General features: G+C 71.3%; 92 protein-coding genes and 1 riboswitch (1 of these 93 cut by a window edge). Of the genes, 55 read left to right on the top strand and 37 right to left on the bottom strand.

The window, feature by feature from the left end; genetic code table 11:
- Nucleotides 1-118 precede the first annotated feature (118 nt).
- From OG199_RS15020 to OG199_RS15005, 4 genes are all read left to right on the top strand, one after another.
- Entirely contained in the window at nt 119-1,096 is a 978-nt protein-coding gene (locus OG199_RS15020; protein ID WP_356809385.1) for a tetratricopeptide repeat protein, read from the top strand.
- A gap of 622 nt (nt 1,097-1,718) precedes the next feature.
- On the top strand, nt 1,719-2,372 hold the full coding sequence (locus OG199_RS15015; RefSeq protein WP_266701433.1) for a DUF6230 family protein: 654 nt from the start codon (nt 1,719-1,721) through the stop codon (nt 2,370-2,372).
- 105 nt (nt 2,373-2,477) lie between these two features.
- Nucleotides 2,478-3,101 (top strand): DUF6114 domain-containing protein, encoded by a 624-nt coding sequence (locus tag OG199_RS15010; RefSeq protein ID WP_405829867.1) that lies wholly within the window; start codon nt 2,478-2,480, stop codon nt 3,099-3,101.
- Complete coding sequence (locus tag OG199_RS15005; protein ID WP_401799724.1) at nt 3,091-4,413, top strand: hypothetical protein; 1,323 nt, start codon at nt 3,091-3,093, stop codon at nt 4,411-4,413. The genes OG199_RS15010 and OG199_RS15005 overlap by 11 nt, the downstream gene beginning before the upstream one ends.
- Nucleotides 4,414-4,683: 270 nt before the next feature.
- Here OG199_RS15005 and pyk read toward each other — a convergent pair whose 3' ends face one another.
- The 3 genes from pyk to pta form a co-directional block, all read right to left on the bottom strand.
- A complete protein-coding gene (gene pyk / locus OG199_RS15000; RefSeq protein WP_266701436.1) occupies nt 4,684-6,117 on the bottom strand; it encodes a pyruvate kinase in 1,434 nt (477 codons plus the stop codon).
- A gap of 73 nt (nt 6,118-6,190) precedes the next feature.
- Nucleotides 6,191-7,408, bottom strand: a complete 1,218-nt coding sequence (locus OG199_RS14995; protein ID WP_401799727.1) for an acetate kinase — start codon at nt 7,406-7,408, stop codon at nt 6,191-6,193.
- A 101-nt stretch (nt 7,409-7,509) separates the two neighbouring features.
- Nucleotides 7,510-9,588: a phosphate acetyltransferase gene (pta, locus tag OG199_RS14990; RefSeq protein ID WP_356804177.1), complete on the bottom strand. Its 2,079-nt coding sequence runs from the start codon at nt 9,586-9,588 to the stop codon at nt 7,510-7,512.
- 365 nt (nt 9,589-9,953) lie between these two features.
- Here pta and OG199_RS14985 point away from each other — a divergent pair, with 365 nt between their 5' ends.
- Complete coding sequence (locus OG199_RS14985; RefSeq protein ID WP_168530304.1) at nt 9,954-10,979, top strand: ATP-dependent 6-phosphofructokinase; 1,026 nt, start codon at nt 9,954-9,956, stop codon at nt 10,977-10,979.
- A 525-nt stretch (nt 10,980-11,504) separates the two neighbouring features.
- On the opposite strand, the gene OG199_RS14980 is transcribed toward OG199_RS14985, so the two are convergent.
- The 6 genes from OG199_RS14980 to OG199_RS14955 form a co-directional block, all read right to left on the bottom strand.
- Entirely contained in the window at nt 11,505-12,134 is a 630-nt protein-coding gene (locus OG199_RS14980; RefSeq protein ID WP_356804193.1) for an XRE family transcriptional regulator, read from the bottom strand.
- Between the two features lie 210 nt (nt 12,135-12,344).
- Nucleotides 12,345-13,196, bottom strand: coding sequence for a carbohydrate ABC transporter permease (locus tag OG199_RS14975; RefSeq protein ID WP_153288532.1), 852 nt, complete (start codon nt 13,194-13,196; stop codon nt 12,345-12,347).
- Nucleotide 13,197: 1 nt separating this feature from the next.
- The gene (locus OG199_RS14970) at nt 13,198-14,076 is read right to left on the bottom strand and encodes a sugar ABC transporter permease (RefSeq protein WP_351722378.1); all 879 of its coding nucleotides are present in this window, start codon (nt 14,074-14,076) and stop codon (nt 13,198-13,200) included.
- 47 nt (nt 14,077-14,123) lie between these two features.
- Complete coding sequence (locus tag OG199_RS14965; RefSeq protein WP_401799733.1) at nt 14,124-15,494, bottom strand: extracellular solute-binding protein; 1,371 nt, start codon at nt 15,492-15,494, stop codon at nt 14,124-14,126.
- Between the two features lie 144 nt (nt 15,495-15,638).
- On the bottom strand, nt 15,639-16,322 hold the full coding sequence (locus OG199_RS14960) for a response regulator (protein WP_266701440.1): 684 nt from the start codon (nt 16,320-16,322) through the stop codon (nt 15,639-15,641).
- On the bottom strand, nt 16,319-18,010 hold the full coding sequence (locus OG199_RS14955) for a sensor histidine kinase (protein WP_356804181.1): 1,692 nt from the start codon (nt 18,008-18,010) through the stop codon (nt 16,319-16,321). The genes OG199_RS14960 and OG199_RS14955 overlap by 4 nt, the downstream gene beginning before the upstream one ends.
- A 157-nt stretch (nt 18,011-18,167) precedes the next feature.
- Here OG199_RS14955 and OG199_RS14950 point away from each other — a divergent pair, with 157 nt between their 5' ends.
- Nucleotides 18,168-19,583 carry a cation:dicarboxylate symporter family transporter gene (locus OG199_RS14950; protein WP_356804183.1) on the top strand — a complete coding sequence of 472 codons (1,416 nt, stop codon included), beginning with the start codon at nt 18,168-18,170 and terminating at the stop codon, nt 19,581-19,583.
- A 194-nt stretch (nt 19,584-19,777) separates the two neighbouring features.
- On the opposite strand, the gene OG199_RS14945 is transcribed toward OG199_RS14950, so the two are convergent.
- Nucleotides 19,778-20,401: a TetR/AcrR family transcriptional regulator gene (locus OG199_RS14945; RefSeq protein WP_405829862.1), complete on the bottom strand. Its 624-nt coding sequence runs from the start codon at nt 20,399-20,401 to the stop codon at nt 19,778-19,780.
- Between the two features lie 149 nt (nt 20,402-20,550).
- Between OG199_RS14945 and OG199_RS14940 the strand changes: the two genes are divergently transcribed.
- The 5 genes from OG199_RS14940 to OG199_RS14920 all read left to right on the top strand — a co-directional run bounded on the left by OG199_RS14940 (nt 20,551) and on the right by OG199_RS14920 (nt 26,489).
- Nucleotides 20,551-22,353, top strand: coding sequence for an MFS transporter (locus OG199_RS14940; protein WP_405834554.1), 1,803 nt, complete (start codon nt 20,551-20,553; stop codon nt 22,351-22,353).
- Between the two features lie 132 nt (nt 22,354-22,485).
- Nucleotides 22,486-23,256: a DUF2127 domain-containing protein gene (locus OG199_RS14935; protein ID WP_356804187.1), complete on the top strand. Its 771-nt coding sequence runs from the start codon at nt 22,486-22,488 to the stop codon at nt 23,254-23,256.
- A 58-nt stretch (nt 23,257-23,314) separates the two neighbouring features.
- Nucleotides 23,315-23,743, top strand: a complete 429-nt coding sequence (locus OG199_RS14930) for a MerR family transcriptional regulator (RefSeq protein ID WP_351722365.1) — start codon at nt 23,315-23,317, stop codon at nt 23,741-23,743.
- Complete coding sequence (locus tag OG199_RS14925) at nt 23,740-24,072, top strand: thioredoxin family protein (protein ID WP_323138413.1); 333 nt, start codon at nt 23,740-23,742, stop codon at nt 24,070-24,072. The genes OG199_RS14930 and OG199_RS14925 overlap by 4 nt, the downstream gene beginning before the upstream one ends.
- Nucleotides 24,073-24,266: 194 nt before the next feature.
- Nucleotides 24,267-26,489, top strand: coding sequence for a HelD family protein (locus OG199_RS14920; protein WP_405829860.1), 2,223 nt, complete (start codon nt 24,267-24,269; stop codon nt 26,487-26,489).
- Between the two features lie 174 nt (nt 26,490-26,663).
- Here the strand turns inward: OG199_RS14920 and glgB are convergent, their stop codons facing one another.
- The 5 genes from glgB to OG199_RS14895 all read right to left on the bottom strand — a co-directional run bounded on the left by glgB (nt 26,664) and on the right by OG199_RS14895 (nt 36,066).
- Nucleotides 26,664-29,219, bottom strand: coding sequence for a 1,4-alpha-glucan branching enzyme (glgB, locus tag OG199_RS14915; protein WP_405829858.1), 2,556 nt, complete (start codon nt 29,217-29,219; stop codon nt 26,664-26,666).
- A 35-nt stretch (nt 29,220-29,254) separates the two neighbouring features.
- Complete coding sequence (locus OG199_RS14910; RefSeq protein WP_405829857.1) at nt 29,255-30,703, bottom strand: maltokinase N-terminal cap-like domain-containing protein; 1,449 nt, start codon at nt 30,701-30,703, stop codon at nt 29,255-29,257.
- 131 nt (nt 30,704-30,834) lie between these two features.
- Nucleotides 30,835-32,553, bottom strand: coding sequence for a maltose alpha-D-glucosyltransferase (treS, locus tag OG199_RS14905; protein ID WP_401799746.1), 1,719 nt, complete (start codon nt 32,551-32,553; stop codon nt 30,835-30,837).
- Complete coding sequence (locus OG199_RS14900; protein ID WP_405829855.1) at nt 32,550-34,664, bottom strand: alpha-1,4-glucan--maltose-1-phosphate maltosyltransferase; 2,115 nt, start codon at nt 34,662-34,664, stop codon at nt 32,550-32,552. Before OG199_RS14900 ends, treS begins: the two co-directional genes overlap by 4 nt.
- Nucleotides 34,665-34,863: 199 nt before the next feature.
- Nucleotides 34,864-36,066 carry a S8 family peptidase gene (locus OG199_RS14895; RefSeq protein ID WP_405829853.1) on the bottom strand — a complete coding sequence of 401 codons (1,203 nt, stop codon included), beginning with the start codon at nt 36,064-36,066 and terminating at the stop codon, nt 34,864-34,866.
- 385 nt (nt 36,067-36,451) lie between these two features.
- On the opposite strand from OG199_RS14895, the gene OG199_RS14890 reads away from it, so the two are divergent.
- Nucleotides 36,452-39,070: a glycosyltransferase family 1 protein gene (locus OG199_RS14890; RefSeq protein WP_405829851.1), complete on the top strand. Its 2,619-nt coding sequence runs from the start codon at nt 36,452-36,454 to the stop codon at nt 39,068-39,070.
- Nucleotides 39,071-39,106: 36 nt separating this feature from the next.
- Here OG199_RS14890 and OG199_RS14885 read toward each other — a convergent pair whose 3' ends face one another.
- The 9 genes from OG199_RS14885 to OG199_RS14845 form a co-directional block, all read right to left on the bottom strand.
- The gene (locus OG199_RS14885) at nt 39,107-39,625 is read right to left on the bottom strand and encodes a DUF1990 family protein (protein WP_405829849.1); all 519 of its coding nucleotides are present in this window, start codon (nt 39,623-39,625) and stop codon (nt 39,107-39,109) included.
- A 69-nt stretch (nt 39,626-39,694) separates the two neighbouring features.
- Nucleotides 39,695-41,356, bottom strand: coding sequence for a M4 family metallopeptidase (locus tag OG199_RS14880; RefSeq protein ID WP_401799753.1), 1,662 nt, complete (start codon nt 41,354-41,356; stop codon nt 39,695-39,697).
- Nucleotides 41,357-41,654: 298 nt separating this feature from the next.
- A complete protein-coding gene (locus OG199_RS14875) occupies nt 41,655-43,688 on the bottom strand; it encodes a M4 family metallopeptidase (RefSeq protein WP_405834552.1) in 2,034 nt (677 codons plus the stop codon).
- Between the two features lie 499 nt (nt 43,689-44,187).
- Nucleotides 44,188-45,165 carry an NAD(P)-dependent alcohol dehydrogenase gene (locus OG199_RS14870; protein WP_405829847.1) on the bottom strand — a complete coding sequence of 326 codons (978 nt, stop codon included), beginning with the start codon at nt 45,163-45,165 and terminating at the stop codon, nt 44,188-44,190.
- Between the two features lie 139 nt (nt 45,166-45,304).
- Complete coding sequence (locus OG199_RS14865) at nt 45,305-46,576, bottom strand: hypothetical protein (protein ID WP_405829845.1); 1,272 nt, start codon at nt 46,574-46,576, stop codon at nt 45,305-45,307.
- A gap of 25 nt (nt 46,577-46,601) precedes the next feature.
- Nucleotides 46,602-48,458 carry an ABC transporter ATP-binding protein gene (locus tag OG199_RS14860; RefSeq protein WP_405829843.1) on the bottom strand — a complete coding sequence of 619 codons (1,857 nt, stop codon included), beginning with the start codon at nt 48,456-48,458 and terminating at the stop codon, nt 46,602-46,604.
- Entirely contained in the window at nt 48,455-50,224 is a 1,770-nt protein-coding gene (locus OG199_RS14855; protein ID WP_405829841.1) for an ABC transporter transmembrane domain-containing protein, read from the bottom strand. Before OG199_RS14855 ends, OG199_RS14860 begins: the two co-directional genes overlap by 4 nt.
- A 57-nt stretch (nt 50,225-50,281) precedes the next feature.
- Nucleotides 50,282-52,195 carry an ABC transporter ATP-binding protein gene (locus OG199_RS14850; protein ID WP_401799766.1) on the bottom strand — a complete coding sequence of 638 codons (1,914 nt, stop codon included), beginning with the start codon at nt 52,193-52,195 and terminating at the stop codon, nt 50,282-50,284.
- Nucleotides 52,192-54,072, bottom strand: coding sequence for an ABC transporter ATP-binding protein (locus tag OG199_RS14845; RefSeq protein WP_405829839.1), 1,881 nt, complete (start codon nt 54,070-54,072; stop codon nt 52,192-52,194). The genes OG199_RS14850 and OG199_RS14845 overlap by 4 nt, the downstream gene beginning before the upstream one ends.
- A gap of 168 nt (nt 54,073-54,240) precedes the next feature.
- Between OG199_RS14845 and OG199_RS14840 the strand changes: the two genes are divergently transcribed.
- Genes OG199_RS14840 through OG199_RS14825 form a run of 4 tightly spaced genes read left to right on the top strand, consistent with a single transcriptional unit; the run spans nt 54,241 to nt 57,857 of the window.
- Entirely contained in the window at nt 54,241-55,143 is a 903-nt protein-coding gene (locus tag OG199_RS14840) for an ABC transporter ATP-binding protein (protein ID WP_356808474.1), read from the top strand.
- Nucleotides 55,140-55,946 carry an ABC transporter permease gene (locus OG199_RS14835; protein WP_405829837.1) on the top strand — a complete coding sequence of 269 codons (807 nt, stop codon included), beginning with the start codon at nt 55,140-55,142 and terminating at the stop codon, nt 55,944-55,946. Before OG199_RS14840 ends, OG199_RS14835 begins: the two co-directional genes overlap by 4 nt.
- A 26-nt stretch (nt 55,947-55,972) precedes the next feature.
- Nucleotides 55,973-57,229, top strand: a complete 1,257-nt coding sequence (locus tag OG199_RS14830) for a sensor histidine kinase (RefSeq protein WP_356808478.1) — start codon at nt 55,973-55,975, stop codon at nt 57,227-57,229.
- A complete protein-coding gene (locus OG199_RS14825) occupies nt 57,219-57,857 on the top strand; it encodes a response regulator transcription factor (RefSeq protein WP_356808480.1) in 639 nt (212 codons plus the stop codon). The genes OG199_RS14830 and OG199_RS14825 overlap by 11 nt, the downstream gene beginning before the upstream one ends.
- 71 nt (nt 57,858-57,928) lie before the next feature.
- Here OG199_RS14825 and glgX read toward each other — a convergent pair whose 3' ends face one another.
- Complete coding sequence (gene glgX, locus OG199_RS14820) at nt 57,929-60,274, bottom strand: glycogen debranching protein GlgX (RefSeq protein WP_405829835.1); 2,346 nt, start codon at nt 60,272-60,274, stop codon at nt 57,929-57,931.
- Between the two features lie 208 nt (nt 60,275-60,482).
- On the opposite strand from glgX, the gene OG199_RS14815 reads away from it, so the two are divergent.
- The 6 genes from OG199_RS14815 to OG199_RS14790 all read left to right on the top strand — a co-directional run bounded on the left by OG199_RS14815 (nt 60,483) and on the right by OG199_RS14790 (nt 66,961).
- Nucleotides 60,483-61,700: an Ig-like domain-containing protein gene (locus OG199_RS14815; RefSeq protein ID WP_356808652.1), complete on the top strand. Its 1,218-nt coding sequence runs from the start codon at nt 60,483-60,485 to the stop codon at nt 61,698-61,700.
- Nucleotides 61,701-61,900: 200 nt separating this feature from the next.
- Nucleotides 61,901-63,151: an Ig-like domain-containing protein gene (locus OG199_RS14810; RefSeq protein WP_356808650.1), complete on the top strand. Its 1,251-nt coding sequence runs from the start codon at nt 61,901-61,903 to the stop codon at nt 63,149-63,151.
- Nucleotides 63,152-63,238: 87 nt separating this feature from the next.
- Nucleotides 63,239-64,006 carry an enoyl-CoA hydratase-related protein gene (locus OG199_RS14805; protein WP_356808648.1) on the top strand — a complete coding sequence of 256 codons (768 nt, stop codon included), beginning with the start codon at nt 63,239-63,241 and terminating at the stop codon, nt 64,004-64,006.
- A 310-nt stretch (nt 64,007-64,316) separates the two neighbouring features.
- A complete protein-coding gene (locus tag OG199_RS14800) occupies nt 64,317-64,820 on the top strand; it encodes an ATP-binding protein (protein ID WP_356808646.1) in 504 nt (167 codons plus the stop codon).
- Between the two features lie 96 nt (nt 64,821-64,916).
- Entirely contained in the window at nt 64,917-65,780 is an 864-nt protein-coding gene (locus OG199_RS14795; protein ID WP_405829832.1) for a polysaccharide deacetylase family protein, read from the top strand.
- Nucleotides 65,780-66,961 (top strand): YncE family protein, encoded by a 1,182-nt coding sequence (locus OG199_RS14790; RefSeq protein ID WP_405829830.1) that lies wholly within the window; start codon nt 65,780-65,782, stop codon nt 66,959-66,961. The genes OG199_RS14795 and OG199_RS14790 overlap by 1 nt, the downstream gene beginning before the upstream one ends.
- A gap of 98 nt (nt 66,962-67,059) precedes the next feature.
- Here OG199_RS14790 and OG199_RS14785 read toward each other — a convergent pair whose 3' ends face one another.
- Nucleotides 67,060-67,695: a GNAT family N-acetyltransferase gene (locus tag OG199_RS14785; RefSeq protein WP_405829828.1), complete on the bottom strand. Its 636-nt coding sequence runs from the start codon at nt 67,693-67,695 to the stop codon at nt 67,060-67,062.
- 58 nt (nt 67,696-67,753) lie between these two features.
- Here OG199_RS14785 and OG199_RS14780 point away from each other — a divergent pair, with 58 nt between their 5' ends.
- Together OG199_RS14780 and OG199_RS14775 are read left to right on the top strand one after the other, a co-directional pair.
- Nucleotides 67,754-68,668, top strand: a complete 915-nt coding sequence (locus OG199_RS14780; protein ID WP_405829826.1) for a MerR family transcriptional regulator — start codon at nt 67,754-67,756, stop codon at nt 68,666-68,668.
- A 48-nt stretch (nt 68,669-68,716) separates the two neighbouring features.
- Nucleotides 68,717-68,929 (top strand): EF-hand domain-containing protein, encoded by a 213-nt coding sequence (locus tag OG199_RS14775; RefSeq protein WP_148010556.1) that lies wholly within the window; start codon nt 68,717-68,719, stop codon nt 68,927-68,929.
- A 315-nt stretch (nt 68,930-69,244) separates the two neighbouring features.
- Here OG199_RS14775 and OG199_RS14770 read toward each other — a convergent pair whose 3' ends face one another.
- A complete protein-coding gene (locus OG199_RS14770) occupies nt 69,245-70,255 on the bottom strand; it encodes an AraC family transcriptional regulator (RefSeq protein WP_405829823.1) in 1,011 nt (336 codons plus the stop codon).
- Nucleotides 70,256-70,356: 101 nt separating this feature from the next.
- On the opposite strand from OG199_RS14770, the gene OG199_RS14765 reads away from it, so the two are divergent.
- Entirely contained in the window at nt 70,357-71,352 is a 996-nt protein-coding gene (locus OG199_RS14765) for a zinc-dependent alcohol dehydrogenase family protein (protein ID WP_405829821.1), read from the top strand.
- Between the two features lie 79 nt (nt 71,353-71,431).
- Nucleotides 71,432-72,181: an NADPH-dependent F420 reductase gene (locus OG199_RS14760; RefSeq protein WP_405834550.1), complete on the top strand. Its 750-nt coding sequence runs from the start codon at nt 71,432-71,434 to the stop codon at nt 72,179-72,181.
- A gap of 163 nt (nt 72,182-72,344) precedes the next feature.
- On the opposite strand, the gene OG199_RS14755 is transcribed toward OG199_RS14760, so the two are convergent.
- Nucleotides 72,345-72,899 carry a glycoside hydrolase family 25 protein gene (locus OG199_RS14755; protein WP_401799799.1) on the bottom strand — a complete coding sequence of 185 codons (555 nt, stop codon included), beginning with the start codon at nt 72,897-72,899 and terminating at the stop codon, nt 72,345-72,347.
- A 411-nt stretch (nt 72,900-73,310) separates the two neighbouring features.
- Here OG199_RS14755 and OG199_RS14750 point away from each other — a divergent pair, with 411 nt between their 5' ends.
- The 4 genes from OG199_RS14750 (at nt 73,311) to OG199_RS14735 (ending at nt 77,649) form a co-directional block, all read left to right on the top strand.
- On the top strand, nt 73,311-73,595 hold the full coding sequence (locus OG199_RS14750) for a hypothetical protein (protein ID WP_405829820.1): 285 nt from the start codon (nt 73,311-73,313) through the stop codon (nt 73,593-73,595).
- Between the two features lie 3 nt (nt 73,596-73,598).
- Complete coding sequence (locus tag OG199_RS14745; protein ID WP_405829818.1) at nt 73,599-74,783, top strand: MAB_1171c family putative transporter; 1,185 nt, start codon at nt 73,599-73,601, stop codon at nt 74,781-74,783.
- A 377-nt stretch (nt 74,784-75,160) separates the two neighbouring features.
- On the top strand, nt 75,161-76,555 hold the full coding sequence (locus OG199_RS14740; RefSeq protein WP_405829817.1) for an FAD-dependent oxidoreductase: 1,395 nt from the start codon (nt 75,161-75,163) through the stop codon (nt 76,553-76,555).
- 104 nt (nt 76,556-76,659) lie between these two features.
- Complete coding sequence (locus OG199_RS14735; RefSeq protein WP_356807920.1) at nt 76,660-77,649, top strand: polyprenyl synthetase family protein; 990 nt, start codon at nt 76,660-76,662, stop codon at nt 77,647-77,649.
- A gap of 291 nt (nt 77,650-77,940) precedes the next feature.
- On the opposite strand, the gene OG199_RS14730 is transcribed toward OG199_RS14735, so the two are convergent.
- The 4 genes from OG199_RS14730 to gcvT all read right to left on the bottom strand — a co-directional run bounded on the left by OG199_RS14730 (nt 77,941) and on the right by gcvT (nt 82,313).
- Complete coding sequence (locus tag OG199_RS14730; RefSeq protein WP_356807918.1) at nt 77,941-79,308, bottom strand: L-serine ammonia-lyase; 1,368 nt, start codon at nt 79,306-79,308, stop codon at nt 77,941-77,943.
- A 100-nt stretch (nt 79,309-79,408) separates the two neighbouring features.
- A complete protein-coding gene (glyA, locus tag OG199_RS14725) occupies nt 79,409-80,671 on the bottom strand; it encodes a serine hydroxymethyltransferase (RefSeq protein ID WP_401799818.1) in 1,263 nt (420 codons plus the stop codon).
- 11 nt (nt 80,672-80,682) lie between these two features.
- Nucleotides 80,683-81,060 (bottom strand): glycine cleavage system protein GcvH, encoded by a 378-nt coding sequence (gene gcvH, locus OG199_RS14720; protein WP_266701478.1) that lies wholly within the window; start codon nt 81,058-81,060, stop codon nt 80,683-80,685.
- 134 nt (nt 81,061-81,194) lie between these two features.
- Nucleotides 81,195-82,313: a glycine cleavage system aminomethyltransferase GcvT gene (gene gcvT / locus OG199_RS14715; protein ID WP_405829814.1), complete on the bottom strand. Its 1,119-nt coding sequence runs from the start codon at nt 82,311-82,313 to the stop codon at nt 81,195-81,197.
- 146 nt (nt 82,314-82,459) lie between these two features.
- Nucleotides 82,460-82,581: riboswitch (glycine riboswitch) on the bottom strand.
- A gap of 168 nt (nt 82,582-82,749) precedes the next feature.
- On the opposite strand from gcvT, the gene OG199_RS14710 reads away from it, so the two are divergent.
- From OG199_RS14710 to OG199_RS14665, 10 genes are all read left to right on the top strand, one after another.
- Nucleotides 82,750-83,424, top strand: coding sequence for an AAA family ATPase (locus OG199_RS14710; protein WP_356802953.1), 675 nt, complete (start codon nt 82,750-82,752; stop codon nt 83,422-83,424).
- Nucleotides 83,425-83,708: 284 nt separating this feature from the next.
- Nucleotides 83,709-84,491 (top strand): enhanced serine sensitivity protein SseB, encoded by a 783-nt coding sequence (locus OG199_RS14705; RefSeq protein WP_401799821.1) that lies wholly within the window; start codon nt 83,709-83,711, stop codon nt 84,489-84,491.
- 170 nt (nt 84,492-84,661) lie between these two features.
- Nucleotides 84,662-85,462: an enhanced serine sensitivity protein SseB C-terminal domain-containing protein gene (locus tag OG199_RS14700; RefSeq protein WP_356802922.1), complete on the top strand. Its 801-nt coding sequence runs from the start codon at nt 84,662-84,664 to the stop codon at nt 85,460-85,462.
- A gap of 345 nt (nt 85,463-85,807) precedes the next feature.
- Nucleotides 85,808-86,815 (top strand): ABC transporter permease, encoded by a 1,008-nt coding sequence (locus OG199_RS14695; RefSeq protein ID WP_356802924.1) that lies wholly within the window; start codon nt 85,808-85,810, stop codon nt 86,813-86,815.
- 69 nt (nt 86,816-86,884) lie between these two features.
- Complete coding sequence (locus OG199_RS14690) at nt 86,885-88,684, top strand: ABC transporter substrate-binding protein (protein WP_405829812.1); 1,800 nt, start codon at nt 86,885-86,887, stop codon at nt 88,682-88,684.
- A gap of 111 nt (nt 88,685-88,795) precedes the next feature.
- Nucleotides 88,796-89,794, top strand: coding sequence for an ABC transporter permease (locus OG199_RS14685; protein WP_075031574.1), 999 nt, complete (start codon nt 88,796-88,798; stop codon nt 89,792-89,794).
- Nucleotides 89,791-90,885, top strand: a complete 1,095-nt coding sequence (locus tag OG199_RS14680; protein ID WP_266701484.1) for an ABC transporter ATP-binding protein — start codon at nt 89,791-89,793, stop codon at nt 90,883-90,885. The genes OG199_RS14685 and OG199_RS14680 overlap by 4 nt, the downstream gene beginning before the upstream one ends.
- A 23-nt stretch (nt 90,886-90,908) precedes the next feature.
- Nucleotides 90,909-92,336 carry an ABC transporter ATP-binding protein gene (locus OG199_RS14675; protein ID WP_405829809.1) on the top strand — a complete coding sequence of 476 codons (1,428 nt, stop codon included), beginning with the start codon at nt 90,909-90,911 and terminating at the stop codon, nt 92,334-92,336.
- Nucleotides 92,337-92,600: 264 nt separating this feature from the next.
- Nucleotides 92,601-93,992, top strand: a complete 1,392-nt coding sequence (locus OG199_RS14670) for a M1 family metallopeptidase (RefSeq protein ID WP_356802931.1) — start codon at nt 92,601-92,603, stop codon at nt 93,990-93,992.
- A gap of 66 nt (nt 93,993-94,058) precedes the next feature.
- Nucleotides 94,059-94,724: a trimeric intracellular cation channel family protein gene (locus OG199_RS14665; RefSeq protein WP_266701486.1), complete on the top strand. Its 666-nt coding sequence runs from the start codon at nt 94,059-94,061 to the stop codon at nt 94,722-94,724.
- Here OG199_RS14665 and OG199_RS14660 read toward each other — a convergent pair.
- On the bottom strand, nt 94,624-95,853 hold the full coding sequence (locus tag OG199_RS14660; protein ID WP_405834548.1) for an alpha/beta hydrolase: 1,230 nt from the start codon (nt 95,851-95,853) through the stop codon (nt 94,624-94,626). The two genes, OG199_RS14665 and OG199_RS14660, sit on opposite strands and share 101 nt — an antisense overlap.
- A 214-nt stretch (nt 95,854-96,067) precedes the next feature.
- On the opposite strand from OG199_RS14660, the gene OG199_RS14655 reads away from it, so the two are divergent.
- Complete coding sequence (locus tag OG199_RS14655; protein WP_351721262.1) at nt 96,068-96,928, top strand: thioesterase family protein; 861 nt, start codon at nt 96,068-96,070, stop codon at nt 96,926-96,928.
- A 459-nt stretch (nt 96,929-97,387) separates the two neighbouring features.
- Here the strand turns inward: OG199_RS14655 and OG199_RS14650 are convergent, their stop codons facing one another.
- A complete protein-coding gene (locus OG199_RS14650; protein ID WP_356802934.1) occupies nt 97,388-98,014 on the bottom strand; it encodes a TetR family transcriptional regulator in 627 nt (208 codons plus the stop codon).
- A gap of 183 nt (nt 98,015-98,197) precedes the next feature.
- Here OG199_RS14650 and OG199_RS14645 point away from each other — a divergent pair, with 183 nt between their 5' ends.
- The 3 genes from OG199_RS14645 to OG199_RS14635 all read left to right on the top strand — a co-directional run bounded on the left by OG199_RS14645 (nt 98,198) and on the right by OG199_RS14635 (nt 99,946).
- Complete coding sequence (locus OG199_RS14645) at nt 98,198-98,365, top strand: hypothetical protein (RefSeq protein ID WP_405829806.1); 168 nt, start codon at nt 98,198-98,200, stop codon at nt 98,363-98,365.
- 23 nt (nt 98,366-98,388) lie between these two features.
- Nucleotides 98,389-98,655, top strand: coding sequence for a DUF4190 domain-containing protein (locus OG199_RS14640; RefSeq protein ID WP_356802936.1), 267 nt, complete (start codon nt 98,389-98,391; stop codon nt 98,653-98,655).
- Nucleotides 98,656-98,776: 121 nt separating this feature from the next.
- The gene (locus OG199_RS14635; protein WP_401799831.1) at nt 98,777-99,946 is read left to right on the top strand and encodes a cysteine desulfurase family protein; all 1,170 of its coding nucleotides are present in this window, start codon (nt 98,777-98,779) and stop codon (nt 99,944-99,946) included.
- A gap of 116 nt (nt 99,947-100,062) precedes the next feature.
- Here OG199_RS14635 and OG199_RS14630 read toward each other — a convergent pair whose 3' ends face one another.
- A complete protein-coding gene (locus OG199_RS14630) occupies nt 100,063-100,890 on the bottom strand; it encodes an N-acetylmuramoyl-L-alanine amidase (RefSeq protein ID WP_356802940.1) in 828 nt (275 codons plus the stop codon).
- A gap of 87 nt (nt 100,891-100,977) precedes the next feature.
- Between OG199_RS14630 and mnmA the strand changes: the two genes are divergently transcribed.
- Nucleotides 100,978-102,105 (top strand): tRNA 2-thiouridine(34) synthase MnmA, encoded by a 1,128-nt coding sequence (mnmA, locus tag OG199_RS14625; RefSeq protein WP_356802942.1) that lies wholly within the window; start codon nt 100,978-100,980, stop codon nt 102,103-102,105.
- A 47-nt stretch (nt 102,106-102,152) separates the two neighbouring features.
- Here the strand turns inward: mnmA and OG199_RS14620 are convergent, their stop codons facing one another.
- On the bottom strand, nt 102,153-102,959 hold the full coding sequence (locus tag OG199_RS14620; RefSeq protein ID WP_405829805.1) for an alpha/beta fold hydrolase: 807 nt from the start codon (nt 102,957-102,959) through the stop codon (nt 102,153-102,155).
- A gap of 73 nt (nt 102,960-103,032) precedes the next feature.
- Complete coding sequence (locus OG199_RS14615; RefSeq protein ID WP_153288472.1) at nt 103,033-103,356, bottom strand: DUF427 domain-containing protein; 324 nt, start codon at nt 103,354-103,356, stop codon at nt 103,033-103,035.
- Nucleotides 103,357-103,406: 50 nt separating this feature from the next.
- Here OG199_RS14615 and OG199_RS14610 point away from each other — a divergent pair, with 50 nt between their 5' ends.
- The 10 genes from OG199_RS14610 to OG199_RS14565 all read left to right on the top strand — a co-directional run.
- Nucleotides 103,407-103,946: a TIGR00730 family Rossman fold protein gene (locus OG199_RS14610; protein WP_168530352.1), complete on the top strand. Its 540-nt coding sequence runs from the start codon at nt 103,407-103,409 to the stop codon at nt 103,944-103,946.
- A gap of 7 nt (nt 103,947-103,953) precedes the next feature.
- The gene (locus OG199_RS14605; protein ID WP_351721252.1) at nt 103,954-104,652 is read left to right on the top strand and encodes an SDR family oxidoreductase; all 699 of its coding nucleotides are present in this window, start codon (nt 103,954-103,956) and stop codon (nt 104,650-104,652) included.
- Nucleotides 104,653-104,779: 127 nt separating this feature from the next.
- Complete coding sequence (locus tag OG199_RS14600) at nt 104,780-105,787, top strand: methionine synthase (RefSeq protein ID WP_401799839.1); 1,008 nt, start codon at nt 104,780-104,782, stop codon at nt 105,785-105,787.
- Between the two features lie 15 nt (nt 105,788-105,802).
- Nucleotides 105,803-107,998, top strand: coding sequence for an NAD-dependent DNA ligase LigA (gene ligA, locus OG199_RS14595; protein ID WP_401799842.1), 2,196 nt, complete (start codon nt 105,803-105,805; stop codon nt 107,996-107,998).
- Nucleotides 107,999-108,260: 262 nt separating this feature from the next.
- Nucleotides 108,261-110,498: a putative bifunctional diguanylate cyclase/phosphodiesterase gene (locus tag OG199_RS14590; protein WP_401799844.1), complete on the top strand. Its 2,238-nt coding sequence runs from the start codon at nt 108,261-108,263 to the stop codon at nt 110,496-110,498.
- A 508-nt stretch (nt 110,499-111,006) separates the two neighbouring features.
- On the top strand, nt 111,007-111,303 hold the full coding sequence (gatC, locus tag OG199_RS14585; RefSeq protein ID WP_010984178.1) for an Asp-tRNA(Asn)/Glu-tRNA(Gln) amidotransferase subunit GatC: 297 nt from the start codon (nt 111,007-111,009) through the stop codon (nt 111,301-111,303).
- Between the two features lie 5 nt (nt 111,304-111,308).
- On the top strand, nt 111,309-112,814 hold the full coding sequence (gatA, locus tag OG199_RS14580; protein ID WP_356803877.1) for an Asp-tRNA(Asn)/Glu-tRNA(Gln) amidotransferase subunit GatA: 1,506 nt from the start codon (nt 111,309-111,311) through the stop codon (nt 112,812-112,814).
- The gene (locus OG199_RS14575; protein WP_153288465.1) at nt 112,811-113,053 is read left to right on the top strand and encodes a hypothetical protein; all 243 of its coding nucleotides are present in this window, start codon (nt 112,811-112,813) and stop codon (nt 113,051-113,053) included. The genes gatA and OG199_RS14575 overlap by 4 nt, the downstream gene beginning before the upstream one ends.
- Nucleotides 113,054-113,069: 16 nt before the next feature.
- Entirely contained in the window at nt 113,070-114,587 is a 1,518-nt protein-coding gene (gene gatB / locus OG199_RS14570) for an Asp-tRNA(Asn)/Glu-tRNA(Gln) amidotransferase subunit GatB (RefSeq protein ID WP_356803879.1), read from the top strand.
- 292 nt (nt 114,588-114,879) lie between these two features.
- On the top strand, nt 114,880-115,343 hold the 5' portion of the coding sequence (locus OG199_RS14565; RefSeq protein ID WP_356803881.1) for a GNAT family protein. The gene runs 103 nt beyond the window's last position; the window shows 464 of its 567 coding nt (coding positions 1-464); the start codon lies at nt 114,880-114,882; its stop codon lies beyond the right edge, outside the window.

Here is a 115,343-nt window from a genome sequence, read left to right as displayed (position 1 = left end):
GTGGGGACCCGGCGCGAGCACCACACTTCAGGACGCCGGGCGCCACGGATCAGGACGTTGCGGGCCCGGCTTTCACAGCGTTTTTCACACGTGCGCGAGGAAGGGGGAGGATGTACTCATGCAGCCACGGAACATGTCCATGAGCGGAGTCGTCGACCTCGCCGCGGTGAAGGCGGCCCAGGAGGCCAAGGCGAAGGCGGAGCAGGCGCGCGCCGAAGCGGCCAGGCAGGGCGGCGGAGGCGGGGCCGTGTCTCCCGCCAGTCTCGTCATCGATGTCGACGAGGCCGGATTCGAGCGTGATGTCCTTCAGCGGTCCACCGAGGTCCCGGTCGTCATCGACTTCTGGGCCGAGTGGTGCGAGCCCTGCAAGCAGTTGAGCCCGGTGCTCGAGCGGCTGGCCGTCGAGTACGCCGGCCGGTTCGTCCTCGCCAAGATCGACGTCGACGCCAACCAGATGCTGATGCAGCAGTTCGGGATCCAGGGGATCCCGGCCGTCTTCGCCGTGGTCGCGGGACAGGCGCTGCCGCTGTTCCAGGGAGCCGCCGCCGAGGCGCAGATCCGGGAGACCCTGGACCAGCTCGTGCAGGTCGCCGAGCAGCGTTTCGGTCTCACGGGTCTGGTCGTCGACCAGGACGCCGAGCCCGGCGCCGCCCCGGTGGAGCACGAGATGCCGGCCGGACCGTACGACGCGCTCCTCGAAGCGGCCGTGCAGGCCCTGGACGCGGGTGACTTCGGCGGCGCGGTGCAGGCGTACCGGAACGTGCTGAGCGACGACCCGGGCAACACGGAGGCCAAGCTGGGCCTCGCGCAGGCCGAGTTGCTCCAGCGCGTGCAGGGCGCCGATCCGGGCAAGGTGCGCGAGGAGGCGGCTGAGAAGCCCAAGGACGCGCAGGCGCAGATCGCCGCCGCCGACCTGGACCTCGTGGGCGGCCATGTCGAGGACGCGTTCGGGCGGCTCATCGACACCGTGCAGCGCACGGCGGGCGACGACCGCGACGCCGTACGGGTGCGGTTGCTCGAGCTCTTCGAGGTGGTGGGCGCCGACGACCCGCGAGTGATCGCGGCGCGCCGGGCGCTGGCCAGGGCCCTGTTCTGACCTGTTCCTAAACGCCGGGCCTTGTGACGCCCAGGTGAAAGATTCGCTGAGAGAGCGGCAAGTGGCCGCGTTTTACCAAAACTTGGTAAACGCGGCCACTGTTACTGGGAGTAAGTCGGAGGCGTTGATCTGTCGGATTCCGTCCGGGGATCAACCTTTTTGTCATCCGCCCCAGCACCACCCTGAGTCGCCGACCGATACCGACGGGTCGTTGTTCGGTTATCCGGCCGTTACTAGTGAGTAACGAACCCCCTTGTGCGGGCGGCCAGAATGCACCACGATCGGCGACGCTCGGTCCATTACCCCTCCTCCGACAGCCAATCGGGTCAAGGGGTTTTCTGGGTCCCCACCGGGTAGGGGCGGCGGCAGTGGCGCCGCCTCTTGGGCAGGGGGGTCTTCGCCGTTCGGTGGAGCCTGTCCAGCAGGTTGTGCGTGATGTGTGTCAGGCGCGACCAGTGGTTGTCGCTCGGGGGTGATCGCCGGTGTGTTCGGGCGTAATTGCGCCCGAGGAGTACGGGCGCTCTCCTTCCCGAGGACGTAGCACTTCTCCCATCCCTGCCCGGCTGAGCCGCCGACAAGTGGCAGTCAGGGCCAGGAGATGTACGTCCGAGAAGGAGGAAATATGCAGTCCCAGGTGCGTGGCGGGACCAGATGGAAGCGGTTCGCCGTCGTGATGGTGCCCAGCGTGGCCGCCACGGCAGCGATAGGTGTGGCCCTCGCGCAGGGCGCTCTCGCCGCGTCGTTCAGCGTCTCCGGCCAGTCGTTCAAGGTGACGGCCGACTCGCTCAACGGCAAGGGTTTCTCGCAGTACGGAGCCATCGACGCGGGTTACACCCTCGATGGCAAGAAGACGGCTCACCCCGTCGCGGTGTCGGCGTTCAAGTCCGCGTCGATCACGAACATGTGTCAGTCCGTGGTCACCCCGAACATCCCGTTGCTCGGGTCGGTCAGCCTGATCCTCAGGGCCGGCGGACCGGGTCACGACGCGGTGCAGGCCGAGAACCTGTACATCGACGTCGAGGACCTCCAGGCCGATGCCACGTTCCACGGCATCGACATCGGCGTGGCCGCCGGTGACACGGGTGCCGACAAGGGCGGCAAGGGCCCGGGCATGAAGGGCGGCGGCGAGCAGGCCAACCCCTACGGCTTCGCCCAGCAGGCGGAGTCCGCGGAGCTCACCGGCGTGAAGCAGACGGCGTGGGCGACCACCGCCGGCACGTTCAAGCTCAGTGGCCTGAAGATGTCGGTGTCGACGGGTACCAAGGAGTGCTACTAGGCACTCAGGGGGCGGGCGGGGGAGCCGGCAGCTGCCCCGCCCGCCCCACCTCTTTCCGCAGTATGTGAATTTCTCACAGCAAGCCGTTCCAGGGAGCCGTTTTCCATGAGCGCCGAGTCACCCGGGCAGAGCGAGCACTATCTCCAAGTCTTCCGGCGGAACTTCCGGTCCTGGAGGGGCGAACGCCCGTTCTGGGCCGGCCTGTTCGTCCTGCTCGGCGGTTTCCCCATCGCCTACTTCCCGTACGCGCATCTCCAAGTCGGCCATCTGACGCTGGCGATGTCCACCACGGCCGGCGCCGGATCCCTGATCATCGGCGTGCTGCTCGGCGTCCTGGGCATCAGTCTCTGGTTCCAGCGGCACGTACGGACCTTCGCCGGAGTCGCGGCGATCCTGCTGGCCCTGGTGTCCATCCCGGTGGCCAACCTCGGCGGCTTCCTCATCGGCTTCCTGTTCGCGCTGGTCGGCGGGTCGATGGCGGTCTCCTGGGCTCCGGGCGACTCCGGCGAGGAGAAGCGCAGGTCGACGTACAAGAGCCAGGGTGGCGCCCCGAGCGCCTCCGACACCCCGAACACCCCGCACGCGCCGCAGGCCCCGGAATTCACCGGCAGCCCGGACGACGCGAACAGCACGGGTCCCGCGGACGCCGGCGAGACGGGCCGCGAGCCGAGGGACCTGTCAGGAATGAGCTCCGCCAACGGGGCGAACGGGAGGCACAGTGCCGGCTGATGAGGCGACCCGCGGGACGGAAGCCGACGAGTCCCGGGTGAGAACCGGACCGCGCCACGCGGCCCCCAGGAAGCCCCTGTTCACCAGATTCCATGTTCCCGCGGGCAAAGCCGTGGCCATAGCGGCGATGCCGACGGCCGTCCTCATGGGCATGGGCTTCACCCCCACGCTCGCGCAGGCGGACGACCACGCGTCGTCCAAGAGCCTGACGGCGGACGAATACCAGAAGTGCGTCGACGCCATGACCGGCGCCAAGGACGGCAAGGACGCCTCGGCCAAGCCGACGCCCTCCGCCTCCTCCTCGGCGAGCTCCACCGCGTCACCCGGCACGACGAAGCCGACCCCCTCGGCCAGCGCGTCCCCGGACAAGACCTCTTCGTCGGATTCAGGTTCCGACGACAAGGCCGGGTCCGACCCGACGCCGTCCGCGAGCAAGCCGGCCCAGAGCAGCGGTGACAGCGGAACCAGCGGTGACGGCAAGACCGCGACGACCCCGTCGGCCTCCGCGAACGGCGGCGGCCTGCTGGGCACCATCGGCGACGCGATCACGGGCGTCCTCACCGGCGGCAGTGACTCCACCGGGGGTTCCACCCCCGCGCCGTCCGCCACCCCCTCCGCGTCCGCCTCGGCGAGCGCGACCGGGAGCACCACGGACAAGGGCGCGTCCGGCACGCTCAAGGACACCACCGACAAGGTCACCGGCACGGTCAAGAAGGCCGTGAAGGACACGACCGACACGGCGACCAAGGCGGCCGAGGACACCACGAAGGCGGTCAAGGACGCCGCCGACGCGGCCACCTCGACCCCGAGCCCGTCCGCGAGTTCCACCACGGACCCGTCGGACTGCCCGGTCGCCACGGACGCGGAGGGCGGTGTCGACAACTCCGTACCGCTGCCCGACGACCCGTGGTACCTCAACGCCAGCTCGCTGCTGCTCAAGGGCGCCGACTACCAGGGCGTGGTGAAGGTGAAGACCGCGGGCGGCAAGGTCAAGAGGGTCCTGAAGTACGTGATCTCCGACGGCACGGACATCGGTGACCTGCACCAGACGGTCAACGACGCGCAGTCCGGCAAGACGTACCACGTACAGGCGGGCAAGGGGACGACGTCCACCATCCGCGACGGCAAGACGGTCATGTACACGGAGAGCATCTCCGGGAACCTGCTCGGCCTGATACCGATCACGTTCGACCCGGACAACCCGCCGCCGCTGAACATCCCGCTGATCTACTTCACCAAGGTGAAGGTCGTGCAGGCCGGGCAGTTCGGCGGGACGCTGACCGTACCCGGGCTGCACCAGTACACCAGCTGAACCGACCCCGGCCCGCGGATCCTCGGACCCGCCCACGACCTTTCCGGGAGCCGCAACACCCTGAGGGCGCCCCCCGTTCACGCGGGAGGCGCCCTCAGGCATTCCCGACGTCCGGCACGAACGGAAGGAATGGATGATCAACCCTCTTCCTTGAGCACCGCGCCGAGGACGACTTCCGGTCCCCGGACCGGCGGCCGGAGCACCACGGTGAAGAACCGAGGGCGCCCCCTGTCGCAGGAGGCGCCCTCGGTGGTGTTCGGTGACCGCGGGTCAGGCGGTGCGGCCGCTCTCGCCCAGGTGGTGCACCCGGACCATGTTGGTGGTGCCGGGGACGCCGGGGGGCGAGCCGGCGGTCATGACGACGACGTCGCCGTCATTGAACCGCTTGAGCTTCTGCAGCTCCTGGTCGACCAGGTCGACCATCTCGTCCGTGCTGTTGACGAACGGCACCACGTGGGACTCGACGCCCCAGCTCAGCGTCAGCTGGTTGCGGGTGCCCTCGTCCGTGGTGAAGGCCAGGATCGGCTGGGACGCGCGGTAGCGGGACAGCCGGCGCGCGGTGTCACCGGACTTGGTGAAGGCGACCAGGCCCTTGCCGCCGAGGAAGTCGGCGATCTCGCAGGCGGCGCGGGCGACCGAACCGCCCTGCGTGCGCGGCTTCTTGCCGGGGACCAGGGGCTGCAGTCCCTTGGAGAGCAGCTCCTCCTCCGCCGCCACGACGATCTTCGACATCGTCTTGACCGTCTCGATCGGGTACGCGCCCACGGACGACTCGGCGGACAGCATGACCGCGTCGGCGCCGTCGAGGATCGCGTTGGCCACGTCCGACGCCTCGGCGCGGGTCGGGCGCGAGTTGGTGATCATCGACTCCATCATCTGGGTCGCGACGATCACCGGCTTGGCGTTGCGGCGGCAGAGTTCCACGAGGCGCTTCTGCACCATCGGGACCTTCTCCAGCGGGTACTCGACGGCCAGGTCGCCCCGGGCCACCATGACGGCGTCGAACGCCGCGACGACGGCGTCCATGTTGGCGACCGCCTGCGGCTTCTCCACCTTGGCGATGACGGGGACGCGGCGGCCCTCCTCGTCCATCACCTTGTGGACGTCGTTCACGTCGTCGGCGTCACGCACGAAGGAGAGCGCGACCATGTCGCAGCCCATCCGCAGGGCGAAGCGCAGGTCCTCGACGTCCTTCTCGGACAGCGCCGGTACGTTCACGGCGGTGCCGGGCAGGTTGATGCCCTTGTGGTCCGAGATCACGCCGCCCTCGATGACGACCGTCTTGACCTGGGGGCCCGCGACCTCGACGACCTTCAGCTCGACGTTGCCGTCGTTGATGAGGATCTGGTCGCCCTTGGAGACGTCGCCCGGCAGGCCCTTGTAGGTCGTGCCGCAGATCTGCTTGTCGCCGGGCACGTCCTCGGTGGTGATGGTGAACTCGTCACCGCGCACCAGCTCGACGGGTCCCTCGGCGAAGGTCTCCAGGCGGATCTTCGGGCCCTGCAGGTCGGCGAGGACACCGATCGCCCTGCCGGTCTCGGCCGAGGCGGCCCGGACGCGGTCGTAGCGGCCCTGGTGCTCGGCGTGCGAGCCGTGGCTGAAGTTGAAGCGGGCCACGTTCATGCCGGCTTCGATCAGCGCGACGAGCTGCTCGTGGGAGTCGACCGCGGGGCCGAGAGTACAGACGATTTTCGAACGGCGCATGGGGCGATCCTATCGGTTTGTTTCGCTACGGAATATTCCGTCTGGCGGAAGATACAAAGGGGCGCGATGCCGCTCAGGTGAGGTCGTGGGACGCGCCCACGAGTGCGTAGGTCTGCGTGGCGATCTCCAGTTCCTCGTCGGTCGGCACCACGGCGACCGCGACCCGTGCGCCCTCGGGGGAGACGATTCTGGCCTCGTCCCCTCGAGCCGCGTTCAGGCCGGCGTCGACCGCCAGGCCGAGCCCCTCCAGACCGGCGACCGCGGCCTCGCGCACCGCGGCGGCGTTCTCGCCGACCCCCGCGGTGAAGGCGATCGCGTCCACCCGGCCCAGTACCGCGTAATAGGCGCCGATGTACTTCTTCAGGCGGTGGATGTAGATGTCGAAGGCGAGCCGCGCCTGCTCGTCGCCCTCGTCGACACGGCGTCGGATCTCCCGCATGTCGTTGTCGCCGCACAGACCGATCAGGCCGCTCTTCTTGTTGAGCAAAGTGTCGATCTCGTCCGTGGACATCCCGCCAACGCGCGCCAAATGGAAGATGACCGCGGGATCCACGTCACCGGACCGCGTCCCCATGACGAGCCCCTCCAGCGGCGTGAGCCCCATGGAGGTGTCCACGCAACGGCCCCCGCGCACGGCGGACGCGGAGGCCCCGTTGCCGAGGTGCAGCACGATGACGTTCACGTCCCCCGGCGACTTCCCGAGGAGCCTCGCGGTCTCCCGGGACACATACGCGTGCGAGGTGCCGTGGAAGCCGTAGCGCCGGATGCGGTACTCGTCGGCGGTGCTCACGTCGATCGCGTAGCGCGCGGCCGACTCCGGCATGGTGGTGTGGAAGGCGGTGTCGAACACGGCGACCTGGGGAAGGTCGGGGCGCAGCGACCGGGCCGTACGGATACCCGTCAGGTTCGCCGGATTGTGCAGCGGGGCGACCGGGATCAGCCGCTCGATCTCCGCGATCACGGTGTCGTCGACGATCACCGGTTCGGTGAAGGAACTCCCGCCGTGCACGACCCGGTGGCCGATCGCGGCCAGCTCGGGGGAGTCCAGGCCGAGCCCGTCCCGGCCGAGCTCCTCGGCGACGGCCTTGAGGGCGGCGGCGTGGTCGGCGACGGGGCCGGTCGTCTCCCGGGTCTCGCCCGTGGTGAGCGCCGTGTGCTTCAGCCGGGACGTCCGCTCGCCGATGCGTTCGACGAGGCCCGTGGCGAGGCGGCTGCTGTCGCGCATGTCGAGGAGCTGGTACTTCAGCGACGAGGAGCCGGAGTTGAGGACGAGGACACGGGTGGCGGTCACTGCGGGGATGCCTTCTGGGTCGGGTTCGGGTTCGCGGTCGTCGTGGGGGCCGGACGCCGGGCCGGTGTTCGCGGGCCGGGCCGACCCGACCGGTGCGGCGGTCATCCGTCGCCCGGGGTCTGGGCCTGGATCGCCGTGATGGCGACCGTGTTGACGATGTCCTGCACGAGCGCGCCGCGGGAGAGGTCGTTGACGGGCTTGCGCAGGCCCTGCAGGACCGGGCCGACCGCGATCGCGCCGGCCGAGCGCTGCACGGCCTTGTAGGTGTTGTTGCCGGTGTTGAGGTCCGGGAAGATCAGCACGGACGCCTGCCCGGCGACGTCGGAGTCGGGCAGCTTGGTCGCCGCGACGGAGGGTTCGACGGCGGCGTCGTACTGGATCGGCCCCTCGATCTTCAGGTCGTCGCGCCGCAGCCGTACCAGATCCGTGGCCTCGCGCACCTTGTCGACGTCGGCGCCCGAACCGGACGTGCCCGTCGAGTACGACAGCATCGCGATCCGTGGCTCGACACCGAACTGCTCGGCGGTGGCCGCCGACTGGATGGCGATGTCGCACAGCTGCTCGGCGTTCGGGTCGGGGTTCACGGCGCAGTCGCCGTAGACGAGGACCTTGTCGGCGAGGCACATGAAGAAGACCGACGACACGATCTTCGTGTCCGCCTTGGTCTTGATGATCTCGAAGGCGGGCCGGATGGTGGCGGCGGTGGAGTGCACGGAGCCGGACACCATGCCGTCGGCCAGCCCCTCCTCCACCATCAGCGTCCCGAAGTAGTTCACGTCGGCGACGACGTCGTACGCCAGCTCGACCGTGACGCCCCGGTGGGCGCGCAGGGCGGCGTACCTCTCGGCGAAGCGGCCGCGCAGCTCGGAGGTCGCCGGGTCGACGAGTCGGCAGCCGGCCAGGTCGATGCCGAGATCGGCGGCCTTCTTGCGGATCTGGTCCACCGGGCCGAGCAGCGTCAGGTCGCACACGCGGCGGCGCAGCAGCACCTCGGCCGCGTGCAGGACGCGTGTCTCGGTCCCCTCGGGAAGCACCACCCGCCGCCGGTCGGAGCGGGCCTGTTCGAGGAGCTTGTGCTCGAACATCATGGGGGTCACGCGGTCGCTGCTCGGCGCGGAGACGCGCCTGAGCAGATCGGCGGTGTCCACGTACCGCTCGAAGAGACCGAGCGCGGTCTCCGCCTTGCGGGGCGTCGCGGCGTTCAGCTTCCCCTCCAGGGAGAAGAGTTCGGCCGCGGTGGGGAAGGACGTCCCGGCGACCGAGATCACCGGGGTGCCGGGGGCGAGGCGGGCGGCGAGCGTGAGGACCTCGTCGCTGGGCCGCTCGTTCAGGGTGAGCAGGATTCCGGCTATGGGCGGGGTGCCCGCGCTGTGCGCGGCGAGCGCGCCGACGACCAGGTCCGCGCGGTCCCCGGGGGTGACCACCAGGCAGCCCGGGGTGAGGGCGTTGAGGAAGTTCGGCAGCATGGCGCCGCCGAAGACGAAGTCGAGCGCGTCGCGGGCGAGTCCCGCGTCGTCGCCGAGGAGCACCTTGCCGTCGAGGGCGTGGGTGATCTGGGCGAGGGTGGGCGCGGACAGCGCCGGCTCGTCCGGGAGGACGTAACACGGCACGGGGAGACGGGAGTCGAGCCGCTCGCCGAGCCCGGCGCGGTCGGCCGGGGCCACCCGGTTCACGACCATGGCGAGCACGTCGCAGCCGAGGCCGTCGTAGGCGCGGTACGCGTTGCGCGTCTCGGCGCGCACGGACTCGGCGGTCTGCCCGCGGCCGCCGACGACGGGGATCACGGAGGCGCCGAACTCGTTCGCCAGCCGCGCGTTCAGCGACAGCTCGTCCGGGAACTGGGTGTCGGCGTAGTCGGTGCCCAGGACCAGGACGACGTCGTAGTCGCGCGCGACCAGGTGGAAGCGGTCGACGAGGGTGGAGACCAGTTCGTCCGTGCCCTGCTCGGCCTGGAGCGCGGACGCCTCGTGGTAGTCCATGCCGTAGACGGTCGCCGGGTCCTGGGTGAGCCGGTAGCGGGCGCGCAGCAGTTCGAAGAGCCGGTCGGGGCCGTCGTGGACGAGGGGGCGGAAGACGCCCACCCGGTCGACCTGGCGGGTCAGGAGCTCCATGACGCCCAGCTCGACCACCTGGCGGCCGTCGCCGCGATCGATCCCGGTCACGTAGACACTGCGGGTCACGCGTGCTCTCCATCCATGGCGTGGGGTGTTCGGTGACGTGAGGTGTGCTGTCGGGTCTCGTGGCTCGTGTGCCGTTTTCGGGCTCGGGAAATGGCCCACCGGGGTGGGCGGAACCCTCTTGACAATACCCCCGCGGGTGGATAAGGCGCCCGTCAGGTCGGACTTCCTGGCGAGGTCCGGAGGAGGTCCGGCGAAGGTCTGACAGAGGCCTGATCGAGCCTGACCGGGCCTTGACCGGGAACGGGCCGAGAATGTCACCCGGGGGGCCGGGGCGGAGGGCTTCGGGCGAATCGGCGACGGTCCCGGGGTCATGAAACAATCGGATCGGCTCACACGAACCAGCAGCGAGCAGGAGACACAGCACGATGCGTATCGGAGTTCTCACCGCAGGCGGCGACTGCCCGGGCCTGAACGCAGTGATCCGGTCGGTCGTGCACCGAGCGGTCACCACCTTCGGAGACGAGGTCATCGGATTCGAGGACGGGTACGCGGGGCTGCTCGACGGCCGCTACCGCACCCTGGACCTGAACGACGTCGGCGGCATCCTCGCCCTCGGCGGCACCATCCTCGGCTCCTCGCGGCTGCAGCGCGACCGGCTCCGTGAGGCCTGCGAGAACGCGCAGGACATGGCGCGCGAGTTCGGCATCGACGTGCTGATCCCGATCGGTGGCGAGGGCACGCTGACGGCGGCGCGGATGCTCTCGGACGCGGGCCTGCCGGTGGTCGGCGTCCCGAAGACGATCGACAACGACATCTCCTCGACGGACCGCACCTTCGGCTTCGACACCGCGGTGGGCGTGGCCACGGAGGCCATGGACCGCCTGAAGACGACCGCCGAGTCGCACCAGCGTGTGATGGTCGTCGAGGTCATGGGCCGGCACGCGGGCTGGATCGCCCTGGAGTCCGGCATGGCCGCCGGTGCCCACGGCATCTGCCTGCCCGAGCGCCCCTTCGACCCGGCCGACGTCGTCGCGATGGTCGAGGAGCGCTTCGCCCGCGGCAAGAAGTTCGCGGTCATCTGTGTCGCCGAGGGCGCCCACCCCGTCGAGGGCAGCATGGACTACGGCCATGGCGCGATCGACCAGTTCGGCCACGAGCGCTTCCAGGGCATCGGCACGGCGCTGGCGTACGAGCTGGAGCGGCGCCTCGGCAAGGAGGCCAAGCCGGTCATTCTCGGCCATGTGCAGCGGGGCGGCACCCCGACCGCCTACGACCGGGTCCTGGCGACGCGGTTCGGGTGGCACGCGGTGGAGGCCGCCCACCGCGGGGACTTCGGCCGGATGACAGCGCTGCGCGGCACCGATGTGCTCATGGTGCCGCTCGCGGAGGCCGTGACGGAGCTGAAGACGGTCCCGAAGGACCGGATGGACGAGGCGGAGTCGGTCTTCTAGCGGGCGCCTCTCCCGGCGGGGAAGCCGACGTCTTTCGGACCCGGCGCCTCCGGGCCCCGCGTGTCCCGGCGCGCCCCGGTACGCCGGGCCCCGGCCGGGCGGCGGACCAGCGGTCCCGCCTCGGGTACGGACTCCCGGCCGACGGTCGGCGGTCCGGCCGTGGAGGGCGTGGAGCCGGCCGTGCGTCCGGGGGCCGGATCCGGGCCCGGCGGTCCCGGCGGTCCGGGCTTGAAGACGTGGCGCCGGGAGTGCCGGCGGGGGGCTGACTGCTCTGCCGTGGAGCGGGGAGTGCTGGCGTGGGGCCGACTGCCCTGCCGTGGAGCCGGGCGTCCTGGCGTGGAGCCGACCACCCTGCGTGGAGCCGGGAGTGCTGGCGTGGGGCCGACCGCCCCGCCGTGAGGTCGGGAGTACGGTCGTGAGGTCGGCAGCCCTGTCGTGAGGTCGGCAGTCGGCGGGTGAGCCGGGAGCGCGCCGACCGGTTGGTGACACGGCGATCCGGGCGGGGGCGTTCCGGGCGGTCGGTTCTCAGTACGCGGCTCTCTGGATCGTCGACCAGAAGTGGTCGACGATCCGGTCGAGGAAGTCCTGGCCCGAGTCGTCGGCCTCGGCGGCGGCCGGCCCGGCCGCCCAGCTCAGCGTGGCGACCATCTGGCCCTGGTACTCCTGGTACAGCTCCTGGAGGACGTCCTCCAGGAGGCGCCGGTCCAGCGGGATCATCTTCCCCACCGGGCGGGAGTACGCCTGCCAGCGTGTCGTCACCGCGCTCCGCAGCAGCTCGGCGAGTTTGCCGTCGCGCCCGGTGACGGTGACGAAGTCCCGCAGGGACAGTTCGAGCACGTCGGCGAGGGCGGTGGACTGCCGCTCGCTGCCGCGCCACTCGTCGGTCTCCTCCATCCTCTGGTACGCGAGCAGTTCGAGTCCGACGGTGCGGGCCAGGTCCTCCTGCGCGAGTCCGCGCGCGACGCGGTGTTCGCGCAGGGTCCGCGGCGCGCCGATGATCTCTCCCGGCGAGCACCACAACACCCCCGCGAGGGCGGTGAGTTCGGGTCCGCTCGGGGAGGTGGTCCCGCGCTCCCAGGCGGCGACGAGATCGGGCGTGACGTACGGCATCCCGTACGAGGCTCTCATTCCGTAGGCGACGTGCTCGGGCCTCATACCGAGTGCCGTCCTCAGTCTGCGGGCGGCCTGAGCGTTGAAGGGCGGTGTGGGCTGTTGGGCCTGCGGTCGCTGCACGCGCACAAAATATGGGGTCGGGGCAGCGTTGACTACATTCTGTTCAGACACAATCACAGATCGTAGGAACCTACGGTTTCGTTTGGCATATCCCGCAGGGGCTTGACGCGGAACGTTCCCCGGGCGTCCCGCTCAGCCCTTGACCGCCCCGCCCAGCGCGAACCCTCCGCCCAGCCGCCGCGCCACCAGCACGTAGAGCAGGATCACCGGCGTCGAGTAGATGACCGAGAACGCCGCCAGTTGCCCGTAGACCACCGTTCCCCGGTTCCCGAAGAAGTCGTTGATGCTCACCGACGCGGGCATCTGGTCCGGTGTCAGCAGCAGCATGAACGGGACGAAGAAGTTCCCCCACATCATCACGAACGAGAAGACCGTCACCACCGCCACCCCGGGGCCCATCAGCGGCAGCACGATCCGCACCAGGGACTGCAGCGACGACGCGCCGTCCGTCCACGCCGCCTCCTCCAGTTCCCTCGGCACCCCGTCCATGAAGTTCTTCATCAGCCAGATGGCGAAGGGGAGTTGGGAGGCGGCGAAGAAGAAGATGGTGCCCTGCACGGTGTCGATGAGGTTCACCCGCACGAACAGCGCGTACACCGGAACCATGATCGCCGTGATCGGCAGGCAGGTCGCGAACAGGATGGTCAGCAGGAAGGGCCGGTTGAGACGCGAGCGGAACCGGGAGAGCGGATACGCCGCCAGAGCCGCGCACACCACCGTCAGCGCGGTCCCCCCGCCGCACAGGACCAGGCTGTTCAGCAGTGGTGTGAAGGTGATGTCCGGCTTCAGCACCGCGTCGAAGTTGTCCAGCGTGAGGCCGTCCGGGACCCGCACCCGCAGATCCGCGTGCGCGTCCAGCGACGACAGCACCACCCAGGCCAGCGGCAGCACGAACGCCGCGGCCACGAAGAGGAGTCCCGCGTCCGCCGCCAGCCGCCTTCCCACCCGGCGGGACCTGAGCGTGGCCCCCGTCAGCAGAGCCATCTCAGACCTCCGTCCGCAGGAGCCGCATGTAGACCACGGAGAACAGCGCCCCGACCACCAGCAGCAACAACGCGACCGCCGTCCCGTATCCGATCATGCTCTTCTGGAAAGCCTGCTCGTACATGAACAGGGGAAGCGTCTGGCTCCTGTTGCCCGGGCCGCCCCGCGTCATCACCCAGATCAGCCCGAACACCGAGAGTGTCTGCAGGGTGTTGAGCATCAGGTTCGTGGCGATCGACCGGCGGATCATCGGGAGCGTGATGTGCCACATCCGGCGCCAGCCGCCCGCCCCGTCCACCTCCGCCGCCTCCGTGATCTCCTTCGGTATCTCGTTCAGCGCCGCCGAGTAGACCAGCATCGAGAAGGCCGTGCCCCGCCACACGTTGGCGAACGACACCGCCAGGATCGGGAGGGTGAACAGCCAGTTCTGGGTGGGGAGATGGAGCCAGTCCAGGATCGCGTTCAGGGTGCCCTCCCGCCGGAAGAACGCGTACAGCAGGAAGCCCGCCACCACCTCCGGCAGCACCCACGCCGTGATCACGATCCCGCCGACCAGCGTCCGCACCGGCTTGGACGCCCGCTGCATCAGCGCGGCCAGCGCCAGCCCGAGCGTGTTCTGGCCGACGAGCGACGACAGCACCGTGAACACCAGCGTCAGCCACACCGCGTTCAGGAACGCCTCGTCCTTGAACGCCGCCCGGAAGTTGTCGAAACCGACGAAGGAGGAGTGCGCCTGACCCGTCAACTGGAGGTCGGTGAAGGCGATGTACGCGCAGTAGGCGATCGGCCCCGCCAGGAAGAGCAGCAGCAGGATCACGGCCGGCGCGAGGGGCAGCGCACGGGCCAGGATCCGGGGGCGCCCCGGCCGCCGCGGCGACACGGTCTTCGCGGCGACCGGGGCGGCGGGTGCCGCCCTCGTGCCCACGCTCACTTGCGCACCACCTGGCCGTCGGTGGCGGTCTTCAGCTCATCGTCGTAGCCGCTCGCGGCCTTGTCCACCGAGCTGTCCCCGGTCGTCACGCCCTCCATGGCCTCCTGGACGGCGGTCGAGACCTTGGGGTAGGCGGGGTACGCCGGGCGGTAGTGCGTGCTCGCGACCAGGTCCGTGAAGAACTTGATGCCGGGCTGTGCCTGTACGTACGCCGGGTCGGACGCCACGTCCTTGCGCACCGCGATACCGGAGTTGGCGATGTACCACTTCTGCGCGTTCGCCTTCGTCTGCATCGTCTCGACGAACTTGAAGGCGAGGTCGGGGTTGCCGGCCTTGGACGGGATCGCCCAGGTCCAGCCGCCGGACATGCTCACCTTGCCAGGTGCCTGGCCGTGCTGGGTCGGCATGTACGCGAGGCCGAGCTTCTGGGACCACTCGGGCCACTCGTGCCCCGCGCCCTTCTGCCAGTCCTGCGGGAGCCAGCTGCCGTCCAGGTCGATGCCCAGCTTGCCCTTGGGCAGCAGTTCACCGCGGACGGTGGTGCCGAAGTTCGGGTCCAGCGCGTCCGACACGTCGGGGCCCAGCTTCTCCTTGTAGACCGTCTCCACGAAGGTGAGCGCGTCCTTGAAGGCCTGGCTGCCCGCGACCCACTTCTTGGCGGCCGTGTCGTACAGGGGATCGGTCTTTCCGTCGCCCGTGCCGTAGAGCAGCATCTCGAAGCCCTGCATGGTGGCGGCCTCACCGGCCGGCTTGCCCGTGTAGACGTTGAGCGGGGTGACGCCCGGGACCTTCTGTTTGATCGTGCGGGCGGCGCTCAGCACGTCGTCCCAGTTCTTCGGCTGCCAGTCGGACGGCAGCCCCGCCTTCTGGAAGACGCCCTTGTCGAACCAGAGTCCGCGGGTGTCCGTGCCGTCCGGCACGCCGTACGTCTTCCCGTCCTGTGCCTTGGCCGCGGACTTCGCCGTGTCGATGAACTGGTTCCAGTCGGGCCACTTGTCGAGATAGGCGTCCAGAGGCTTCAAGTAGCCGCTGGTGATGTCGGAGTTGATGAGGAAGGTGTCCTCGTAGACCAGGTCGGGAGCCGTCTTGGGCGATCTCAGCATCTGCTGGAGCTTGGTGTAGTACTCGGAGTCCGGCGCCTTGATCGGGACGAGTTCCACCTTCTTGCCGGGGTTCGCCTTCTCGAACTCCTTCTTCATCTGGCCCAGATAGGTGTCCATGACGCGGATCGAGTTGTCCGTGGACTGCTTGAAGGAGATCTTCACGGTGTCCGGACTGCTGCCGGAGCCCGATCCGCAGGCGCTGAGCGCGGTCGCGGTGAGCAGAGTCGCGAGGAGAAACGGGATGGCGGTAGGGCGCACGGGCACGACCTCCTACTGGCCGACGTCGTCGGTGGCCGGGTTGTCTGCCCGGTGAACCTAAGAGCGTGGACTAGTCCAGGTCAATGACCTTGCACCGCCTTGCGACCGAACACAGCCCGGAGAAGTCCCTGTTGAGGACCGCATCCGGAACTAGCCCTTCACCCAGCGGTACTGCAGCTCGGGCCGTCCGACCTGCCCGTACTGCGGAGCGCGTGCCGCGCGCCCCGCGTCCACCAGGTGCTCCAGGTACCGCCGGGCGGTGATCCGCGAGATGCCCACCACCTCGGCGACCCCGGCCGCCGTGAGACCGTCCGCGCAGTCCCGCAGGGCGCGGGTGACGCGCTCCAGGGTCGGTGCGCTCAGCCCCTTGGGCAGGGCCGCGGGGCCCGGGGCGCGCAGGGTGGCCAGGGCGCGGTCCACCTCGTCCTGGCCGCTCGCCTCGCCCGCCGCCGCGCGGAACTCGGCGTACCGGACGAGGCGGTCGCGCAGCGTGGCGAAGGTGAAGGGCTTCAGGACGTACTGGACGACCCCGAGCGAGACGCCTTCCCTGACGACCGTGAGGTCCCGCGCGGAGGTCACCGCGATCACGTCCGCGTGGTGGCCGGCGGCGCGCAGCGAGCGGGCGAGCTGCAGACCGTGCACGTCGGGCAGGTGCAGATCGAGGAGCAGCAGGTCCACCGGGGTGCGGTCCAGGGCGCGGCGCGCCTGGGCGCCGGTGTGGGCCTTGCCCACCGCCGTGAAGCCGGGGACCCGCCCGACGTACATGACGTGCGCGTCGGCGGCCACCGGGTCGTCCTCGACGACGAGGACACGGATGGGCTGGGGGTCGGTCATACGTCGCCTCCGGGCAGGGCGTGCTGGACGGGGCCGGGGGCGAGGTCGTCCGGGGCGGCGGCCCCGGACCCCGCCGCCCCGTCGCCGGCGGCCGTGGTGGGCAACGGCAGCCGCACCTCGAACTCGGCCCCGCCCCCCGCCGCCTCGGCCACCGTCAGGGTGCCGTCGTGACGGTTCACCGCCTGGCGTACGAGGGCCAGGCCCAGCCCGCGCCCGGCGGGCCCCGCCGGTTTCGTCGACCAGCCGCGCCGGAAGACCGCCTCCGCGTGGGCCGGATCCACCCCGGCGCCCGTGTCGGCGACCCGCAGCACCAGGCCGGAGCCGTCCGTGAAGGCCGTGACGGTCACCCGCGCCCGTACCGTGCCCTGTGCCGCGTCCATCGCGTTGTCGATCAGGTTGCCGAGGACCGTCACGAGGTCCCGGGCCGGCAGACCGGCGGGCAGCAGACCGTCGTCGATGCCGCTCTGCTCCGAGATCACCAGTTCCACGCCCCGCTCGTTGGCCTGGGCCGCCTTGCCCAGCAGCAGGGCGGCGAGGACCGGTTCGCTGACCGCCGAGATCACCTCGTCGGTGAGCGTCTGGGCCAGCTCCAGTTCGGCGGTGGCGAAGTCGACGGCCTCCTCGGCGCGGCCCAGCTCGATCAGCGAGACCACCGTGTGGAGGCGGTTCGCGGCCTCGTGGGCCTGCGAGCGCAGGGCCTGGGTGAAACCGCGCTCGGAGTCGAGTTCGCCCGTCAGCGCCTGGAGCTCGGTGACGTCGCGCAGGGTGACGACCGTGCCACGGTGCTCACCGCCGGTGACCGGGGAGGTGTTGACGACCAGCACCCGGGACGCCGTGAGATGCACCTCGTCCACCCGGGGTTCCGCCGACAGCAGCGCGCCGGTCAGGGGTGCGGGCAGGCCGAGTTCGGCCACGGAACGGCCGACCGCCTCGTCGCCCACGCCCAGCAGCTCCCGTCCCCCGTCGTTCATCAGCGCCACCCGGTACTGCCCGTCCAGCATCAGCAGCCCCTCGCGTACAGCGTGCAGCGCGGCCTGGTGGTAGTCGTGCATGCGGCTCAGCTCGGCCGCGTTGAGGCCGTGCGTGGAGCGGCGCAGACGGGCGTTGATGACGTAGGTGCCGATGCCGCCGAGGACGAGGGCGCCGCCCGCGACGCCGATCAGGGCGGTCACCTGGTCCTGGACGCGTTTGGTGATCGCCTCCACCTTGATGCCCGCGCTGACCAGGCCGACGATGTGGCCGTTGTCCAGGACCGGGGTGACGGCGCGTACGGACGGGCCGAGGGTGCCCGTGTAGGTCTCGGTGAAGGACTTGCCGTGCAGGGCGGGACCGATGTGCCCGAGGAAGTGGCGGCCTATCAGCGTCTCGTCGGGATGGGTCCAGCGGATGCCCCGCGGACTCATGATCGTCACGAAGTCCACGCCGGTGTCCCGCTGCACCTGGAGGGCGTACGGCTGAAGGGGCTTCGTCGGGTCCGTGGTGCGGATCGCGTCCCGGACGGAGGGGGCGTCGGCGACCGAGCGTGCCACGGCCATCGCCTGGCGGCCCGCGGCCTCCTCGGCCTGACTGCGGTCACTGACGTAGCTGAAGAGCGCGTATCCCGCGACGAGCACCGCGATGAGCACGGCCTGCATCGCGAAGAGCTGGCCGGCCAGGCTGCGGGGTCTCGGGACGCGGGGGAGGCGCATGGCGCCAGTCTGCCTCGCACGGTAAGCGTGAACTAAATGAACGGAAGGGTGACCGCCCTCACATCCCAGGAGATAGTCACCGCATCCCCCGGGCGCACGCCCCCGGTTCTGCCGGGAGGCGTGTCTCCCGATTCCCCGGACGTGAGCCGCACGCCGGATGATGCCGACGACGTCGTCAAGGAGGGCAGCCGTGACCACCCCAACGGCACCTGCCGCACCCGCCGCCAAGCGGGACCGCACCCACTATCTCTACATCGCGGTGATCATCGCGGTCGCCCTCGGTATCGCTGTCGGTTTCGCCGCGCCGGACTTCGCCAAGGAGCTCAAGCCGATCGGTACGGGCTTCGTCGCCCTGATCAAGATGATGATCTCGCCGATCATCTTCTGCACGATCGTGCTCGGCGTCGGCTCGGTGCGGAAGGCGGCCAAGGTCGGCAAGGTCGGCGGTCTCGCGCTCGGCTACTTCATCTGCATGTCGTTCGTGGCCCTGGCCATCGGCCTGGTGGTCGGCAACATCATCCACCCGGGCAGCGGAATGCACCTGACCGAGGCCGTGAAGGGCGTCGGTCACACGCAGGCCGAGGCCGCCGCCGAGGGGCCGGTCGACTTCATCCTCGGGATCATCCCGACCACCTTCGTCTCGGCCTTCACCGAGGGCCAGGTCCTCCAGACGCTGCTGATCGCGCTGCTCGCGGGCTTCGCGCTGCAGGCCATGGGCCGGGCCGGCCAGCCCGTGCTGCGCGGCGTCGAGCACATCCAGAAGCTGGTCTTCCGTATCCTCGGCATGATCATGTGGGCCGCGCCCGTCGGTGCCTTCGGCGCCATGGCGGCCGTCGTCGGCGAGACCGGCATGGACGCGCTGAAGGCGCTGGGCACGATCATGCTCGGCTTCTACATCACCTGCGCCCTGTTCGTCGTGATCGTGCTCGGCACGCTGACGAAGCTGGTGGCGAAGATCAACGTCTTCCGGCTGCTCAAGTACCTGGGCCGGGAGTTCCTGCTGATCGTCTCCACCTCGTCCTCCGAGTCCGCGCTGCCGCGGCTGATCGCGAAGATGGAGCATCTGGGCGTCAGCCGTCCCGTCGTCGGCATCACCGTGCCGACCGGCTACTCCTTCAACCTCGACGGCACGATGATCTACCTGACCATGGCCTCGCTGTTCATCGCCGACGCGATGGACCAGCCGATGAGCGTCGGGCAGCAGATCGGGCTGCTGCTCTTCATGATGGTCGCCTCGAAGGGCGCGGCGGGTGTCTCCGGCTCCGGCATCGCCGTACTGGCCAGCGGTCTGCAGTCGCACAAGCCGGCGCTGGTGGACGGCGTCGGTCTGATCATCGGCATCGACCGCTTCATGAGCGAGGCGCGCGCCGTCACCAACTTCGCCGGCAACGCGGTGGCCACCCTGCTCATCGGCACCTGGACCGGCGAGGTCGACAAGGAGCGGGTGAACCGGGTACTCGCCGGTGAGCTGCCGTTCGACGAGCGGACGCTGCTGGACGACTCCGGAGAGGACGCGGACGTCTCCGCCGGACTGCCCGAGCAGGGCGGCGACAAGGAGCTGGCCAAGGCCTGACACCACCGCCGCTCCACCATGCGCCGGCGCCCGCTCTCCCCCCGGACGGGGCGCCCCCCGACGGGACGCTCCTCCTGACAGGGCGTCCCTGAACGGGGCCGGCGCCCTCAGCCGCCGAGCGGCCGGGTCCTCCCCCCGCGGACCCGGCCGCTCGGTGCGTCAGCGAGGCAGGCCGCCGGCTGCCTCGTGCTCGTTCACTCCTCCTCGCCCAGCTTCGCCACCAGAGCCGCGGCGCGGGCGGCGGGTACGCCCGCCGTGGTCAGCATGGTGACCACGGCGGAGGGGCCCGCCTCCTCCGCCGCGAGCAGGCCGTCGTTCACCGCCTCCATGAGCGCGAACAGCATCTGCTCGTGCACGTACGCCAGGGCCGGGGCCGGCAGCGGGGACTCGAACACGCCCTGTTCCAGGCCGCGTCGGAGCACCTCCGCGCAGGACTCGCGCACCGGGGTGAGCCGCTCACGGATGCCCTGCACCGTGACGCTGCGCTGGGCCAGCGCGACCAGCAGCCGGTAGCGGTCGGCGATCTCCCAGACCGCGAGCGTCGAGCGGATCAGCGATTCCGCCGGATCCTCGACGCCCTCCCGGCCCGCCGCGTGCGCGGCGGCCACCGCCTCCACGGCGCCGTCGGTCAGGGTGCTGACCAGCACCTCGCGGCTCGGGAAGTGTCCGTACACGGTGCGCCGTACGACGCCCGCGGCCCGTGCGATCTGGTCCATGGAGGCGTCGGGGTCGCGCAGCAGCTCGGCGAGCGCGACGTCGAGGATGCGGCGGCGGTTCGCGTCCGCGCGGCTGGCACTACCCGTGGTCATGGCTGTCATTCTGCACGCCCCGCGCGGTGCTCGGCCGCTCCTTCGCCCAGGGCTCCGTCCCATCGATTTGCACAGTGCTGTGCATCGTCATACATTGCACACTGTCGTGCAGTTGCACGGCGATGTGCAAGTCGAGTGAGGAGAGGGCGGCCGTCCCCATGCGTCTCGTCGTCAACGAACCGGTCGAGCGGATGGACCGGCCCTACGCCCGGCGCTGGTGGGCGCTGCTGGTGCTCTGCCTGAGCCTGCTGATCATCGTGATGGCGAACACCGCCCTCACCGTCGCGGCCCCCGACATGACCCGGGACCTCGGCCTGTCCAGCGCCGACCTGCAGTGGGTCATCGACGGCTACACCGTCCCGTACGCCGCGCTGATGCTGCTGCTCGGCGCGATCGGCGACAAGTACAGCCGGCGCGGCGCGCTCGTGCTGGGGCTGGTGGTCTTCGGCGGCGGCGCGGTGGCGGGGTCGCTCGTGGACAGTTCCGCCGGGGTCATCGCGGCCCGTGCCGTGATGGGGGTCGGCGCCGCGCTGATCATGCCCGCGACGCTCTCCCTGCTCGCCGCGACCTTCCCGCGCGCGGAACGCGCGAAGGCGATCACCCTGTGGACCGCCACGGCCGGACTCGCCATCGCGGCGGGACCCCTGGTCGCGGGCGCGCTGCTGCAGCACCACGGCTGGTCCGCCACCTTCCTGATCAACGTGCCGATCGCCGCCGTCGCGATCATCGGCGCCCTCGTCCTCGTACCGCCCTCCAGGGCCGCGCACCAGCACCGCGTCGACCACGTCGGCGGTCTGCTGTCGGTCGTCTGGATCGGCGCGCTGGTCTACATGATCATCGAGGGACCGCACTTCGGATGGGGCGTCCGGGCCGTCACGGCCGCGGTCGTCGCGGGGCTCGGACTGGTGGCCTTCGTGGTGTGGGAGCTGCGCCACCCGCGCCCGGTCGTCGACGTACGCCGGTTCGCCCAGCGCCGGTTCGCCGGCTCGAACCTCGCCGTCGCGCTCTTCTTCCTGGCCGTCTTCGGCGCCTTCTACTACCTCACCCAGCATCTGCAGTTCGTGCTCGGATACGACGCGCTGGAGACCGGCGTGCGGATGCTGCCGCTCGCCGGGGCCGTCTTCGCCGGCTCGGCGCTCACCGGCTACCTCACCCCGCGCGTCGGCATGAGGATCACGGTGACCGCGGGCATGGTCGGCGGTACGGCGGCGCTCGCGCTCCTCACCCGGGTGGACGCGGCATCGTCGTACGGCGACTTCGTCCTCCCTCTCGTCATCCTCGGTCTCGCCATCGGACTCGCGCTCTCGCCCTGCACGGACGCCATCATGGGCGCGTTCCCCGAGTCCGAACTCGGTGTCGGCGGCGCGGTCAACGACACCTCGCTGGAGCTCGGCGGCTCGCTCGGCATCGCCCTCCTCGGCTCCGTGCTGGCGAGTTCGTACTCCTCGCACCTCTCGGACGCGACCACGGGCGGCAGGCTCCCGGCGGACGCGCTGGCCACGGCCCAGGACTCGGTCGGCGCGGGATACGCGGTCGCCCAGGGCATCGGTGACAAGGCCCGGCAGCTCGGCGAGCAGGCCGCACGGGCCGGACACGCGGGGAACACCGAGAAGGCCGCGCAGCTGAAGGCGCAGTCCGACCAGCTCGCCCACGGGGCCCGGCAGATGGCGGACGCGGTCGGCTCGTCCTTCTCGGACGCGGTGGCGCACACCAGCCTGATCGGCGCGGTGATCCTGGGCGTGGGGACGGTGCTGGTGGCGGTGCTGCTGCCGTGGAAGGAGCGCACGGGGGAGACGCGGGCGCGGGCGGACGAGGAGGACACCCGGGACGCCCGGGTCACGGAGGCCGGGGGCGCGGGGGACGCCGAGACGGAATCCGGGTCCGAGGCCGGGTCCGTGTCGGAGACGAAGGCCGAGCCCGAGGCGGAGAGCGAGTCCGAGGAGAGCGCCGCGGCGCGCTGACCGTGGCCCACGACGGTGTTCGCGGAACCGTGACCCCCGGGCCCCCGTCTCGTAGAACATGCACTACCGTGCCGTGCCGGACCTACCGGCACGGCACGTGATGTTCTGCATGTTCTGCGGAGGGCACGGAGTATGAAGATCGACTGGGACCGGCGGACGTGCGCGCGTCGCGGCCATGCGACGTACGCGCCGGACGAGCCGGGGCTGCGCGACCGTCTGCGCGCCGGGACCAGCCTCGGCGAGGCCTGGCGCTGTCTGCGCTGCGGCGACTTCGTGCTCGGCGAACCGCACGGCTCGGGGCCCGCGGAGGACGCGCCGCTCGTGCCGCGCGGCAAGGTGCTGCGGGATCTGTTCATCCTGCGCTTCCTGGCGATCGAACGGGCCGTGCGCGGGGTGTTCATCGTGCTGGTCGCGGCCGCGGTGTGGAGGTTCAGCAACAGCCAGGACTCCGTGCGCCGTCTCTTCGACGAGTACCTGAACGTCTTCCGGCCGGTCTTCAGGCACTTCCACTACGACCTCGACCACTCGCCGGTCGTCGGCAGCATCCAGAAATCCTTCGGCTACAAGCACTCCACGCTGGTCCTGGTGGCCGCGCTGCTGCTGGCGTACGCGCTGATCGAACTCGTCGAGGCGGGCGGCCTCTGGTACGCGAAGCGCTGGGCGGAGTACCTGACGGTGGTCGCCACCGCCGCCTTCCTGCCCCTGGAGGTCTACGAGCTCACCGAGCACGTCAGCTGGCTGAAGATCGCCACCCTGGTCCTGAACATCCTCGCCGTCCTCTACATCGCCCTCGCCAAACGGCTCTTCGGGCTGCGCGGCGGACGCGCGGCGTTCGACGAGGAGCGGCAGAGCGCGTCACTGCTGGAGGTCGAGGAGTCGGCGGGCGTGGCGGCCCACGCCTGACCCGCGCCGCCGGCACCGGCCTTGCCCTGACGCCGACGTCAAGGATTACGTTCGGGACATGCGAATCGGCGAGCTGGCGACGAGGGCCGGGACCACCACGCGCACGCTGCGGTACTACGAGTCGCGGGGGCTGCTGCCCGCGCGGCGCGCCGGCAACGGCTACCGCACCTACGACGAGGACGACCTGAAGCTGCTGCGGCAGATCAGGACGCTGCAGGACTTCGGGTTCGACCTGGAGGAGACGCGGCCGTTCGTGGAGTGCCTGCGGGCCGGGCATCCGGAGGGGGACTCCTGTCCCGCCTCGCTCGCGGTCTACCGCCGCAAGCTGGGTGAACTCGACGCGCTGATCGGTGAGTTGCGGGCGGTGCGGAGCGAGGTCGGCGCGCAGTTGGCGCGGGCCGAGCGGGCTCGCGACGAGCTGGCCGCCGACGCGGCGGTTCCGGGGGGTCCGGAGCCGGTGTGCGAACTGGGAGGGCGGACACGGTGATCGATCTGACGGGCGTGGCCTCGGTGACGGACGCGGACTTCGAGGCGGAGGTGATCGGCGCGGAGCTTCCCGTGCTGGTGGAGTTCACCGCCGACTGGTGTCCGCCGTGCCGGCAGATGGGGCCGGTGCTGAGCGCTCTCGCGGCCGAGGAGGAGGGGCGGCTCAAGGTCGTCCAGCTGGACGTCGACACGAATCCGGAGACGACCAACGCCTACCGGGTCCTGTCGATGCCCACGTTCATGGTGTTCCGCGGCGGTGAGCCGGTGAAGTCGATGGTGGGCGCCCGGCCCAGGCGGCGGCTGCGGGAGGAGCTGTCCGACGTGCTCTGAGCGGGGCGCCTCGGGCGCGGCCGACCCAAAGAAAAACCCCCGGGGAAATTGCACCCGGGGGTTTTTCTTGCGTATATTGAATGGTTCGCGACTTGAATACATCAAGTCGTGGAGAAGTTCACTGGCCACAGTATATCCGGGCGGGAGCGGAATTGTCAAACAGGGGCTCAAACGCAGAATTTCCCGATGCTGAATTGCAGCAGGAGCAGGAATTCATCGACGGGCTGTACGCGCGCGTCGACGTGCTGCGGGGCGACACCGAGGCCTCCGTCGGCGACGCGCTCGCGCAGGGCAACACGCCCATGCAGGCCAGGCTCGAACGCGATGTGCTCGTCGCCGAGCGCTCGGGGCTGCTGGCCGCGCTGAACGCCGTGGACGGCTCGCTCTGCTTCGGCCGGATCGACCTCACCACCGGCGTCAGCCACCACATCGGCCGTATCGGCGTCCGCGCCGACGACATCGAGCACACCCCCATCCTCATCGACTGGCGGGCCCCGGTCGCCCGCCCCTTCTACCTTGCCACCGGGCACACCCCGATGGACCTGCGCCGCCGCCGGCACATCAGTACCGAGGGCCGCCGGGTGACCGACGTGCACGACGAGATCCTCGACCTCGGCGACCGCCGGCGCACCGGCCACGAGGACCCGACCGGCGACGCCGTCCTGCTCGCCGCGCTCAACTCGGCGCGCACCGGCCGCATGAGCGACATCGTGCAGACCATCCAGGCCGAGCAGGACCGCATCATCCGCGCCCCGCACCGGGGCGTGCTGGTGGTGGAGGGCGGCCCCGGCACCGGCAAGACGGCCGTCGCGCTGCACCGGGCCGCGTTCCTGCTGTACGAGTACCGGGAGCTGCTGGCCAAGCGCGCCGTCCTGATCGTCGGCCCGAACCCGGCGTTCCTCGGCTACATCGGCGAGGTGCTGCCCTCGCTCGGCGAGACGGGCGTGCTGCTCGCCACCGTCGGCGAACTGTTCCCCGGCGTGAAGGCCACGGCCACCGACACCCCGCGGGCCGCCGCGGTCAAGGGCCGCGCCGACATGGCCGAGGTGCTGGTCTCGGTGGTCCGCGACCGTCAGGCGCTGCCCGACCCGGTGATCGCGATCGAGCACGACCGCGACATCCTGATGCTCGACGCCGGGCTCGTCCGGGTCGCCCGCGAACGCACCCGCGAGGCCGATCTGCCGCACAACGTGGCCCGCGAGCACTTCGAGGGCCACATCCTCAACACGCTCACCGACATGCTCGCCGAACGCATCGGCACCGACCCCTTCGACGGGTCCAACCTGCTCGACCCGAGCGACATCACCCAGATCCGTGACGACCTCGCCGAGAACCCCGAGGTCTGGTCGGCCATCGACCAGCTGTGGCCGCGGCTGACCCCGCAGCGGCTGGTCGCCGACTTCCTCGCCGAGCCGGAGGGCTACGTCGGCGAGGAGGACGCGGAGGCGATCCGCCGTCCGGTCACCGGTGCGTGGACCGTCGCCGACGTCCCCCTTCTCGACGAGGCCGCCGAACTGCTGGGCGAGGACGACCGGGTCGCGCGGGCCCTGGCCGACCAGGAGCGCCGCGCCCAGGTCGCCTACGCGCAGGGCGTGCTCGACGTGTCCTACGCCTCCCGTACGTACGAGTTCGAGGACAAGGACGAGGAGGATTCCGAGGTCCTGTCCGCCCACAACATCATCGACGCCGAGCGGATGGCCGAGCGGCACGAGGAGGACGACCACCGCAGCGCCGCCGAGCGGGCGGCGGCCGACCGGACCTGGGCGTTCGGCCACATCATCGTCGACGAGGCGCAGGAGCTCTCGCCGATGGCCTGGCGGCTGCTGATGCGGCGCAGTCCCACCCGGTCGATGACGCTGGTCGGTGACCCGGCGCAGACCGCCGAGGCGGCCGGGGTCGGGTCGTGGGAACGCATCCTCGCCCCGTATGTCGAGGACCGCTGGGAGCACACCCGGCTCGCCGTCAACTACCGCACCCCGTCCGAGATCATGGAGGTCGCGGCGGCGGTGGTCCGTGCGGAGCACCCCGGCTTCGAACCGCCGAGTTCGGTGCGGACGACGGGCGTACGCCCGTGGGCCCGCGCGACCGACGACCTGCCCGGCGCGGTGGCGAAGGCGGTGGCGGAACTGACCCCGGCGGAGGGCCGCCTCGCGGTCATCGCCCCGCGTGACCTGCATCCGGAACTGGCCGCCCGGCTGGACGGCGTGACGGCGGGCGGAGAGCCCGACCTGACCCGGACGGTCGTCCTGCTCGACCCCCGCCAGTCCAAGGGCCTGGAGTTCGACTCGGTGCTGGTGGTGGAGCCGGGACGGTACGGCACGAGCGACCTGTACGTGGCACTGACCCGGGCCACGCAGCGGCTGGGCGTCCTGCACACCGGGGAACTGCCCGAGGCGCTGGCCGAGGCGTTCGGGTAGGCACCACGGGCGCGCGGCGGCTTCGTGCCGCGGTCGCGCCCCGGGCGGCGGCCGCGTACGACGGAGCCCTCCGGTCTCCGGTCCCGCCCCTCAGCGGGAGCGGAGACCGGAGGGCCGGGCCGGGTGCGCGGCTGCGGGTGTGCTCCGGAGTGCCGCAGCGGTTGCCGGGCGGCCTCAGGCCGGTCGGAGCCAGACCGTCGCCAGCGGTGGCAGCGTCAGGCGGATGCTGGCCGGGCGGCCGTGCCAGGCCTGGGGTTCCGGTTTGACGACGTCCGGGTTGGTGACGTCGCTTCCGCCGTACCGGGCGCTGTCGGTGTTGAGGGTCTCCTGCCAGGCGGGGACGGAGTCGGGGACGCCGAGGCGGTAGGCGTGGCGGACGACCGGGGAGAGGTTGGAGACCGCGAGCAGCGGGGTGCCCTCGGCGTCGAGACGCAGGAACGCGAAGACGTTGTCCTCCGCGGCGTCGCCGACCACCCACTGGAAGCCGGACGGGTCGGTGTCCTGTTCCCAGAGCGCCGGCGTGTGGCGGTAGACGGTGTTGAGGTCGCGGACCAGGTCACGGACGCCCCGGTGGTCGGCCTCCGCGGGGTAGGCGGGGTCGAGGAGCCACCAGTCGGGTCCGTGGGTCTCGGACCATTCCGCTCCCTGGGCGAACTCCTGGCCCATGAAGAGGAGTTGTTTGCCGGGGTGGGCCCACATGTAGCCGAGGTAGGCGCGGGTGGTGGCGCGTTGCTGCCACCAGTCGCCCGGCATCTTGGAGACGAGCGACTTCTTGCCGTGGACGACCTCGTCGTGGGAGATGGGCAGGACGTAGTTCTCGCTGTAGGCGTAGACCATGGAGAACGTCATCTCGTGGTGGTGGTACTTGCGGTGCACCGGCTCGTGCTGGACGTAGTCCAGTGAGTCGTGCATCCATCCCATGTTCCACTTCAGCCCGAACCCGAGTCCGCCGAAGCCGCCGGGGCCGGAGTGGTGGGTGGCCCGGGTGACGCCGTCCCAGGCGGTGGATTCCTCGGCGATGGTGACGACGCCGGGGTTGCGGCGGTAGACGGTGGCGTTCATCTCCTGGAGGAAGGCGACGGCGTCGAGGTCTTCGCGGCCGCCGTGTTCGTTGGGTGTCCACTGCCCGGGCTGGCGGGAGTAGTCGAGGTAGAGCATGGAGGCGACGGCGTCGACGCGGAGTCCGTCGATGTGGAATTCCTGGCACCAGTAGACGGCGTTGGCGACGAGGAAGTTGCGGACTTCGCGGCGTCCGAAGTCGAATTCGAGGGTGCCCCAGTCGGGGTGGGCGGCGCGGCGGGGGTCGGCGTGTTCGTAGAGGGGGCGTCCGTCGAATGCGGCGAGGGCCCATTCGTCGCGGGGGAAGTGGGCGGGGACCCAGTCCATGAGGACGCCGATGCCGGCCTGGTGGAGGGCGTCGACGAGGTGTTTGAAGTCGTCGGGGGTGCCGAGGCGGGCGGTGGGGGCGTAGAAGCCGGTGACCTGGTATCCCCAGGAGCCGCCGAAGGGGTGTTCGGCGACGGGCATGAGTTCGACGTGGGTGAAGCCGAGGTCGGCGACGTAGGCGGGGAGCTGCTGGGCGAGCTGACGGTAGGTCAGGCCGGGGCGCCAGGACGGAAGATGCACCTCGTAGACGGAGAACGGCGCCTCATGAGCGGGACGCTTCCCCCGTCCCGCCATCCACTCCTCGTCGTGCCAGGTGTGGTGCGAGGTGTGGACGATCGACGACGTGCGGGGCGGGACCTCGGTGCGGCGGGCCATCGGGTCGGCGCGCAGGGTGCGGGAGCCGTCGGGGCGGGTGATCTCGAACTTGTAGAGCTCGCCCTCGCCGATGCCGGGCACGAACAGCTCCCAGACGCCCGTGGAGCCGAGCGAGCGCATCGGATACCCCGTGCCGTCCCAGAAGTTGAAGGTGCCCGCGAGCCGGACCCCGCGCGCGTTCGGCGCCCACACCGTGAAACGGGTGCCGGTCACGCCCTGATGGGTCATCGGCTCGGCGCCCAGGGCCTGCCAGAGCTGTTCGTGGCGGCCCTCGCCCAGCAGATGGAGGTCGAGCTCGCCGAGCGAGGGCAGGAAACGGTACGCGTCCTCGGTGTCCTGGACCGTCTCCTCGTACGCCACGAGCAGCCGGTAGGCGTCCGGGACCGCGCGCAGCGGCAGTACGGCCGAGAAGAAGCCGTCCCCGTCGTCGTGCAGTTCGGCCCGCAGGTCGTCCGTCACGACGGTCACGCCCAGGGCGTACGGCCGGAAGGCCAGGAACGCCACTCCGCCCGGCACCGGATGGGCGCCCAGGACCCCGTGCGGATCGTGGTGGGTACCGGAGAGCAGCCGCTCCCGGTCGCCCGGGCCGAGACCGGCGAAGACGGGAACGACGTCGGCGCGGGGAGGCGAACCGACGTAGGGCGTCGCAGGGTTGGACAGATGGTCGGCAGCGGTGCCGGTGGCGGTGGGCGGGGTGTCGGCGGGTGCCGGAGTGGCCCCGGCGGGTGCCGGGGGACCGCCCGCGGAGGCAGGCTCGGGAGCCTTCTTGGCGGACTTCGTGCCTTTGCTCCCGGCGGGCTTCCGCCCGGCGGACCTCTCGGGGGCCTTGGCCGCGGGCTTTCCCTCGGCCGCCTTCCCGGCCTCCGTCTGCTGGGCCGCAGTCTTCTGGACCGCCGCCTTCTTGCCGGTGGCCGGCTTCTTGGCACCGTTCTTCTTCGGACTGTCGTCGGACGGGGGGCGGGGCGTCACGGGCAGGGCCTCCTCGGCGGGGTGAGCGGGAAACGTCAGGGGGATGCGGCGAGCCGGCCCACCGCCGCCAGGGGCACCGGCAGCCAGTCCGGCCGGTGCCGGGCCTCGTAGAGGACTTCGTAGACCGCCTTGTCCGTCTCGTAGGCGCGCAGCAGGACGGGGTCGGTGCGCGGGTCGTGCCCGGCGACCTCCGCGTAGCCGGCGCAGTAGGCGGCCCGGCAGGTCTCGGCCCACTCGGACACGGCCGGGGCGGGGGCCGGGGCGGCGCCGGGAGTCCGGGGATTCGAGCGGGCCGCGTAGTCGAAGGAGCGGAGCATTCCGGCCACGTCCCGCAGCGGCGGCTGCGGCATACGGCGCTCGGCCAGCGGCTTCGACGGCTCGCCCTCGAAGTCTATGAGCGACCACTCCCCGGTGGGCGCGCGCAGGCACTGGCCGAGGTGCAGATCCCCGTGGACGCGCTGTGCGGTCCAGGTCCGCCCCTCACCGGCCAGATCCGCCAGCGCTTGGAAGGCGGTCCGCAGACCGGGAGCGTACGGGCGCAGCGCGGGCACCGCCTGCGCCGCCGCGGCCAGCCGCTCGGTCATGCCCTCGACCAGCAGCTCCATCTGTACGTGCCCCAGTGTGCTCGTGGGCAGCGCGCGGGCGAGTGCCGTGTGCACCTCGGCGGTGGCCCGGCCCAGCGCCCGTGCCTCGCCGCCGAAGTCCTCGCCCTTGGCCAGCCCGTGCAGCGCCAGCTCCCAGCCGTCCGTCGCGCCCCGGACGAAGGGTTGCAGCACACCGAGGACGTATGTCTCGCCGCCCGCCGGATTCTGGGCGTCCGTGATGTCCGCCGTCATCCACGCCGCGGGTGCCGGAACCCGCGGACAGCCCTCCCGGGCGAGCATGCGCGGCAGCTCCAGGTCGGGGTTGACGCCCGGCACGACGCGGCGCAGCACCTTGAGAATGAACGTATCTCCATAGACGAGGGAGGAGTTGGACTGCTCGGACGTCACCAGCCGGGGCGCCAGTCCGCTCCGGATCCGTTGGCGGTGGTCGCGCTCGAAACGCAGCTCGCCGACCCGGGCCCCGGTGCGCAGCGCCTCGAGGAGCACGTCGGCGGGGCGAGGGTCGTGCAGCGCCTCGTAGACGGTGCGCCCGGCCAGGGGACCTTCTTCCACATGCCCGATCAGCGCGGGCGCGAGCCGCGGCGGCAGTGCCTCGCGTACGCCGATCAGCAACTGGTAGCAGTCGCCCTGCTGGGCGGTGGCCCCCTGAGCCGGGGTGGCCGGCTGGTGGGCCCGTATCAGGAGGTGGAGCAGGCCCAGCTGACCGGACGTCGGCAGTAACTCGTTGGCCGTCACCAGGGAGAAACCGGTGACCGGCCGTCCCTTGCCCGCGAACCAGCGCTGGCGTGGCAGCCACTCCCGCAGCAGTGGGTCGAGCGAAGCGAGCAGCTCGGGGCGGGCGACGGGTTCCGTGGCAGGGTGCGTGGCGGCTTCCGACATGGCGTCGCGTCCTTTCCCCAGGGACCGGGGGACCGGAGACCCAAGGACCCAGGGACCCGGAGTCCGGGCGAGTCGGGGGTGTTACTGATGGGTGCCCCGGGCGGGACGGGGGAAACCGCCCCGCCCCGGTTCTACACGGCGTCCTTGCGGAGCCGGAACCAGTAGAAGCCGTGGCCTGCGAGGGTGAGCAGGTAGGGGAGTTCACCGATGGCGGGGAAGCGGACTCCGCCGATGAGCTCGACGGGGTGGCGGTCGTTGAAGGCCCGCAGGTCGAGTTCGGTGGGCTGGGCGAAGCGGGAGAAGTTGTGCACGCACAGGACCAGGTCGTCGCCCTCGTCCTCGGTCGAGGGGGCTTCGCGCAGGAAGGCGAGGACGGCGGGGTTGGAGGAGGGGAGTTCGGTGTAGGTGCCCAGGCCGAAGGCCTTGTTCTGTTTGCGGATCTCGATCATGCGGCGGGTCCAGTGCAGCAGTGACGAGGGGGAGGACATGGAGGCTTCGACGTTGGTGACCTGGTAGCCGTAGACGGGGTCCATGATCGTGGGCAGGAAGAGGCGGCCGGGGTCGCTGGAGGAGAATCCGGCGTTGCGGTCGGGGGTCCACTGCATGGGGGTGCGCACGGCGTCGCGGTCGCCGAGCCAGATGTTGTCGCCCATGCCGATCTCGTCCCCGTAGTAGAGGATCGGGCTGCCCGGCAGGGACAGCAGCAGGGCGGTGAACAGCTCGATCTGGTTGCGGTCGTTGTCGAGCAGGGGGGCGAGCCGGCGGCGGATGCCGATGTTGGCGCGCATGCGCGGGTCCTTGGCGTATTCCGCGTACATGTAGTCGCGTTCCTCGTCGGTGACCATTTCGAGGGTGAGCTCGTCGTGGTTGCGCAGGAAGATGCCCCACTGGCAGTTGTTCGGGATCGCGGGGGTCTTCGCGAGGATTTCGGAGACGGGGTAGCGGGACTCGCGGCGTACGGCCATGAAGATGCGGGGCATGACCGGGAAGTGGAAGGCCATGTGGCACTCGTCGCCGCCGGAGGGGAAGTCTCCGAAGTAGTCGACGACGTCCTCGGGCCACTGGTTCGCCTCCGCCAGCAGGACCGTGTCCGGGTAGTGCGTGTCGATCTCCTTGCGCACCCGCTTCAGGAACTCGTGCGTTGCCGGAAGGTTTTCGCAGTTGGTTCCCTCGACCTGGTACAGGTACGGGACCGCGTCCAGCCGGAAGCCGTCGATCCCCAGGTCGAGCCAGAACCGCAGCGCGGAGACGATCTCCTCCTGGACGGCCGGGTTCTCGTAGTTGAGGTCGGGCTGGTGGGAGAAGAAGCGGTGCCAGTAGTACTGCTTGCGGACCGGGTCGAAGGTCCAGTTGGAGGCCTCGGTGTCGACGAAGATGATGCGGGCGTCCTGGTACTGCTTGTCGTCGTCGGCCCAGACGTAGTAGTCGCCGTAGGGGCCGTCGGGGTTCGAGCGGGACTCCTGGAACCACGGGTGCTGGTCGCTGGTGTGGTTCATGACGAAGTCGATGATGACCCGCATGCCGCGCTGGTGGGCGGCGTCGACGAACTCGACGAAGTCGGCGAGGTCGCCGAACTCGGGGAGTACGGCGGTGTAGTCGGAGACGTCGTAGCCGCCGTCCCGCAGGGGGGACTTGAAGAACGGGGGCAGCCAGAGGCAGTCGATGCCGAGCCATTGGAGGTAGTCGAGTTTCGCGGTGAGGCCCTTGAGGTCACCGACGCCGTCGCCGTTGCTGTCCTGGAAGGAGCGGACCAGGACCTCGTAGAAGACGGCGCGTTTGAACCATTCGGGGTCGCGGTCCTTGGCCGGAGTGTCCTCGAAGGTGTCCGGTACGGGCTCGTTGATGATCATATGGTGGGTGACCCTCCGATCTGCGGTGAGGACGGTCGCAGGACGGTGAGAATGTGCGCGGGCCTGTGCCCTGGCTCGAGACGCACATAGTTGGCCCTGCCCCAGTGATAGGTCTCGCCGGTGAGCTCGTCGCGCACCGGCACGGACTCGTGCCAGTCCAGGCCGAGTTGCGGCATGTCCAACGAGACCGTGGCCTCCTGGGTGTGGTGGGGGTCGAGGTTGACCACGACCACAACCGTGTTCGATCCGCGGGCGTCCGTGACGGACTTCGAGTAGGCGATCACCGCCTCCTTGTCCGTGTGGTGGAAGTGCAGGTCGCGCAACTGCCGCAAGGCCGGGCTGCGCCGCCTGATCGCGTTGAGCGCGCCCAGCAACGGCGCGATGCTATGTCCGTCACGCTCCGCGGACTCCCAGTCACGCGGACGCAGTTGGTACTTCTCGGAGTTCAGGTATTCTTCGCTCCCCTTCCGCAGCGGGGTGCCCTCGCACAGCTCGAAACCGCTGTAGACGCCCCAGGTCGGTGACAGCGTCGCGGCGAGCACCGCCCGCAGCTCGAAGGCCGGGCGCCCGCCGAGCTGGAGGAACTCGTGCAGGATGTCCGGGGTGTTGACGAAGAGGTTGGGCCGCATGGACGCGGCGGCCTCGCCCGACAGCTCGGTGAGGTAGTCGGTCAGCTCCTCCTTGGTGTTGCGCCAGGTGAAGTACGTGTACGACTGCTGGAAGCCGATCGCCCCGAGCGTGCGCATCATCGCGGGCCGGGTGAACGCCTCGGCCAGGAAGATCACGTCCGGGTCGGTGCGGTTGATCTCGGCGATGACCTGCTCCCAGAAGACCACCGGCTTGGTGTGCGGGTTGTCCACGCGGAAGATCCGGACACCGTGGTCCATCCAGTGCCGCAGCACCCGCAGCGTCTCCCGGACCAGCCCCGGCATGTCCTCGTCGAAGGCGATCGGGTAGATGTCCTGATACTTCTTCGGCGGGTTCTCCGCGTACGCGATCGTGCCGTCGGCGCGGTGGTGGAACCACTCCGGGTGCTTCTCCACCCAGGGGTGGTCGGGGGAGCACTGGAGAGCGAAGTCGAGGGCGATCTCCAGGCCCTCGCGCTCCGCCCGGCGTACGAACGCGTCGAAGTCGTCGATGGTGCCGAGATCCGGGTGGACCGCGTCGTGCCCGCCCTCCGGTGAGCCGATCGCCCACGGCACGCCCACGTCGCACGGACCCGCGGAGAGGGTGTTGTCGGGGCCCTTGCGGTGGGTGGTGCCGATGGGATGGATCGGTGGCAGGTAGACGACGTCGAAGCCCATCTCCGCGATCGCGGGCAGGCGTTCGGCGGCGGTGCGGAACGTGCCGTGCACCGGCGGGTCCAGCCGGCCGCTCTCCGAGCGCGGGAAGAACTCGTACCAGGAGCCGAACAGGGCCCGCTCGCGCTCCACGAGCAGGGGCAACGGCTCCGAGGACGTGACGAGTTCGCGCAGCGGGTGGCGGGCCAGGAGCCGGTCCACCTCGGGGGTGCGGGCGGCGGCGAGACGGGCCGCGGCCGGCCGGTCCGCGTCGCGCAGCGCGTCCGCCGCGGCGAGCACGACGTCCCTTCCCCGGCTCACGGGCACACCGGCGGCCGCCTGTTCGTACAGCCGCGCGCCCTCCTCCAGGACCAGTTCGGTGTCGATGCCGGCCGGGACCTTGATCCCCGCGTGGTGGCGCCAGGTGGAGACCGGATCGCTCCACGCCTCCACGGTGTACGTCCAGCGGCCCGTCCTGCCCGCGGAGACCGTGGCGCCCCAGCGGTCGGTGCCGGGGGCGAGTTCGCGCATCGGGGCCCAGGGACCGGGGCGGCCCTGCGGATCCTTCAGGACGACGTTCGCGGCGACCGCGTCGTGGCCCTCGCGGAAGACGGTCGCGGAGATCTCGAAGGCCTCGCCGACCACCGCCTTGGCCGGGCGGCGGCCCTGGAGGACGAGGGGGCGTACGTCGAGTACGGGGATGCGTCCGACGCCGCCGCGGGGGTCTGCGGAGGGTTTCTCCGGGGCACCGGGAGCGGCGTCGACCGCGCGTGGGGGAGAGGTGTCGGGGGTGGTCGTCGGGGGTGGCGACGTGTGGTGCGTGGCGGGCATGACCGCTCCTGTCCGCGTCAACGTGGGTGGGCGGATGAGGGTGTGGGGAGGTGGGGCCTGCGGGCTGTACCGCAGGAGCCTTCCCACCCTATTCGGGTGGGCAATCCGGCGCTTTGTTAACTCCTTACGCGTATGTCTGCGTACAGGACCGGCCTCGTCCCGCGCGGGCGGGGCCGGTTCCCGTCCCCCCGGCGGGTCTCTAGGGACCGCCTACCCGCAGCAGCCTGTCCGGCGAACCCGCCCCCGCGCCGGCGACCCTCCCGGACGCCGCGCGCCGTACGAGTGCCCTGCCCACCTGGGCCGGTGTCGCCCGGCGGTGGTCGGCGAGATAGAGCGCCGCCGCGCCCGCGACGTGCGGACTCGCCATCGACGTACCGGAGAGGGTCGCCTTCCCGGTGTCGCTCCGGTACGACGCGGAGGTGATCGCCACGCCGGGTGCGAAGAGGTCCAGCGAGGTGCCGTAGTCGGAGAATCGCGCCCGGGTGTCGGTCCGGTCGACGGCGCCGACGGTGAGGGCCTGGGCGACGCGGGCGGGGGAGTACAGATTGGCCGGTTGTCCGCCATTGCCCGCGGCGACCGCGTAGGTCACGCCGGAGGCGATGGAGTTGCGTACGGCGGCGTCCAGTTGCGCGTTGGCCTTCCCGCCCAGGCTCAGATTGGCGACCGCGGGCCGGTGCGCGTGCCGGGTCACCCAGTCGATGCCCGCGATGACCTGCGCGGTGGTGCCGGAGCCGTCGTCGCCGAGCACCCGGACGGCGACGACCCGGGCCTTCTTGGCGACGCCGTACGCCGTCCCGGCGACGGTGGCCGCGACATGGGTGCCGTGTCCGTTGCCGTCGCCCGCGGACCGGTCGTTCCCGACGAAGTCCCAGCCGTAGCGGGCCCGGCCGCCGAAGTCCCGGTGCGTGATCCGGATGCCGGTGTCGATGACGTACACCGTCACGCCCGCGCCGGCCGACGCCGGCGCGGCGTAACTCCGGTCGAGCGGCAGACCGGGCTGGTCGATCCGGTCCAGGCCCCAGGACGGCGGGTTCTGCTCGGTCCGGTCGAGCCGTACCCGGGTGTCCTGGACGACCGAGGCCACCCGGGGGTCGGCCGCGAGCCGGCGGGCCTGCCGTTCACCGGCCCGTACGGCATAGCCGTTGAGCGCGGTGCCATACGTATGGCTGATTTCCGCCCCGTACTTCTCGGCGATGCCCCTTCCCTCGGGAGACGGAGCCCGGGTGCTCTCCCTGAGCGTCACGATGTAGCTTCCGCTGACGGAACCGGAGGCGCCGACGCCGGCCGGCCGGACCTCCGACGCGGCGTGCGCGGGCAGCGTGCCGGCCGAGAGCACCGCGGCCGTCACGACCGCGACCAGGCCCCCTGCCCCGTGCGGACGCCACTGTCTCGTCCGTGCCATGACGTGAGTTCCCCTCCTCGACTCGGCGTGCGCGGAACCGGACCGACCGGTGCGGGCCGCGGTCCGCCGCACGCCACCTGGCAGCCTCTCGTGCGGTGTGAAGTGCCACAAGGCCGCCCATGAGTGCGGAATCGGCCATATCAGTCGTGGGACACAGGTGAAGATCGCGGGGAGTCCAGGCCGAACCCACCGTGACGCCCGAGCCCTTGTCAAGGGGACGTCCGGCGCCGGACGACCCCGGCCCGCCACGCCGGAGTTCCCCCGTGCGCCGTAGTTGCGGAGGCACTCTCGCCGCTAACGTCGTGGATGACGAAGGGCGCACAAGGACGTGCGTCCCTCAGCCGCGTACGTCCTGCCGCTTACGTCCTTCGTGAAGGTGGAACTCGTGAAGGCAATCCGCAGATTCACCGTCCGGCCCGTACTGCCCGAAGCCCTCCACCCGCTCAGCGACCTGGCGCGCAACCTGCGCTGGTCCTGGCATGCCGAGACCCGCGACCTCTTCCAGTCCGTCGACCCCGAGCACTGGTCCGCGTCGGACGGCGACCCCGTACGGCTGCTGGGCGGCGTGCCGCCCCGGCGACTGGCGGAACTCGCCGAGGACCGCCGCTTCCTGCGCCGGCTCGCCGCGGTCGCCGACGACCTGCGCGACTACATGACCGGCGAGCGCTGGTACCAGACCCAGTCGTCCGAACTCCCCGCCGCCATCGCCTACTTCTCACCCGAGTTCGGCATCACGGCCGCGCTCCCGCAGTACTCCGGGGGCCTCGGCATCCTCGCCGGCGACCATCTGAAGGCCGCCAGCGACCTCGGCGTCCCCCTGATCGGGGTCGGTCTCCTGTACCGGCACGGCTACTTCCGGCAGACCCTGTCCCGGGACGGCTGGCAGCAGGAGCACTATCCGCTCCTGGACCCGAACGAACTCCCGCTGGTACCACTGCGGGAGATCGACGGCACCCCCGCCCAGGTGGCGCTGGCCCTCCCCGGCGGACGGGCGCTGCGGGCGCGGATCTGGCTGGCCCAGGTCGGCCGGGTGCCCCTGCTGATGCTGGACTCCGACGTGGAGGAGAACGACCTCGGCGGGCGCGGGGTCACCGACCGGCTGTACGGCGGCGGCAGCGAACACCGGCTGCTCCAGGAGATGCTGCTCGGCATAGGCGGGGTGCGCGCGGTACGGACGTACTGTCGCCTCACCGGGCACGCGCAGCCCGAGGTGTTCCACACCAACGAGGGGCACGCGGGTTTTCTCGGACTGGAACGGATCGCCGAACTCGCCGAGACCGGACTCGACTTCGACGCCGCGCTGGAGGCGGTGCGGGCCGGAACGGTCTTCACCACCCACACCCCCGTCCCGGCCGGGATCGACCGCTTCGACCGTGAACTGGTGGCCCACCACTTCGGCCCCGACGCCGAACTCCCGGGCATCGACGTCGAACGGATCCTCGGCCTCGGCATGGAGACCTATCCGGGCGGCGAGCCGAACCTCTTCAACATGGCGGTGATGGGTCTCAGGCTGGGACAGCGCGCGAACGGCGTCTCCCTGCTGCACGGACACGTCAGCCGGGAGATGTTCTCCGGTCTGTGGCCGGGATTCGACCCGGACGAGGTCCCGATCACCTCGGTGACCAACGGCGTGCACGCCCCGACCTGGGTGGCGCCGGAGGTCTTCAGGCTCGGCGCCCGCCAGATCGGCGCGCAGCGCACCGAGGACGCGCTCACGGTCGGCGGCTCGGACCGCTGGGACGCGGTGGCGGACATCGCCGACCAGGAGATCTGGGATCTGCGCCGGGTCCTGCGGGAGCAACTGGTGGTGGAGGTGCGCGAGCGGCTGTACGCCTCCTGGCGCCAGCGCGGTGCCGGGACGGCCGAACTGGGCTGGATCGACGGGGTGCTCGACCCCGACGTCCTGACCATCGGCTTCGCGCGCCGTGTCCCCTCGTACAAACGGCTGACGCTGATGCTGCGGGACCGGGACCGGCTGATGGACCTGCTGCTGCACGGCGAGCGGCCGGTCCAGATCGTGGTGGCGGGCAAGGCGCACCCCGCGGACGACGGCGGCAAGCGCCTGGTGCAGGAACTGGTCCGCTTCGCGGACGACCCGCGGGTACGCCACCGGATCGTGTTCCTGCCCGACTACGGCATGGCGATGGCGCAGAAGCTCTACCCGGGCTGCGACATCTGGCTCAACAACCCGCTGCGCCCGCTGGAGGCGTGCGGGACGAGCGGGATGAAGGCTGCGCTCAACGGCTGCCTCAACCTCTCGGTGCTGGACGGCTGGTGGGACGAGTGGTTCCGGCCGGACTTCGGCTGGGCGATCCCGACCGCGGACGGCACGGCCACCGACGACGACCGGCGCGACGACCTGGAGGCGGCGGCGCTGTACGACCTGCTGGAGCGGCGCGTCGCCCCCCGCTTCTACGAGCGGGGTCAGGGCGGTCTGCCGGACCGCTGGATCGAGATGGTCCGCCAGACGCTGACCCACCTCGGCCCGAAGGTCCTGGCCGGGCGGATGGTGCGCGAGTACGTGGAGCGCCTGTACACCCCCGCCGCCCGCTCGCACCGCGCGCTCTCCCCGGACACGGCCCGCGAGCTGGCCTCCTGGAAGTCCCGTGTCCGGGCCGCCTGGCCCCGGGTCACGGTCGACCACGTGGAGGCCACCGCCGCCACGACCACGGCCGAACTCGGGACCACCCTCGCCCTGCGCGTGCGGGTCGCGCTGGGCGACCTCGCTCCCGACGACGTCGAGGTGCAGGCGGTCTCCGGGCGCGTCGACTCGCAGGACGGCATCGCGGACGCGACCTGCGTCCCGTTGAAGCCGGCGGGCGGCCCCGACCCGGAGGGGCGGTGGGTGTACGAGGGTCCGCTCTCGCTCGACCGCACGGGACCCTTCGGCTACACGGTCCGCATCCTTCCCACGCACCGGCTGCTCGCGTCGAGCGCCGAGGTGGGGGTTGTGGCGGTGCCCGCGGAGGGCGTGGGGGAGGCGGCCGGGGTCCTGATGCGCTGAGCCGGGCGCACCGGGGCCCCGTGGCCCGCGCCGCCGTCAGACCGGGTCGAGTCCCGCGCACAGGCGGCGCAGGGCCTGACCGCAGCGGCGGGCGTACGCGTGCTGGAGGCCGCGGCCCGCCGGGCCGGCCGCGCGGGTGTACCACCTGGCCGCGCGGCTGAAGGCGGTCACGGTCAGCCAGACCGTGCCGTCGCCGGTGCGGTCGACCACGAAGGACTCCTCGCCGCACTCGGGGTGGCCGGGCAGTGTGCCGTAGGCCCAGCCGGTGCGGCGGTACTCCTCGACGGTCCAGACGACCCGGCAGGGCGCCTTGATCGGGCCGATGCCGAGGGTGACGTCGGTGCCGGGGGCGGCTCGGTCGGTGCCGGCGGACACGGCCACGCCCATCGCCCGGTGCATCGCCCAGGTCATGACGGCTTCGGAGGCGGCGCGGAAGAGCTCTTCGCCCTCGCCGATACGGGTGCGGAGGTGGAGGGGTCGGAACCCCGGCGGGCAGCGGCCGTCGCGCGTCGCGCCCACGTCCTCGTAGGTGAAGGGAGTGTCCGGGGAGACCATGGGGGACAGCGTAGGGCGGTACCCGGAGCCGATCACTCCCCGGGTACCGCCCTCGCGTCTAGTGGATCACTAGCTCACGTTGACCGCGGACCAGGCCGCGGCCACCGTCGCGTACTCCGTGCTGCCGGAGCCGTACAGCGCGGACGCCGCGGAGAGCGTCGCCGTGCGGGCGGCCTTGTAGTTCGTCGTCGACGTCATGTACGTCGTCAGCGCCTTGTACCAGATCTGCAGCGCCTTGGCGCGGCCGATGCCGGTGACCGTGGAGCCGTTGGACGTCGGCGAGTTGTACGAGACGCCGTTGATGGTCTTCGCGCCGCTGCCCTCCGCGAGGAGGTAGAAGAAGTGGTTCGCGACGCCGGACGAGTAGTGCACGTCCTTGTTGCCGACGCCGGAGGACCAGCTGTCCGCCGAGCCGCCGTCCTTGCTCGGCTTGTCCATGTAGCGCAGCGGGGTGCCGTCACCGTTGATGTTGATCTTCTCGCCGATGAGGTAGTCACCGGGGTCGGAGGCGTTCGCCGCGTAGAACTCGACGCCGGTGCCGAAGATGTCGGAGGTCGCCTCGTTCAGACCGCCGGACTCGCCGGTGTAGTTGAGGCCCGCGGTGTTGGAGGTGACACCGTGGCTCATCTCGTGGCCGGCCACGTCCAGCGAGGTCAGCGGGTGGGTGTTCCCGGAACCGTCGCCGTACGTCATGCAGAAGCAGCTGTCGTCCCAGAACGCGTTGACGTACGAGCTGCCGTAGTGGACCCGGGAGTAGGCGCCCACGCCGTTGTTCTTGATGCCGTTGCGGCCGAAGGTGTTCTTGTAGAAGTCCCAGGTCTCCTGGGCCCCGTAGGCGGCGTCCGCGGCGGCCGTCTGGTCCGTGGTGGAGCTGGAGGCGGTGCCGGTGCCCCACACGTCGTCGGCGTCGGTGAACAGCGTGCCGGTGCCGGACGTCCCGTGCTTGAGGTTGTACGTCTTGTGGCCGCCGCGCGTGCCGTCCGTCAGGTTGTACGTCGAACCCGACTTGGTGGTGCTGAGCGTGACCGTGCCCGAGTAGAGGCTCTTGCCGGTGCCCGTCTCGATGCCCTGGTACTCGTAGAGCTTCTTGCCGGTGGCCGCGTCGGTGATGACGTGCAGCTCGTTCGGGGTGCCGTCGTCCTGGAGGCCGCCGACGACCGTCTCGTAGGCGAGGGTGGGCTTGCCGGTGGCGGCCCAGATCACCTTGCGGGGGGCACGGTCGGCCGTGGTCTGCGCGGAGCCGGCCGACTTCGCGGCGGTCAGCGCCTGCTTCTCGGCCTTCGCCGTGGTGACCTGCGGCTTCAGCGAGGTGACCTTGATGGCCGCCTTCACGGCCTTGGTGACGCCCTCGGTGCGGCCGGCCTTGGACTCGTGGACGACCAGGTCGCCGCCGAGGACCGGGAGGCCGTTGTACGTGCGCTCGTAGCGGGTGTGCACCGTGCCGTCCGCGTCCTTGACGACGTCTCTGACGACCAGCTTCTCTTTGGCGCCGAGACCTATCTGCTGGGCGGTCTCGGGCGCGGCCGCGTCGGCCTGCTTGATCAGGCTGGTGCGCGCGGCGGCGGACAGCTGGACCGTGGCGCCGGGGAGCTTCGCCTGGCCGGCCGAGGCGAGCGGCTCGGACTGGGCGGAGGCACCGGTGGTCAGACCGGTGGTGAGCAGGGCTCCGGCGGCGACAGCGGTGGCGATGGCCAGAGTGGTGCGCTTGTGACGCGCGTAGAGGGGGGTCACGCAAGCTCCTTCTGTGGGGGCGTCCGGACGCCGTGGGGTGGCCGTTCGGACAGGTGAAGTTGCGGTGCGGGTGAGCCGTGCGGTGGAAGAGTGACATCCGAGGCGCGTACATGTCAGGAGTGCAAGCGCATGTTGGCCGAAAAGCGTCCGTTGGATGAAGATCGCTGTACGTAATACGGACCCGATCACGGGTAAAGGACGGGGCAACGCAAACTCGGGGTGACGCAAAGGGGGCGCCGCCCCGGGGAGTTGAACCACCGGGGCGGCGCCCTGTCCGAGGTGTGCGTTCACCCGCGGTCTACGGGAAGGTCAGCTTCCAGCTGTTGATGTAGCCGGTGTCCTGTGCCGCCTGGTCCTGGACCTTCAACTTCCAGGTGCCGTTGGCGACTTCGGAAGAGGCGTTGACCGTGTAGGTCTCCTGGACGTTGTCCGCGGAGTCCGACGAACTGAAGTTCTTCAGGCGGTACGTCGAGCCGTCCGGGGCCACCAGATCGATGACCAGGTCGCCGCGCCAGGTGTGCACGATGTTCACGTCGACCAGAAGGTTCGACGGGGCGTTGCCGGTGCGGCCGGTGACGGAGACCGAGGAGGTGACCGCCGCTCCGTTGTCCGGAATTGATACGTCGGCCGTGTTCTCGAACGACGTCCCCGTGCCGCCGCCACCGCCCGGACGCGAGCCGACCTTCACGGCCGCCCAGGCGTTCTGGACCGCCGTGTACTCGGCACTGGTGGTGCCGTACAGCTCACCCGCCGCCGCGAGCGTGCCGGTGCGGGCCGCCGCGTAGTTGGTGGTCGAGGTGAACTTGGTGGTGAGCGCCCGGTACCAGATCTGCAGGGCCTTGTCGCGGCCGATGCCGGTGACGGGGAGGCCGTCGGCGGTCGGCGAGTTGTAGCTGACGCCGTTGATGACCTTGGCGCCGCTGCCCTCGGAGAGCAGGTAGAAGAAGTGGTTGGCGACGCCCGAGGAGTAGTGGACGTCCAGCCCGCCGACGCTGGAGGACCAGTTGTCCGCCGAGCCGCCGTCCTTGCTGGGCTTGTCCATGTAGCGCAGCGGGGTGCCGTCGCCGTTGATGTCGATCTTCTCGCCGATGAGGTAGTCACCGGGGTCGGAGGTGTTGTTGGCGTAGAACTCGACGCCGGTGCCGAAGATGTCGGAGGTCGCCTCGTTCAGACCGCCGGACTCGCCGGTGTAGTTGAGGCCCGCGGTGTTGGAGGTGACACCGTGGCTCATCTCGTGGCCGGCCACGTCCAGTGCGGTCAGCGGGTCCGCGTTGCCGGATCCGTCGCCGTAGGTCATGCAGAAGCAGCTGTCGTCCCAGAACGCGTTGACGTACGCGTTGCCGTAGTGGACGCGGGAGTAGGCGCCGACGCCGTTGTTCTTGATGCCGCTGCGGTTGAACGTGTTCTTGTAGAAGTCCCAGGTCTCCGCCGCGCCGTAGTGCGCGTCCGCGCCGGCCGTCGCGGCGTTGGAGATGGTGCCGTTGCCCCAGGTGTCGCTGGTCTGCGAGAAGAGCGTGCCGGTGCCCGACGTCCCCCGGTTGAGGTTGTACGTCTTGTGGCCGCCGCGGGCGCCGTCGGTCAGCGTGTAGTTGGAGCCCGACTGCGTCGTCGTCAGGGTCACCTGGCCGCTGTACTGGGTGTTGCCGACACCGGTCTCGATGCCCTGGTACTCGTAGAGCTTCTTGCCGGTGGCCGCGTCGGTGATGACGTGCAGCTGGTTCGGGGTGCCGTCGTCCTGGAAGCCGCCGACGACCGTCTCGTAGGCCAGGGTGGGCCTGCCGTCCGCCGCCCAGACGACCTTGCGGGGCGCGCGGTCGGCGCCGGTCTTCTTCGACCCGTCGGCCTTGGCGGCGGAGAGGGCCTGTCGCTCCGCGGTGCCGGCCGCGACCGCGGGCGTGAGGGAGGCGACCTTGATCGCGGCTCCCGTCGCCTTGATGACCCGCTCCGTCCGGCCGGACTTGGCGGTGTCGACGACCAGGTCGCCGCCGAGGACCGGGAGTCCCTCGTAGGTGCGCTCGTAGCGGGTGTGGACCGTGCCGTCCGCGTCCTTGATGACGTCGCGGGCGACCAGCGACTCCTTGGCGCCGAGGCCGAGGTCCTTGGCGGTGGTCGCCTTGGCGGCGTCGGCGTCGCGTATCAGCTCGGCGCGCTGCGAGGGGGTGAGCCTCAGGGCGACGGCGCCGGGGTCGACCCTGCCCGGGACCGGCTTCTGGGGGGCGGCGCTCGCGGCGCCCGACTGGACCGCGGCGGCCAGCAGGGCGGAGACGCCGACGAGGGCGACGGCGGCGACACGGCGACGGGCGGTGTGGGAGGTGCGTCTGTGCGAGGACATGCTGCTCAACACTGACTCCTTCTGCGTGGCCACGGCTCGCGCGGCCAGTGGGGATCCGGGCGGTGGGTAGCCGTCCGGGCAGAACAGGTCGGAACGCGGAACCAGTTGCACGAAGGTCTTCGGTCGCGGCACGGCGGAGATACTGTGAGGTTGCTGTGGAGCGACCGTGGGAAGAGTGGCAGGAGATCTCGTCTCCTGTCAGGAGCGCATCAAGAACTTGGCCGGAATTGGTTCGTTCTCCGGTTGGTCATGTTCGGTATACGAACCCGTGCATCTCTGTGCACCCGGACCGGATCCGACCGCACCGTCCACGGTGGTCGTCAAGATCGTTCGCGACGCTGCGACGAACGTGACGAACGGTCCCGTCCTGCGAGGGATTGGCTCGTTCGTGCGGCCATGTCCGTCCGGCCGTGCCCGTGAAGTCCCGTCCGTGGACGGGTGATCGGGCGGAACCGGAGCGCCTGCCCGCGTCGTCCGGACGGTCCGCGGCGTGGCCCCGTCACACCGTGATGACGACCTTCGCGCGGGCGTGTTCCCCCTCCACGTACCGGATGGCGTCGGGCACCTCGCCGAGCGATCCGTACGTCCGGTCGACGACCGGGGTGACCTTCCCGGACTCGACGAACTCCCGCAGCACGGCCAGGTTCGCCCCGCTCGGTGCCGCGAAGAACGTGAGCAGCCGCTGACCGACGAAGCGCGACAGCGCCTGCCCCTTGAGGGTGAGACGCATCGGCCCGAGGAGACTGCCGCCCTCGGACACACCCCCGCCGGACAGCAGGAGCGTTCCCGTGGGGGTGAGCGCCCTCCGCAGGTCCGTCAGCGAGCGGTTCGCCACCAGGTCGAACACGACGTCGTGGCGCGTCCCCGCCCGGGCGAAGTCGTCCCGCGTGTAGTCGACGACGTGATCCGCGCCGAGCGAGCGGACCAGGTCCACGTTCCGCGTGCTGCACACGGCGGTCACGTCCGCGCCGTACGCCTTGGCGATCTGCACGGCGAAGGTCCCGACCCCGCCCGACGCGCCGTTGACCAGGACCCGCTGCCCCGCCGTCACACGGCCCAGGTCGCGCAGGCCGATGAGCGCGGTGTTCCCCGCGAGCGGCAGCGCGGCGGCCTGCTCGAAGCTCAGGCCGGCCGGTTTCACGGCCACCATGTCCTGCGGGGCCGCCACGTACTTTGCGAACGCGCCGTCGGTCTCACCGAACACCTCGTCCCCGGGGCGCAGCCGCTTCACGTCCGCGCCGACCGCCTCCACCCGTCCGGCGAAGTCCCGGCCGCGGACCGGGGTCCTCGGCCGGCGGACACCGAAGGACAGACGCGCCAGATACGGGTCGCCCCGCATCAGGTGCCAGTCGTACGCGTTGACGGACACCGCGCGCACCCGCACGAGAACCTCACCGGCCTCGGGCACCGGTCTGTCGAACTCCTTCAGCTCCAGCACGTCGGGAGAGCCGTACCGGTCCTGGGCGATCGCCTTCATCGGGCCTCCGTGACACACGGGAACGCGAGGGGTCGGTGCGAGGGGTCGATCGGGCGGCCGGGCGCCACTGCCCACGACGGTAGCCGAGCGGGCGGGGTACGGGAATCGGGGCGAGCCCCGAGGGGGGGATCTCGGGGCCTCAGACCAGCCCCAGTTCGTGGCGCCACCGCCACGCCAGTGTCAGACACGCCCGGCCCGCGGGCAGCGTCGTGGGATGTCCGGCGTAGCCGAGCACGTTCTCGGCGGTGAAGGGCACGCCGCGATATCCGTCGCCGGCCCTGGCGCCGACCACCAGGACGCCCTCCTCGTTGTGCTCGCCCATCCCCGCGAAGATCTCGTCGAAGGCCGTGGCGTCCCACACGCACACCAGGCAGATCTCCGGCTTCCAGGTCAGCGGGTCGAGGCCGAGGCCGAGGAAGCGCACCCGGGCCCGGCCGTCCCGTACCGCGCGCGCGAAGTCGGCGTAGGGCGCGTCGCGGGTGTAGTCCAGGGTCACCCCGCCACTGCCCGCGGCGTCGGGGGCGCCCAGGAACTCCTCGGCGTACTCGCGCATCGTGTTGTGCCACAGGTCGAGGTCGGAGCGCCAGACGGGCAGGACGTCGGCGTGCGGCTGGAACTCGCCGGCGGGGGCGACATGGGTGGTGTCCATGGCCACGGCGACCCTGCCCGCGTCGCGCCGGTGCATGAAGAAGTACGCCCCGCCGTTCCCGCCGTCCCCATCGGCCCCGCCGTTCTCGACCCGGACCGTCAGTGTGCTCACCCCGGGCAGCGCGGCCCGTCCGTGCAGCGCGAAGGGACTGCCGAGCCCTCGCCGGAACGGACCCCGCAACGGCCTGGTGCCGCGCTTGAGATGGCGCAAGGCCTCCTCGTACGCGAGCGGTTCGGTGGTGTCGAGGCCGTCGAAGTAGCGGCCGAGCGCGAAGGTGAGGTCGAGTCCGCCGCCGGGGTGTTCGGCCGGCGGGGACGTGACGTCGAGCAGCCGGTAGGACGGGCCGTTGAACCAGACGCCCGGCCGGTCGTACGCCTCGATCGCGGCCGAGTAGCTCTCCGCACGGCCCGCACCCGGGCCGTGCGGCCAGTAGCGGGCCACGTCCGCGCGGCAGGAGTCCAGCTGTTCGTCCGGCCGGGACGCGCGCAGCGTCATGCGCACGGCGTCCAGGGGCAACGGGCGGGCCGGAACCCACCCGGGCCGGGTCAGCAGGACCAGTTCCGCGTCGGCGCGGTGCTCGCTCTGGCCCTCCGCGCACGCCGTGCTCAACTCGGCCCGGTGCCCCTTGAGATGGCCGCGCACCCGGAGGAACTGGGCGACGCCCTGCTCGCGACTGGCCTGGCGCTGCGGCGCCCAGGCGAACCCCGCCGCGACGATCCCCACCAGCAGCCCCACCACGGCGATGGTCGTCTCCAGCCCCATGTCTCCCCCTCTTGGCACGGGCCGATCATTCAACCAGGCTTGTGGAGGGCGCCGTTGGGGTACGTCGTGGCGGCAGGGATCCGGTGGCGTCCGGTGGCCGTGGCTCGCCGTGCCACGAACGCCACAGCGCCGCGTACGCGCCGCCGGCCGCCACCAGGTCGTCGTGCGTGCCGAGTTCGGTCAGCATCCCGTCCTCCATCACGGCGACCCGGTCCGCGTCGTGCGCGGTGTGCAGCCGGTGCGCGATGGCGATGACCGTGCGCCCTTCGAGCACGGCGGCGAGCGCGCGCTCCGTGTGCCGGGCGGTCGCCGGGTCGAGCAGCGCCGTGGCCTCGTCGAGGATCAGCGTGTGGGGGTCGGCCAGCACCACCCGGGCCAGGGCCAGTTGCTGGGCCCGCGAACCGTCCGCGACGTGTCCCCCGGGGCCCAGCCCGGTGTCCAGCCCCGCCGGCAGCTCCCGGGCCCACTGGTCGGCACCGACGGCGGCCAGCGCCGCCCACAGCTCGGCGTCCTCGGCGGCCGGCGCGGCGATCAGCAGGTTCTCGCGGACGGTCCCGAGGAAGACATGGTGCTCCTGGGTGACCAGGACGACCTGGCGCCGCAGCCGCTCCGGATCGAGCCCGGCGATCGGTACCCGTCCGACCGTCACACTGCCCGAGCTCGGCGCGTCGATGCCCGCGAGCAGTCTGCTCAGGGTGGTCTTCCCGGCACCCGAGGGGCCGACGACCGCCAGCCGCTCCCCGGGCCGTACGGTCAGGTCGACCCCGCGCAGCACCTCGCCCCCGCGGCCGTAGGAGTAGCGGACGCCGGTCACGTCGATCCGGTCGTCCACGGGTGCGGGGGAGCCGGCCGGGACGGCCCTGGGTGCCCGGCCGAGGCCCTCCACCCGGGCGAACGACGCGCCACTGCTCTGCAACTGCTCGACCTGGAGCAGGATCTGGTCGAGCGGTTCGCCGAGCTGGCGCAGATACAGCGCGGCGGCCACCACCGCGCCCAGGCTCATCGCCCCGTGCGCGTGCAGGACACCGCCCAGCAGCAGCACACCGGCCACGGGGACGACGTACGACACCTCGACGACGGGGAAGAACACCGTGCGCAGCCGGAGGGTGTGCAGCCGGGTGCGGCGGGACGTCTCCAGCGCGTCGCGGCTCGCGGCGATCCGCCTGCGCCGTAGCCCGAAGGCCTCGACCGTGCGGGCTCCGTCCGCGGTGGCCGTGAGGACCTCGGCGACCTCCGAGGTGGCCGCGCCCTCCGCGAGATAGGCGGCGCGCGCCCGGCGCAGATACCAGCGCGTGGCGAACCAGATGCCGGTCAGGCCGAGCACCCCGCAGCCGCCGAGCAACGGACTGAGGACGAAGACCGAGCCGAGCATGAACAGCACCTGCGCCGAGGAGATGAACAGTGCGGGCCCCGCGTCGCGCAGGGTGGTGCCCACCAGGGCGACGTCGGCGGTCCCCCGGGCCGTCAGATCACCGGTGCCGGCCCGTTCCACGACCGAGGCGGGCAGCGCCAGGGCCCGCTCCACGAACTCCTCGCGCACCCGCGCGAGGATCCGCTCCCCGAAGCGGTGGCCCATCCGGCGGGCGGCACGCGTCAGCAGCAACTGGGCGAGCGCGCACACCAGGATGACCAGCGCCAGCCGGTCCACCGCACCCACACCCACACCCACACCCACCCCCGCGCCGCCGGCGGCCCGGACGCCGGCGGCGGCGACGACGTCGTCGATGATCCGGCCGAGCAGCCACGGCCCGACCAGCCCGGCCGCGGCTGCCAGCACGTTCAGCGTGAGAACGCCGGCGAAGGCCCGTCCGTCCGCCCGTACCAGCCGGAGCGCGGCCCGCCGCACCTCGGCCCGCTCGGCGACGGGCAGCTGCGCACTCATCGCACGGCCCCCTGGCCGTCCTGGGCGTCCTGGCCGTCCTGGGCGTCCTGGACCCCCGGGGTGCCGGTCTCCGTGTCGCGGGCCACCAGCGCGCGGTATCCCGGCTCCCCGTCGAGGAGTTCTCGGTGGGCGCCGCTCGCCGCGACGCGGCCGTCGACCAGGTAGTGCACGATGTCCACGTGGTCGAGCAGCAGCGGCGAGGTGCTGGTGACGACGGTCGTACGGCCCGAGCGCGCAGCGCGCAGCCGGCTCGCGACGGCGGCCTCGGTGTGGGCGTCGAGCGCCGAGGTGGGCTCGACCGCGAGCAGTACCTCGGGATCGGCGAGCAGCGCACGCGCCAGCCGGACGCGCTGGCGCTGTCCGCCGGAGAGACTGCGGCCCTGCGCGTCGACGGCCGAGCCGAGCCCGTCCGGCAGCCCGAGGACGATGTCGTCCGCCACGGCCTCGTGCAGAGAGCGCAGGACGGCCGCGTCGTCGGGGTCCCCGCGGCCCGACACCAGCTCGCGCAGGGTGCCCGCGAACAGGTCGGCCTCGTTGTCGGCGACCAGGATCCGCGCTCTGACCTGCGCGAGGTCGAAGGCGTCGAGGCGTACGCCGTCCCAGGTCGCCGCCGACCGGGTGTACCGGCCGAGCCGGTCGACGACGGCCGCCGCGTCCGCCGGGCGGCCGCCGACCAGTGCGGTGAGTCTCCCCGGCGTCACCTCGACACCGGACTCCGGGTCGCGCAGCACCGACGGGGACGCGGGGCCGTCCAGGGCGTCGGGGTCGGGGGACGCCAGGGGCTCCAGGGCCAGGAACCGGACGACCCGGCGGGCGGCCACCAGGCCCCGGCTGAGCTGGTAGCCGCACTCGACGAAGAACGCCACCGGCACCACCAGGACCGCGACATAGCCGTACACGGACACCAGCTCGCCCACCGAGATCTCCCCCTGGGCCGCCAGCCGGGCGGCCAGCCAGGTCACGACGGCCAGGAACACCGTCGGCAGCCCGGCGCCGAGCGCCTGCACCCAGCTGGTCACCGCGCCGACCCGGTAGCCCTGCGCGCGCAGCTCCTGCGAGTCGCGGCGGAAGGCGTCCGCGTACAGTCCCTTGCCGCCCAGGCCGTTGAGGACACGCAGGCCCCCGGCGAGGTCGGCGATCCGGGCGGTCAGCACCGCCTGCCGCTCCCGGTACCCGGCCTCCGCCCCCTGCAGCCGTCCCAGCAGCGGGCCGACCAGCAGGGCGATCACCGGCACCCCGAGCAGCACCACCGCCGCCAGCGACACCGAGACCGACAGCAGCAGGCCGGCCACCACGGCGTACGCGACGACCGCGCCGACGCCGGGCCCGACGACGGTCAGGGACTGGCTGATCGTCTGGACGTCTCCGACACCGATCGTGACCACCTCACCGGCGCCGGCCTGCCGGGAGAGGGCGGCACCCAGCCGGGTCGCCTGCTCGACCACGATCTTGACCGTGCGGAAGTTGGCGTCCATCCGCAGCCGGGTCATCATGCGGTGCCGCATGATGCTCACCCACGCGTTGAACGCCCCGAGACCCAGCAGGGCGCCGGCCCAGCCGGCCAGGGCGGCCTGGTCGCCGGGCTCCAGCCCGTCGTCGATCGCGCGGGAGAGCAGATACGGCGCGAGCGCCATGAGGACCATCCAGACGGTGCCCAGCACCGCCCCGGCGACAGCCCGTCCCGGCTGCCGGGCGATCAGCCACCACAGATACCGGCCGCCCCCTCGGGCGTCGGGCGTCCCCGGGTCCTCGTACGCGTCGATCATCCGCTCCCCAGCGCTCCTCCGGTGCCGTGTCCGTCTCCCGCCCGGCCGCCGTGCCCGCTACACGAGACTGTCCCGCCACGCCCGGTGCAGGTCCGCGAACCGGCCGGTGGACGCCACGAGTTCGGCCGGAGCGCCGTCCTCGACGATCCGTCCGTGCTCCATCACCAGCACCCGGTCGGCGATCTCCACCGTCGACAGGCGGTGCGCGATGACCACCGCCGTCCGGCCGCGCAGGACCGTCAGCATGGCGCGCTGCACGGCCCGCTCGCCGGGGACGTCCAGCGAACTGGTCGCCTCGTCGAGGATGAGGACGGCCGGATCCGCGAGCAACGCCCGCGCGAAGGCAACGAGTTGGCGTTGACCGGCGGAGATACGGCCGCCCCGCTTGCGGACGTCCGTGTCGTAGCCCTCGGGCAGCGCGCTGATGAAGTCGTGGGCGCCGATCGCCTTCGCGGCCCGCTCGATCTCCTCCCGGCTCGCGTCGGAGCGTCCGATGGCGATGTTCTCGGCGACCGTGCCGGAGAACAGGAAGGCCTCCTGGGTCACCATCACCACCCCGCGCCGCAGCTCCGGCACGGACAGCTCGCGCAGGTCCACGCCGTCGAGCAGCACGCGGCCGTCCGAGGGGTCGTAGAAGCGGGCCAGCAGCTTGGCGAGCGTCGACTTGCCCGCGCCCGTCGAGCCGACGACGGCCACGGTCTGCCCCGCGGGGAGCGTGAGCGAGAAGGCGGGCAGCACCTCACCACCGGTGCGGTACGCGAAGCGGACGTCGTCGAAGACGACCGCGCGGCCCGGCTGTTCGGAGGCGAGGGCGGGCAGTTGCCGCGCGGTGGCGGGCTCCGGCACGGACGGTGCCTGGGCCAGCAGACCCGCGATCTTCTCCAGGGAGGCCGCCGCGGACTGGTACGAGTTGAGGAACATGCCGAGCCGGTCGATCGGGTCGTACAGGCGGCGCAGATACAGGACCGCGGCCGCCAGCACCCCCAGCGCCAGTGACCCCGAAGCCACCCGGTACGCGCCCCACAGCACGATCGCCGCGACCGCCGTGTTGGCGACCAGACGCGAGCCGACGACATAGCGGGCCATCTCCAGCAGGGCGTCGCCGTTCGTGCGCTCGTGGCGCTCGTTCAGGACCCGGAACTCCGCGTCGTTGACGTCCTCGCGGCGGAACGCCCGCACCGGCCTGATGCCGTTCATCGTCTCCGCGAACTTCACGATGACGGCGGCGATCGCGGTCGAGCGGAGGCGGTAGATGCGGCCCGCGCGGCGCCGGTAGACCCGTACGAGGAGGTAGAGCGGCACGAAGGAGGCCACCGCCACCGCGCCGAGACCCAGGTCCAGCCAGAGCAGCATCGCCGAGATGTAGACGAAGGACAGGATGACCGTGATCAGTTCCTGCAGACCCTCGCTGAGCAGTTCACGCAGCGACTCGACGTCCGTCGTGGAGCGGGAGATCAGCCGGCCCGAGGTGTAGCGCTCGTGGAAGTCGATGCTGAGCGCCTGCGCGTGCCGGAAGATCCGGCCGCGCAGATCCAGCAGCACGTCCTGGTTGACGCGGGCCGACGCGCCGATGAAGGCGTACTGGAGGCCGCCGGCGACCAGCGCGCACAGCACGTACGCGACCCCCACCGCGACCAGGGGACCGTGGTCGCCCCGGCGCAGCGCCGGTACGGCCCGGTCGATGGCGTACGCGACGAGCAGCGGTCCGGCCTGGACGGCGGCCTGCTGGAACAGCAGCAGGACGGTCGTCACCACGACGCGGGCCCGCAGCGGGGCGAGCAGCGAGCGCAGCAGGGTGGCGGTGGCGCCCGGGGGAGTGGGCAGGGTGTCCCGGTCGAAGGGGTCCTGGTGCCGCTCCGTCTCCCGCGCCGGGCCGCTCGGGCCGGGCTTCGTGCCTGACTCCGTGCCGGGTTCCGCGCGGGACTCCCCGCCGGGTTCCCGGTCCGGCGCGGTGGTCGTGGGCGCCGTCATCGCTCGGTCTCCTCGTCGCCGGACATCAGATGGGCGTACTCGGCGTTCGTACGCAGCAGTTCGTGGTGGGTGCCGACCGCGGTGATGCGGCCCCCGGAGAGCAGCGCGACGCGGTCGGCGAGCAGCACCGTGGACGGGCGGTGCGCCACGATCAGGGCGGTCGTCTCGGCCAGGACGCGGCGCAGCGCGGCCTCCACCGCGGCCTCGGTGTGCACGTCCAGTGCGGACAGGGGGTCGTCGAGGACGAGGAACCGGGGGCGGCCGACCACCGCTCTCGCGAGGGCGAGGCGCTGGCGCTGTCCGCCGGACAGGCTCAGGCCCTGCTCGCCGACCTGTGTCGCCGTGCCCTGCGGGAGGGCGTGCGCGAAGTCGGCCTGCGCGACGGCCAGGGCCCGGTCCAGCTCGGCCTCCCCGGCGGTGTCGCCGGCGCCCATCAGCACGTTCTCCCCGACGCTCGCCGAGAAGAGGGTGGGCTCCTCGAAGGCCACCGCCACCCGCGCGCGAAGTTCCTCGCGCGGTATCGCGGTGATGTCCTCGCCGTCCAGGGTGATCCGGCCGGACGTCACCTCGTGCAGGCGGGGGACGAGGGCGGTGAGGGTGGTCTTGCCGGTGCCGGTCGCGCCGACCAGGGCCATGGACTCGCCCGACCGGATGTGCAGGTCGATGTGGTCGAGCACGGGGGGCGTGTCGGCGGGGGCGTCCGGGTAGCGGAACCGGACGCCGTGGAACCGGAGCCCGCCGTCGCCCGGACCCGCGGCCGCGTCCGCGACGACATCCGCATCCGCGCCCACGACGGCATCCGCACCCGCGTCCGCGTGCGGACCGGCGCCGGCGACCGCGTCGGCGGCCGTGGACGGGTCCGAGGACTCCGGTCGCGCGTCCATCACCTCGAAGTACCGCTCCGTGGCCGTCGCCGCCTCCTGGCTCATCGCGAGGAGGAAACCGATGGAGTCGACGGGCCAGCGCAGCGCGAGAGCCGTGGAGAGGAAGGCCACCAGCGTGCCCGCGGAGAGGCGGTCGTCGGCGACCTGCGTCGTGCCGAGGACGAGGGCGGCACCGATGGCGAGTTCGGGCAGGGTGACGATGACGGCCCAGATGGACGCCAGCAGCCGGGCCTTGGCCAGTTCCGTGCCGCGCAGGGTGCGGGACAGCTCACGGAAGGCGCGGGCCTGGCTGCGATGACGCCCGAAGCCCTTGATGATGCGGATGCCGAGCACACTCTCCTCGACGACCGTCGTCAGGTCGCCCACCTGGTCCTGGGCCCGTCGTGCCACCTGTGAGTAGCGTCGCTCGAAGATCCAGCAGACGACCATGACGGGCAGCGCGGGAGCGAGCAGCACCAGCCCCAGCGTCCACTCCTGGTCGAGCATGATGAGGACGCCGATGAGGATCGTCACGCCGTTGACCAGCAGGAACGTCAGAGGGAAGGCGAGGAACTGACGCAGCAGCATCAGATCGGTGGTGCCCCGGGACAGCAGCTGACCGGAGGCCCAGCGGTCGTGGAAGGCGACCGGGAGACGCTGCAGATGCCGGTACAGATCCGCCCGCATGTCCGCCTCGACCCCCGCCAGCGGCCGCGCCACCAGCCACCGCCGCAGCCCGAACAGGACCGCCTCGGCGATCCCGAGCAGCAGCAGGTACAGCGCGCCGAGCCAGACGCCCGCCGGGTCGTGGTCGGTCACGGGACCGTCCACCATCCACTTCAGGACGAGCGGGATCACCAGCCCCGTACAGGACGCCACGACCGCGACGACGGCCGCGCCGAACAGCCGCCCCCGCACCGGCCGTACGTACGGCCACAGCCGCAGCAGGCTGCCGACGGTCGAATGGTCCCTGGTTCCGGCACGGTCCGTGGTCACTGCATCTGAAGTGGACATCAGGAGCGAGCCTACGGACCGGCACTGACAGTGCCCACCGAGTTTTGGCCGGTCTGAATCGTTCCACGGGCCTGGCGCGGTCGTAGCGCCGCATCCACCGATCGGTTGATGCCCCTTCGAGCGCGATGGACGATGTGACGGACCCGGTCCCGCCGGGATGCTCGGGGCATGTCAGTCATCGAAGTCAGCGCACTGCGCAAGTCCTACGGCGGCCGGCCCGTCGTCGACGGTGTCTCCTTCGCCGTCGAGGAGGGCGAGATCTTCGGGATCCTCGGCCCCAACGGCGCCGGCAAGACCACCACCGTCGAGTGCGTCGAGGGTCTGCGGATCCCCGACGCGGGCCGTGTCCGGGTCACCGGGCTCGACCCCGTCGCCGACCACGAGGCCGTCAGCCGTGTCCTGGGCGCCCAGCTCCAGGAGAGCGAACTGCAGGCCAAGCTCACCGTGCGCGAGGCACTGGAGCTGTACGCCGCCTTCTACCCACGCCCCGCCGACTGGCGTCCGCTCGCCGAGCGCCTCGGCCTCACCGAGCGGCTCGGCACCCGGTTCGGCAAGCTCAGCGGGGGCCAGAAGCAGCGGTTGTTCATCGCGCTCGCGCTGGTCGGCGACCCACGGGTGGTGGTGCTGGACGAGCTGACCACCGGGCTGGACCCGCGGGCCCGTCGCGACACCTGGGAGCTCATCGAGGACGTCCGCGCCCGCGGTGTCACGGTTCTGCTCGTCACCCACTTCATGGAGGAGGCGGAACGGCTGTGCGACCGGATCGCGGTCGTCGACCGGGGGCGCGTGGCCGCGCTCGACACCCCCGCCGGACTGATCCGGCGCGCCACGCGTTCCACCGTCATCGGTTTCACCCCCTCGGCGCCGCTCGACGAGCGTGAGATCGCCGCACTGCCCCACCTCACCTCCGTCGTGCACCAGGACGGCCGGATCACGCTCGGCGGCACCGACGAGACCGTCGACGCCGTCCTCACCCTGCTCGCCCGCCACCACATCACCGCGCATCAACTCCGCGTCACCGACGCCACGTTGGACGACGCCTTCCTCGATCTGACGGGAGCGGAATCATGAGCACGACGAGCACGACCGGCACGAGGAACGAGACGACCCCGACCTCCGCGACGACCTCGAGGCGTACGACGACCCTGGCGGTGCTGCGCACCGAGGCCCGCCTCTTCCGGCGCGAACCCGCTTCCCTCTTCTGGGTCCTGGCGTTCCCCACCCTGCTCCTGGTGATCCTCGGCTCCATCCCCTCCTTCCGCAGGGCGGACGACGCGCTGGGCGGCATCCGCCTGGTCGACGCGTACGTCCCGGTGGCGGTACTGATCGCCCTGATCATGGCCGGCGTGCAGGCCATGCCGCCGGTCGTCACCGGCTACCGCGAACGCGGCGTCCTGCGCCGGATGTCGACGACCCCCGTCCGCCCCGCCGCCCTCCTCTCCGCGCAGATGGGCCTGCACGGCGCGGCGGCGCTGGGCTCGGCGCTGCTGTCGCTCGCGGTCGGCAGGACCGCCTTCGACGTTCCGCTGCCGCGCCAGGCGCCCGGATACGCCCTCGCCCTGCTGCTCGCCGCGGGGAGCGCGCTCGCGCTGGGCGCCCTGGTCTCGGCGCTCTCCCGCACCTCGAAGATCGCCAACGCCGTGGGTTCGGCGGTCTTCTTCCCGATGATGTTCTGCGCGGGCGTCTGGCTGCCGGTGCAGTCCATGCCGGACGCGCTCGCCCGGGTCGTGGAGGCCACGCCCTTCGGCGCGGCCGCGCAGGCCCTGAACCAGGCCGCGGCGGGCGACTGGCCGGCCTGGTCCCACCTGGGCGTGCTCGCGCTGTGGACGGTGGTGCTGTCCGGGGCGGCGGCCCGCTGGTTCCGCTGGGAGTGAGCGCGGCCGTGGACGACACTGGGGTCATGGAAGAGGACGTGGCGGGGGTCGAGCGGCGGTGGGCGGCGTTCAACCGCTGGGGACCGTACGGGCTGTTGGCGGTCGGCACGCTCCTGGCGGCGGCGACCACGGACCTGCTCGGCATGGACCGCGGCGACTGGTACGCGGTGACGTCCCTGGTCGCCGCCGGCCTGGTCCTGCAACTGTGCTGGGTGCGCGCGGTCCGCGACCGCCCGGAGCGATCGGCGGTGAGCGTGGGCTACTACGCCGTCCGCTGGGCGATCGCCTTCGTGCTCACCTGGATCAACCCGTTCTTCGCGTTCTACGCGGTCTCCGGCTACTTCGGCGTCCGCCGGATCCTGCCGTCCCGGCTGGTCAACGTCGGGCTCGTCGCCACCGCCGTCACGATGGCGGGCTCGGAGTCCGGCGGGCTCCCGCCGCACGGCGGGACGGGCTGGCTGCTGTTCTCGGCCGTGCTGGCCATCACCCTCGTACTGGTGGCCGCCTTCAACCGGCTGGCCCTCCAGGAGGACGAGCGCGCCCGCGTCCAGTCCGCCACCATCGGCGAACTGGGGCGCACCAACACCGCGTTGCAGCAGGCCCTCGACGAGAACGCCGCCCTGCACGCCCAACTCCTCGTGCAGGCACGGGAGGCGGGCGTCGCCGACGAACGGCGCAGGCTGGCGGCCGAGATCCACGACACCATCGCCCAGGGCCTGACCGGCATCATCGCCCAGCTCCAGGTCGTCGCGAACACCTCCGACCCCGGGACCGCCCGCGAACACCTGGGGCGCGCGTCGGACCTGGCCCGCCAGAGCCTCGGCGAGGCCCGCCGCTCGGTGCACAACCTCGCCCCGGTCGCCCTGGAGCACGACGGACTCCCGGAGGCGCTGGACAAGACGGTCGCGGAATGGGGCCGGCGCACCGGCGTACGGTCGGAGTTCACGCTCACCGGCACGGCCGAGCACCTGCACGAGGAGGTGTCGGCGACCCTGCTGCGCATCACCCAGGAGGCCCTGTCGAACGCGTCGCGCCACGCCCGTGCCGCCCGCCTCGGCGTCACCCTCTCCTTCATGGGCGACGAGGTGACCCTGGACGTACGCGACGACGGCCGCGGCTTCGACCCGGTTGCCGTCCCCGAGCGCACCGGCAGCGGCGGCTTCGGCCTCGACGGCATGCGGGCCCGCGCCGAGCGCATCGCCGGCTCGCTCACCGTCGAGTCGGAGCCCGGGCAGGGTACGGCGGTGTCGGCTCGCGTACCGTTGGTACGCCATGAGCGATGACGCGATCACCCTTCTCATCGTCGACGACCATCCCGTCGTACGGGACGGGCTGCGTGGCATGTTCGAGTCCGCGCCGGGGTTCACGGTCCTCGGCGAGGCGGCCGACGGAGTGGCGGCGCTCGCCCTGGCGCAGGCACTCGACCCGGACGTCGTCCTGATGGACCTGCGCATGCCGGGCGGCAACGGCGTCGCGGCCATCGCGGAGCTCACCCGCCGCGGCGCCCGCGCCAGGGTCCTCGTACTGACCACGTACGACACCGACTCCGAGACGCTGCCCGCGATCGAGGCGGGCGCGACGGGCTATCTGCTCAAGGACGCCCCGCGGGACGAGCTGTTCACCGCGGTGCGCGCGGCGGCCGAGGGCCGCACGGTGCTCTCCCCGGCGGTGGCCTCCCGGCTGGTCTCGGCCGTGCGCACCCCCACGACCGCGCAGGACTCCCTCTCGGCCCGTGAGCGCGAGGTGCTGGCGCTGGTCGCCAAGGGCACGTCGAACCGCGAGATCGCCCGTGTCCTGTTCATCAGCGAGGCCACGGTCAAGACCCATCTCACGCACCTGTACGCCAAGTTGGGCGTCAACGACCGGGCGGCCGCGGTCGCGGTGGGCTACGACCGGGGCATCCTCGGCTGACGGCCGTCCCGCCCTCCCCGGCGGACGCCCGGCCCGCTCGCGCCGCCCCGGTCACCTCACCTCACCTCACCTCACGCCACGACCCGCAGCAGCAGCACCGCCCGGGCCGGCACCGTGATCGTCACCCCCGCCCGGTGGACCATTCCCGGCGACGCGCCCTGCTCCTCCGCCGAGGTGTCGACCACGACCTCGTAGCGCTGGGCCCACGGCGGCCCCGGCAGCACGAAGGCCGCCGGCCGGTCCCCGGCGTGCAGCACCGCGAGGAAGCTGTCGTCCACCACCGGCGCTCCCCGGGCGTCGCGCCCCGGTATGTCCCGCCCCGACAGATACATGCCCAGCGTCCCGGCGGGCGCGTACCAGTCGCGTTCCGTCATCTCCGCACCGCGCGCGGTGAACCACGCCAGGTCCCGCAGCCCGTCCACGGAGTGCGCCCGGCCGGAGAAGAACGCCCGCCGCCGCAGCACCGGATGCCGGTGCCGCAGCGCGATGAGCCGGGAGGTCAGATCGAACAGGGCCCGCCAGCCCGGCTCCTCCAGCAGGCTCCAGTCGACCCAGCTGATCTCGTTGTCCTGGCAGTACGCATTGTTGCTGCCGCGCTGCGTCCGCCCGAACTCGTCCCCGGCGACCAGCATCGGCACCCCGGTGGACAGCAGCAGCGTGGTCAGGAGGTTCCGCAACTGCCGCCGCCGCAGGGCCCGTACGCGTTCCTCGTCCGTCTCCCCCTCCACCCCGCAGTTCCAGGCACGGTTGTCGTCCGTGCCGTCCCGGTTCCCCTCCCCGTTGGCCTCGTTGTGCTTGCGCTCGTAGGAGACGAGGTCCCGCAGCGTGAAACCGTCGTGCGCGGTCACGAAGTTCACGGACGCGTACGGCCGCCGACCGCCCCACGCGTACAGGTCGCTCGACCCCGACAGCCGGTACCCCAGATCCCTCACGTCCGGCAGCGCCCCCCGCCAGAAGTCCCGCACCGCGTTGCGGTACCGGTCGTTCCACTCCGTCCACAGCGGCGGGAAGGCCCCTACCTGGTAGCCGCCCGATCCCACGTCCCACGGCTCCGCGATCAGCTTCACCCGCCGCAGCACCGGGTCCTGCGCGATGACGGCCAGGAACGGGGACAGCATGTCCACGTCGTGCATGGAGCGGGCCAGCGCCGCCGCCAGATCGAAACGGAAGCCGTCCACGCCCATCTCGGTCACCCAGTACCGCAGGGAGTCCGTGATCAGCCGCAGCACATGCGGCTGCACCACGTGCAGCGTGTTCCCGCACCCCGTGTAGTCCGCGTACCGCCGGGCGTCCGACTGGAGCCGGTAGTACCCCCGGTTGTCGATCCCGCGCAGCGACAGCATCGGCCCCAGCTCGCCCGCCTCGGCGGTGTGGTTGTAGACCACGTCGAGGATCACCTCGATGCCGGCGGCGTGCAGGGCCCGCACCATCCGCTTGAACTCGCCGACCTGCCCGCCCGTCGTCCCCGAGGCGGCGTAACCCGCGTGCGGGGCGAAGTAGCCGATCGAGTTGTAGCCCCAGTAGTTCTTCAGCCCCCGGCGCAGCAGATGGTCCTCGTGCGCGAACTGGTGCACCGGCAGCAGCTCCACGGCCGTGACCCCGAGCGCGACCAGGTGCTCGATCGCCGCGGGGTGCGCCAGCCCGGCGTAGGTGCCGCGCAGCTCCTCCGGAATCCCCGGGTGCAGACGGGTGAAGCCCCGTACGTGCAGCTCGTAGATGACCGAGTCCGCCCAGGGGGTCTTCGGACGGTGGTCGTCCGCCCAGTCGTCGTCGTCCTGGACGACGACGCCCTTGGGGACGTACGGCGCGGAGTCCCGGTCGTCCCGCACGGTGTCCGCGACCTGCTGCTGCGGCCAGTCGCGGACATGCCCGTACACCTCCGGGGGCAGACTGAAGTCGCCGTCCACGGCGCGGGCGTACGGGTCCAGGAGCAGCTTCGCCGGGTTCCAGCGGGCGCCGGTCCAGGGGTCCCAGCGGCCGTGCACGCGGTAGCCGTAGCGGCGGCCCGGCAGCACGCCGGGGACGAAGCCGTGCCAGATCTCGTGGGTCAGCTCGCTGAGCGGGACCCGGGTCTCGTGGGTCGCGCCGTCCCGCTCGTCGAAGAGACAGAGGTCGACGGCCTCCGCCCCGCCCGCCCACAGCGCGAAGTTGGTGCCCGCGACGCCGTCGGGACCGACCCGGAAGCGTGCCCCGAGCGGGGTCGGCGCACCGGGCCACACGGCCACGGCGGGCGCCGGCCGCCGGGACCCGTTCAACAGCGGTGCGGGCAGCACGCCGTCGGGCAGACGCTTCTCGCGCACACCGCTCTCGGGCCCGTGTTCCTCCCGCACACCGCTCTCGGGCGCGCGTCCTTCCCGCGCTCCGCCGTCGGGGGCACGCCCCTCCTGCACTGCCTCCTGCTCGGCTGCGCTCGACACCGTTCAGCCTCCCGCGGCTCGGTGGGCGGCCCGAAGAGGAGCGCACGGCGTCCCGGCCGCGGCTCCTCGTCGCGTCGTCCTCCCCACTGTTCTGCCCAGAGCTTGGCTCGCACTCACGTTTCCCCGGAGGTGCGCGGTCGTTGGGCCCTCTGTACCGCATTTTCCGAGGGCGATCCCCTGCCCCCGGCCGGAAGGACACGAGGTTCGCGTGAGGCATACGACATTGGGCCCCCGGCGCGCGGGGGCCGCCCTGGCCGCCGCACTGACCTGGGCGGCCCTGCTGGCGGGAGCCGCCGGCTGCACCTCGGGCACGATGGACGAGGTGCTCGGCAAACCCCCCGCCGCCGAGGACGTCATCCAGGTGTCCCCGGCCGACAACAGCAAGGACGTACGAGCCCGGCAGGAGCTACGGGTACGGGTGGCGGACGGCCGGCTGGAGTCCGTGCGGGTCGTCAAGGACCAGGACGCACAGGAGTCCGCGGTGCCCGGCCACCTCACCGCCGACGGCCTGGCCTGGCAGCCCGACGCCCCCCGGCTGGCCCTGGGCGCCAAGTACACCGTGGACGTGGTGGCCCTCGACGGGCACGGGCGGCGCACGGCGCGGCACACGACGTTCACGACGTACGTCCCCGAGGAGCGCTTCATCGGCTACGCGACGCCGGAGAACCGGTCCACCGTCGGCACCGGCATGATCGTCTCACTGGAGTTCAACCGGGAGATCCGCAACCGGGCCGCCGTCGAGCGCGCGATCCACGTGGAGGCCAGCCCCGCGGTCGAGATCCGCCCGCACTGGTTCGGCAAGGACCGTCTCGACTTCCGGCCCGAGAAGTACTGGAAACCGGGGACCGAGGTGACGGTCGACCTGCGACTGCGCGACGTGGAAGGAGCGCCGGGCGTGTACGGACTCCAGTCCAGGACCACCGGCTTCACCGTCGGCCGCAGCCAGGTCTCGCTCGTCGACGCTGCCGACCACACCATGGAGGTCCGCCGCGACGGCGACCTCCTCACCACCGTGCCGATCACCGCGGGCTCCCCCGAGAACACGACCTACAACGGGAAGATGGTCGTCATGGAGATGCTGGAGGTGACACGGATGAACAGCCGCACGGTCGGGTTCGGCGGCGAGTACGACATCCCCGACGTCCCGCACGCGATGCGGCTCACCGACTCCGGGACCTTCCTGCACGGCAACTACTGGTCGGGGGACGTCTTCGGCTCCACCAACGTCAGCCACGGCTGCGTAGGTCTGCGGGACGTGAAGGGCGGCGGCTCCGACACCCCCGCGGGCTGGTTCTTCGACCGCAGCCTGATCGGCGACGTCGTCGAGGTCGTCCACAGCAAGGACAAGAAGGTCGCCCCCGACAACGGGCTCGGAGGATGGAACATGGACTGGGCGAAGTGGAAGGCGGGCGGCGCGGCGAAGTAGCCGCGGCGGGCTGCCGCCACCTGGGCGCGAGCGGGCGGGGACAGGCAGGAACCCGGCCCGCCCCCACACGGTTGAAGTTGGGACTGAACGGTGACAATCCCGGGGATCCATCGCTTCTGACCGTGTGATTAATTAGCGCGATACGCGCGGGGACGCGCTGGGGTGCGGGCCTGATCAGGCCGTGCGAGGGGAGAACAAACGTGAACGGGCGACCGATATCGGGGGCATCGGTTGGTGCGCGGACCCGGGGGAGCAAGGGAGTCCTGGCACTGCTGCTGGGTGTGCTGCTGCTCGCCGTGACCGCCTGCGGCGGGGGAGGGAGTTCGGACTCCGGCTCCGGCGAGGGCAAGGGCAAGAGCACCGGCAGCGCCGGGAAGGCGGACACCAAGGCCTCGCAGGCCGTGGTGACGATCGCTCCGAAGGACGGCAGCGACGGCGTGGCCACCAGCGGCGCCCTCAAGGTGACCGCGGCCAAGGGCAAGCTGACCGAGGTGAAGGTCGAGGACACCAAGGGCAAGGCGGTGGACGGGGCGATCACCGGCGGGGGAACCACCTGGACGCCGGCCACCCATCTCGCCGCCGCCACCAAGTACAAGGTCCACGCGGTGGCCAAGGACACCGACGGCCGTGAGGCGGCCGAGGAGTCCGCGTTCACCACGCTGACCCCGAAGAACACCTTCGTCGGTCTCTTCACGCCCGAGGACGGTTCCACGGTCGGCGTCGGAATGCCGTTCTCGGTCCGTTTCACCCGGGGCATCACGCACCCCGCGGACGTCGAGAAGGCGATCACGGTCAAGACCCAGCCGGCCGTGGACGTCCAGGGCCACTGGTTCGGCAACGACCGCCTCGACTTCCGGCCCGAGCAGTACTGGAAGGCCGGCACGAAGGTCACCGTCACGCTCAACCTCGACGGTGTCGAGGGCCGGCCCGGCGTCTACGGCAAGCAGGCCAAGACGGTGTCGTTCACGATCGGCCGCAGCCAGGTCTCGACGGTCGACGCGAAGACCCACAAGATGGTCGTCAAGCGCGACGGCAAGGTCATCAAGACCATCCCGATCACCACGGGCAAGCCGGGCTACGACACCTGGAACGGCCAGATGGTGATCAGCGAGCAGCTCCGGGTGACCCGGATGAACGGCGAGACGGTCGGCTACGGCGGCGAGTACGACATCAAGGACGTGCCGGACGCCCAGCGCCTGACCGACTCCGGCACCTTCATCCACGGCAACTACTGGGGCGGCGACGCCTTCGGCAACTACAACGCCAGCCACGGCTGTGTGGGCCTGCGCGACGTCCGCGGCGGCGGCGACCGCAGCGCGCCCGCCGCGTGGTTCTTCGACCACTCGATCATCGGTGACGTGGTGGTCGTCAAGCGCTCCAACGACCGTACGGTCGCCCCGGACAACGGCCTCAACGGCTGGAACATGTCCTGGGAGAAGTGGACCGCCTGACCGTCCGACCCGTCCTCGACACGGGCCCGGTGTGCTGTGACCCGGCACACCGGGCCCGTTGTCGTTAGCGCGCGTTAACCTGCCTGCATGACTGTGCATCTCGAAGTGGCCGAAGGCGTCGGCACGATCCGCCTGGACCGCCCTCCCATGAACGCGCTGGACATCGCCACCCAGGACCGCCTCAAGGAACTCGCCGAGGAGGTCACCCGGCGTACGGACGTACGCGCGGTGGTCATCCACGGCGGGGAGAAGGTGTTCGCGGCGGGCGCGGACATCAAGGAGATGCAGGCCATGGACCACGCGACGATGATCGTCAGGTCCCGGGCCCTGCAGGACTCCTTCAGCGCCGTGGCCCGCATCCCCAAGCCCGTCGTCGCGGCCGTCACCGGGTACGCGCTCGGCGGCGGCTGCGAGTTGGCGCTCTGCGCGGACTTCCGCATCGCCGCGGACAACGCCAAGCTCGGGCAGCCGGAGATCCTGCTCGGTCTGATCCCGGGCGCCGGCGGCACCCAGCGGCTCTCCCGGCTGATCGGACCCTCCAAGGCGAAGGACCTCATCTTCACGGGCCGGATGGTGAAGGCCGACGAGGCGCTCTCGCTCGGGCTGGTGGACCGGATCGTCCCCGCCGCCGAGGTGTACGCCGAGGCGCACACCTGGGCCGCGAAGCTGGCGCAGGGACCCGCGATCGCGCTGCGCGCGGCGAAGGAGTCGATCGACACGGGTCTGGAGACGGACCTGGAGACCGGACTCGCGGTGGAACGGAACTGGTTCGCGGGCCTGTTCGCGACCGAGGACCGTGAGCGCGGGATGCGCAGCTTCGTGGAGGAGGGTCCGGGCAAGGCGAAGTTCCTCTGACGGGACGCCGCCGACTCCGCGGAAAATCACCCGTCAAGTTCGGCTGATCCACTTGCAGTTGACTCGGTGTCTTACCCGGTGTCCCCCGAAGGGCTGGATTATGCGGTCCTTAAGGCAGCCTTAAGGCTGCCTTGCGGGGGACCTTCGGCGATTGCCTTTCGGGGTGGACTCGTTGCAGGTCGGGAGGGTTGTGGCGGGCTCCGAACTGCCTCTGGCATATGCCGATCGGATGGTGTGGAACGAATGCTTCCGGGGGGCGTATTCCTCCGGAACGGCCCCCAGGTGCTGCCTGGGCGGCCATGATGGGGGCATGGCGGGGCTGGAGGGTATGGAACAGCCGCGGCGGCACGCGAGTGCGACCGCGGCGCGCTGGTCGCCTGCGGTCGAGGACGAACGGGCGCTGAAGGCGCTCGAGTTGTTCGGCAACCCGACCGAGGCGGAGGTGCCGCTGCCGTCCCGCCCCGAATCCGCCGCCACCGCACGCCGGCTCACCCAGGTCGTCGTCCTGCGCCAGTGGGGACTCTCCCCGAAGATGACCGAGGACGCCGTGTTACTCGTGTCCGAACTCGTCGGCAACGCCGTACGGCACACGGGCGCCCGGGTCTTCGGACTGCGGATGCGGCGGCGCCGGGGCTGGATCCGCGTCGAGGTCCGCGACCCCTCCCGGGGGCTGCCCTGTCTGATGCCGGTCCAGGAGATGGACCTGAGCGGGCGCGGTCTCTTCCTCGTCGACAAGCTCTCCGACCGCTGGGGCGTCGACCTCCTGCCGCGCGGCAAGACGACCTGGTTCGAAATGCGCGTCGCCGACCGCTGACCGTGACAGAGCTCCGGGCGCGGGCCCGGGGCAGGGCCGCGACCCGCACCCCGCCCACCGGTCCAATAGCCCGTTTTCTTACCATTACGCCCTTAAATGGTGCGGGTGACCACGCCCGCCCGCCCCCCTCAGCACTCCACCGAAGAGAGCGTCGCGCGTGCCGCGCCGGACCGGCGCGCGGCGCTGCGTTCAGGCGTCGCACTCGCCGCCGGGACCTTCGCCGCCGGGCCGCTCACCGCCGGCTGCGCCGCGCCCGGCGCCGTCGCCCACCCGCCCGCCGCGTCCCGCGCGTCCGGCACACCATCGGCCACGCACCCGGCCGCGCCGCCCGCCGCACCCACGCCCCGGCGGTTCCCGCAGCAGCCCGCCGAGATCACCCACGGCCCCCGCGACCGCCCCCGGGTCGCCCTCACCTTCCACGGCCAGGGCGACCCGGCCGTCGCCAGGACGCTGCTCGGCGAGGCCGAGAAGAGCGGGGCCCGGGTCACGGTGCTCGCGGTGGGGACCTGGCTGGACGAACACCCGGACCTGGCCCGGCGGATCCTCGACGGCGGCCACGACCTCGGCAACCACACCCTGCGCCATCTCGACATCAACGCGATGTCCGAGGCGGACGCGGACGCGGAGATCAGGGGCTGCGCGGAGCGCCTGCGCCGGCTGACCGGATCCATCGGCACCTGGTTCCGGCCCTCCCGCACCCCCCGTGCCTCCCCGGTCGTCGAACGGCTCGCCCGCGGTGCGGGCTACCCGCACGTCCTCTCGTACGACCTCGACTCGCTCGACTACACCTCGCCGGGCGCCCCCGCCGTCACCCGCCAGGTTCTCGGCGGGATCCGCAACGGGTCCGTGGTGAGCCTGCACTTCGGGTACGCGGACACGGTCGCCGCGCTTCCCGCCGTCCTGGAAGAACTCGGCCGCCGCAAACTGCGCGCGGTCACCACCACGGAGCTGCTGAGCTGATGCAACGCAACCGCAACCACCTCCAGCGCGCCCTGATCGCGGGCGCCGTGCTCGCCGCCCTCGCGGGCTGCAGCGGTGAGTCGAAGGACCAGGCGAACCAGGCCACCGGTACCCAGGCCGCCGTCCGGCCGGCCCAGCCGAAGAAGCCGGAGGGCCTGCCCGGCATGCCCCCCGTGCTCGACCCCAAGGACGTCTACGCGGCCGACCGCGCGAACCGGCTGTCCCCGGTCGTCAAGGACTTCCCGTCCCGCGTCTACGTGCCCAACACCAACTCCAACACGGTGTCCGTCATCGACCCGAAGACGTACAAGGTCATCAAGACGATCCGGGTCGGCGTCCAGCCCCAGCACGTCGTGCCCTCCTGGGACATGAAGACGCTCTGGGTCAACAACGACCGGGGCAACTCCCTCACCCCCATCGACCCGAGGACCGGCAAGGTCGGCAAGGCCGTCGACGTGAACGACCCCTACAACCTGTACTTCACGCCGAACGGCAGGTACGCGATCGTCATGGCCTCCCTCGACCGCGAGCTGGTCTTCCGCGACGCGCACACCATGGTGCGCAGGAAGACCGAACCGGTCAGCTGCTACGGCGTCAACCACGCCGACTTCTCGCCCGACGGCCGGTACTTCATCGTGTCGTGCGAGTTCAGCGGTGAGCTGCTCAAGGTCGACACCGAGAAGATGAAGGTCGTCGCGCAGGAGAAGCTCCCCCTGCGCGGCGCCATGCCGCAGGACGTGAAGATCTCCCCGGACGGCAAGAAGTTCTACGTCGCCGACATGGTGGCCGACGGGGTGTGGGTCCTGGACGGGGACAAGTTCGGCAAGCCGACGCTGCTGCGCACCGGCAAGGGCTGTCACGGCCTGTACGTCAGCCGGGACTCGCGGGAGATGTACATCTCCAACCGGGGCGAGGGAACGATCTCCGTCTTCGACTTCGCGCAGGACAAGCTGATCAAGAAGTGGCGCCTGCCGAACGGCGGCAGCCCCGACATGGGCGGTGTCTCGGCCGACGGCAAGGTGCTGTGGCTGTCAGGGCGCTACAACTCCGAGGTGTACGCCATCGACACGCGCTCCGGAAAGCAGCTGGCCCGCATCCCGGTCGGCAGCGGCCCGCACGGCCTGGCCGTCTACCCGCAGCCGGGCCGCTACTCGCTCGGCCACACCGGCGTCTTCCGCTGACCCGGGCACGGCCGCGCCGGGCCCCTCGCCCGGCGGCCGTGACCGAGGCGAGCGGCGCCCGTGAGAGCGACCCGTTCTACGACCCCCGGCACCGGGCCTCAGGGCGCGGTGAGCAGCGCCTCCGCGCCCACCGGACGGTAGCCCGCCGCCTGGAACGCCCGCAGACCGCGGGCGTTGCCCGGCGCCACCTGGACCCAGACGGGTTCGCCGGCGAGCTGTCGCGCCGCCGCCGCGAGCGCCCGCCCCAGCCCCCGGTGCCGTACGCCCTCGTCGACCTCGACCGCGGCCTCCAGCCGTCCCGCGACCCCGCGCCCGAGGACGAGCACCCCGCCCCCGGCGGCCCAGACGCGGACGTCGTCCCGGTGCCGCCGGGCCCGTACCGCACGGGGATGTCCCCGGTCGCCGATCTCCGCCAGGTCCACCGCCGGCCGCCCCGGCGCCGGAGCGGCGGCCAGCAGCAGGTCGACCGTGTCGTGGGAGCGCCCCGTACGGTCCATGAACGCGGCCAGGAACCGGGGGTTCACGGCCGCGGCGAGCGCGTCGCAGCCGACCCCGGCCAGCGTCTCGCGCACCCACCGGGGATCCTCGTCGGTGAAGACGACGGAGTGCGCCGTGAAGGCGAGGACACCGGCGTCCCTGGGGGTGTGTTGCGGTACGACGGTCGTGGAGCCGTCGGGCGGGGGGAAGACGCCACGGGCCGCCGCGCCCAGAATGCCGCGCAGAGTGTCACCCATCCCCGTACTCTTCCCGCCGCTTGAGTCTCCACCCACTGGAAGGCCCAGACTCGCCGACATGACCGACGACGGCATCCGCCTCCTCACCATCGGCGAGCTGGCCCGGAACACCGGACTGACCGTCCGCACCATCCGCTACTGGTCGGACGAGGGCGTCCTGCCCCCGGTGGCCCGTTCCGCCGCCGGCTACCGCCTCTACGACGCGGAGTCGGTGGCCCGGCTGGAACTGATCCGCACCCTGCGCGAACTCGGCCTCGGGCTGGGCGATGTGCACAGGGTGCTGGCCGGCGAGGCGACGGTCGCGCAGGTGGCCGCCGCGCACGTGGCGGCGCTGGACGCGCAGATCCGTTCGCTGCGGGTGACCCGGGCGGTGCTGTCGACCGTGGCGCGACGCGGTTCCACCGCAGAGGAGATGACGCTCATGAACAAGCTGGCGCGGCTGTCGGCCGCCGAGCGCAGACGGATCATGGAGGAGTTCGTGGAGGAGACGTTCCACGGGCTCGACACGGCGGACCCGGTCATCCGCGAACGCATGCGCGCCATGGCCGTGGACCTCCCGGACGACCCGACGCCCGAACAGGTGGACGCCTGGGTGGAACTGGCCGAACTGCTCCAGGACCCGGAGTTCCGGGCGCGGATGCGGGAGGTGGCCGAGTTCAACGCGGCCGACCGCGGCCACGAGTCTCCCGCCGGGGCCTCTCTGTGGTTCGCCCGCCGTCTGATCCAGCTGGCGGCACGGGCCCGCGAGCGCGGGATCGAGCCCGGGACGCCGGAGGCCGGGGAGGTGCTGCGCGACCTGCTCGGCGACGCGGATCCGGTCGCCGTGCTGGAACGCCTGGAGTCCGCCGCGAACGACCGGATCGCCCGCTACCGGGAGTTGCTCTCGCTGGCGAAGGGCCAGGGAACCCTGCCCGCGCACCGCGAGGAGTTCGCGTGGGTGGTCGCCGCACTGCGCGGCCTGTCCGCCCGTTAATCTGACCTCCGTACACACGGCAGTAATGCACTACGAAGGGGCGGATCGGTGGCGGACATCGAGGAAGCACGCAAGCAGTTCGAGCGGATCGATACGGATGGTGACGGTTTCATCACCGCGGCCGAGTTCAAGAGCGCCCTCGCCCAGGGCGGCGACTGGAACGTCACCGAGTCGGTGGCGGAGGCCGTCATCGCCACCCGCGACCTCAACGGCGACAAGGTCCTCTCGTTCGACGAGTTCTGGACCCACCTGAACAAGTGACGCACGCGAAGGGGCGTCCACCGGTGATCCGGCGGGCGCCCCTTCGTCATGCCCCGGCGAGGCGCACGCTCCGCCGCCCGTCCCGCCGCCCCGGCGTCAGCGCCAGGCCGAAGCATGCGCCGAGCCGGTCAGCGGTCAGCGGTCACCGTTCAGAACGGAGAGTCGACCGGTCCCCCGGGCGAGCTCGCGGCCGTCCCGCAGCGGGGGGGGCGTACGGGGTGCCCAGAGGCAGCTCCTGCGAATGGCGGGTCACCAGGACCGTCGCCGGCCGCGGGTGCTCACGGCGCAGGACGTGTTCCCGCCGCGCGGGGAAGGTCAGGAGGTCCGCCCGCGGTACTGGCCCGGTGCCACCCCGTACTCCCGCTTGAAGGCCTTGGCGAAGGCGAACTCCGAGGCGTAGCCGGTGCGTCGGGCGACCAGACGGAGCGGAGTGCCGTCCGTGCGCAGCAGTCGGCCGGCCGTGGTCATCCGCCACCAGGTCAGGTAGGCGAGCGGGGGTCTGCCCACGAGCGTGGTGAAGCGGCGGGCGAAGGCGGCGCGGGAGAGGCCGCCGAGAGCGCCGAGTTCCTCGACCGTCCAGGGACGGGACGGATCGCCGTGCACCGCGCGCAGGGCCGCCGAGACGGCCGGGTCGGCGAGCGCGGCGGACCAGCCCGTGGGGTGCCCGGAGTCGTGCCGCTCGCCCTGCCACCAGGCGCGCAGGATGTACAGCAGGAGGGTGTCGAGCAGCGAGGTGACGACCGCGTCGGAGCCCGGCCGCGGCTCCTCCAGCTCGCTGCCGAGGAGTTCGACCGTGGCCCGCAGCGAGCGGTGCGCCCCGACCCGGGCGGGCAGATGGACCACCTCAGGGAGCTCCGAGAGGAGCGGGTGGGCGCGAGCGCGGTCCAACTGGTAGGCGCCGCACAGCAGGACGGTCGGCGCACCGGCCGACGGGGGCCGCGGCGAAGGGAGCCGGCACACGGGCTCCGGCGACTCCGGCGACGAGGGGAGGCGGTCCGAGGGGTCCCGGGGAGGCGAGGCGGAAGCACGCGGCGGGTCGTCGGGCCAGGTGCCGTCGGGCCGCGGCCGTACCTCCTCCAGGGGCGCGTCCGGATCCGCGGCCAGCGCGTGCCCGCGGCCGTGGGCGAGGAAGACCACGTCTCCGGGAGCGAGCGCCACCGGGTCGCCCTCCGCGGGCAGCAGCCACGCCGAACCCTGGAGCACCACGTGGAAACCGGCCCCGTCCGAGGCCTCGAAACGCATCCCCCAGGGCGCGGACCTGTCCCGGCGCGAGGAGTGCGGGCGCCCGGTGCGCAGGGTCGCGATGACGTCACTGAGTACGTCCATGCCCGTACCGTAACGCGTGGACCGCACGGCGAGACGCACGGACAGGAAAGCGCGACCGGCAGGCATGGATCGTCTCGCGCCGCGCTTCTAGCGTCGTCGGCATGTCATCAACTTCCGCACGCACCGTGCTCTTTCACGAACTCGGCGGTCCCGAGGTCCTGACGGTCGAGGACGTCGACGTACCCGATCCGGGCCCCGGCCAGGTCCTCGTCCGTGTCGAGGCGCTGGGCCTCAACCGGGCCGAGGCCCTGTTCCGCGCGGGGACGTACTACTACCAGCCCACCCTGCCCGGCTCACGGCTCGGTTACGAGGCGTCCGGCACCGTCGAGGCCGTCGGCGAGGGCGTCGACGACTTCGCCGTGGGCGACCCCGTGACGACCGGCCCCGGCATCGAGATGAGCGCGCAGGGCGTGTACGCGGAACGGATCGTGCTGCCCGGCACCGCGGTCGTGCCGCGCCCGGAGTCGGTGGACGCGGTCACCGGCGCGGCGTCGTGGCTGACCTACACGACCGCGTACGGCGCCCTGCTGGAGACCGCGGGGCTCAGGCCCGGCGACCACGTCCTGATCACCGGCGCGTCGAGCGGGGTCGGCACCGCCGCGATCCAGGTCGCCCGCCGCGTCGGCGCGATCCCGCTCGCCACCACCCGGACCGGGGCGAAGAAGCGGCGGCTTCTCGCACTCGGGGCGGAGCACGTGCTCGTCTCCGGCGAGGAGGACGTGCCCAAGGAGGTCCGGCGGCTCACCGGCGGGAAGGGGGCCGAGGTGATCTTCGACGCGATCGGCGGGCCGGAGTTCCGGGCGCTGGGCGAGGCGCTGGCGGACGGCGGTGCGATGGTCGTCTACGGCTGGCTGGACCGGCGCCCGGCCGAGCTGCCCTGGAACTGGCCGCTCACCCTCCACACGTACGCGAACGCCGCCCTCACCTCGACCCCGGGAGGCTGCCGCCGTTCCACGGCCTTCCTCAACGCGGGCCTGCGGGACGGTGGTTTCCGGCCACCGGTCGCCGAGGTGTTCGTCGGCCTCGACAGGATCGGGGACGCGCACCGCCTGATGGAGAACAACACGCACCTGGGCAAGATCGTGGTGAAGCCGTGAGCCGCGCGTGCGAGGCCGTGAGCCGCGCGCGAGCCGTGGGATGAAGCCATGGGGGTGAAACGACGGGGGCGCTCACCCGATTGCCGTACGCCCCCGGAATAGCCTTTCCCGCTGCGGGGTTGATGCTCGCCATCAGGAGTATCAACCACTGAAGGGCCTGGCACTCATGAAGATCGGCATCATCGGCGCGGGCAACATCGGCGGCAACCTCACCCGGCGGCTGACCGCCCTCGGACACGACGTGTCCGTCGCGAACTCGCGCGGTCCCGAGACCCTGACCGCGCTGGCCGAGGAGACCGGGGCGACGCCCGTCGCGGTCGGGGAGGCGGCGCGCGGTGCCGAGGTGGTCGTCGTCACGGTCCCGCTGAAGGCGGTGCCCGACCTGCCGTCCGGTGTGCTGGACGGGGCGGCCGACGGAGTCGCCGTCATCGACACCGGGAACTACTACCCGCAGCAGCGGGACGGCAGGATCGCCGCGATCGAGGACGACGGGCTCACCGAGAGCCGCTGGACGTCCCAGCAGATCGGCCACCCCGTCGTGAAGGCGTTCAACGGCACGTTCGCGCAGGACATCCTGGACCGGCACCGCCCGGCGGGCGACCCCGACCGCATGGCCCTGCCGGTGGCCGGCGACGACGAGGCCGCCAAGCGGGTCGTACGCGACCTCATCGACGAACTCGGCTTCGACACGGTCGACGCGGGTGGCATCGACGCATCCTGGCGGCAGCAGCCCGGCACCCCGGTGTACGGCCTCCAGAAGGGTCTCGAGGCGGTGACCAAGGCACTGGCGGAGGCGTCCGCGGAGCGCCCGGCGGACTTCCGCGGCTGATATTTCGCGACACCCCGGCGCCGGACGGCCGGCGCCGGGGGAAGCCTGACATCGGTGCGGTCCTCCGATGCCGGCCGTCCGACGCCGGTCACCCGGCGTCGGTCGGTGACCCAGGTCCGGACCGCCGCCCGACCCCGTCGGACCCACGCCGTACGCCCGCCGGTCAGTCCGCGGCCCACTCACGCAGCGCCGCCTTGCTGGAGAACTGCGCGACGTCCTTGTCCACGGGGTTGTCGGTGTATTGATGGAAACGCCACTTCGCCTTGATGCGGGGCTCGCCCGCGGTCACGTAGTCGGCGATCCACAGGCCGTCCCCCGCGTACGAGGTGGTGTCGACATTGAGCCAGAAGTTGCGGTTCGTGTAGAGCAGGACCCGGTGGCCCGGCCTCAGCTCCTTCACCTTGCGCACGAAGCGGTCCTTCTCCGCGTTGCTGGCGTGGGTGCCGTCACCGGTGGTCTCCCAGTCGACGGCGAGCAGGTCACCGGCCTTCTCCGGGGCCTTGCCGACGAAGTACTCGGCCTGGGCGGTGATGTCGCCGGGCCACAGGAAGTGGTAGAAACCGACGACGCAGCCGCCGTCGCGGGCCGTCTTCACCTGGGCGGTGAGCTTCGGATTGACGTACGAACGGCCCTCGGTCGCCTTGATGAAGACGAAGGAGAGCCCGTCGGTGGAGTAGGCGGACGACTGGTAGGCGCTGACGTCGATGCCGCGGAGCATGGGGGACTCCTCCGTGCGTGGGGAACGGGTGCGAGCGAATCCGCCCCCGCGAGGGGGGATTCGGGGATTCACCGGTCTTGCGACCTCTCCGAGTCACGTTCCCCCGCATCGCCCACCCCACCCTCGAACGACCGACCGACGTCCTGTCGGTGGACGGGGAAGTCCACAGTGCGCGCTCCGGCGGGCGGCGCATGCCGATGATCTGGCCGAAGCCCGTCGCGCGGGCATCGGACGCACCGGAACCAGATCGGTGCAAGTCCCGTTTGATCGGTACTTGGGCCCCGCAGCTTGTTGCGCCGCGCAGAGCCTGAGCTGGCCGAAGGGGTACCGGCTTTGGCATATTTACGGGCAGGGTGAGGCTCGGCGGATTCCGGGCCACGGGCGCCCACGCAAAGGTTCGCGGGGAGAACAGTGCGTACAGGAAGAGCCAGGGAAACGCGGCACCTGATCCGCCGGGTGACCGACGGGCCGCACCCGCCCGTTCCCTCGGCCCCCCACGTGCTCGTCGCCGCGCGGCTCGCCCGGGTGGCCGAGGTCGGAGGCCGTCAGGTCGTCCTTCGCGAAGGGGAGTTCCCGTACGGCACCGCCACGAGCCCGTGGCTCGCCCTGCCCGAGCGGCACGTCGTCGCGGGTCAACGGGCGGCTCCCGTCCGCCGGATCACCGCGTCACCGGGACAACGCCGGTACAAGGTCTGAGCCGTGGGCGCCTCGACCTACTACATACCCGCGCTGGCCCTGTGGGCCGGCCTCGCCTCGAAACTGCCCGAGCTGGTGAGATCCTGGCGTGATCCACTGGTTCGATGCGTCTGCTGGGTGATCTTCCTGGGGGGCGCCGGGTTCGCCTTCGCCGCCCCGCCCACCGTCGCCGCCGTGAACAGGGCGAGCGGCATCCCCAATCTCGCCGCCCTTCTGGTCTACGCCGTCGTCAGTGCCTACAGCGCCTCCTGCCTGGTGCTCATCCTGCACTGGCGCGGAGGTCCCGCCGACCACGTGCGCCGTCTCGCGCGGCGCTGGCAGAGCGGCTACGCCGTCGTGATCGTCCTGTTGGTCCTCCTCTTCGTACTGGGGGACGCCCCCGTCGAGCGGCGGACGGACCTCGACACCTACTACGCCACCTCGCCCTGGATCGGGCAGATGATCGTGCTGTATCTGCTCGGCCACATGACCGCCGCGATCGCCACCACGGTGCTGTGCTGGCGCTGGGCGATCCAGGTGCACGGATGGCTGCGGGCCGGCCTGTGGCTGCTCGTGGCCGGCTGGCTGCTCAATCTGTCCTTCAGCACACTGAAGCTGACCGCGGTGGTGGCCCGGTGGGCCGGCCGGGACTGGGACGTCCTGAGCACCGTCCTGGCGCCCGGCCTCGTGGGCCTGGCCGCCACCGTCGCCACCGTCGGCTTCACACTGCCGCTGTACGGCCCGCGGCTGGTCGCGTTCTGGCGTGCGGTGGTGACCTGGAGACGGCTCGGCCCACTGTGGCGTGAACTCAGCAGTGCCGCTCCCGGCATGCCGCTCGCCGCGCCGATCCCCTGGTACTCGTCCTGCGCCGTGCGCCTCACCCGGCGTGAGGCCGGTATCCAGGACGGCTTGAACCTGGTGCGCCCGCACCTCGACGACCGGGTCCGGTCCGACGCGCAGACCGTGGCCCGAGCGGCGGGCCACGGCGCGGAGGACGCCTTCCGCATCGGTCTCGCGGCGATGATCGCCGCTGCCGTCCGCTCCCACACCGACGACGCGCCCGCCGCGCGGGTGGCCGTCGCGCAGAGCACCGCGGGCTTCGCGTCGCGTACCACCCTGGTGGGTGTGGCGCGCGCGTTGCGGACGTCCCCCGTCGTCGCGGCGGCCCGTGCCGCCGCGGCGGCGGCCGACGAGAGAACTCTGTTGTGAACCCCCTTGGCGACCCTGGCTGGTCAGGGGAGACGCCGGCGCGGTACGCGGTGTGCGACGGGGACCGATGAGGCGCCGCCGCGCCGGCCTCGTACCGGCGAACGGGTAGAGCCCGGCGGGCGGTTGTCCCACGCCGCCGGGCGGTGACGCGCGGCGACGGTGCCCGCGGGAGATCGAACCGCCCCTCAGGTGGGAAGCCTTCGGCCGGACACGTCCACCGCACCGTCGTGGCCGTGTCCCGCGACAACCCGGCGGCCGGCCGGGCTCGGAGCACTCCGCGCGCAGCAGCGACAAGGCGTCGCGCATGATGCGGTGTGGTGTGCGGCCGGCGAGGTCAGCCGTCCACTCCGTCCCTGCAACAGAAGAGAGTTCCGTACATGCCCCACAGATCCGCGCCCCGCCGAACCGCCGTGGTCATCGGAGGGGGCATGACGGGCATGCTCGCGGCAGCCGTGCTCGCCGACCACGCCGACGTCACGATCGTCGAGCGCGACCTCCTGCCGGACGGCCCGCGACCCCGCAAGGGGCTGCCGCAGGCCCGGCACGCCCACGTGTTGTGGTCCGGCGGGGTCAAAGCCCTCGAGGAACTCCTGCCGGGTGTCGTCGACCGGCTCGTCGGCCAGGGCGCCCGGACCGCGCGCATCATGACCGACCTGGTGTCCAAAGCTCCGTCGGGCCAGTGGTTCCGTCGCTTCGACCACGCCCGCCACATCAACCTTCTGTGCAGCCGCGACCTGCTCGACGCCGTGATCCGCGCCAGGGTGCTCGATGACCGGCGCATCTCTCTGCGGCAGCAGACCGAACTGCTGTCCCTGGAGGGCGACGCCGGACGCGTGTCCGGCGTCCGTATACGCGCGGCGGGCACCGACAGCACCCTTGCCGCCGATCTGGTCGTCGACGCCGGCGGGCGTGGCAGCCGCGCCCCTGGCTGGCTCCGGGACCTGGGCCTTCCACCCGTGGCCGAGCGCACGGTCGACGCGGGCGTCGGCTACGCCAGCCGGATCTACCGTGCTCCCGGCACCGCCGGCGCCGGTTTCCCGATCGTCAACGTCCAGGCCGACCCCCGCCGGAACCCGGGAAGAGGCGGCATCATCACCCCCATCGAAGGCGGCCGCTGGCTGGTCACGCTCGCCGGCACCCGCGGGGGTCAGCCCAGCGGCGACAACGAGGAGTTCGTGCCCTTCGCGCTCAAGTTGCCGCACCCCGTCATCGGTGAACTCCTCGCCGGCGCCGAGCCCGAGACGGACGTCGTCACCACCCGTAGCACCGCCAACAGGAGGCGCTACTACGAGAAGGCCGCCCGCTGGCCCGACGGCTTCGCCGTCCTCGGCGAGGCCGTCGCCGGCTACAACCCGGTCTACGGTCACGGACTGAGCGCCGCCGCACAGAGCGTCGTCGCCCTGCGCGGCATCCTGCGACGGCACGACCTGCGTGCCCCCGGCACGTCCCGGCGCATCCAAAGAGCCGCGGCCCGACCGGTCGAGAACGCGTGGAGCCTGGCCGTGGGCCAGGACGTGTTCTACCCGGGTGCCAGCGCACAGCCGCCCACCCGGCTCGAACGGAACCTCGCCGCCTTCGTCGACAAGGCCGTCGACGCGGGTGCGCGCAACCCCCGCGCCCTCCGCATCCTGCTGGACGTGATGAGCATGGAGAAACCGCCCGCCCGGCTGCTCATGCCCGACATGCTCGCCCTGATCTACCTCGGCCGGAAGAAGCCTCTTCTGGAAAGCCCGCCGCTGACGGAGCACGAGCGAGCCGCGGCCACCGTCTGACGTCCTTCCCGGGGCCGCCGTCGCGCGTTCCGTGCCCCGGTCGATCCGAAGCCGTCGTCCGAAACGAGCCCACTGACATCCACCACGGAAGCACGGACCATCACATGACTCCCGCTGCCTATCTGGATCTCCATCGGAAGTTCTCCTCGGAGATAGAGGAGGAGATCGGGTCGATCCTCGAGGGGCTCGGCCCGTCGGCGGATTCCGTCAGGAGTGTCGTCACGGAACTCCTGGGCCACCAGAAGATGAAATACCCTCTGTCGGTGCTGCCGCTGGTCGTGCACGGCGTCGAGACGGGCAGCCCCGAACCCGCCGTCCCGCTCTCCGCCGTGCACGTGCTGTGGTGGACCTCGGCCTGCTACCTCGACGACCTGGCGGACGGGTACGGCGCGCACCCGCCGGCGGGCCTCACCGCGCACGAAGCCCTCCTCGCGGCCGTGGTCACGGGACACGTGCTCGCTCTGAGGGCGGTCGGCTCGCGACGGGTCCCGGAGCCGGTCCGCGGCGCTCTGACGGCCGAGATCCTCGACTGCGGGATCACCGCCGCCCAGGGACAACTGGGCGACATGCGCGCGGACGTGGGCTCCGCGTCCCGGAACTCGGTCCTCACGGCGTACCGGGAAAAATCCGGCGCCCCCTTCGGCATGATCACGGCGATGGCCGCGATTTTCGCGGGCGCGGAGGCCCGGCGGATCGATCTGTGGCGGGAGTTCGGCTCCGTGTTCGGCATCCTGTGGCAGCTGTTCAACGACCAGGAGGACATCGCCTCCGGACGGAACGAAGACCTGCTGAACGGCACGGCGACCTATCTTTCGGCATGCGCTCTGGAAGACGCGGCGCCCGATCTCAGGCACCGCATCCTTGACCTGCACGCCGGTGCGAGAACGTCCCCCGTGTCACGATCGGCCCTGGCCGGCCTCCTCCTCACACCCGCCGTTCTCGATCGCTACGAGGACGAGATCCACAAGTTCCGTGACGAGGCGCACCGCATCCTCGGCGACCTGGGTGGTGACGAGCGCTACCTGCCCGTCCTGCGGCAACTCGTGGATCAGACGTCCCGACTGCTGCTGCGGCCGGGGAGTGCGCCGGGATGAGCCCGACCGTCGACGGGCGGGAGCGGGCGTAGCGGCACCGGGGCGACGAGGTGGGGCGCCTCCACCGGCCGTCGCCGGGCCTGGGCGGACTCGACGAGCCCGCATCAGGAGATTCTCGGGGTCCGAGGTCGGGACGGATACCGGAGCTGGTGACGATGCGGATGTCCTCGGCTCCGGCCGAGGCCCCGCCTCTCTCAGGGACATTCCGGAGACTCTCCGCCGCGCACGCAGAGAAGGACCCGACCGCGCGGAATCACACGCACGCGCAGGTCAGTACCCGTGCGAATTCCCTCAGCACTCGATGATGTTGACCGCCAGCCCGCCCCGCGCCGTCTCCTTGTACTTGACGCTCATGTCCGCGCCGGTCTCCTTCATGGTCTTGATGACCTTGTCGAGGGACACCTTGTGGGAGCCGTCGCCGCGCATCGCCATCTTCGCGGCGGTGACCGCCTTGACCGCGGCCATGCCGTTGCGCTCGATGCAGGGGATCTGGACCAGGCCGCCGACCGGGTCGCAGGTGAGGCCGAGGTTGTGCTCCATGCCGATCTCCGCGGCGTTCTCGACCTGCTCGGGGGAGCCGCCCAGGACCTCGGCGAGGGCGCCCGCCGCCATCGAGCAGGCGGAGCCGACCTCGCCCTGGCAGCCGACCTCGGCGCCCGAGATGGACGCGTTCTCCTTGAAGAGCATGCCGATCGCGCCGGCGGCCAGCAGGAAGCGGACCACGCCGTCCTCGTCGGCGCCGGGCACGAAGTTGATGTAGTAGTGCAGCACCGCGGGGATGATGCCCGCGGCACCGTTGGTGGGGGCGGTGACGACCCGGCCGCCGGCCGCGTTCTCCTCGTTGACCGCCATCGCGTAGAGGGTGATCCACTCCATCGCGTGGGCCAGCGGGTCGCCCTCGGCGCGCAGCTGGCGGGCCGACATGGCGGCGCGCCGTCGCACCCGCAGGCCGCCGGGCAGGATGCCCTCGCGGGACATGCCGCGCGACACGCACGCCTGCATCACGCGCCAGATGCCGAGAAGGCCCTCGCGGATCTCCTCCTCGGTGCGCCAGGCCCGCTCGTTCTCCAGCATCAGCGCGGAGATCGACAGTCCGGTCTCCTGGGTCAGCCGCAGCAGCTCGTCGCCCGTGCGGAAGGGGTACTTCAGGACGGTGTCGTCCAGCTTGATGCGGTCCTCGCCCACCGCGTCCTCGTCGACCACGAAGCCGCCGCCGACGGAGTAGTACGTCTTCTCCAGCACCGGTTCGCCGGAGGCGCCGTACGCGAAGATCGTCATACCGTTCGCGTGGTACGGCAGGGCCTTGCGCCGGTGCAGGATCAGGTCGTCGTCGAAGGAGAAGGGGATCTCCCGCTCGCCGAGCAGGCTGATGCGGCCCGAGGCCTTGATCTCCTCGACGCGGCCGTCGGCCCCCTCCACGTCCACCGTCCGCGGCGAGGCGCCCTCCAGTCCGAGCAGCACCGCCTTCGGGGTGCCGTGCCCGTGCCCGGTCGCGCCCAGTGAGCCGTACAGCTCGGCCCGGACGGAGGCCACGGCGGGCAGCAGGTCCTCGTTGCGCAGCCGGTGGGCGAACATTCGTGCGGCGCGCATCGGGCCCACCGTGTGGGAGCTGGACGGGCCTATGCCGATCGAGAACAGGTCGAAGACCGAGATGGCCACGGGAACTCCTAGCAAGCGGGGTGGTGCATGAGGTGGGCGCCGCACACAGCTGTGCTTCCAGTGTGCGCGGCGCCCCGAAGAATCGTACGTTCCGCGCGAACTACTTCAGGCCGGGGTACAGCGGGTGCTTGTCGGCCAGAGCGGACACCCGGGCCTTGAGGGCGTCCGCGTCGTAGGACGGCTTCAGCGTCTCGGCGATGATGTCCGCGACCTCGGTGAAGTCCTCGGCCTGGAAGCCGCGGGTGGCGAGGGCGGGGGTGCCGATGCGCAGGCCCGAGGTCACCATCGGGGGCCGCGGGTCGTTCGGGATCGCGTTCCGGTTGACCGTGATGCCGACCTCGTGGAGCCGGTCCTCGGCCTGCTGTCCGTCCAGCTCGGAGTTGCGCAGGTCGACCAGGACCAGGTGCACCTCCGTGCCGCCCGACAGGACCGAGACACCGTGCTCGGTGACGTCGGCCCGCACCAGGCGTTCGGCGAGGATCCGCGCGCCGTCGAGCGTGCGCTGCTGGCGCTCCTTGAAGTCGTCGGAGGCGGCGACCTTGAAGGAGACGGCCTTCGCGGCGATCACGTGCTCCAGCGGACCGCCCTGCTGGCCCGGGAAGACCGCGGAGTTGATCTTCTTGGCCAGTTCGGCGGTGGAGAGGATCACGCCACCGCGCGGGCCGCCCAGCGTCTTGTGGGTGGTCGTGGTGACGACGTGGGCGTGCGGCACCGGGTTCGGGTGCAGCCCCGCCGCCACCAGGCCGGCGAAGTGCGCCATGTCGACCATCAGGTACGCGCCGACCTCGTCCGCGATCCGGCGGAAGGCGGCGAAGTCCAGCTGACGCGGGTAAGCGGACCAGCCGGCCACGATCAGCTTCGGCCTGGACTCCTTGGCGAGGCGCTCGACCTCGGCCATGTCGACCTGGCCCGACTCCTCGTCCACGTGGTACGCGACCACGTTGTAGAGCTTGCCGGAGAAGTTGATCTTCATGCCGTGGGTCAGGTGCCCGCCGTGCGCGAGGTTCAGGCCCATGATCGTGTCGCCCGGCTTGAGCAGCGCGAACATCGCGGCCGCGTTGGCCTGGGCGCCCGAGTGCGGCTGCACGTTCGCGTGCTCGGCGCCGAACAGCGCCTTGACGCGGTCGATGGCGATCTGCTCGACGACGTCGACGTGTTCGCAGCCGCCGTAGTAACGGCGGCCCGGGTAGCCCTCGGCGTACTTGTTGGTCAGGACCGAGCCCTGGGCCTCCATGACCGCGACCGGAGCGAAGTTCTCCGAGGCGATCATCTCCAGGGTGGACTGCTGGCGGTGCAGCTCGGCGTCGACGGCGGCCGCGACGTCCGGGTCCAGCTCGTGAAGGGGCGTGTTCAGAAGCGACATGCGGTGACTCCTCAGCCGGCGGTGAAGGCGGTGTACTCGTCGGCGGACATCAGGTCGTCCGGCTCGTCCGTGACGCGTACCTTGAACAGCCAGCCGCCCTCGAAGGGCGCGGAGTTCACCAGCGAGGGGTCGTCCACGACGTCCTGGTTGGCCTCCACGATCTCGCCGGTGACCGGCGCGTACAGGTCGCTGACCGACTTGGTCGACTCCAGCTCCCCGCAGGACTCGCCCGCGGTCACCGTGTCACCGACCTCCGGAAGCTGGGCGTAGACGACATCGCCGAGCGCGTTGGCCGCGAACTCGGTGATGCCGACTGTCGAGACGCCGTCCTCGGCGACCGACAGCCACTCGTGCTCCTTGCTGTAGCGCAGCTGCTGGGGGTTGCTCATGGCCTGAATTCTCCTGTACGCGGGGGAGTGCTGATGAACGGGTACGGACGGGGTGTCGGGTGTCCCCGGACGAGGGCCAGGGGACAGGGCGCGAACGAGGTACGTCACGTCGACGCGCCCGAGCCCTGGTGGACCTACTTCTGGCGCTTGTAGAACGGCAGCGCCACGACCTCGTACGGTTCGTGACTGCCCCGGATGTCCACGCCGACCCCGGTCGTGCCCGGTGCGGCGTGCGCGGCGTCGACGTAGGCCATCGCGATCGGCCGGCCCAGCGTCGGGGAGGGGGCGCCGGAGGTGACCTCGCCGACGACCGCGCCGTCCGCGACGACGGCGAACCCGGCGCGCGGGACGCGGCGGCCCTCGGCGACGAGCCCGACGAGCACCCGCGGGGGGTTCGCGGCGGCGCGTTCGGCGGCGGCCTCCAGGGCCTCGCGCCCCACGAAGTCACCCTCCTTCTCGAACTTCACGACCCGCCCGAGCCCCGCGTCGAAGGGGGTGAGCGAGGTGGTCAGCTCGTGCCCGTACAGCGGCATGCCCGCCTCCAGGCGCAGCGTGTCGCGGCAGGAAAGACCGCACGGGACCAGCCCGGCCGGCGCACCCGCCTCGGTCAGCGCCTGCCACAGCTTCTCGGCGTCGGACGGGGCCACGAAGAGCTCGAAGCCGTCCTCGCCCGTGTAGCCGGTGCGCGCGATCAGCGCCGGGACGCCCGCGACCGTGCCCGGTAGACCCGCGTAGTACTTCAGGCCGTCGAGGTCGGCGTCGGTCAGCGACTTGAGGATGCCGGAGGACTCGGGGCCCTGGATGGCGAGCAGCGCGTACGCGTCCCGGTCGTCGCGGACCTCGGCGTCGAAACCGGCGGCGCGCTCGGTCAGCGCGTCGAGGACGACCTGGGCGTTGGAGGCGTTGGCGACGACCATGTACTCGGTCTCGGCCAGCCGGTACACGATCAGGTCGTCGAGGATGCCGCCGTCCGCCCGGCAGATCATCGTGTAGCGGGCACGGCCCACGCCGACGGAGCCGATGTTGCCGACCAGCGCGTGGTTCAGCAGCGCGGCGGCCTGCGGGCCGGTGACCGTGATCTCGCCCATGTGCGAGAGGTCGAAGAGCCCGGCGCGGGTGCGGACGGCGACGTGCTCGTCGCGCTCGGAGCCGTACCGCAGGGGCATGTCCCAGCCCGCGAAGTCGGTCATCGTCGCGCCCAGCGAGCGATGCAGGGCATCGAGCGCGGTACGGCGGGGGGCGTTACTGCTCATCGGTGGGGCTCCCAAGGCATGACGGCGAGGTCGTTCCTCCCCATCTGTCATCGGAACCTGAGAGGTTCATCACGACCCCGCGAACGGAGGTCACGACTTGCACCTTGGGTGGAGCCACCGGTCAGCGGCCCGCTTTTCAGATGTGCCTCGCCCGCGCGGTAACGGGGCCTGAGAGATTCAAGGGAGGGACTTGCTCCTTCGGCGTCCCAGCAGCACGTACGTCACACGGGTGTGTGCACGTCACTGGGAACTCTCCCGCGCGGATTCAAGCGGCCGGTATGCAGTTGGCGGGCACATCATTGCACGCGCCGTCCGATGACGGCAGTCCGCATCTGTAACCGGCCTGTGGCAGTCCGAACACGGAAACAGGAACCACCGCGCATTACCTTCTCTTTACACTCGACGGGGATGGGACTCCGGACCCAAGGGGAGGACGATCACGGTGAACAGGACCAGGGCGTACGCGACGACCTCGGCCCTCGCGCTGCCGCAGCAGCCGAGTACCGCGGCCCGGGAGGCGTGCGGCACGCTTCCGGCGGCCGTGGTCCGCGACCTCAGGGAGCGGGCCGGACACAGCCCGCACGGCCTGTACTTCGGCACGGCGGACCTCGTGGTGGTCACCGGGCTGCCGGGCAGCGGCAAGTCGACCCTGATGCGCCGCGCGGTCGCGGGCCGGCGCGTGGACTCCCAGGACACCCGCGACCGCTGGGACGGCCGGCTGGCCCGCCGGCTCCCCTACGCGGTCTACCGCCCCCTCGTCCGTCTCGCGCACTACGCGGGCCTGCGCCGCACGCTGCGTTCCGGCACCGGCGTCGTCGTGCACGACTGCGGCACCCAGACCTGGGTGCGCCGCTGGCTCGCCCGCGAGGCCCGCCGCCGGGGCGGCACCCTCCACCTCCTGCTCCTCGACGTCACGCCGGGCACCGCGCTGGAGGGCCAGCGCGAGCGCGGCCGGGGCGTCTCGCGGTACGCGTTCGCGCGTCACCGGGGCGCGCTGAGCCGGCTGCTGCGCTCCGTCGAGCGGGGCGAACTGCCCGAGGGCTGCGGCTCGGCGGTACTCCTCGACCGCGAAGCGGCGGACGTGCTGCGCCGGATCGACTTCGACGGCTGACGGCTGACGGCTGACGGCTGACGGCTGACGGCTGACGGCTGACGACGGACGGGAGACGGGTGCGCGGGGACCGGCCGTGCGCGCGTCCGTCGTACGGGAGGGCGCGTCGTACGTGAGCGCGGAGCCGGCCGGACGGAGGGCCGGACGGGAGCCGGCGCGGGAGAACGGGACATCGTCGTACGAGAGGGTCGCGGGCGCCCACTAACCTTTCCAGCCGGAGCACCAGAACAGCACACCAGGACACCGGAACACCGGATCAGCGGTTCACAGCAGGCGGTAGACAGATGGACTTCCCCGACTTCCCGGCACCAGCGCACCCGCACCCCCACCCGCACGGCGGGTGGCCGGGCAACGAACTGGAGGAGGTGCTCTCCGCGTCCCTCGGAGTGCCCTCGGCGGGCGGCCGCATCGTCGAGGTCCTCGGCCGCAGCTTCGTCTGGGTGCCGCTGCCCAACGGCGGTGGCCCGCACGCGGGCCCCCTCGACCTGCCCACGCTGGAGATCGAGGGCCAGGCGTACGTGCCGGTCTTCAGCTCCGAGGAACAGTTCCGCCAGGTCGTCGGCAGCCATCTGTCGTTCACGATCGCGCCCGCCGTCGAGTTCGCCCGCGGGCTGCCCCCGCAGGTCGGCGTCGCGATCAATCCGGGCGGTGTGGTGGGCGTACCGCTGCCGCCCCTCGCGGTCGCCGAGCTGTGCCGTGCCGGACGCACCCCGCTGGACGGTCCCGCGAGCGGCGGCCGGGTGAGACTCTCCGAACCCGACTGGCAGGACGACCCGGTGGACTTCCTGGCCGCGGCCTCGGGCGAGTTCGCGGCGACCGGTGTGGTGCTGACCGCGCGCCGCTGCCTGGCCAGCATCGAGGGCGACGACCCCCTGATGTTCATCGGGGTCGAACTGGCCGGATGGGAGGGCGACGCCCGGACGCTCCCGCTGGACGCGCTCGGCCGGGCCCTCGGCCGGGTGCCGGTGGACCGGCCGGTGAACATGGTGTTCCTCGACGTCGCGCAGGACCCGGTGGGGGAGTGGATGCGCGCGAACGTGCGACCGTTCTACCGGCAGGGCTACTGACGCGGCGGGGAGCTCCGGAGCCGTGCGTCAAGTCGCTGTCAGGATCGCCGCTTAAGCTGGTTTCATGGCTCGGTCGGGGTGTGGGCGAGGTGTCGACGCATCTCGGGCACAGGTGTCGCTGGCGTAATGGGTGAGTTCATCGTGATTTCTTCGCGAAGGGGCGATTGAGGGTGAGTGCGTCGGGCACGGCCGCGGCCGGGCAGGTCGAGCACATGCTGCGCCAGGTGACGCCCGGGCGTTACGACGCCTACGAGGCGCTCCTTCACGCGCTCGCGACCCCGTCGTCCGGCCAGGTGTGGATGCTGCTCTGGCACGGCCAGGGCGGTTCTCCGGACGCCCAGTACGGGAACATGGAGGTGGAGGGCCTCGGTTACGCGCCGTGCGTCACCTCCGCCCAGGAGCTCTCGGCCAGTGGCTGGAACCGCTCGTACGAGGTCGTCGACGGACTCGACGTGGCCCGCACCCTGTACCCCGACCACTTCGGACTCTGGCTCAACCCGCACGCCCCGGGCGGCGGGCTCGGCATCCCGTGGCTGGATCTGCGCCGGATCGCCGCGGGCCTGGAACGCCAGCCCGCCGGCCCGCTGCGGCTGTCCGAACCCGGCATCGAGATCCCGCAGTTCTACGCCCTGCTCACGCAGAACGCGCATCGCACCCCGGCCGTCCGCTCCCTGCGGCGGACCTGGGTGCAGCCCGCGCTCGGGGCGCCCTATCTGGCCATCGGGCTCGACGTCTACGACACCTCGCCGCCCGCCGTCGACTCGGTGCGGGCGATGATGCAGCAGTCGATCGGCGCCGTTCCGGACGGGCTGCCCGTGTCGACCGTCGCGATGTCCGACGAGTACGACCCGGTGGCGATGTGGCTGCGCGCCAACGCGCGCCCGTTCTACGACCGCGAGGCCCACGCGGCCCCCGCGCAGGCGCCGGTGGCGGGCGGGTACGGGTACCCGCCGGCGCGCGGTGTTTACTGAGACCGTCGCTGGACGAACGGTGAAGGGCTGTCACGGCTTCTTCACCGGAAAGTCGGCATGTCTTCGCGCGTAGATGGCAAGGGATCGTCCGGTTAGGACCCGTATTCGCCGCGACCGTACCAACTGCCCCGTGTCCGACACCCGTTACCCGCCGTCCGGATAACGGAACACCTCAAACAGCATCACGTTTAGGCATCCATTCACCGTCAGGTCTGGCTACAGATCGCCGACGCGTTGAAGACTCCCGCTCCAGGGGGTTTAGCCCCTGTGTACGACGGACTGATCACGCCGCTACGAGCGGCACGTGTGGGCCGGCTACCGCCGGTTGAGAGGGGTCCCTGCCAGATGACGGCACCATTGCACGAGCCGACCGCGGAGGCACCCCCGAGTGCGGCCGAAGAAGCGGCGGCTGCAGCCGCCGGCGAGAAGGTCGTGCAGGGACGCTCCCTGGGCCGGATCGCCTGGGAGCGCCTGAAGAGGGACAAGCTCGCCCTGACCGGCGGCATCGTCGTGCTCGTCCTCATCGTGATCGCCCTGCTCGCGCCAGTGATCACCCACCTGCTCGGTCAGGATCCGGACACCTTCAACGAGAAGCTGATCGACCCTCTGTTCGGCACTCCCACGGGGTCATTGGGCGGCATCAGCGGCGACCACCTGCTGGGCGTCGAGCCCATCAACGGCCGCGACATCCTCGCCCGCATCCTCTACGGTGCCCGCGTCTCGCTCCTGGTGGGCTTCCTCTCCGCCGTCGTCGCGGTCATCCTCGGCACCGTGCTCGGCATCCTGGCGGGCTTCTTCGGAGGCTGGGTCGACTCGCTCATCAGCCGCGTGATGGACGGCCTGCTGGCCTTCCCGCAGCTCCTCTTCACGATCGCCCTGGTCTCGGTGATGCCGAACAACATGCTGGGCCTGTCCGGCTCCAACGTGCGTGTGTTCGTGATGATCCTGGTCATCGGTTTCTTCGGCTGGCCCTACATCGGACGCGTGGTGCGCGGCCAGACGCTCTCGATGCGTGAGCGCGAGTACGTCGAGGCCGCCCGATCGCTGGGCGCCGGGCGCTTCTACATCCTGTTCAAGGAGCTGCTGCCCAACCTGGTGGCGCCGATCATCGTCTACACGACGATGATGATCCCCACGAACATCCTCACCGAGGCGGCGCTCAGCTTCCTGGGCGTGGGCGTCAAGCCGCCCACCTCGTCCTGGGGACAGATGCTGTCGAGCGCGATCGACTACTACGAGTCCGACCCCATGTACATGGTGGTCCCCGGTGTGGCGATCTTCATCACCGTCCTTGCCTTCAACCTGTTCGGTGACGGCGTGCGTGACGCGCTGGACCCGAAGGCTTCCCGCTGAACTGCCACACCTCAAGCGTCCCGTGGCACTGACACGGGGTCTCTCATCAAATCCGGAGGATCCGAGATCGTGACTACCCAACGCACCTCAGGGCGGCGTAAGCAGGCGTTCGCCGCCGCTGCTGCGGTCGCCGCACTGCTGACCACAGCGGCGTGCGGCGGCAGTGGCAGCGACGACAAGGGCGGTTCGAAGACCGGCGCCGCCGGCTTCGACGCCGCGAACAACAAGGTCGCCCAGGCCTCCCTTGCCAAGAAGGGCGGCACGCTGCGGTTCGGCGGTGCCCAGGACGCCGACTCGTGGGACACCACGCGTGGCTACTACGGCTTCATGTGGGACTTCGCGCGCTACTACAGCCGCCAGCTGGTCACGGGCAAGACGGAGCCGGGCAAGGCGGGCGCCGAGCTCACCCCGGACCTCGCCACCGGTCTCGCCAAGGTCACCGACGACGGCAAGACCTACACGTACACCCTGCGTGACGGCGTCTCGTGGGAGGACGGCAAGCCGATCACGTCCAAGGACGTCAAGTACGGCATCGAGCGCGTCTGGGCGCAGGACGTGCTGTCCGGCGGTCCGACCTACCTCAAGGACTTCCTGGACCCGAAGGGCGAGTACAAGGGTCCCTACAAGGACACGTCCAAGGACAAGCTGGGCCTGAAGGCGATCTCCACCCCGGACGACAAGACCGTCGTCTTCCACCTCCCCAAGGCCAACTCGGACTTCCAGGAGGTGCTGGGTCTGGTCTCGGCCTCCCCGGTCCGCCAGGACATGGACACCAAGTCCAAGTACGGCCTGAAGCCGTTCTCCTCCGGCCCGTACAAGTTCTCGTCGTACAGCCCCGGCAAGAGCCTGACGCTGGAGCGCAACGCCCAGTGGAAGCAGTCCTCGGACCCGATCCGCAAGGCGTACCCGGACAAGATCACCGTTCAGTTCTTCTCGGACGCCAACCAGCTGGACCAGCGTCTGCTCAACGGTGACCTGGACCTGGACATCAACCAGACCGGCATGTCCCCGCAGGGCCGCACCACCGCCCTGAAGGAGCACAAGGCCAACCTGGACAACCCGATCTCCGGCTACATCCGTTACGCGGCCTTCCCGCAGAGCGTGAAGCCGTTCGACAACATCAACTGCCGCAAGGCGGTCATCCTCGGCGCCGACCACGTCTCGCTGCAGACCGCGCGCGGTGGCCCGGTCGCCGGTGGTGACATCGGCACCAACATGCTCCCGCCGTCCGTCCCGGGCTCCGAGGGCCAGAAGTACGACCCGTACGGCATCTCCGGTGCCGACAAGAACGGCAACGTCGCCAAGGCCAAGGAAGCCCTGAAGGCGTGTGGCAAGCCGAACGGCTTCACCACCACCATCGCGGTCCGCAACAACAAGCCGGTCGAGGTGGCCACGGCCCAGTCGCTGCAGGCGTCGCTGAAGAAGGTCGGCATCACCGCGCAGATCGACCAGTTCGACGGTTCGCAGACCACCGGCATCATCGGCAGCCCCTCGAACGTGAAGAAGAAGGGCTACGGCATCATCATCATGGGCTGGGGTCCGGACTTCCCGACCGTCCAGGGCTTCGGTCTGCCGCTGTGGGACAGCAAGTACATCGCGCCGAGCGGTAACAACAACTTCGCCCTGATCAACGACAAGACCATCGACGGTCTTTTCAACCAGTACGTCACCACGCTGGACGAAGCGGGCAAGACCAAGCTCTCGACGGAGATCAACCACAAGGTCATGGAGGGCGCGTACTACCTGCCCTTCACCTTCGAGAAGTTCATCAACTGGCGCGGCGACAACCTCGCGAACGTCTACACGACGGACAACTACAGCGGTACGTACGACTTCGTCAACCTCGGTCTGAAGAACCCGAAGAAGTAAACCGGCACACCCGCCGTACAGGCACGAAAGGCAGGTGAAGGCCGGCGCGGCGTGGTCGCGGGCCACCGGATGACCTCCGGTGGCCCGCGGCCCCGCAGCGGGCCGTAAGCTGTGCTCGCTTACCTCATCAGGCGGCTGTTCGCCGCCGCAGTGATGCTGGTGGTCATCGTCATGGTGGTCTTCGGCATCTTCTTCCTCGTCCCCAAGTGGGCGGGCGTGGACATCGCCTCGAGCTTCGTGGGCAAGCAGGCCGACCCGGCCGCTGTCGAGGCCGTACGGCAGAAGCTGGGCCTGAGCGACCCGATCTACTCCCAGGTCTGGGAGTTCTTCAAGGGCATCTTCGCCGGACGCACCTACTCGGGCGGTGGCGACGTCACGCACTGCGCCGCGCCCTGCTTCGGCTACTCCTTCCGCAGCGAGCAGGCCGTCTGGCCGGTGCTCACCGACCGTTTCCCGGTGACCCTGGGGCTCGCGCTCGGTGCCGCCGTGCTGTGGCTGGTCTTCGGTGTCGCGGCCGGTGTGCTCTCCGCGCTCAAGCGGGGCAGCATCTGGGACCGCGGCGCGATGGTCGTCGCCCTGGCGGGTGTCTCCCTCCCCATCTACTTCACCGGTCTGCTCAGCCTGGCGATCTTCGCCTTCGGGCTGAAATGGATCAACGCGCAGTACGTGCCCTTCGACCAGAGCATCAGCGGCTGGTTCGGCGGCATGATCCTGCCCTGGATCACCCTCGCGTTCCTCTACGCGGCGATGTACGCCCGGATCACCCGCGCCACCATGCTGGAGATCCTCGGTGAGGACTACATCCGCACGGCGCGCGCCAAGGGCCTCAAGGAGCAGGTCGTCATCGGCAAGCACGCCATGCGCTCGACGATGACCCCCATCCTCACCATGCTGGGCATGGACCTCGGCGCCCTCATCGGCGGTGCCATCCTGACGGAGTCGACGTTCAACCTGCCCGGCCTCGGCCGCGCGGTGCTCGACGCCATCCGGAACCAGGACCTGCCCATCATCCTGGGCGTCACCCTGATCACTTCTCTCGCGGTGCTGATCGCCAACCTCGTGGTGGACGTCCTGTACGCCGTGATCGACCCCCGAGTGAGGCTCTCATGACCGAACTCAGCAAGAGCGGAGCGGTGGCCGAGCCCGTAGTGGACTCGCCCGCGCCCTCCGCCTTCCTCGAAGTACGCGACCTGAAGGTGCACTTCCCGACCGACGACGGTCTGGTCAAGTCCGTCGACGGGCTCAGCTTCCAGCTGGAGAAGGGCAAGACCCTCGGCATCGTGGGCGAGTCCGGCTCCGGCAAGTCGGTGACCTCGCTCGGCATCATGGGTCTGCACACGGCCGGCCAGTACGGCAAGCGCAAGGCGCAGATCTCCGGCGAGATCTGGCTGAACGGCACCGAACTGCTGTCCGCCGACCCGGACTACGTACGCAAGCTGCGTGGCCGCGAGATGGCGATGATCTTCCAGGATCCGCTGTCCGCGCTCCACCCGTACTACACGATCGGTCAGCAGATCGTGGAGGCGTACCGCATTCACCACAAGGTGGACAAGAAGACGGCGAAGCGCCGCGCGGTCGAGATGCTCGACCGGGTGGGCATTCCGCAGCCGGACAAGCGCGTGGACAGCTACCCGCACGAGTTCTCCGGCGGTATGCGTCAGCGCGCGATGATCGCGATGTCGCTGGTCAACAACCCCGAGCTGCTCATCGCGGACGAGCCGACGACCGCCCTGGACGTGACCGTCCAGGCGCAGATCCTCGACCTCATCCGCGACCTGCAGAAGGAGTTCGGCTCCGCGGTCATCGTCATCACCCACGACCTGGGCGTCGTCGCCGAACTCTCCGACGACATCCTGGTGATGTACGGCGGCCGTTGCATCGAGCGCGGTCCCGCCGAGAAGGTGTTCTACGAGCCCCGGCACCCCTACACCTGGGGGCTGCTCGGCTCGATGCCGCGCCTGGACCGTGAGCAGACCGAACGCCTCATCCCCGTCAAGGGCTCCCCGCCCTCGCTGATCAACCTCCCGTCCGGCTGCGCCTTCAACCCGCGCTGCCCGTACGCGGACGTTCCGAAGGACAACGTGACCCGCACGGTCCGTCCCGAGCTGACCGAGGTCGGCGGACGGCACTGGGCCGCCTGCCACATGACCCAGGAGCAGCGGGAACGCATCTGGATCGAAGAGATTGCGCCGAAGCTGTGAGCGAGAAAGCCAAGGACGCGGAAGTGACCATTCCCGCACAGGCACAGGACGAAGGCGGCGCCACCCTCACCAAGGACGCCGCTCCCGGTGACGTCCTGCTGAAGGTGACCGGACTGCAGAAGCACTTCCCCATCCGGAAGGGACTGCTGCAGCGTCAGGTCGGAGCCGTGCGCGCCGTCGACGGCCTCGACTTCGAGGTGCGCTCCGGGGAGACCCTGGGCGTCGTGGGCGAGTCCGGCTGCGGCAAGTCCACGATGGGCCGGCTCATCACACGGCTGCTCGAACCGACCGCGGGCAAGGTCGAGTTCCAGGGCAAGGACATCACGCACCTCGGTGTGAGCGGCATGCGTCCGATGCGCCGTGACGTCCAGATGATCTTCCAGGACCCGTACTCGTCACTCAACCCCCGCCACACGGTCGGCACGATCATCAGTGCCCCGTTCAAGCTGCAGGGCGTGACCCCCGAGGGCGGTGTCAAGAAGGAGGTCCAGCGACTGCTGTCGGTCGTCGGCCTCAACCCCGAGCACTACAACCGGTATCCGCACGAGTTCTCCGGCGGCCAGCGCCAGCGCATCGGCATCGCCCGCGCGCTCGCGCTGAACCCGAAGCTGGTCGTCGCGGACGAGCCGGTGTCGGCGCTGGACGTGTCCATCCAGGCACAGGTCGTCAACCTTCTCGACGACCTGCAGCAGGAGCTCGGCCTCACGTACGTGATCATCGCGCACGACCTGTCGGTCGTCCGGCACGTCTCGGACCGGATCGCGGTGATGTACCTCGGCAAGATCGTGGAGCTCGCCGACCGCGACCTGCTCTACTCGGCGCCGATGCACCCGTACACCAAGGCCCTGATGTCCGCGGTGCCGATCCCGGACCCGAAGCGCAAGAACGCGAAGAGCGAGCGGATCCTGCTCACGGGCGACGTGCCCTCGCCGATCTCGCCGCCGAGCGGCTGCCGCTTCCACACGCGGTGCTGGAAGGCCACGGAGATCTGCAGGACGACCGAGCCGCCGCTCCTGGAGCTGAAGCCCGGCCAGCGGGTCGCCTGCCACCACCCGGAGAACTTCGAGGACCAGGCCCCGCAGGACACGGTGCTGCTGTCCGTTGCGAAGCAGGCGGCCGAGTTCGTGGCCGACGAGGTGCTGGCGGAGTCGGCGGAGACGTCGGCGGCGGTGGCCGCGGAACTGCACGCCGCCGAGACCCCGGCGGAGGAGACCACGACGGCCGCCACCGAGGAGACCCCGGTGGCCGCTGCGGAGGAGCCCGCCCCGGTGGCCGCCGCCGAGGAGCCCGCCGCGGTGGTGTCCGAGCAGCCCGCCCCGGTGGTGTCCGAGGAGCCTGCCCCGGTGGTGTCCGAGGAGCCCGCCGAGGCGGTGGCGGCCGAGGAGCCGGACGCGTCGCAGGAGTCGGGAACGGACGCGCCGAAGGAATCGGGAACCGACACCCAGAAGTAGTCGGGCGCAGTATCGAAGTCGGCGCACATCCGCCGACGACCTGCCCCGGTAGCCGGACCATCGGTTACCGGGGCACAGGTTTTGGCGGAACCGGGAGGTGCGGGCCAGGAGGCCCCGCCGAACCGGAAGCCGGTCGTCAGGAGTCAAGCGACAAGTAGGCCGTGACGATTGGGCAAAGTCATGAACATGCCCGAACGGAAGAGTGCAGAGTCTCGCGTGTCCATCTGATCAGCAACGATCGGAACACGTACGAAAGGGACGCTCATGGCACTCTCCCGTTCGGCACGTTTAGGGGCCCTCGCCACCGCGGCGGCCTCCTTCCTCGTCATCGCCGCTTCCTCCGCCCCGAAACCGGGCGCCGACGGCATCGGGGACCCCTACTTCCCCCAGCTCGGCAACGGTGGCTTCGACGCCCGCCACTACGACCTCGACGTGGCGTACAACCCGGACACCGACCGCCTCGACGGGCGTACGACGCTCACGGCCCGCGCCACCCAGAACCTCTCCTCGTTCGACCTGGACCTGCAGAAGCTGGAGGTCACGAAGGTCGAGGTGAACGGCAGACGGGCGGGCTTCACCCGGGCGGGCGACGAGATCCACATCACCCCGCGCGGCCCGCTGTCGAAGGGCAGGACCTTCACGGTGACCGTCACCTACGGCGGTGTCCCCGAGGCCCTCAACGGCCCGATCGTCTTCGGCTCCGACTACGGATGGATGAAGACGGCGGACGGGGTCTTCGTCGCCTGTGAGCCGAACGCCGCCTCCACCTGGTTCCCGTCCAGCGACCACCCCTCCGACAAGGCCACGTACGACATCCGTATCAAGGCTCCGAAGGGCCTCACCGGTGTCTCCAACGGCCGCCTGATCTCGACGCACGACAAGGGCGCCAGCACCGTCACGCACTGGCGCGAGAGCCGGCCCATGGCGACCTACCTCGCGACCGCGACCATCGGGAAGTTCGACGTGAAGTCCGGGAGGACCCCGGCCGGCACGCCGATCTACGTCGCCATCGACCCGGTGCTCGCCAACAGCAACAGCGTCGACGTGTACGCCGTGACGGCCGCGGCCACCGACTACTGGTCGCAGATCTTCGGTCCGTATCCCTTCGAGGAGACCGGCGCGATCGTCGACGACATGCCGGAGGCCGGGTTCTCGCTGGAGGTGCAGTCCAAGCCCGCGTACTCCGCCGTGCGCTCCGAGTCGACCATCGTGCACGAGCTGGCGCACCAGTGGTTCGGCGACTCGGTCTCGGTCGAGCGCTGGAAGGACATCTGGCTCAACGAGGGCTTCGCGACCTACGCCCAGTGGCTGTGGTCCGAACACCAGGGCGTCCGCTCGGCGCACGACTCGTTCCTCGCCGGGTACGACACACGGCCCGCGGACTCGTCCTTCTGGCAGACGGTGGTCGCCGATCCGCAGCGGGACACCATGTTCGCCTCGGCGGTCTACCAGCGCGGCGCGATGACGCTCCAGATGCTGCGCGAGCGCATCGGCGACACCGCGTTCTTCAAGCTGCTGCCCGCCTGGACCAAGCTGCACCGCTACGGCAACGCGAACACGGCCGACTTCATCCGGCTCGCGGAGAAGGTCTCGGGTCAGCAGCTCGACGATCTCTTCCAGACCTGGCTCTTCAGCCCCGGAAAACCTTCTCTCTAGGTCGCAGTTTTCCCTCTGGGCCTTCCTTTGTAAGGTGCAGTCCCTGCGACGGGTGAGAATGTAGGGGTGCTTCAGCAACTTTTCAGTCCCTCCGTCCAGCACACGCTCGACCTGATCGGCATCTTCGTCTTCGCGATCTCGGGTGCCCTGCTGGCCGTACGCAAGAACTTCGACGTCTTCGGCATCGCCGTCCTCGCCGAGGTCACCGCGCTGGGCGGGGGGCTGTTGCGTGACGTGGTCATCGGGGCCGTGCCGCCGGCCGCGTTCACCGACCTCGGCTACTTCCTCACGCCGCTGCTCGCCGCGCTCCTGGTCTTCTTCCTGCACCCCGAGGTGGAGCGCATCCAGGTCGCGGTGAACGTCTTCGACGCGGCCGGACTCGGTCTGTTCTGCGTCGCGGGCACCACGAAGGCGTACGAGTACGGTCTCGGCCTGACCGCGTCGGCGGCCCTCGGGCTCGCCACCGCGGTCGGCGGCGGTGTGCTGCGGGACGTGCTCGCCAACGAGGTGCCCTCGCTGCTGCGCTGGGACCGCGATCTCTACGCGGTCCCCGCCATCGTCGGCGCCACCATGGTCGCCCTGTGCATCCGCTACGACGCGCTGACCCCTTTCACCAGCGGGCTCGCGGTCGTCACGGCCTTCGTGCTGCGGCTTCTCGCGATGCGCTTCCACTGGCGAGCGCCGCGCGCCTGGAACCGGCGTTCGACGGCGACCGAGGCGGAGACTCCTTAGCCCGCGCGCCGGGGCCGATCTGGAGGGTCAGCCAGCGGAACACCTCGGTCACCTGCGGTCGCCACAGGGCCATGTTGTGGCCGCCGGCGCTCCGCGGCAGCAGCACCACCTGTACGGTCGTCGGCGGTTTCGCGATCTGCTGGAGCGCGGCGCCCGCCTCGTAGCCGTCGTGGACCTCGCCGGAGTAGTAGAGCGCGACGCGGGGCGGGACACGGTCGGCGCGCAGCAGCAGGAGGGGGTTGTTCCGGCGGCGCAGCTCGATGTTGCGCGCGGGCAGCGAGTCGCGTTCGCCGATCGGGTCGTTGTACCCGGACATGCTGACCGCCGCCCGGTAGCGGTCGGGGTGGGCGACCGCGAGCTTGGTCGCGCAGTGCGCTCCCGCCGAGTAGCCGGCGACGCCCCAGCCGTCCGGCGCGGCCTTGGCGCGGAAGTTGTCCGTCACCATCTTCGGCACGTCGATACTGAGCCAGGTGTCGGCGTTCACCTTGCCGGGGACGTTCGCGCAGCCGGTGTCCACCTTGGCCAGCAGCGTCGTACGCGGCGCCACCAGGATGAACGGCGCGACCTGCCCGTCACGCATCAGCGGCAGCAGTTGTTCGTGCACCTCCAGAGAGCCGAACCAAGCCTTGGCCGAGCCCGGATAGCCGGGCAGGAGCTCGACCACGGGGAACTTGCGGTTGCGGTAGGCGGGCTCGTTGTACTGCGGCGGCAGCCAGACGTAGACCTCGGCGTTCACGCCCGAGACCTGGCCGTGCAGCTGGGTGACGCGCACCCCGCCCGCCTGCCGCATGGCGGGGCCGTCCGCCGCCATGAACGTCTGGTGGACCCTGGGCAGCTCCCGCACCGAGACACCACCGGTGCCGTCGACGCCCAGGTCGGCGGCCGCCTGAACGTGGTTGCCCGTGCCGAGGAGGTCGGACCAGTTGTCGTAGAGGCTGTTGGCGTTGTTCACGAGCACGAAGACGAGGGTGATCGCCGTGCCTTGGGCGAACAGCAGCATCAGCATCCGGGCCGTGCTGCGCAGGAACGCGGGGCCGGGGATGCGCGACCACAGGACGAGAGGGAGGACGAGGGCGACCGCGACCAGGGCGATCGCGGTGAGGAGGAACGGCGTTCCGGTGAGGCTCACGGTCTGTGCGGCTCTTCCTGTGACGGGCTGGATCAGGTTCGGCGGCTGCATGGGGTTCTATGTCCGTGAAGAGGGGGTTCCGATGCCGTTGGTCACGGACGAGTGGCGGACACTTACCAAGAAATTGCCGAAATCTCACCTGGGGTCCGGGCGTGTGACGTGAGCGAAACAGCAAAAGCTACCGCTTAGTAATGGCCTGTTGTACCGTTCAGACATGTCAGAAGCAGCTTCGGCACAGGCCGTGCGAGCCACGATCGGCGACAGCGAGTTCGACCGCGACACCGCGGTCACCCTGCGTGCACCCGGCGTCTACGACGTCGACCTGTCCCCGGGATGGACGATCATCAGCGCCGTCAACGGCGGATACCTGCTGGCGGTCCTGGGCCGCGCTCTCGCGGACGCCCTGCCGCACGACGACCCGTTCACCATCTCGGCGCACTACCTCACCGCCTCCCAGCCGGGACCCGCGGTCGTCCGCACGGACGTCGTCCGTACCGGCCGCACCCTGTCGACCGGCCAGGCCTCGCTCTTCCAGTACGACGACGAGGGCCGCGAGGTCGAACGGATCCGTGTGCTCGCCTCGTACGGCGACCTGGGTGCCCTGCCCGACGACGTCCGCACCACGGCGACGCCGCCCGCGATCCCGCCGATGGAGCACTGCTTCGGGCCCGAGGACGGACCGGCCCCCATCGACGGCAGCTCCGCGATCACCGAACGGCTGATGCTCAAGCTCGACCCCTCGACGCTGGGCTGGGCCCTCGGGGCACCGTCCGGCAAGGGCGAGATGCGGGCCTGGTTCGGGCTCGCCGACGGCCGCGACGCCGACCCGCTCTCGCTGCTCCTCGCGGTCGACGCGCTGCCGCCGACCGCATTCGAGATCGGGCTGTCGGGCTGGGTGCCGACGGTCGAACTCACGGTGCACGTGCGCTGCCGTCCCGCGCCCGGCCCGCTGCGCGTCTCCATCACCACCCGCAACCTGGCCGGCGGCTTCCTGGAGGAGGACGCCGAGGTGTGGGACAGCGCGGACCGGCTGGTCGCGCAGTCCCGGCAGCTCGCCCGGGTCAGGCTCGGCTAGCCGGCCGTCGGCCGCCCGTACGCGCCGCCTCCCTCGGGGCCGGCGGTCCCGAGTCCAGCGGCGGTTCGCCGCCGTCGCGCAGGGGTGCCGTTCGTCCGGCGGCGCGCGGCGGGTGTGAGCATGGGACGTGGTGCTCGCCGGCCTCCGGCCCCCGGCCGCGCTGTTGGTGCGGCGGGGCTGTCGAGCCGAGCGTGTCGCGGTCCGGGTGCGGCGCTTTCGCGTCGGCATGATCCCGCGTCCCGAGACCCCACGGTCCGCCCGGGGTCGCGTACTTGAGGTCCGGGGGCGGCACGTCGGATGAACGGGCGCGTCACCGGGGCCCGTTGCCGGGGCGGGTATGTCCCAGGGGCCCGTTGCGGGGACGGGTGTGTCATGCCGACTCGTTGACGGGACGGGTGTGTCACCGGTGCTCGTTGCCGGGACGGCTGCGTCACCGGCGCCCGCCGGCGGGGCGGTGGGTCAACCCAGCCAGTTGCGGCGGCCGATGGCGATGAGCCGCATCTGGCGGCCCGCCACCCCGGCCACCCGCTCCCGTTCCTCCTCGGACGCCTCCAGCGCCTCCAGGTAGAGCGAGGCCGTCATCAGCATCTGGTCGACGTACAGACCGGCGAGCATCAGCAGATCGTCGTCGCTCCACCCCTCCGACTCGGGGTGTTTGGCCAGCTCCACCCGTACCTCCTGGGCGAACCTGGCCAGTTGGTCACTGATCGCCTGCCGTACCGGCTGCACGCCGCCGTGTCGCTCGCGGGCGATGAAGCGGACGTGGGCGGGGTGGGTCTCGACATGATGCGCGATCAGATGGACGGCGCGCTCGATGCGTTCGCCGCTGTCGCCCGCCGCGGACACCGTGTCCCCGATCATCGGGTGCAGGCTGCCCAGGGCCTCCTCGACCAGCGCCACCCCCAGATCCGCCGTCGAGCGGAAGTGCCGGTAGAAGGCGGTCGGGGCCACGCCCACGGCGCGGGTGACCTCGCGCAGGCCCAGGCTGCTCAGGCTCTGCTCCTCCAGCAGCTCCAACGCCGCGTCGAGGAGCGCCTGTCGCGTCTTCTGCTTCTGCGCCTGCCGGATGCCGAGAGTGTGACTCATACCATGCAGTTAACAACTGTTCTCTGTAATTGAAAAGCCGGGCGGCGCGCTAGACTTCGGAGTCAGTGAACAAGTGTTACTACAACCGTTCACTGAATCGTCAGGTCCCCGAAACATTCGGAGCCTCACCGTCGAGGCGGCGACCACGGGGACCGGACCCAGAGACTCACGAGAGGCACTCACATGCTGTTCCTCGTCGCCGCCCTCCTGCTGATGGGTGTCGTCATGGGCGCGGTGGCCCATGCCCCGCTGCCCGTCTCCCTCATCGCCGCCGCCGTCATCGGCATCTGGCTGACCGTCTTCGCGGTCCGCGAGCGCGCCGGCCGCCGGCGCCACACCTCCGCCCACTGACCCGCAGGGAGCTGACTCATCCCATGGAACTCACCGCCACGCCCACCCGTCGCACCGGCACCCGGGACGCCGACGGCATGGCCGTCGCCTCCTTCATCCTCGGGCTGCTCGGTCTGCTGGTGCTGAACGTCTTCCTGGGCCCGATCGCCATCGTCCTCGCCTCCGCCGCCCTCTGGCGCGGCACCGCCCGTCGGGGCCGCGCCTTCCTCGGCCTCGGCCTGGGCGTCGCCGACCTCGTGGTGCTGGTGGCGTTCATGCACTTCGACAGCACGGTGTCCTGGAACTTCTGACCCACGGCGACCTGGAACCTCCGAGATCCTCCGAACGGACACCGGGCCAGGACCGCAGGACGGTCCCCCTCGACGGGGGGCCGAAAGCAGGGGAGCGGGGGCCCGTAGAATCAGGGCCACCATGGCTTACCTCGACCACGCCGCGACCACCCCGATGCTCCCGGAGGCGGTAGAGGCACTGACCGCCCAGCTGAGCGTCACGGGCAACGCCTCCTCCCTCCACGCCGCCGGCCGCAGGGCCCGCCGTACCGTCGAGGAGGCCCGCGAGAGCCTCGCGGAGGCCCTCGGCGCCCGCCCCAGCGAGGTGGTCCTCACCTCCGGCGGCACCGAAGCCGACAACCTCGCCGTGAAGGGCCTGTACTGGGCCCGCCGCGACGCGGACCCGGCCCGCACCCGGGTGCTCGCGAGCCCCGTGGAGCACCATGCCGTCCTCGACGCCGTCCACTGGCTCGGCGAACACGAGGGCGCGACGGTCGAGTACCTGCCCGTCGACCCCTACGGCCGCGTCCACCCCGACGCCCTGCGCGCGGCCATCGCCCGCAATCCCGACGACGTCGCCCTCGCCACCGTGATGTGGGCCAACAACGAGATCGGCACCGTACTGCCGGTCCGCGAACTGGCCGACGTCGCCGCCGAGTTCGGCGTCCCACTGCACTCCGACGCCGTCCAGGCCTTCGGACAGCTCCCCGTCGACTTCGCGGCCTCCGGCCTCGCCGCGATGACCGTCTCGGCCCACAAGATCGGCGGCCCGTACGGCATCGGCGCGCTGCTGCTCGGCCGCGAGTACACCCCCGTACCGGTCCTGCACGGAGGCGGTCAGGAACGCCATGTGCGCTCCGGCACCCTGGACGTGCCCGCCATCGCGTCCTTCGCGGTCGCCGGCCGGCTGGCCACCGAGCAGCGGGCGTGGTTCGCCCGGGAGATCGGCGCACTCCGCGACGACCTGGTCGAAGCCGTGCGTGCCGCCGTGCCCGACGCCCTCCTCGGCGGCGACCCCGACCCCGCGGGCCGGCTGCCCGCCAACGCGCACTTCACGTTCCCGGGCTGCGAGGGCGACTCCCTGCTGCTGCTCCTGGACGCGCAGGGCATCGAGTGCTCCACGGGCTCCGCGTGCACGGCGGGCGTCGCCCAGCCCAGCCACGTCCTGCTGGCCACCGGGACCGATCCGGACCTGGCCCGCGGCACCCTGCGCTTCTCCCTCGGCCACACCTCCACGGAGGCGGACGTCGAGGCGGTCGCGAAGGCCATCGGTCCGGCCGTCGAGCGGGCGCGGACGGCGGGCCTGACCTGACCGCCGCCCCGCGGTGACCGGGCCGCCGAGCGGCTCTCAGCCCGCCACGTCGTGGTCCGTGCCCGCGCGGGGAACGCCTTCCCCGGCGGTCACGCCGCGTCGGTGCGCGACGGCCCTCACGTCCCTGCGGTGCGCGTCGGCCCGGCCGTGGTGCCGGTCGGCTCCGCCGCGGTGCTCGCCCGGCGCACCAGCCGGAGGTACCGGTCCCAGTCCCAGTAGCGGCCGGGGTCGGTGTGGTCGGTGCCCGGCACCTCCACGTGACCGATGATGTGCTCGCGGTCGACCGGGATGCCGTAGCGGGCGCAGATCCCGGCCGTCAGCCGCGCCGACGCCCGGTACATGGCGTCGGTGAACGACGAGGCGTGCTCGACGAAGCCCTCGTGCTCGATGCCGACGCTCCGCTCGTTGTACCCGCGGTTGCCCGCGTGGAACGCCACGTCCAGCTCGCGGATCATCTGGGTGATGTGACCGTCCTTGCGGACGATGTAGTGCGCGGCCGCGCCGTGGCCCGGGTCCTGGAAGACCTTGACCGCGCTGCGGTAGCTGCCCTGGGTGACATGGATGACCACCCGGTCCACGGCGTAGTCGTCGGGCCGGTCCGCGCGTCGCCAGTTCGCACTCGACGCCGCCACCCACTGGGCGCCCCGGAAGTCGACCACGCCCTCCTCACGGGGCTTCTCCACACCGGGCAGCCGCCACCACAGGTGCCCCAGCTCGCCCCGCGCGAGCACCGCCGTGCCCACGGCCGCCGCCAGGCCGCCGATGAGCAGCGTCCGCCGCCCGACCCGCCGGTCCCCGTCCCTGCCCGGCCGCCCCTCCGCCTCCGGTGTCCCGCGGTCCGGTGCGTTCCGGTCCGGTGGCTCGCGATCGGGTGACCCCGGGTCCGGTGTCTCCCGGTCCGGCGTCCCCCGTGTTTCCGGCGCCTCCTGTGCGGCTCCGCTCATCGTGTTCGTCCCCTATCGCTCCCCGTCGCGATCCTCAACGCATACTCGCGGGAATCGGTTCCCGGCGCCCCGTACCCTGGAGGGGCTATGACTGAGACCTCGCCGCGCCCCCGCCCCCTCCGCGTCCTCGCCGCCATGTCCGGCGGCGTGGACTCCGCCGTCGCCGCCGCCCGCGCGGCGGAAGCCGGCCACGACGTGACGGGGGTGCACCTCGCGCTCTCCGCCAACCCGCAGTCGTTCCGCACCGGCGCGCGCGGCTGTTGCACCATCGAGGACTCCCGGGACGCCCGCCGCGCCGCCGACGTCATCGGCATCCCGTTCTACGTGTGGGACCTGGCGGAGCGTTTCCGTGAGGACGTGGTCGAGGACTTCGTCGCCGAGTACGAGGCGGGGCGCACCCCGAACCCGTGTCTGCGCTGCAACGAGAAGATCAAGTTCGCCGCCCTGCTCGACAAGGCGCTCGCGCTCGGCTTCGACGCGGTCTGCACGGGCCACTACGCGAAGGTGCTCGTGAACGAGGACGGCACACGCGAACTGCACCGCGCCTCCGACATGGCCAAGGACCAGTCGTACGTCCTCGGTGTCCTCGACGACCGCCAGCTCGCGCACGCGCTGTTCCCGCTCGGCGACACACTCACCACGAAGGACGAGATCCGTGCCGAGGCGGAGCGCCGCGGCCTCGCGGTCGCCAAGAAGCCCGACTCGCACGACATCTGCTTCATCGCCGACGGCGACACCCAGGGCTTCCTCGCGAACCGTCTGGGCAGGGCGGAGGGCGACATCGTGGACGAGTCCGGCGCGGTCGTCGGCTCCCACGAGGGCGCGTTCGGCTTCACCATCGGCCAGCGCAAGGGCCTGCGCATCGGCACCCCGGCCGCCGACGGCAAGCCGCGCTACGTCCTGGACATCTCACCGGTGGACAACAGGGTGACGGTCGGCCCGGCGGCGTCCCTGGACGTCTCCGCGCTGACGGCGATCAAGCCCCGCTGGTGCGGCGCCGCCCCGGCCGGCCCCGGCACGTACACCGCCCAGCTCCGCGCCCACGGCGGCGAGACGACGGTCACCGCCGAACTCGTCGACGGCGGGCTCGAGGTCGCGTTCACCGAGCCGGTCCGCGGGGTCGCGCCCGGCCAGGCGATCGTCCTGTACGACGGCACGCGCGTGGTGGGCTCGGCGACGATCGCAACGACCACGCGCGCGACGGCGTCGGTCTAGCCGGTCCAGCGGGTCCGCCTCCGGTCCAGCCGGTTTCGAGGCTTCCCCTAGCGAGGCCCGCCGCGCCGGCCGCCGCTCCCGAAGAACTCCTCCAGGAGCGGGGCGAGGGCCTCGGCGTCCACGTTGTGGGTCTGGCCCGCCAGCACCCGGTACGTCCCCTCGGGCGCGGCGTCCGCGACGGCCCGCGCGGCCTCGCGCATCCACGCGGGGCTCGCGCCGCCCGCGACGGCCAGGACCGGCATGGGCAGGGAGGCCGGCAGTTCCCGGGGCAGCAGACCGCCGCCCATGACGGCGTCGTCGTACGCGAGGGTGGGAGCGATCGCCTCCAGGCCGGCCCAGCCGGGGGACCGCCGGGCGCCGGCGACCGTCTCCGGTGGCATGCCGGTGAGCGCCATGAACAGCTCCAGGGCGTCGCCGCGCCGGTCCTGCCCGAGCAGCTCCGTCAGCCGCTCGGTGTACTCCAGGCGCTCCTTGCCGCGCTCCTCGTCGAGGGCGAACGGCGTCTCGTAGACCGCGAGCGCGTCGACCGGCAGCCCGCCGGCCGCCGCCCGGAGGGCCAGCACACCCCCCGACGAGACGCCGTACAGCGACGCGGTACCCCCGCACGCCTCGATCACCGCCGCGATGTCCTCGACCTCACGGGCGACCGTCCAGGACGACGCGGTGTCGCCACTGGCACCGCGTCCCCGGCGGTCGTAGGTGACGGCGCCGAAGCGCCCCGAGAGCGCCCGCGCGAGGGGCGCCAGCGTGGCCCCCGTGCACAGGGCCCCGCCCACCAGCACGACCGGCGGGCCGTCACCGTGACGTTCGTACGCGAGGGGTGTCCCGTCGCGCGAGAGAACCTTCTTGTCCATGCCTGGGGAGACCGCCCGGCGGCCGGGAACTCATCGGTCCGACGACGGGACCCCGACGGGACCCCGACGGGACCTACAGGACCTCCACCTCGTAGAAGCACAGGTGGTCCTTGATCTGCGCGACGTCCGGCTTCGGCTCGGGGTAGAACCAGACGAGGTCCGGGGCGTCGGGCAGGGACCAGTAGGACGCGTCGCCCTTGAAGGGGCAGTGCGTGTGGGTGTCGGAGGCCGTCAGCAGGTCCAGGCGGACGTCCTGCGGAGGGATGTAGTAGCGCACCGGACAGCCCGTCTCGCGCAGCAGCAGCGGCCGGTCGCTCTCCGCCAGGACCTGGTCGCCGTGCACGACGCGTACGCGCTGGGTGCCCTGCTCGATGGTGATCGTGTGTCCTTGGGTCATACCGGGAAAGCACCCGCGGGGCCCGGGTTCTTCCCGCGTACCGTGATCGCATGAACATCTGTGTCTTTCTCTCCGCCGCCGACCTCGACGACCGCTACACGGGTCCCGCGCGCGAGTTCGCGGAACTCCTCGGCAAGGGCGGCCACACCCTGGTGTGGGGCGGTTCCGACGTCGGCCTCATGAAGGTGGTCGCCGACGGCGTCCAGGAGGCGGGCGGACGGCTCGTGGGCGTCTCCGTGGACTTCCTGGCGGCCAGGGCGCGGGCGGGTGCCGACGAGATGGTGATCGCCCGGGACCTCGCCGAGCGCAAGGCGCTGCTCCTGGAGAAGGCCGACGCGGTGGTGGTGATGGTCGGCGGCACGGGGACGCTCGACGAGGCGACCGAGATCCTGGAGCTGAAGAAGCACGGGAGGACGGACAAGCCGGTGGTCCTGCTGAACACGGCGGGCTTCTACGACGGCCTGAAGGAACAGTTCCGGCGGATGGAGGCCGAGGGCTTCCTGCCGAGGCCGCTCATCGACCTGGTGTTCTTCGCCGAGGAGCCGGTGGGCGCGCTGGCCTACCTGGAGGAGAGCGCGGGCACCCGGTGATGCGAGCATGGCGTCCATGGCTACACATCTGATCACCGGGGCCGGTTCCGGCATCGGCGCGGCCGTCGCCCGCCGGCTGCACGCGCGCGGGGACGAACTCGTGCTGCACGCGCGCGACGCCGGTCGCGCGAAGGAACTCGGCGCCGCGTACCCGGGGGCGAAGACGCTGGTCGGCGACCTCGCGGACCCGGACAAGCTCTCCTGGGCGTTCTCGCACCAGTCCCTGCCCGACCGCGTCGACTCGCTCCTGCACATCGCGGGGGTGGTGGATCTCGGCCCGGTCGGCGAGCTGACCCCCAAGTCCTGGCGCCACCAGCTCAACGTCAACCTGATCGCCCCCGCCGAGCTCACCCGCCACTTCCTGCCCCAACTCCGCCTCGCCCAGGGCCACGTGCTGTTCGTGAACTCCGGCGCCGGCCTCAGCGCCAACGCCGACTGGTCCGCGTACGCGGCCTCCAAGCACGGTCTGAAGGCCCTCGCGGACTCGCTGCGCCACGAGGAGCACGGCAACGGCGTCCGGGTCACCTCGGTCTACCCCGGCCGTACCGCGAGCCCCATGCAGGCCAAGGTCCACCAGCAGGAGGGCAAGCCGTACGACGCCTCGAAGTGGATCGACCCGGAGTCCGTCGCGACGACGATCCTGACGGCCCTGGACCTGCCGCGCGACGCGGAGGTCAACGACCTGACGGTGCGACCGGGGCGTTGACGCGGGCCCGGACGGCGCGTGAGGTCACCGCGGACGCCCGGTGCGCGGGCGTGCGGGGTCCCCGCGGACGCCCGGTGCGCACCGGCTCGCCCGCGTCGCACCCCGCGGGGTTACGTACGCTTCGCGGGTGAGCGAAAACAGCGAGTTCGGGTTCGGTGCCGCCACCGGTGTCGGGTCCATGCCGGGTGGTGACGCGCGGGAGACCGCCAGAACCGTCACCGGGTCCTTCGACGACTTCCCCCATCTGCCGGAGCTGCCCGCGCGCGGCCCCGGCGCCGACATGATCGGACGGACGGCCGGGATGCTGGTCGACCTGTACGCGCGCGTGGAGCCCAGCGGGTGGCGGATCGGGGACCGGCCGGGGCGGGACACCCGGCGCGCCAGGTCGTGGCTCGGCGAGGACCTCGACGCGCTGGAGGAGTACACCCAGGGGTACGAGGGGCCGCTGAAGGTGCAGGCCGTGGGGCCCTGGACGCTGGCGGCCGCGCTGGAGCTGAGGAACGGCGAGGCGGCCCTGTCCGACCTCGGGGCCTGCCGCGATCTCGCCGGCTCGCTCGTCGAGGGCCTGCGCACCCATCTCGACGAGGTACGGCGCCGGGTGCCGGGCGCCCAGGTCGTGCTGCAGCTCGACGAGCCCTCGCTCATCGCCGTCCTGCGCGGTCGGGTGAAGTCCGCGAGCGGATACCGCACCCACCGCGCCGTCGACCGGCAACTGGTCGAGTCGACGCTGCGGGACGTCGTGGGGGTGCACACCGACGGCCCGGTCGTGGTGCACTCGTGCGCGCCCGACGTGCCGTTCGAACTGCTGCGCAGGGCGGGCGTCGCGGGCATCTCCTTCGACCTCACCCTGCTCACCGAACGTGACGACGACGCGATCGGCGAGGCGGTGGAGGGCGGCACCCGGCTCCTCGCCGGTGTCGTGCCCGGCACGGACGGCCCGTTGTCGGACCCTGCCGGTAGCGTCATGGGTGTCAGGACGTTGTGGCGCAGGCTGGGGCTGCATCCGGGGCTTCTCGCGCAGGCCGTCACGGTCACTCCGTCGTGCGGACTCGCGGGCGCTTCCCCCGAGTACGCGCGCCGGGCGCTCGCCCACTGCGTCCGGGCGGCGAGATCCCTCGCGGACAACCCAGAGTAACGGGAGGACAACACGGTGGCCGGCGACAAGGACGCACAGCCCAATCCCCTGCCCGCCGAGGCGCGCGAGCAGCACGCGCGGCTGGCCGAGCAGATCGAGGAGCACCGCTTCCGGTACTACGTGAAGGACCAGCCGGTCGTCAGCGACACGGAGTTCGACAAGCTGCTGCGGTCCCTCGAGGCGCTGGAGGAGCGCTATCCCGAGCTGCGCACCCCCGACTCCCCGACCCAGAAGGTCGCGGGCGCGTACGAGACCGAGTTCACGTCCGTGCGGCACCGCGAGCGCATGCTGTCGCTGGACAACGCCTTCAGCGACCTGGAGCTCGCCGCCTGGGCGGAGCGTGTCGCGAAGGACGTCGGCGCCTCGGCGTACCACTTCCTGTGCGAGCTGAAGGTGGACGGCCTCGCGGTCAACCTCACCTACGAGCACGGCCGTCTGACCCGCGCGGCCACCCGGGGCGACGGGCGCACGGGCGAGGACATCACGCCCAACGTGCGGACGATCGCGGAGATCCCGGACCGCCTCCGGGGGGACCACTTCCCTGACGTGGTGGAGATCCGCGGCGAGGTCTACTTCCCGATGGAGAAGTTCGCGGAGCTCAACGCCCGTCTGCTGGAGGCCGGCGACAAACCCTTCGCCAACCCCCGCAACGCGGCGGCGGGTTCGCTGCGCCAGAAGGACCCCCGGGTCACCGCGAGCCGCCCGCTGCACATGGTGGTCCACGGCATCGGCGCCCTGGAGGGCTTCGAGGGACTGACCCGCCTCTCCGAGGCGTACGAGCTGCTGCACTCCTGGGGACTGCCGACCACCCGGTACGCCAAGACGGTCGACGACCTCGACGGCGTACGGGAGTTCATCGCGTACTACGGGGAGAACAGGCACTCCGTGGAGCACGAGATCGACGGCGTCGTCGTCAAGCTCGACGAGATCCGTCTCCAGGGCCGCCTCGGTTCCACGGCCCGCGCGCCGCGCTGGGCCATCGCCTGGAAGTACGCGCCGGAAGAGGTCAACACCAAGCTGGTCGACATCAAGGTCGGCGTCGGCCGGACGGGGCGCGTCACTCCGTACGCGCAGGTCGAGCCGGTCACCGTGGCGGGCTCGGAGGTCGAGTTCGCGACCCTGCACAACCAGGAGGTCGTGAAGGCCAAGGGCGTCCTCATCGGGGACACGGTCGTGCTGCGCAAGGCCGGTGACGTCATCCCGGAGATCCTCGGGCCGGTGGTGGATCTCCGCGACGGCACCGAGCGGGAGTTCGTGATGCCGGCCGAGTGCCCCGAGTGCGGGACACCGCTGCGCGCCATGAAGGAAGGCGACATCGACCTGCGCTGCCCCAACAGCCGTGCCTGTCCGGCCCAGTTGAGAGAGCGCGTCTCCTACCTCGCGGGCCGGGAGTGCCTCGACATCGAGCACTTCGGCAACGTGGCCGCGGCGGCGCTGACCCGTCCGCTGGAGCCCGCCGCGCCGCCGCTGGTCGACGAGGGCGACCTCTTCGACCTCACGGCCGAGCAGTTGCTCCCCATCAAGGCGTACGTCCTGGACCAGGACAGCGGCCTGCCCAAGCGGGACCCCAGGACCGGTGAGGAGAAGGTCGTCACGGTCTTCGCCAACCAGAAGGGTGAGCCGAAGAAGAACACGCTGGCCCTGCTGGACAACATCGCCGAGGCGAAGAACCGTCCGCTCGCCCGCTTCATCAACGGACTCTCCATCAGACACGTCGGCCCGGTGGCCGCCGAGGCGCTGGCCCGCGCGTTCCGTTCCATCGACCGCATCGAGCAGGCCACCGAGGCGGAACTCGCCGCGGTCGACGGGGTCGGCGGGATCATCGCGACCTCGGTCAAGGAGTGGTTCGCGGAGGACTGGCACCGCGAGATCCTCCGCAAGTGGCGGGCGGCGGGCGTCCGTATGGAGGACGAGGGTTCCGGCGAGGACGAGGGCCCGCGCCCGCTCGAAGGACTCACCGTCGTCGTCACCGGCACACTCGAACACCACACACGCGACGGCGCGAAGGACGCCCTGCAGAGTCGTGGAGCGAAAGTGACCGGTTCCGTTTCGAAGAAGACGTCATTTGTCGTGGTGGGCGAGAATCCTGGATCGAAGTACGACAAGGCCATGCAGCTCAAGGTTCCGGTCCTGAACGAGGACGGCTTCGCCGTTCTGCTCGAACAGGGACCGGAGGCGGCCGCGGAAGTCGCGCTTCCGACCGAGGAGTAGCGGTTGAAGGCCACCCGTTCGGCGCATATCAGATGCATACGGGTGGCCGGGGCGCATTCGGGCAACCGTCGTCGACCGCTGCCCGTGGAAGCCTTCTGCGGCCTACTGTTGAGGTGTGCGCCTGCCGTGCCCGGCTGCGGTTGGGGCATCCCCTTGCTCCTGAAGAGCCGGGGGACGAGTTCTTGAGACGCGGTGCCGTTGGCGGTTGTCGCCGGCAACGGGCCGCGTGGCGTGGGCACCGCCGGCTGTGAGAGGGACGGGAATGGAACCGACCGAGAGCGCCGCCCCGGACGTACGGCTGCGCCTGCGCCGGACGACCGGCGCGTGGATGGCGGGCCTCCGGACGGGACGGTCGTCGACGCGCCCCGGCGCGGGCGAGCGGGACCACACACCCTTCACCGCCACCGTCACCACCGCGGGCCGGTACCCCGTCGGGCGCGGCCCGGGCCTGCCCGGCCACGATCCCGAACGGCCCACCTCCTGGCCCGCGCTGCCCGCGGCGGTCGTCGCACTGGCCGCGCTCGTCCTGGGCGGCGGCTTCTACCGGGCGTTCAGCGACCGCCACGCGCTCTTCCCGTCCGGAGCGGTCGGCTGGTCGCTGGCCGTGCTGACCGGTGTCATCGTCGGTCATCTGGTCGCCCTCGGCCGCGCCCGCTGGTGGGGCGGCACCGGCTCCGGCGCCGCCCTGACCCTCGCGGTCCTGCTGCTGTACGGCTGGGTGGCCGCCGGGATGGTCAGCCTGACCGTCGTCGTCCTGGTCGGCGCCGCGCGCCGGGGCCGCTGGCGCCAGGGGATCCTGCACGGCGCGGCCGACATCCTCGGGATCGGCGCCGGAGCGCTCGTCCTCGCCGTGTTCGGGCGGGTGCCGTCGGTCGAGGCCCCCTGGAACCCGCAGAGCTGGGACTTCTACGCCGCGCCCCAGGTGGTGCTGGTCGCCGCCGCGTATCTCGCCGTCACCCGCGTCCTGCTCTGGTACCTGCACGCGCCGGGCACCGGCGGCCTGCCGACCGCCGCCCGCACGGCCCTGGTCCGGCAGGGTCTCGTCGCGGTCGCCCTGCTCGGCATCGCGCCGCTGATCTGCGTGGTGGCCGTCGCGCAGCCCATGCTGCTGCCGTTGTTCTCGATCCCCCTGATCGCGCTCGACTCCACCCTGTGGATCGCGCGCATACGGGCCGAGGAGCAACTGCGCGATCCGCTGACCGGGCTGCCCAACCGGCAGTGGCTGCTCGAGCGCACCTGGGCGGCCCTGGACGACGCCGAACGCATAGGCGCGCGTTCGGCGTTGATGCTGATCGACCTCGACCGCTTCCGCTCCGTGAACGACACGTTGGGGCATCTCGCCGGGGACCGGCTGCTGCTCCAGATAGCCGAGCGGCTGCGGCTGGCGCTGCCGCGCGGGGCGGAGGCCGCGCGGCTCGGCGGTGACGAGTTCGCCGTGTTACTGCCCGTCGCCGACTCCACGACGTCGGCCACCCGGGTGGCCCGCGGTCTCGTCGCCGCCCTCGGTTCGCCGCTCGACCTCGACGGGCTCACCCTCGTCCTGGAGGCCAGTGCCGGACTCGCCGTCTTCCCCGACCACGCGCTCGACGCGGAGGGGCTGCTGCGGCGGGCGGACGTGGCGATGTACCAGGCGAAGCGGGACCGTACGGGGGTGGAGGTCTACGAGTCCAAGCGGGACTCGAACACACCGGACCGGCTCGGTCTGCTGGGGGACCTGCGGCGGGCCCTGGACGCCGGTGACGTCGAACTGCACTACCAGCCGAAGGTCCGCTTCGACGGACAGGTGGCCGGCCTGGAGGCACTCGTCCGCTGGGTGCATCCCGAGCGGGGCAAGGTCCCGCCCGACGAGTTCATCGCGATCGCCGAGTCGTCCGGGCTGATGCCGCACCTCACCGAGTACGTCCTGGAGACGGCCCTCGCGCAGGTCGCGCGGTGGCGGGCGCAGGGGCTGTGGGTGCCGGTCGCGGTGAACGTCTCGCCGCGCGACGTGCACACCCCCGGCTTCGCCGGCGCGGTCGCCGCCCGGCTCGCCCGGCACGGGGTTCCGGCGGGGGCCCTCCAGCTGGAGATCACGGAACACGTACTGCTCGAGGACCCGCAGCGGGCCGCGGACACCCTGGCCGCGCTGACCGGGCACGGGGTCAAGATGTCGCTGGACGACTTCGGCACGGGGTACTCCTCGCTGGTCCATCTGCGCCGGCTGCCCGTCAGCGAACTGAAGATCGACCGGTCCTTCGTCGCACGGCTCGCCATCGACAACGAGGACGCGGAGATCGTGCGCTGCACGGTGGACCTCGCGCACTCGCTGGGGCTGCTGGTCGTCGCGGAGGGCGTCGAGGACGACGAGACGTGGGAGCGGCTGCGGGATCTGGGGTGCGACGCGGTGCAGGGGTGGCTGGTCGCCGCGGCGATGCCGCCGGACGAGGCCACGGCGTGGTTGCTGGCGCGGGGGTCGCGGGGATGGCAGCGGCCGCGGGCCGCGTTGCCGGCCGCGGAGTAGTTCCGCGGTCCGTCGCCGGGTGCGGTCCGTGGGGCTCCCGCCGGTTTCTCCCACCCACGCGCCACCCGTGACGGTCACCCGACAGGTGGACCTCGCCCGCGGCTTCGTCTCAACGGGGGAGGTGTCCCCGGTAGGGGCGCGGGGAACCGCGCGCTCAGCGACGGCCGGTCCGCGGCTTTGTCTCAACGGGGTAGGCGTCCCCGGTAGGGGCGCGGGGAACTGCGCGCTCAGCGACGGCCGGTCCGCAGGTTCGTCACAACGGGGGAGGTGTCCCCGGTAGGGGCGCGGGGAACTGCGCACCCAGCCACGACCGGCCCGCGGCTTCGTCACGGCGGGAGGGCGAGGGCGGCAGCCCAACGGTGAGGGCCGCCGGCGACTCCCACCTCGTATACGAACGGTCACCGCCCGCACGTGCGGGAAGGCCCCCCGGGCAAACCCGGGCGCGGGCATCGGCCCCGGCCCCATAGGATTGGGCCAAACCACACACTCTCACCCAGAGGATCGCTGCATGCCTGGCATCACGCGCGAGGAGGTCGCCCACCTCGCACGGCTGGCGCGTCTGGAGCTGAAGGCGGAAGAGCTCGACCACTTCGCCGGCCAGCTCGACGACATCATCGGCGCGGTCGCCCGCGTCAGCGAGGTCGCCGACCAAGACGTACCGCCGACCTCCCACCCGCTGCCGCTGACGAACGTCATGCGCGCGGACGAGGTCCGCCCGTCGCTCACCCCCGAGCAGGCGCTCTCCGGCGCCCCGGCCCAGGAGCAGCAGCGTTTCAAGGTGCCGCAGATCCTGGGGGAGGACTAATCACCATGACGGACACCAACGTCAACATCATCAGGCTGACGGCGGCCGAGATCGCCGCGCGGATCGCCGCCGGCGAGCTCACGGCCGTCGAGGTCACCGAGGCCCACCTCGCCCGTATCGAGGCCGTCGACGAGAAGGTGCACGCCTTCCTGCACGTCGACCGCGAGGGCGCCCTCGCGCAGGCCCGCGCCGTCGACGCGAAGCGGGAGCGCGGCGAGAAGCTCGGACCGCTCGCCGGCGTGCCCCTCGCGCTGAAGGACATCTTCACCACCGAGGGGGTCCCGACCACCGTCGGTTCCAAGATCCTCGAAGGCTGGATCCCGCCCTACGACGCCACGGTCACCAAACGCCTGAAGGCCGCCGACGTCGTCATCCTCGGCAAGACCAACATGGACGAGTTCGCCATGGGGTCCTCCACCGAGAACAGCGCGTACGGTCCCACGGGCAACCCCTGGGACCTCAGCCGCATCCCCGGCGGCTCGGGCGGCGGCTCGTCCGCCGCGCTCGCCTCCTTCGAGGCGCCGCTGGCCATCGGCACCGACACGGGCGGCTCCATCCGCCAGCCCGCGGCCGTCACCGGCACGGTCGGCGTCAAGCCCACCTACGGCGGTGTCTCCCGCTACGGCATGGTGGCGTTCTCATCCTCCCTCGACCAGGGCGGCCCCTGCGCCCGTACGGTCCTGGACGCGGCGCTGCTGCACGAGGTCATCGCCGGGCACGACCCGCTCGACTCGACCTCCATCGACGCGCCGGTCCCCCCGGTCGTCGAGGCCGCCCGCAACGGCTCCGTCACGGGCATGCGCGTCGGTGTCGTCAAGCAGTTCCGCGGCGAGGGCTACCAGGCCGGTGTCGTGCAGCGCTTCGACGAGGCCGTCGCCCTGCTCAAGGACCTCGGCGCCGAGATCGTCGAGCTGGACTGCCCGTCCTTCGACCTGGCGCTCTCCGCGTACTACCTGATCGCGCCCTCCGAGTGCTCGTCCAACCTGGCCCGCTTCGACGCCATGCGCTACGGCCTGCGCGTCGGGGACGACGGCACGCGCTCCGCCGAGGAGGTCACCTCCCTCACCCGCGAGGCCGGCTTCGGGGACGAGGTCAAGCGCCGCATCATGCTCGGCACCTACGCCCTCAGCTCCGGCTACTACGACGCCTATTACGGCTCGGCGCAGAAGGTCCGTACGCTCATCACCCGCGACTTCGAGAAGTCGTTCGAGCAGGTGGATGTGATCGTCTCGCCGACCACGCCCACCACCGCCTTCCCGATCGGCGAGCGCGCCGACGACCCGATGGCGATGTACCTCGCGGACCTGTGCACCATCCCGACCAACCTGGCGGGCAACTCGGCCATGTCGCTGCCCTGCGGTCTCGCGCCGGAGGACAACCTCCCGGTCGGCCTGCAGATCATCGCCCCCGCGATGAAGGACGACAGGCTGTACAAGGTCGGCGCCGCCGTCGAGGCCGCCTTCGTGGAAAAGTGGGGGCACCCGCTGATCGAGGAGGCTCCGTCGTTGTGAGTAAGGCTCTGACCAAGGCCAAGGGCTTCAAGAAGTCCAAGTCCGGCACGTACCTGTCCATCGCGACCACCGCGTTCGGTGCCCTCGGCGTCGCCAAGCAGGCCAAGAAGGCCCGCACGGAGCACGACACGCTGCGCCTGATCGACGCGGCCGTGTCCGCCGCCGCCATCGTCACCGGCCTCGCCATCCTCTACCGGGAGCTCAAGCGCCTGGGCGACGACGACGTCCTGCTGGGCTGAGAGGGAAGTTTTCACCGTGACCACCACGACCGACGAGCTGGTGTCGTACGAGGACGCCCTGGCGACGTACGACCCCGTCATGGGCCTCGAAGTCCATGTCGAGCTCGGCACCAAGACCAAGATGTTCTGCGGGTGCTCCACCGAGCTGGGCGCCGAGCCCAACTCGCAGACCTGCCCCACCTGCCTCGGCATGCCCGGCTCGCTGCCCGTCGTCAACGCGACCGGCGTCGAGTCCGCCATCAAGATCGGTCTCGCGCTGCACTGCGAGATCGCCGAGTGGTGCCGCTTCGCCCGGAAGAACTACTTCTATCCGGACATGCCGAAGAACTTCCAGACCTCCCAGTACGACGAGCCGATCGCCTTCAACGGCTACCTCGACGTACAGCTGGAGGACGGCGAGGTCTTCCGCGTGGAGATCGAGCGCGCCCACATGGAGGAGGACACCGGCAAGTCCACGCACGTCGGTGGCGCGACCGGCCGTATCCACGGCGCCTCGCACTCCCTGCTCGACTACAACCGCGCGGGCATCCCCCTCATCGAGATCGTCACCAAGCCGATCGAGGGCGCGGGCGAACGCGCTCCCGAGGTCGCCAAGGCGTACGTCGCCGAACTGCGCGAGCTCATCAAGGCGCTCGGCGTCTCGGAAGCCCGCATGGAGATGGGGCAGATGCGCTGCGACGTGAACCTGTCGCTGCGCCCGCACGGCCGCGAGAAGTTCGGCACGCGCTCCGAGACGAAGAACGTCAACTCGCTCCGCTCGGTGGAGCGCGCCGCCCGCTTCGAGATCCAGCGGCACGCCGCGGTCCTCGACAGCGGCGGCACGATCATCCAGGAGACGCGCCACTTCCACGAGGACACCGGGTCCACGACCTCGGGCCGCGTGAAGGAGGAGGCCGAGGACTACCGGTACTTCCCGGAGCCCGACCTCGTCCCCGTCGCTCCGTCCCGCGACTGGGTCGAGGAGCTGCGCGCGGGTCTGCCCGAGCAGCCGCTGGCCCGCCGCAACCGGCTGCGCGAGGAGTGGGGTGTCAGCGCCCACGACATGCAGTCGATCCTCAACGCCGGTGCCATCGACGCGATCGTCGCCACGATCGAGGCCGGCGCGGACGCCACGTCCGCCCGCAAGTGGTGGATGGGCGAACTGGCCCGCAGCGCCAACGAGTCGGGCAAGGCCCTCGAGGACCTGCCCATCACCCCGGCGCAGGTCGCCCGGGTGACGCAGCTCGTGGCCTCCGGGGACCTGAACGACAAGCTCGCCCGTCAGGTCATCGAGGGCGTGCTCGCGGGCGAGGGCACCCCGGACGAGGTCGTCGACAAGCGCGGCCTCAAGGTCGTCTCGGACGAGGGCGCGCTGACCGCCGCCGTCGACGAGGCCATCGCCGGCAACCCGGGCGTCGCGGACAAGATCCGCGGCGGCAAGGTGGCCGCCGCCGGCGCCCTGGTCGGCGCGGTCATGAAGGCCACCCGGGGCCAGGCCGACGCGGCCCGCGTCAAGGAGCTCATCCTGGAGAAGCTGGGCGTCAGCGAGGGCTGAGCCGTCCACCACCCACCTGGGGGGACGCACCGGGACCGGTGCGTCCCCCCAGGCCTGTCGCGGGCACCCCGATGCGACCGAGCAGCGACCAGACCAGACCAGACCAGACCAGACCAGACCGGCGCCCGCCCCCGTACGCATCCCGAGCCGCCGAGTGCCGCGCAGCCTATGAGAGGCCCGCGCCACCCCTGAGAGGCCCGCGCCACCCCTGAGAAGTCGGCCCCCCAGGAGAGGCCGGCGGCCGCGTCGGACACCGAGCCGGCGGACGCAACGGAGAAGGAGCAGCAGCAGGATGTACGCGATATCCCTGGGTGACGACGGCGCGGAACTGCGCCCCCTGGAGCCCTGGCACGCCGAGGAGTTCCTCGCGCATCTGGACCGGGGGCGGGAGTTCATCGGGCAGTACATCCCGTTCGGTTCGGGTGCCACGGACGTGGCCTCCGCGCGGGCGCTGCTCCAGCGGTACGCCGACAACCGCGCCGCCGACACCGGATCCCTGCACGGCCTGTGGCTGGAGGGAAGGCTCGTGGGCGGCGTGCTCTTCCTGAACTTCGACGCGGCCCGGGGCAACTGCGAGGTCGGCTGCTGGCTGGAACCCGCCGGTACCGGACGGGGCCTGGTCACGCGCGCGATGCGACTGCTCATCGACTGGGCCGTCGAGGAACGCGGGATCCACCGCGTCGAGTGGATCGCCGCCTCGGCGAACGAACCGAGTGTGAACGGCGCCCGCCGGCTGGGGATGACCCGGGACGCGGT

The organism is Streptomyces sp. NBC_01176 (assembly GCF_045039825.1).
Lineage (GTDB): Bacteria > Actinomycetota > Actinomycetes > Streptomycetales > Streptomycetaceae > Streptomyces.
The sequence above is the reverse complement of the archived record's forward strand: the minus strand, read 5'-3'. Positions and strand labels throughout refer to the sequence as shown.

What these genes read in the sequence shown, in the direction of transcription:
- OG199_RS15020 (WP_356809385.1), top strand. Translation starts at nt 119, where the DNA reads ATGCAGCCACGGAACATGTCCATGAGCGGAGTCGTCGACCTCGCCGCG.
- OG199_RS15015 (WP_266701433.1), top strand. Translation starts at nt 1,719, where the DNA reads ATGCAGTCCCAGGTGCGTGGCGGGACCAGATGGAAGCGGTTCGCCGTC.
- OG199_RS15010 (WP_405829867.1), top strand. Translation starts at nt 2,478, where the DNA reads ATGAGCGCCGAGTCACCCGGGCAGAGCGAGCACTATCTCCAAGTCTTC.
- pyk (WP_266701436.1), bottom strand. Translation starts at nt 6,117, where the DNA reads ATGCGCCGTTCGAAAATCGTCTGTACTCTCGGCCCCGCGGTCGACTCC.
- OG199_RS14985 (WP_168530304.1), top strand. Translation starts at nt 9,954, where the DNA reads ATGCGTATCGGAGTTCTCACCGCAGGCGGCGACTGCCCGGGCCTGAAC.
- OG199_RS14980 (WP_356804193.1), bottom strand. Translation starts at nt 12,134, where the DNA reads ATGAGGCCCGAGCACGTCGCCTACGGAATGAGAGCCTCGTACGGGATG.
- OG199_RS14975 (WP_153288532.1), bottom strand. Translation starts at nt 13,196, where the DNA reads ATGGCTCTGCTGACGGGGGCCACGCTCAGGTCCCGCCGGGTGGGAAGG.
- OG199_RS14960 (WP_266701440.1), bottom strand. Translation starts at nt 16,322, where the DNA reads ATGACCGACCCCCAGCCCATCCGTGTCCTCGTCGTCGAGGACGACCCG.
- OG199_RS14955 (WP_356804181.1), bottom strand. Translation starts at nt 18,010, where the DNA reads ATGCGCCTCCCCCGCGTCCCGAGACCCCGCAGCCTGGCCGGCCAGCTC.
- OG199_RS14950 (WP_356804183.1), top strand. Translation starts at nt 18,168, where the DNA reads ATGATGCCGACGACGTCGTCAAGGAGGGCAGCCGTGACCACCCCAACG.
- OG199_RS14945 (WP_405829862.1), bottom strand. Translation starts at nt 20,401, where the DNA reads ATGACAGCCATGACCACGGGTAGTGCCAGCCGCGCGGACGCGAACCGC.
- OG199_RS14940 (WP_405834554.1), top strand. Translation starts at nt 20,551, where the DNA reads ATGCGTCTCGTCGTCAACGAACCGGTCGAGCGGATGGACCGGCCCTAC.
- OG199_RS14935 (WP_356804187.1), top strand. Translation starts at nt 22,486, where the DNA reads ATGAAGATCGACTGGGACCGGCGGACGTGCGCGCGTCGCGGCCATGCG.
- OG199_RS14930 (WP_351722365.1), top strand. Translation starts at nt 23,315, where the DNA reads ATGCGAATCGGCGAGCTGGCGACGAGGGCCGGGACCACCACGCGCACG.
- OG199_RS14910 (WP_405829857.1), bottom strand. Translation starts at nt 30,703, where the DNA reads ATGTCGGAAGCCGCCACGCACCCTGCCACGGAACCCGTCGCCCGCCCC.
- treS (WP_401799746.1), bottom strand. Translation starts at nt 32,553, where the DNA reads ATGATCATCAACGAGCCCGTACCGGACACCTTCGAGGACACTCCGGCC.
- OG199_RS14900 (WP_405829855.1), bottom strand. Translation starts at nt 34,664, where the DNA reads ATGCCCGCCACGCACCACACGTCGCCACCCCCGACGACCACCCCCGAC.
- OG199_RS14895 (WP_405829853.1), bottom strand. Translation starts at nt 36,066, where the DNA reads ATGGCACGGACGAGACAGTGGCGTCCGCACGGGGCAGGGGGCCTGGTC.
- OG199_RS14885 (WP_405829849.1), bottom strand. Translation starts at nt 39,625, where the DNA reads ATGGTCTCCCCGGACACTCCCTTCACCTACGAGGACGTGGGCGCGACG.
- OG199_RS14875 (WP_405834552.1), bottom strand. Translation starts at nt 43,688, where the DNA reads ATGTCCTCGCACAGACGCACCTCCCACACCGCCCGTCGCCGTGTCGCC.
- OG199_RS14870 (WP_405829847.1), bottom strand. Translation starts at nt 45,165, where the DNA reads ATGAAGGCGATCGCCCAGGACCGGTACGGCTCTCCCGACGTGCTGGAG.
- OG199_RS14865 (WP_405829845.1), bottom strand. Translation starts at nt 46,576, where the DNA reads ATGGGGCTGGAGACGACCATCGCCGTGGTGGGGCTGCTGGTGGGGATC.
- OG199_RS14860 (WP_405829843.1), bottom strand. Translation starts at nt 48,458, where the DNA reads ATGAGTGCGCAGCTGCCCGTCGCCGAGCGGGCCGAGGTGCGGCGGGCC.
- OG199_RS14855 (WP_405829841.1), bottom strand. Translation starts at nt 50,224, where the DNA reads ATGATCGACGCGTACGAGGACCCGGGGACGCCCGACGCCCGAGGGGGC.
- OG199_RS14850 (WP_401799766.1), bottom strand. Translation starts at nt 52,195, where the DNA reads ATGACGGCGCCCACGACCACCGCGCCGGACCGGGAACCCGGCGGGGAG.
- OG199_RS14845 (WP_405829839.1), bottom strand. Translation starts at nt 54,072, where the DNA reads ATGTCCACTTCAGATGCAGTGACCACGGACCGTGCCGGAACCAGGGAC.
- OG199_RS14840 (WP_356808474.1), top strand. Translation starts at nt 54,241, where the DNA reads ATGTCAGTCATCGAAGTCAGCGCACTGCGCAAGTCCTACGGCGGCCGG.
- OG199_RS14835 (WP_405829837.1), top strand. Translation starts at nt 55,140, where the DNA reads ATGAGCACGACGAGCACGACCGGCACGAGGAACGAGACGACCCCGACC.
- OG199_RS14830 (WP_356808478.1), top strand. Translation starts at nt 55,973, where the DNA reads ATGGAAGAGGACGTGGCGGGGGTCGAGCGGCGGTGGGCGGCGTTCAAC.
- OG199_RS14825 (WP_356808480.1), top strand. Translation starts at nt 57,219, where the DNA reads ATGAGCGATGACGCGATCACCCTTCTCATCGTCGACGACCATCCCGTC.
- OG199_RS14805 (WP_356808648.1), top strand. Translation starts at nt 63,239, where the DNA reads ATGACTGTGCATCTCGAAGTGGCCGAAGGCGTCGGCACGATCCGCCTG.
- OG199_RS14800 (WP_356808646.1), top strand. Translation starts at nt 64,317, where the DNA reads ATGGCGGGGCTGGAGGGTATGGAACAGCCGCGGCGGCACGCGAGTGCG.
- OG199_RS14795 (WP_405829832.1), top strand. Translation starts at nt 64,917, where the DNA reads ATGGTGCGGGTGACCACGCCCGCCCGCCCCCCTCAGCACTCCACCGAA.
- OG199_RS14790 (WP_405829830.1), top strand. Translation starts at nt 65,780, where the DNA reads ATGCAACGCAACCGCAACCACCTCCAGCGCGCCCTGATCGCGGGCGCC.
- OG199_RS14785 (WP_405829828.1), bottom strand. Translation starts at nt 67,695, where the DNA reads ATGGGTGACACTCTGCGCGGCATTCTGGGCGCGGCGGCCCGTGGCGTC.
- OG199_RS14780 (WP_405829826.1), top strand. Translation starts at nt 67,754, where the DNA reads ATGACCGACGACGGCATCCGCCTCCTCACCATCGGCGAGCTGGCCCGG.
- OG199_RS14770 (WP_405829823.1), bottom strand. Translation starts at nt 70,255, where the DNA reads ATGGACGTACTCAGTGACGTCATCGCGACCCTGCGCACCGGGCGCCCG.
- OG199_RS14765 (WP_405829821.1), top strand. Translation starts at nt 70,357, where the DNA reads ATGTCATCAACTTCCGCACGCACCGTGCTCTTTCACGAACTCGGCGGT.
- OG199_RS14755 (WP_401799799.1), bottom strand. Translation starts at nt 72,899, where the DNA reads ATGCTCCGCGGCATCGACGTCAGCGCCTACCAGTCGTCCGCCTACTCC.
- OG199_RS14740 (WP_405829817.1), top strand. Translation starts at nt 75,161, where the DNA reads ATGCCCCACAGATCCGCGCCCCGCCGAACCGCCGTGGTCATCGGAGGG.
- OG199_RS14735 (WP_356807920.1), top strand. Translation starts at nt 76,660, where the DNA reads ATGACTCCCGCTGCCTATCTGGATCTCCATCGGAAGTTCTCCTCGGAG.
- glyA (WP_401799818.1), bottom strand. Translation starts at nt 80,671, where the DNA reads ATGTCGCTTCTGAACACGCCCCTTCACGAGCTGGACCCGGACGTCGCG.
- gcvH (WP_266701478.1), bottom strand. Translation starts at nt 81,060, where the DNA reads ATGAGCAACCCCCAGCAGCTGCGCTACAGCAAGGAGCACGAGTGGCTG.
- gcvT (WP_405829814.1), bottom strand. Translation starts at nt 82,313, where the DNA reads ATGAGCAGTAACGCCCCCCGCCGTACCGCGCTCGATGCCCTGCATCGC.
- OG199_RS14705 (WP_401799821.1), top strand. Translation starts at nt 83,709, where the DNA reads ATGGACTTCCCCGACTTCCCGGCACCAGCGCACCCGCACCCCCACCCG.
- OG199_RS14695 (WP_356802924.1), top strand. Translation starts at nt 85,808, where the DNA reads ATGACGGCACCATTGCACGAGCCGACCGCGGAGGCACCCCCGAGTGCG.
- OG199_RS14680 (WP_266701484.1), top strand. Translation starts at nt 89,791, where the DNA reads ATGACCGAACTCAGCAAGAGCGGAGCGGTGGCCGAGCCCGTAGTGGAC.
- OG199_RS14670 (WP_356802931.1), top strand. Translation starts at nt 92,601, where the DNA reads ATGGCACTCTCCCGTTCGGCACGTTTAGGGGCCCTCGCCACCGCGGCG.
- OG199_RS14655 (WP_351721262.1), top strand. Translation starts at nt 96,068, where the DNA reads ATGTCAGAAGCAGCTTCGGCACAGGCCGTGCGAGCCACGATCGGCGAC.
- OG199_RS14650 (WP_356802934.1), bottom strand. Translation starts at nt 98,014, where the DNA reads ATGAGTCACACTCTCGGCATCCGGCAGGCGCAGAAGCAGAAGACGCGA.
- OG199_RS14645 (WP_405829806.1), top strand. Translation starts at nt 98,198, where the DNA reads ATGCTGTTCCTCGTCGCCGCCCTCCTGCTGATGGGTGTCGTCATGGGC.
- OG199_RS14640 (WP_356802936.1), top strand. Translation starts at nt 98,389, where the DNA reads ATGGAACTCACCGCCACGCCCACCCGTCGCACCGGCACCCGGGACGCC.
- OG199_RS14635 (WP_401799831.1), top strand. Translation starts at nt 98,777, where the DNA reads ATGGCTTACCTCGACCACGCCGCGACCACCCCGATGCTCCCGGAGGCG.
- OG199_RS14630 (WP_356802940.1), bottom strand. Translation starts at nt 100,890, where the DNA reads ATGAGCGGAGCCGCACAGGAGGCGCCGGAAACACGGGGGACGCCGGAC.
- mnmA (WP_356802942.1), top strand. Translation starts at nt 100,978, where the DNA reads ATGACTGAGACCTCGCCGCGCCCCCGCCCCCTCCGCGTCCTCGCCGCC.
- OG199_RS14620 (WP_405829805.1), bottom strand. Translation starts at nt 102,959, where the DNA reads ATGGACAAGAAGGTTCTCTCGCGCGACGGGACACCCCTCGCGTACGAA.
- OG199_RS14615 (WP_153288472.1), bottom strand. Translation starts at nt 103,356, where the DNA reads ATGACCCAAGGACACACGATCACCATCGAGCAGGGCACCCAGCGCGTA.
- OG199_RS14610 (WP_168530352.1), top strand. Translation starts at nt 103,407, where the DNA reads ATGAACATCTGTGTCTTTCTCTCCGCCGCCGACCTCGACGACCGCTAC.
- OG199_RS14605 (WP_351721252.1), top strand. Translation starts at nt 103,954, where the DNA reads ATGGCGTCCATGGCTACACATCTGATCACCGGGGCCGGTTCCGGCATC.
- OG199_RS14590 (WP_401799844.1), top strand. Translation starts at nt 108,261, where the DNA reads ATGGAACCGACCGAGAGCGCCGCCCCGGACGTACGGCTGCGCCTGCGC.
- gatC (WP_010984178.1), top strand. Translation starts at nt 111,007, where the DNA reads ATGCCTGGCATCACGCGCGAGGAGGTCGCCCACCTCGCACGGCTGGCG.
- gatA (WP_356803877.1), top strand. Translation starts at nt 111,309, where the DNA reads ATGACGGACACCAACGTCAACATCATCAGGCTGACGGCGGCCGAGATC.